Consider the following 114,257-nt stretch of genomic DNA (forward strand, 5'->3'; position numbering starts at 1 on the left):
CACGCCAGCTCCCTCGCGGTGGGGTTGTCACTTTCCAGCGCCGGCAGGTCTTGGGTGAGGCCTTGCGCCAGTTGCAGGAGCCAACCGACTGCCGCCAAAGGCCCGCGCACGGCCATCAACAATGTATTGAACCCCAGTTGCATACCTTCCAGGATCAGCGCCCAGCGGCTTTCGCGGTTGGACGTCGACTCGCGCTCGGCCTGGTCCAACAGCTGTCGGGTTTCACTGCCAAACAGGTACTCCATGAGGTTGCCGTGGTTGAGTGACTGAAGCAGTTCGCCACCGCTTTCGTCGCCGGCCCCCGCCAGTTCTGCGGGCGTGGGTACCCTGGGCAGGCTGTCGAACTCCGAACCCATGCCGACACGCACGATGTGGGGTTGCGTAAAACCGCCATGGCTGTAGATCGCCCTGGCAGCGTCCGGTAACCAGGCCAGGACGCTGTCCTGCAGGGGGCCGGGCTGCACGATGGCTGCGAGCAATTGCTCGCGGCGGGCGAATTCGCGCAGTGAGTCGGGATAGGCTGGACGATAAAGCACGTGCGGCCCCAACTGGGTGTCGAGAGGCTCGATGATGAACATGTTTTGCACGACATCCGCCGTCGCCCCCGGCTTGCGCAGAAACGCCAGCGGGCGAATGACGATGGCGTTGCCGTCGATGCGACGCGCCATGGGGTCGGGATCGAGCACCGCGTTCACATATTGGACGCCTCGGGACGTCAGGCCCGCTTCGCCTTTGATTTTGTGCTCCAGCGCCCGGATTTTCAGGTGGACGGGCCGTTGCTGCTGGAACAGCCGCTGGCGTTTTTGCGCCGCCTCGGTGTCGCTCATCAGCGCCTGGCGCAGGTAGTTGGGGTAATTCTTACCGATGTCGACACGCTGGATCAGTTGGAGGATGTAGTCGGCGGTCAGCCAGGCTTCCACTTCCCGGCCCCAGCGGTGGCTTAGGGTCATGCGCCCTTTGGGTCTTCCCGAGAGGTTCTTCAGGGCCAGGTCCACCAGGGTCATGGAGACCGGCTCGATGTAACCGCCCTCCAGGCTGCCCACCGGGACATGAAAGGTCAGCTCCACGTCATCGGCGGCGTACCCGGCAGACAATGTCTCCTGGCTGCAGGTACGCACGCCGCCCAGGGCCTCGGCGCGGTCCAGGCACAGTTGGTGGTTCAAGTGCTGGGTCGCGTAGCTGCGCAGTGTTTCCAGGCCGTCGAAGTCGGCGTCGCCCAAGGTCAGGCGCCGGATCCCGGCTTGTTCGATCAGGCATTGGCGATAGGCCAGGCGGTCGGCGGCGCTGGCGCGTTGCAGCCAGTCGGGCAGGGCGGTCTGGAGGGACGACAGGGTTGCCAGGGGCGTGGCGGCGGCGGTGAATAATCGGCCGGGGTTTACGGTGGTGGCGAACAACTGCTCGAGGGCGGTCACCGTCGACCTGGCGGGAAGTTCAATCGTGGCCAGGTCATCCAGTTGCTGGTTCAGTACCAGCGCGGCTTGTATCTCGAAGATATTGCCGTCGGGTTCATACTGCCGCCAGGTGATCTTGTCGGCCAGGAAACGTTGTTGCATGCGCTCGCCCCAGGCTTGGCCGAAGGCATCCAGGTCGGAGTATGAGTCGATCTTGCCGTCGAGGCTGCACAGCAACACCTGCGTTCGGCTGACGATCAGGATCTCGCTGGCTTGCAGCGTGAGTCGGGCGCCTGCCCGTTCCAACTCCGTCTCCAGGGTATAGGCGCGCACCGCGTTCTCGGGCCAGGGGCGTGCGGCGCGGGTGACTCTGTCGGGATAGCGGCTCAAGGTGCTGAGGATGTTCAGTGGTTGGGCTGCGTCACCGGCCTGGCGCGTGGCGGATTCGAGCAGCGAGCCTTGCAGCACATCGGCCAGCCATTTCCAGCGACTAACGCCGGCGTCACTGTCCTGGCTCCAATAGGTTGCCAATGCCTGTTGAAAATCGATGAACAGAAGCGTGGGCAGTTCGTTGATGACCCCTTCGATGACCTCCAGGTCATAGTCGCGACTGCGCCCATTGATGGGATAGGTCAGGCGGTTGCCGGTGACTCCGCTCAAGTAGCTGTCCAGGCCCAGGCGTGTCGATACATCGGGAAAGCTGCCATCAGCCAGGTAGCCCAGCGTGACCTCCAGCAAGGGGAGCAGGGTGCGACCGCCACCTTCACGGGGCACGGCTAATCGAAGGTCTGCGAGTGGGTAGGTCAGCGGCGGGTATTTTTCCTTGAGGTTGGTGGCGAGCAGTTGCGCGGTGACTGAGCGCAATGTCGGGCAGGTGCGGAACTGGGCTTCAACCGCTTGTCGGATCGGCTGTGCGGCAGGTGGGGTGTTTGGGGCAGGCATGGGAGTTCCTTTTCCGTTGAATGAAGACGCGCCCATGCACGTTAATGTGCCGTGTTCGGGGGAGGTGGTAGCCCGTTAGGGGGGAGGCGGCTTGCTAAGGGGGGCACGGTGGGGCGCGCATTCGGAGTGGCTGCGATGGCGAGGTGTTTTGGCGGGCAAGCCGTAATGCCTTTGTAGGAGCGAGCTTGCTCGCGAAAAACGTCAACGATAACGCGGGGACTGTCAGATATTTTGTGTGCGGGCCGGTAATGGCCTGCCGTCAGGCAGGCCATGCTTTACCAGGTTGGCCTGATAAATCGATCTCCGTACAGAATCGCAAATTGATTCATCGCACTTTTCCAGTCATGTGCCGCGGAGCCCCAGTTTGCGGTGATATTGCGCAGTCCAAGCCAGATCAGTTTTGTCGCCGCATCGTCGGTCGGGAAGTGACCTCGGGTCTTGATGATCTTGCGCAACTGAGCGTTGATGCTCTCAATGGCGTTGGTCGTGTAGATCACTTTTCGAATCGCCGGCGGGAACACGAAAAATGGGATCACACGATCCCAAGCGCGGCGCCAGGCAGCCACTACCGTCGGATACTGCTTGCCCCATGGCCCGCTTTCAAACGCATCCAGTGCCTGCTCGGCCGCTTCGGCGGTCACCGCCTGATAGATCGGTTTGAGCGCCTTGGCCAGTTCGCGACGCTTGTCCCAGGCCGCGTAATCAAGACTGTTGCGGATCAGATGAACAATGCATGTTTGCAGTGTCGTGTCTGGAAATACGGCGTTGAGAGCCTCTGGCATGCCTTTCAGTCCATCGGTCACAGCAATCAACACGTCTTCGACGCCGCGTGTCTTGAGGTCGTTGAAAACTTTCATCCAGAACTTGGCGCCCTCGGTATTTTCTATCCAGATGCCGAGAATATCGCGTGTTCCGTCAGGCAAAACGCCCAGGGCCAAGTAAATCGCCTTGTTGCGAACCAGCCCCTCTTCGCGAATTTTGACCCGTAGAGCATCGAAGAAAATAACCGGATACATCGGCTCCAAAGGCCGCTGTTGCCATGCACCGATCTCTGCCATGACCTCGTCGGTTACAGAGCTGATGAAGTCGGGAGAAACGTCAGTACCGTACTGCTCGGAAAGAAACGCTCGGATCTCTCTGACCGTCATTCCACGGGCATACATGGCGATGATCTTGTCGTCGAAACCGGTGTAGCGGCGTTCGTGCTTGGGGATCAAAATGGGCGAAAAACTGCCGTCCCGGTCGCGAGGAATATCCAGTCGGAGCGGGCCGTCGCCGGTTAGAACCGTCTTGCCGCTTTTGCCGTTGCGCTGATTGGTTTCATCCTCTGGGCGCTGCGCGCCCGGCGGATAGCCCAAGTGATGCCCGAGCTCAGCACTCAGGGCTCGCTCGATCAAAGCCTTCTTGAACGCCGCAGACGCGTCCTCGATGGCTTCAGCGGTCATCGGTCCATCGGTGAATTGCTCGAGCAGCTCTTTCGGGATTTTCGGCAGCTCTCGCAACGCAGGTTTCTTTTTGGTTGGCATACATGCACCTCTTACTCATGTTATGCCCGAACACAAAATTTCTGACACCCCCATAACGCGTGTTTCCTGAATCAACGCGGCGCCTGTGCGTTTTTCGCGAGCAAGAACTAGGCGTCCCCCTCGCTCCTACAGAAGGCGATGTTCGTTTAACTGACTGGCATCAGGGCAAACCGGCTCCTTGGGGCGGTTGGGTTAGAGCTTCAGGAACAGTTTTTCATCCAGTGGGGCTTTTATCTGGCTGCGCACGATGCTCTCGATGCGTTTGTTGTCCTGGCCGGCCTGGTTGATGAGGTCTTGTTGCGTCAGGAAGCGCTGTTCCGGGATCTTCAGGTGCGCCGCGCTGTGGTCGGCGCGTGGCGTGGTGGGGGTGGGGTAATGGAAGTGCGCATACCAGAGCACCTTGGGCCCATTTTTCTCGCGCACGGCATATTCGGTAAGGAAGTCACCGCCCTTGAGTTTTTTGCCACGGTTGACCAGGCCGATATCGACGCGTCCATGTGTCCACAGGTACTCGACGTTTTGTGCGCGGGGGGCCTGGCGCAGGTAGCCGTCACAGCGATGGGCAATGGCACGCCGGCGCATCTCCTTGGCTGCGTCCTGCCATTGCTGCACCCACGCCGCGGTTTCGCTGCGGGCGCCATGGCCGGCCTGGGCTTCCTGCGCAACTTGTTCCAGGCGTTGGGCCTGGGCTTCGAGCATGTCGCTCCAGTCGCTGGGGTTGACCGACTCTCGGCGCGTCGGGTCATCGAGTTTCTTTTTCTGGAACTGGATCGAGCGCTCGATGCCGGCCTGCTCGTCCATCAGCTTGCGAGCATTGCCGATCAAGGCGGATAACGGTTTAGGCGAGGGCACGGGCGCCGGTTTTATCGGTTCGGCCCGCACGATCTGCACCCACTCGCCCTCGGCCGGGTGCCAGCTGTAACTGGTCAACGCCTGACCGTTGCGGCTGTCGAGGACATCGATGATCGGAGTGTCCTGCCCGGCTTGCGCAGCCCTCAAGGTGCCGACCAGGGTCTGCTTGTCACGGGTCTTGAATACCCTTTTGTTGTTCGACTTGCGCGGCCGTTCCTGGCGCGCCACCGCCACGGGCGGCAGGTGTTGCTCTTCGCGGATCAGATCGGCCAACTCGGCTTGGGCCTGGTCGATCACCCCTTGCAGGTAGTCGACGAACAACTTGCCGTACACCGGCCGCACGCTGACGGGGTCGACGTCCTGGAGTGCCTGGGTGTTGCTCAATTCGGCCCGGTATTGATCGATCAGGTGGCTGAGGACCGCGATACGTTCATCAGTGGTATAGCCTTCGTGCTGTTGCAGTTCGATATGGGAGGTCGCCACGCTATTGAGGTCTGCCCGGTTGAAGCGCGCCAGGAAGAAGGCAACCTCGGGAGACTGTGTGTCGACGCTGCGGTCGATGCTCAATTCGCGCAACGCGCTGAGGCGTTCCAGGTTGGCGTTGAATGGCTGGCCGGCCGGTGGCTGGCGCGTAGCCTTGATAAAGGCTTCGGCCTGTTTCTTGCTCGCGGGCGAATCGTTTTTCCACTCATCGAGTGCCTGGTTATACGCCTCGTTGGCCTTGATCAACCGTGTCAGGCGCTCAACCCGGTGGGCCAGGCTGTCGATGAACTCCGCGTAGGCACCCGGTTCATTGTTGCGGGTGCGCTCGATCAGGCTGGTCAACGGTTCGCCGCTGATGGCGTGCGAGAGCTCATCGCCGACGTACAGGTAGTCGGTAGTATTGGCGCGCAGTGTTTCAGCGATCGCCTGGTATTCTTCGGCGCGCTTTTCCTTGAAGACGTTGAAGTCCTGGGCCGGGGTCTCGGCGGTGAGCACCTGAATCGCATGCTTGCGGTGGGCGATCAGGGTGTCGACGCTTTTTTGGTAGTCCTCCAGGCGAAGGCGTAACAAGGCGTCCAGGCCCTGGTTCTTCATGCGTTCCTGCTGGTAACGCGCGGTAAAGTCAGCTTTGCGCTCACCGTGGTTTGCCAGGCCCCATAGGGTCTTGAGGGTTTTGTCCGACGTTTGAAGGGCCTCTTGGGTTTCCTTGACACGCTTGCCTGCGGTTTCCATGGCACTCACCGCAGGCTTCATGCGGAACACTTCGTTCACGTACGTTGCGAGTTTCGCCTCGCTCAGTGCGTTGTTGCGCTCCAGCGTGGCTTTCATCCTCGCACTGGACTTGGGCATGCCGCCCTTGAGCTTGGGACGTATATCGAACTGCCATAGCCGCTGGGCATCGCGTGTCAGCGGCGGGCCGGTACGGGCCTTGTCCTGTTCATCGATCACGAAGACGCCGTCCAGGTCCCTCGCCACGCGGAACCAGCGGTTTTCAATACGTGCGTGCAATTTGTTGTCAATGAGGTACAGGCCCTCGGTCTCGCCACGGCTGATGGGGGGCACCGGCGTGGATGGGCCGGGCACGCTGAACGAATCGATCAATGCGCGTTGGGCGGGGCTCAGTTGACGCGGGCTGGAAAAAGCAAAGTCGAAGGGGTGGTGACTATCGGCAAGGCCATCGCCTGTCATTGTGGTGTCCTGCGTGACCACTGCCGGTGCCGACGAGGGTTCCCCGGCGGCACGGCGCAAGGCAATCGACACGTCCGGTCGCTGCGCAAATGGCAGGTGACCTACCGGCCGCTCCGGCGCCGGGTGTGTGTGGCTCAGTAAGGTGCTGACATTTACCAGCAGGTCGACCAGCGCTTGTGCCGGGTCGGGGTGACTGGGGTCGCTGGCTTGCTTGATATCGTTTTCAACGCTGGCCAGTTGTACCAACCAGCCCGCCATGGCGCCTGGGCCGCGTAGCACCGGGAGCAGTGTGTTGAACAACAACCAGCCCAGTTCTTTATGGGACGCCCAGCGGCTCTGGGCGTCGGAGACGGACTGGCCCTCGGCGAGCGTGACCAGGCTTCGCGCATTGGTACTGAACAGGTGTTGCATCAGCTGGCCGTCGAGCAACGCCTTGTCCAGTGCCTCGGCCGCGGCATAGCCGTCGACGGCCAACGCCGTCGGCGCGGGCGTGTCGGGTGCATCGAATTCGTTGAACAGGCTGTAGTGCGCAATGTGCGGGGTCTTGAAACCATCGTTGGCGTAGATCGCACGGGTGTTGTCGTCGGGCAGCCAGGCCAGGATGCTGTGTTGCAGCGGGCCAGGTGCCTGGACCGCAGCCAGCAGAGCGTCACGGCTGGCAAACTCCAGCAAGGGCGGTGCCAGCAGCGGGCGATACAGCAAGTGCGGGCCGCGTGCCGGGTCCTTGGGCTCGAGCAGGAACATATTGGCGACCACGTCCGGCGTCGCTCCGGGTTTGTGCAGGAAGGCCAGCGGCCGGACGGTGACGGGCTGCCCGTCGACTGTACGCGGGCCGCTGCCGGGCCGCGTCACCGCTTCGACCAGCCGGTAACCCCCGTCGGTTACACCGGCTTCGCCCTTGAGCTTGAGTTCCAGGGCCTGCAGGGCCAGTTGCACAGGCACCTGCTCGGTAAACAAGGCGCTACGCTGCCGCGCCTGCTCGGTATCACTGAGCAGTTGCTGATTGAGCAGGGTCGGATAGTGTTGGCCGATATCGACGCTGCTGATCAGGTCCTTGAGCCTCTGCGGCATCTGCACGTCGTTCACCCGTTGCCCGCGCAGGCGAATCTCCATGGCGCCCTTGGGCAGGCCGGCAAGATTTTCCAGGGCCATGTCCACCAGGTTCATCTTGATCGGTTCGATATAACCGCTGCCGAGGTCGCCGACCGGCACGTTGAACGTGATCTCCAAGTCTTTGGCGGTATAGCCCTTGGGCGCCAAATGTGCGTCGAGCTGTTGCTCGGCATAGGTGCGCAGGTCGGGGATGTCGGTGAGGAAGGTGCGCCCCTGGTGGCGCTGCACACTGCTGGCCAGCGCAAGGGTCTGGCGTTGGTAGGTGAAACTGTCGGCGTCGCTGGCCTGGGTCAGCCATGGCGGCATCTTGCGTTGCATCTGCTCAAGCCGCGCCGTCGACGCCGTGTCACTGAACCAGTGCGAGGTGTCGCTGGCCTGGGTAAAGACCTGCTCCAGGTTGGTCACACTGGTTTTGGCCGGCAGCTGTATCGCGTCCAGGTTCTGCAACTGTTGATCGAGCATGATGGCGGCCTGGGTATCGAACACGGTGCCATCCGACTCGGTGCGTTTCCAGGTCAGGTGATCGAACGTGAACGTTGCGCTGAGTTGACGCTCCCAGGCTGTGGCGAAGGCTTCCAGGGAGGTATAAGGCGTGACAACGCCCTGGGCCGTCGCGTGCAGCACCAGGGTGCGTTCGCCCACCTGGCGTGTGATCAAAAGGTCTGGGCTGCTCACCGTAGACGCAGTGCCTTGATGCGTCAGGGTCGCGTCCACCCTGAATACCTTGGCGGCGCCCGCACCGTACAGGGTGTTGCGTTCGCCAGCATCGGGGTAGCGGCTGATCTGGTCGAGGGTTTCGCGTTGCTGCGGGTCCAGGCCGGGTTGCTGGAGGCCGGCGATGCGCAGGGTGTTTTTCAATGTATCGCTGAGCCACAGCCAGTGGCTGGTGGCGCCAAAGGCCGGCTGGCCCCAGTACTGGCTCAACGCTTCGGCGTAGGCAGGCTTGAGGTTGGGGCGCAGGCTGCGGAGCGCCAGGTCGAGCGAATGGCTGTCCAGTGGGGCAGGGCTGCCGGTGTCGGACTTGACCCACTGGCGCGGGCCGGAAAAGTCCAGCTCGGCGCCGCTGGCCAGATGCTCAAGGGCAAGGTCCAGCAGGGGTGTCGGCCGGTCTGGCGAGGAACCGGCCAGAGCGGTGTTGGCGCTGTCGATTTTCAGCGCGTCGTCGAGCAGTTTGGCGACCACTGAGCGCACGGTCGGGCGCGTGGCGAACTGGTTGGCCACCACCTTGGCGGGCGTGTCGGGCGGTGTGGGGGCTGGATGAGCGGCTGCGAGCTTGCCTTGCAGGCTCAGGGGCACTTTGCCCCGCCCTGGGGAGAATAAGCGGGCGGTTCTTGTGGGTGTCGCGGGCTCGGGCGCCGGTGTAGCAGGTTGACGGCTGGCCGATGGCTCAGGTTCGATCGGCAACGAAAACGTGAACAGGCGGGGGGTGTTTCTGACCGATTGCATACAGGCACTTCCTTGGCTGGGGGAGACAAAAACAGGCTGGGAAAAATACCCGCCCGTTGCACGCCCAGCTTCGGCAATGCGTTATGAACTGTTTCCAGGTGCCCCGGGAACTCGGGCCCACGCCTTGAGCGGTGCGGGGCAGAGGCGTCTGTTTCGACGTATTTGTAACGCACCCGGTAGCGAAACCGGCACCGTCCTGGGGCCCCTGGGCTATCATTGGCGTTTTCCCGTAGATGATTGACCTGCCATGACTGCCGAAAAACTGCCCGACGTCCTAGCCACCAGCGACATGCTTGAAATCGACGGGCTGCACGCCTTCGACTTCACGCTCAATGATGAGACATTGCAGATCATCGCCATGGACGGGCGTGCGGAAAAACGCTGGAGCTTCAGCCGGCAACAGGTGGAGACCGCCACCTTCGATGAGACCTTGCAAAGCTGGACCCTGATCGGTGACTCCGGCGAGTACCGCCTGGTCTGCATGAGCGCGGTCACCGGCAACAATAACGATGAGGATGAAGCGGATGATGATGCGTAAATTCTGGCCCCTGCTGATGGCGGGCAGTGTCGGTGCGATGTCGGTGCAGGCCGCGCCCGCCGACACCTATGAACTGCTGGTGGGCAGCTACACGGCGGGCAGCAGCGAAGGGATCTACCGCCTGCAATTCGATACCCGTACTGGCCAGTTCAATGGCAAGCCGGTGCTGGCCGCGAAGGCCGCCAACCCGTCGTGGCTGACGCTCTCCAAAGACCAGAAGCACCTGTTTGTGGTCAACGAGAACGGTCCTGGCCAGAAAGACCCGGTTGGCCGCGTCAGCAGCTACAGCATCGACCCGCAGAGCCATCAACTGACCCTGATCAACCAGGTGCAGAGCCTGGGCAACGAACCAACGCATTCCAGCGTCGCCGTGGATGGCCGCTACCTGTTCGTCGCCAACTATTCGGTCCTCGAAGATCCGGGCGGCAGCCTGGCGATCCTGCCGGTCGACGCGGGCGGCAAGCTGTCGGCACCGGTGCAACTGAGCGGGCACCCGGCCAGCCGTGTGAACCCCGAGCGCCAGGCCTCCAACCATGTGCATTCGGTGGTGTCATCGCCGGATGGCAAATATGTGTTTGTCCAGGACCTGGGCGCCGACAAGGTGTTTGCCTACCACTATGACCCCAGGGCCAACCACGAACTGCCATTGACCCCGGCGACCCCTGCGTCGGTGCCACTGCCACCCGGCAGCGGCCCGCGACACTTGCTGTTCAGCGCGGACGGCAAGCACGCCTGGCTGACCACCGAGATGAGCGCCCAGGTCGCGGTATTCGATTACAACGACGGTAAGCTCACCCAGACCCAACTGGTGGATTTCGCCGCCGGGCAACCGGTGTCGGACAAAGCGGGTGCCGCGCTGCACGCGTCCAGCGACGGCAAGTTCCTGTACGTGAGCAACCGGGGGACGGCCAATCAGGTGCTGGTGTTCAGCATCGACCCGACCACCGCGCACCTCAAGGAATTGCAGCGCCGCTCCGTGGAAGGCGACCACCCGCGTGAGTTCAGCCTGGACCCGAGCGGCAGGTTCCTGCTGATCGCCAACCAGAAAAGCAATGAAATCGTGGTGGTTGAACGCGACCCCAAGACCGGCCTGCTGGGTAAAACCGTGCAGAAATTGCCGATCGATGCCCCCAGCGACCTCAAGTTCCTGGTGCGTCAATAAGCCACAGGCCCCGCACCGCGGGGCCTGACCCTTTGTATTAATTCGATTAATAGCGGCTACTGTTTCAAAGCATTTCTAAGGCTCAGCCCTCGGGCGTAAGTTTGGTTCCAAGGCCTTCCCCGGCCACTCAACCAAACGAACACAAGGGTTACCGACATGAACTTCAATCTCTTCTCGATCATCGCCGCTTCCGCCGTTTCCGCCACAGTGGCCCTGCCAGCGGCCGCCAGTGTGGAACTGACCGGCAAAAAATCCAGCACCAGCGCCTACACCCAGAAATACCTGCAACAAAGCGCCAACTTCTATGCCGCCCTGGATCACAAAACCCAGCAGTGAGCGCTGATTGACCCTGCACACAAGCAGACGCCAAACCACTGGAACGTAGCCACTTGCGTTCGAGTGGTTTGGCGTTTGTGCGTCGGGAGGAAAAAAATAGAGGTAATGGCACAATGACATGTGTTTAAATTTGACGCTGAAATATTGACTCCTTTCTTCCTGGAATCGACAGCATGGCACTCCGACTGGCAGCAGTAATCCTGTTCCTCTATTCCGCCCCGATCCTGTCCTCCGTGCAGCTGGTGGACAACGAGCCGGAGATCGCCCGTGAGCGATTATTGAACTTGGTGGAAGGCTAAGCCTTCGCCATCACCCCGATAAACAGCGGCGATTGCAGGAGCGTGTCCAACCAGCGCTGCAACCCGCTGTAGGGGGTGCCGGCAAACCATTCTCGATCGACATGCGCAAATTGCCGTACAAACGGCAGCAAGGCCATGTCCGCCAGGCTCGGATGGTCTGCGAGCAAATAGGCGCGATGCGCCAGCAACCCCTCCAGTTTCTGCAAGAACATTTCGCCCTCGGCCCGATGCGCTTCCATCGGTTGCTCCGGGTAGCGCTCGGCGTACTTGTATCGATTCAAGTGATGCTTGAATACCTGATCGTTCTCGGCAATCAGTGCCAGCACCGCAGGATCACCCTGCAGCAACCAGTCCTCCGGGTCGTGCTGCGCCAACGCCCATTGCATGATCGCCAGGCTTTCATCGATCACCTGAGCGTCCACACTCAACACTGGCACCGTGCCTTTTGGGGACAGTGCCAGCATTTCAGCGGGCTTGGCTTTCAGGCTGACTTCGATGATGCGTACGGGCACGCCGGAATAACCCAAGGCCAGGCGCGCGCGCATCGCATACGGGCAGCGCCGGAATGAATACAGCAGCGCTTCGCTCACTTGACCTCCAGGGTGCTCAGGCCGTTGCCCTGGCGCTTGACCTGGATCTGCACCGGGATGCGTTCGTGCATTTCCTGCACGTGGGAGATCACCGCCACCTTGCGGCCCTGGGCCTGCAAGCCGTCCAGGGCGTCCATCGCCAGTTGCAGCGACTCAGGGTCGAGGCTGCCGAAGCCTTCGTCGATAAACAGCGATTCGATCTTCAACGTACTCGACGCCATCGACGCCAGGCCCAATGCCAGTGCCAGCGACACCAGGAATGTCTCGCCGCCGGACAGCGAATGCACCGAGCGCAGTTCGTCGCCCATTTCGGTGTCCATCACCAGTAGCCCGAGCATGCTGCCACCGCGTTTGAGGCGGTAGCGGCGCACCAGCTGGCGCAATTGCACGTTGGCATGGTGCACGAGCAAGTCGAGGTTATAGGCCTGGGCGATCTTGCGGAACGTGTCACCGGTGGCCGAGCCGATCAGCGCATTCAGGCGCGCCCAGCGTTGCCACTCGTCATAGGCTCTGGCGATTTGCTCGGCCAGGGCGTGGTTGGCGTCCTGGCGACGTTGGTCGTCGGCTTGGCGCGCACGCAACTCGGCGCACTGTTTTTCGCCCTCGGCCAATTGCTGGTTGAGGGCGGCCAGGGCGCTGTCGAGCGCTTCGGCTTCCAGGTTGCCGTTGTGCAAGGCCAGGTGTTCGGCCAGGCGTTGCTCGCGCTCTTGCAGCAAAACCTTGGCTTGTTCGACGGCTTTTTCGCTGTGTTGCACCTGCTGGCGCAGCTCGCTGACCTGCTTGTCGTCGAACGCCAGCAGGCGGGCCAGGCCGTGGTCATCCAGTTCGGGGTGCAGGGCGCGCCATTCGTGGGTGCGGGCATCGAGGGTGTGCTGTTCGGCTTCGAAGGATTGCTGGCGCTCCTGCTGGGCCTTGAGGTCGGCGGCCAGTTGGATCAGTTGGTTGCGGATGTCCTGCAACTGCTGGTTGGCGTCGGCCTCGCTCTGGCGTGACTGCACCACCACCTGTTCCAGCTGCTGCTGCCAGTGTTCGGCGCTGGTGTGCTCGCCCAGCAGCGCGGTGAGCGTGGCCTGGGCGGCCAGCTGTTGCTCGCTCAACTCGGTGACCTGCTGATGCAAGACGTCGAGCTGCTGTTGGCGATGCTGCTGGTGCGTGTGTTCTTTCTCGATGGCCCGCTGGCGTTCCTGCTGCTCGGCCAGCTCGTCATGTTGATGACCAAGCTGCTCAAGGCGCTGGCTGACCTGCTGGTCCAATTGCATGAAGGTCGCGGCCGGGTCGCTGCGCAAGCCTTCCAGGGTGTCGGCGGGCAGCAGGCTGGCGAAGGCGTTGAGTTCTTCGTCGAGGCGCTCGCGGTCGTTGGACAGCTCGCGCTGCTGGTCGACCAGCAATTGGCGTGCCTGCTGGCTCGCGTCCTGGGCGGCTTGCAGTTGTTGCTGCAAGCGCCCGGCGTTTTGCTGCAGGTTGAGCAGGGCGCCCTGGCGTTGTTCGTCCTGGGTGATGCTTTGGGTCAGTTGGCTGAGTTGCTGGGCCAACCAATGGCTGCGTTTGGCTTCGTCCTGATTGAACAGCGAGGCCGCCAGTGGGTGCGCGTCCAGGCTGGGCTGGAGCGCGTGCTGTTGGGTTGCCAGGTGTTCCTGTTGTTGCAGGAATTCTTTTTGCTGGGCGATCAGGCCGCCCACTTCGCCACGTAGCTCGGTGAGTTTTTCCTTGAGGGTGTCGACGGCTTTCTGCGCCGTGGCCTCTTCGCTTTCATCATGGCGACCCAGGCTTTGCAGCAGGGCCTCGGGCTGGTGATACGGATGCTCATGGCTGCCGCACACCGGGCAGGGCTGGCCGTCCTGCAATTGCTCGCGCAATTCCTCGACGCTGGCACTGCGCGCCAGGCGCTGGCGTTCCAGCAGTTGCTTGGTCACCGTCAGGGTTTGTTCGGCGACGGCCAGTTCGGCCTTGGTTTGCAGGCCGGTCTGGTTCAGTTGTTCGCGCTGCTGCTGGGCGTCTGCGAGTTTTTGCGTCAGGGCTGCGGCTTGCTGGTCCAGCTGTTGTTGGCTGTCCCACAGGCGAGTCAGGTCTTCGAAGGCGCGTTGCTGCTTGCGATTGTCTTGCAGCAGGCTGGCCAGCAATTGGATCTGCTCGGCCACGGCGTGCGGCTCGGCACCGGCTTCTTGGTACAGCAGGTCGAGCGCGTCACGTTGTTGGGCGAACTTTTCCGCGGCGGTCGTGGCGCGCTGTTCCAGTTGCGGCAGTTCGGACTGGCCTTTCTTCAGGCGATTACCGATCAGCATCAGCTGTTGCAGGCGGTCGCGGTAGGCGCCCCAGGCCTCGCTGAGCGGGGCGAGGGCGCTGCTGCGTTCAAGTTCGGCGGCCAGGCGTTGCAAGCGCTCGGCAACGTGGGTGTGCTTGTCCTGCAAGCCCTTGAGCAGCGCCTGGCCTTCGGCGCAGGCGGTTTCGTGTTGCTGTTTGTCCTCGGTGCGCTTGGCCAGGTCTCTGGTCAAGTGGGCGAGGGTGCTTTGTGCTTCAAAGGCCTGGCGCAGCAACGGCACGGCGTCGCCCTGGGCCTTGAGGGCTTCGGCCAGTGCCGCCTGGGCCGATATCTGCTGTTGTTGGGCCTGGGCCTGGCGGGTATGCAACTCGGCCTGTTGCTCGATGTGCGCCTGAATCTGCGCGGCCAGCGGCGCCAGCAAGGTGAGGAGTTCTGCCCTGCGCGCAAACTGATGGCGTTGCGGTGCCAGTTGATCGAGGCGGCTCAGGTCCTGGCGCTGCGTGGCCTGGTTGTCCCACTCCGCTTGCGCACGCTGGAGCTGCTCGGTGGCACTGCTCTGGCGCTCCTGCCATTCGCGCAGTTCCTTGAGCCAGGTGTGCTGCAATTCCAGCTGTTTGAGCTGGTTTTGTTGGGTTTTGAGCTGTTGCTGCGCGTCGGCCAGTTGCTGGTCGAGTTCGGCGCGGGCTTCAGGCGCCAGGGGCACCACGCCAGTGGCCTGGTCTTGCAGCTGCTTGTGCGCGTCCTTGGCGTCCTTGGCCTTGTCGAAGGCCCGACGGCCCAACTGGGTGTAGAGCGCGGTGTCGGTGAGTTTTTCCAGCAGCTCGCTGCGCTCGTTGTCGTTGGCCTTGAGGAACGCACTGAACTCGCTTTGCGCCAGCAACACCGCGCGGGTGAATTGCTCGAAATTCAGGCCCAGGGCCAGTTCCAGCTGGGTCTTGTATTCGGTTTTCTGGCTGGCCAGCAGTTGGTCGCTGTCCAGGTCGATCAGGCTTTGCCGGCTGTTTTGCAGCTTGCCGCTGGCTTTGTCACGTGCGCGGTTGGCTTCCCAGCGCGCGCGGTAGCGACGGCCGTTGACGCCGACGAAGTCCACCTCGGCATAACCGCCGCCGGTGCCGCGACGGATCAGGGTACGCGGGTCACCGATGGAGATATCGGTATCAGCGTCGGGCATCTTGGCCTGGCCGGTATCGCCCAGGCGCGGCACCGCGCCGAACAGCGCCAGGCACAGGGCATCGAGCAGGGTACTTTTACCGGCGCCGGTTGGCCCGGTGATGGCGAACAGCCCGGCGCTGGCCAGGGGCTCGGCGGTAAAGTCGATCTCGAACGGGCCGGCCAGGGAGGCGAGGTTTTTCAGGCGGATGGCGAGGATCTTCATGGCTGTTCGCCCTCCTGTTGTACTTCCTGGAGCAGCACGGCGAAATCCTTCAAGGTCTGTTCATCCACTTCACTGCCGTAGCTGTCCTGCCAGGCGCGACTGAACAGCTCCTGGGGAGTGAGCTGGTCGAGTTCGATCAGGTGTTGATCGTCCGTGTCGTCGCTGCCGCGTTTGCCGGCGTATTCGGCAGCGATGCGCACCAGGCGCACGGCCTTGCCTTGCAGGGCGGTTTCGATTTGCTGGCGCAGGTCGGGTTGCGGCTCGTCCAGGCGTACCCGCACCTCCAGCCAGGGATGGCGCTGGGTTTCGGCCAACAGGTCGATGTCGGGCAGCTCGGCCAGTTGCTTGAGGATGTCGGCCAGGGGCGCCGCTTCCAGGCGTTGCAGGTTGACCGAACGCGGGATCAGGAGCGGCTCGACGCTGACCAGTCGTTCGCCCTGGAACGTCACGTCGAGAATCTGGTGCTTGTAGCCAATTTCGGAAAACGACAGTGGAATCGGCGAGCCGCTGTAGCGAATGCGCTCTTCGCCATTCACCTTTTGCGGCTTGTGCAAATGGCCGAGGGCGACATAGCCGACACTTTTATCGAACAGTTTGGCCGGCAGCGCCTCGGCATTGCCGATGATCAGGCTGCGCTCGGAGTCTTCCGACACCGAGCCGCCGGCCATGTGCGCATGGCTGATGGCAATCAGCGCCTGGCCTTTTTTGCGTTTGGCGTTGGCGGCGGCGATCAGCCATTCATGGACCTGGCCGATGCCGTGCAGGTAGTCGTCGCCCAGGTGCGCCCCGGTGACTTCCGCCGGGCGCAGGAACGGCAGCGCCAGGCACCACGCGGCAACCTTGCCCTTGGCATTCGGCAGGGGAATCAGCAGGCGTTCGGCGTCCAGTTGGCCGTCGTCCAGCCATAGCACGCGGCCCAGGGCATGGGTGTGCAAGCGCCGCATCAACGGGGCGGGCAGTTCGATCCGCGAGCCGGAGTCGTGGTTGCCGGCGATCATTACTATGGTGAGGTCGGGGTTTTGTTCGTGGGCGCTGATGATGAAGTCGTACAGACGCTCCTGGGCCTTGAGCGGCGGGTTGACCGTGTCGAAGATGTCGCCGGCGATCAACAGCACGTCAGGTTGGTGGGTATGGAGCTGGCGCAGCAGCCACTCAAGGAAACAGGCATGTTCGAAGTCGCGTTCCTGGCCGTGCAGGTTTTGCCCAAGGTGCCAGTCGGAGGTGTGGAACAGACGCAAGGCGAACTCCGCGGAGAAGATGAAAAGGAGGGGAGTTTACCTGTATTGCGAACACGCTGCTTCAGACGACGCATAACCCCCCTTTGGCAATCAGGCAGTTGTGACAAGCGGGCAGCCGTGGCGAGCAGGCTTGCCCTGCGTTGGGCCGCGAAGCGGCCCCTGACAAAGACACCTGCGCTGTGTCAGGCGCGCCTCAGTGGCTGGTTTTGGGGCCGCTTCGCAGCCCAACGCAGGGCAAGCCTGCTCGCCACAGCAGCCCTGTCTGCCGGGCGTTCAGCGTCGAGCCAACCCATCGCAATCAGGGGCAAGTCGAATCGTCGCACGGCCCCTCCCATATTTTGATTTGTGGAGTGTCAGGGATGCAGCGGGGCTTATTTGGGATATAGCGGCGGCAAGCTGGTGGTATCCGTCGCTGGGTCCTGCTCACGCTCGGCCATCGGGATGGCTTTCACCGCACGCCACAGGTCTTCGCCGACCCAATAGTGGCCGCTCTCGCTGTAGAGCGCGCCGTTCAACCCATCCAGCGCATCCGACAGCGGCACGAACCGCGCCGCCATGTCGGCCAGGGTTTCCGGCTGTTGCCGCGCCCACGCATCCAGCGCCTGGCGGGTGGCCTGGGGGTCGTTGGCCTGGGCGGCGCGCTTGAGGTCGTCGAGCAGGGTGCGCGGGCTCGGGCCGGTCTGGGCGGCGCGCAATACGGCCGGCTGCCAGCGTGCCCGCCACCACAGGCCGAAGCCGAGCAGGGTGGTGCAAGCCAGGATCAAGGTGCTCAGTTGCCACAGCCACAGGCGGCTATCGTCGGGGGCGGTGATGATGGTGGGGGTGGCGGGGGTGTCCACCACCAGGCTCGGGTTGTTCGCGACTTGCAGGGTGCGGGCCGGCAGGCTGGTGCGTTCCAGGTGATCTTCGTGGGTGTTCCACCACACCACTTCCACCGGTGGCAGCTCAAGGGCGCCGACGTGGGTGGGCACCAGCGCTTCGCGGTCTTCGCGGCTGCCGATCAGGCCGCGGTCGTTGTTCTGGTTGGCGAGCACCGGTTGGTCCGGGTAGCGGCGCAGGCCGTTGATGTCGGTGCTGGGCAGGGCCGGCAGCTGCGCGCTGGACAAGCCTTCGGCCTTGAGCGTGAGGCTGCGGGTCAGGGAGTCGCCGACCTGCACGTGGGTCGGCTCGGGGTTCCAGTTTTCGCTCAAGGTCAGGCTGCGTGCCGGTAACCAGGGGGCGTCGGCCGGGTAGAGTTCCGGCTTCGGCTTGACCGTCAGTTGCAGCGGCGCGGAGCTGACGTGAATCAGCTTGCCGGGCTTGGTGCCTTGCAAGCTGTTCTCTTGCTGCGGACGCGACTCCACCAACGTGGCGCTGAAGGTCTGCGTGGGTATCGCCAGGTTGCCGCTGTGCTGCGGGTAGATGGCATAGCGGGTTTCGATCACACCGTGGCGAATGCTGTTGATGACCTTTTCGTAGGTGCGTGACTCGCCCAGTTGCTCGATGCGCGCATCGGGGATCTGCAACGGCGTGAGGCTGCTGTCGTCGTACAGCGACACCGAGTGGTAGACGCGCAGTGTTAACAGGGCCTGGGCCTGGACGTACACGGTGGACTGGTCGAGGTTGGCTTCGACAAAGACCGGCGCGAGTTCGGCATTGGTGTCCTGGCTGCTGGTTTCCACGACTTGCAGGGTAATGGGCTGGGTCTTGTATTCACCCACTTGCAACGGTGGAATCACCACGTTGCCGTTTTCCTTGGGCAGCAGGGTAATGATCCAGCGCGTGGTGGCGTGATTGTCGCCACCCAAGGTGGTGAGCTGGTTGATCTGCCGGGTGCCGCTGACTTCGAACTGCGCATCCAGGGGCGACAGGTCCGGCTTGCCGAACTGGGTGACGTCGCTGGATTCCACCGTCAGTTCTACCGTTTCCCCGGAGTTGAGGCGGCTGCGGTCGACGCTGGCGACCAGGCTCGCCGCCTGGGCGTGGCCTGCCGATAACGCGAGCAGAAGCAGAAGGGTGGTGCGGCGGCTCATCGAGTCTTGTCCTGATGCTGTTGCTGTTCGTACCAGAATTTGCGCCGCAGCAGTTCGCCGGGGTTGTCCGGGATCTCCTGCAGCCATTGTTCCAGGGCCTGGCGGCGTTCACCGTCAAGGCTGGTGTCCGTGGGGCGCAAGGGCGGGGTGGTGGTCTGCTCATCCCCCAGCTCGCTGCCCGGCACGTCATTGCCACCGGCCTGCGGCGTGGCGCCGGCCTGGGTATCATGGGTGCCGGTTTCACCCTGGGCTGGGGATGACTCCTCGCCTCCTGTGGCACTTTGCCCAGTGGCGCCCGGTTGCGCAGTTTGGCCGGGTTGGGTGGTTTCGTCATCCTCGTTTTTTGCCGGCTGAGTCGGCTCGGGCTGGGCCTGTTGCTGGATCAGGCTCTCCACCAGGGCTTTGTTCTTCAGGGCCGGTTGCAGGTCGGGCTGGGCTTCCAGCGCCTGTTCATAGGCGTCGATAGCCGCTTCCAGTTCGCCGGACTTGGCCAGGGCATTGCCGCGATTGTAGTGGGAATAGGCGTCGCTGCCCTCGGCGAAACGCTTGATGGCCTCGGCGTAGTTACCGGCCTCGTATAGCGCCACGCCTTGCCATTGTGGGTCTTCGAAACGCTCGGCGGCTTCGGCGGGGTGCTTTTTCTTCAGCAGGTACTGGCCTTGCTGGTCAGGGCGCAGCCAGAGGTCCTGGAATTCGAACGCGTAGCTGGGCTGCGGCGCGCCCAACAGCAGCAACGGCAGGCAGAACAGCCAGCCCCGGCGCCCGGCGCAGGCGGCCAGCAGCAACAGCGGCAGGAGCAGCCAGTAGCCCTGGTCGGCCCAGGTGTCGAGGTGCAGCAGTTGGCCGTCGTTGCGCAGGGCTTGGGGCGTGTCGAGTACGCCAAGTTGGCGCAGGTCCTTGTCGTCCAGGCGAGCGGCGCGGTAACGGCCGCCCATCTCGCTGGCGAACGCCTTGAGCGTCGGGCTGTCGAGGCGCGGCACCAGGATCGCGCCCTGTTCGTCCTTGAGGAACTCGCCGCTTTCCTGGGTCACCGGCGTGCCTTCACGGCTGCCAACGCCGAGGATCGACAGGCTGGGCGCCTGGCTGCCTTGCAGCAGCAAGCGAATGCCCTGGCGTTCCTGTTTGGACAGCGAGGAGCCAATCAGCAACAGGCGCCCCTGGCCGAGACCGCCTTGCTTGAGCAGGCCCAGGGCTTTGTCCACGGCCAGGTCGGCGCGATGGCCGGGCTCGGGCATCAGCGAGGGGCGCAGGGCTTCGAGCAGGTTGCGGCTGGTGGCCAGGTCGTCCGACAGCGGCACCAGTATGTGCGCACTGCCGGCATACACGACGATGGCGGTTTGCGCGTCGCTGCGCGCCTGCAACAAGTCATACAGTTTGCGCCGAGCCTGTTCCAGGCGGCTGGGCGGGCTGTCGGTGGCGAGCATCTCCGGGGTCAGTTCCAGCAGCACCACCAGCGGGTCGGACGGTTTCTGGCTGGTTTGTTCCACCCGTTGCCAGCTCGGGCCGAGCAAGGCGAGAAGCGCGAGCAGCCAGGCGATGCCGAGGATCACCCAGGGCGATTTGCTTTCGCGCCCGTTGCCGCCGCTGAGCAGCACGGCGTGGAAGGCCGGTGGCAGGATCATCTGCCAGCGCCCGGCGCGTTTTTGCCGATGCCACAGTTGCCACAGCAACCAGCCGAGCAGCGGCAGCAGCAACAGCCACCAGGGACGGAACCAATGCGGCCACAGGTCGATCATCGACGCCTCCGCAAACGCAGGCGGTTCAGGCGCTGGCGCCATTCAGGGTGTTGTTGCAGGAAATGGCCCTTGGTGGAGAGTTTGTTGAACAGCCGTTGCAAGGCGTTGTTGGGCCAGCGCTCCTGGATCACCAGCAACAGGCTTAGGATCAACGCCAATGCCAGGGGGGCGCTGTAGAGCGCCTGGGCGGGGCGGGCCTGGGTGGGTTGTTGCTCGACCGGTTCGAGTTGATCAAGGGTGTCCTTGATCGCTTGCAGTTCCTCGCCGTCGCGCGCGCGGAAGTAGCGCCCGCCGGTGGCCTCGGCGATTGCCTTGAGCGCCGGTTCGTCGAGGTCCAGGCTCGGGTTGACGCCCAGGATCCCCAGGGAGCCGGTTTGTTCGGGGTCGGCACCGATGCCGATGGGGTAGATCTTCACGCCTTCCTCAGCCGCCAGGCGCGCGGCGGTCAGCGGGTCGATCTGCCCGGCATTGTTGGCGCCGTCGGTGACCAGGATCAGCACGCGGCTTTGCGCTGGACGCTGGCGCAGGCGTTTCAGGGCCAGGCCGATGGCGTCGCCGATGGCGGTGTTCTTGCCGGCGATGCCGATGCGCGCTTCATCCAGCCAGGTGCGTACAGTGCGGCGGTCGAAGGTCAGCGGCGCTTGCAGGTAGGCTTGGCTGCCGAACAGGATCAGGCCCACGCGGTCACCTTCGCGCGCTTCTAGGAAGTCGCCGAGCAGGTGCTGGACCAGGCTCAGGCGGCTGACGTCCTCGTCCTGCCAGTGCATGTCGGGAAAGTCCATGGAACCGGACACGTCCACCGCCACCAGTAGATCGCGGCCACTGGCGGCAATCGGCAGCGGTTCGCCGAGCCACTCGGGCCGGGCGGCGGCCGTCAGCAGCAGCAGCCACAGCAGCACGAACGGGGCCTGCTGGCGCCAGCCGGGCAGGTTGACCCGCGCGCGGCGGCGGGCGAGGCCTTCGAGGTCGCTGAGGTAGCTGACTTTCAACGCCGGCTCGCCGCTGTCGGCCGCCGGCAATATAAGCCGCATCACCCAGGGCAATGGCAACAGGGCGAAGATCCACGGCCAGGCGAACTCAAACATGTTTGCGAATCCAGGTGTCGACGGCTTGGGTCAGGCCCGCGATGGCTTTGTCATCGAGTTTGCATTCGGGTTTATAGGCGCCTTCCACCAGCACCATCCAGCGCGTGAGGCCGGCGGCGGGGCAGCGGTTATCGAGGAACGCCAGCCATTTGCGGCCGTTGAGGGTGTGGCTCTGGCTGTAGGGATAGTCGTTGCGGCACAAGCGCTTGAGCAGGCCATTGAGCTGCTGCAGCCAGGCGCCGGCGGGGGCGCCGTCATAGGGTTTGGGCATCAGGGCGAGTTCCGCCAGGGCCGCGATGCGCAGCGGGTCGAGCGGTTGTTCGGCGCGAGCCAAGGGGCGCCGCGCGGGCACAAAGCGGCGCAACGACCACAGGCCCCAGCCCAGCAGCGGGATGATCAGCAGCAACAGCCACCAGCCGGGCGCGGGTGGCCAGAAGCCAATGCTCGGCGGGGCGATCAAAGGTTGCAGTTGGTCGAGGCTGCTCATTGCTTTTTAACCGGGCGTTGCGGGTTGAGGTATTCGCGCAGTTGCTCGACCATTTCACTCTGGGTGCTCAACGGCATCAACAGTATTCGCAGTTTCTGCGCGAGCAATTCCCAGCGGGCGATGCGCGCTTCGGCCTGGGCCTTGTAGGCTTGGCGCAAGTCGAAATTCAATGTGTCCAGTTCCAACTGTGCGCCTCTTTGCGCGAAACGCAGCAGCCCGGCGGCGGGCAGGGCATGGTCCAGCGGGTCGGAGATCGGCATCAGCAGCAAGTCGCAATGGCGTGACAGCAGGCTCAGTTGTTGTTCTGCACCTTCGGTGAGGGCGCGTTCATCACAGATCACGATCACCAGGCTGCCCGGGCGCAGGACTTCACGCCCACGGCGCAGGGCCATGCCCAGGGCGTCGGCTTCGGGGCGGCTCTCGGTGTTGAGGCTCTGGTTGACCCGCACCAGGCGGTTGAGCAATTGCAGCAGGCTTTGCTTGCTGCGCCGGGGTTTGATTTCGTAGTGCTCGTTGTCACCGAACACCAGCCCGCCGACGCGGTCGTTATGCCCCAGGGCTGCCCAGCCGATCAGGCTGGCGGCCTGGGCCGCCAGCACCGACTTGAACATCTGCCCCGAACCGAAAAACAGCCGGCAACTTTGCTCCACCATGATAAAGATCGGGCGTTCGCGTTCTTCGTGGAACAGCTTGGTATGCGGTTCCTGGGTGCGCGCGGTCACACGCCAGTCGATGGTGCGCACGTCGTCCCCGGCCTGGTACACGCGCACCTGGTCGAAGTCGACGCCGCGCCCGCGCAGCTTGGAGTGGTGCAGGCCAATCAGCGGGCTGCGCTGGCTCGGCGTGGAAAACAGCTGCACTTCGCGCACGCGGTGGCGCATCTCAATCAATTCGCTGAGGGTGACGCGGATTCCATCGCTGGCGTTCATCGACTTCAAGCGACGGCAACGACGTCGAGAATGCGTTGTACTACGCGGTCCTGGTCGATCCCGGCGGCTTCGGCTTCGAAGGACAGGATGATGCGGTGGCGCAGCACGTCGAACAGCACCGCCTGGATATCCTCCGGGCTGACAAAGTCACGCCCGGCCAGCCAGGCATGGGCACGGGCGCAGCGGTCGAGGGCGATGGAGCCGCGCGGGCTGGCGCCGTAGGCGATCCATTCGGCCATCTCCGGGTCGAACTTGGCCGGGGTGCGCGTGGCCATGACCAACTGCACCAGGTATTCCTCCACCGCATCGGCCATGTACAGGCCGAGGATTTCCTTGCGCGCGGCAAAGATCGCCTGCTGGCTGACGCGGCGTTCAGGCTTGGTTTCGCCGTTGAGCGCTTCGCCCCGCGCCTGTTGCAGGATGCGCCGCTCCACGGCGGCGTCCGGGAAGCCGATCTTGACATGCATCAGGAAACGGTCGAGCTGGGCTTCGGGCAACGGGTAGGTGCCTTCCTGCTCGATGGGGTTCTGCGTGGCCATCACCAGAAACAGCGGCGACAACTCATAGGTGCTGCGCCCGACACTGACCTGGCGCTCGGCCATGGCCTCCAGCAAGGCGGATTGCACCTTGGCCGGGGCACGGTTGATTTCGTCGGCCAGCACCAGGTTGTGGAAGATCGGCCCTTGTTGGAACACGAAGCTGCCGGTTTCCGGGCGATAGATCTCGGTGCCGGTGATATCGGCCGGCAACAGGTCGGGAGTGAACTGGATGCGATGGAACTGCGCTTCGATGCCTTCGGCCAGCTCTTTGATCGCCTTGGTCTTGGCCAGGCCCGGCGCGCCTTCCACCAGCATGTGGCCGTCGGCGAGCAGGGCGATGAGCAGGCGATCGATGAGTTTTTCCTGGCCGAGAATCTGCGTAGAAAGAAAGGTTCGCAGCGCAAGCAGCGCTTCACGATGTTCCATCGATGACGGTTCCTGGAGAGATGAGCCTGGTGGTCGAGCGCGAGCGCCAGGCTTGGGAGGCTTACTTTAATGCATCGAAGGGGGTGGCGACTAACGGCGTCACGGGTATTTTCAGAAAAACTTGTAGGGTTTTTGTGTGGGAACACAGTCAATGTGGGAGGGAGCTACACCCCGATGGCGGCGCGTCAGTCACAGATTTATTGACTGACCCGATGCTATCGGGGGCAAGCCCCCTTCCACATTTGATCGATGGTGCAGCTTAAATCCGGATGAAAGTGCCGGTGCCTTTGAGGATGTTTTGCAGGGTTTGCTCGACTTCGGCCAAGTCCGAGGCGGCTGTGGCATGGGTGATTGCCAGGTGGTCCTTGCCGCCCAGGGCGTCGGCGTCGCCTGCGGCGAGTTCTACCTGCAGCGTGGTATCACTCAGGGTGACCTTGAGGCCGTCCAGGGTCGACGGCTCGTAATCCCAGGTCAGCTCGACTTCGTTTTCATCCGGATACCGGGTCAACATGAACATCTCGCCGTTTTTGCCGTGGCAGCAGAGCATGGCCATGTTGTCTTCTTCGTCGTCGCACGGGGTGGCCATCAATGCGTCGGTTTTCAGCTGCAGCATGGGGAATCCTGTGTGGGGGAGGGTGTTGCGTGGACAATTGTGCCATTGCGGCGAATTTTGTGCTGCATCCTGTGTCAGACCCAGTGCATGACCTGATGGGCAAGATCGGTCATTTCTGGTACTCGCTGCGGCGAAAACAGCCGGTTTTTCTGCGGGAAAATCCGGGTTGTCCAAGTCGCAACCGCAAGCTTGCTTACCGATGACCGAATATGTCGCAGCACCGCAAGCAGCGGTCTTCCTACACTCGTTAAGCTGCGCAACGGATGTGCCCTGTGCCGGGAGCCTGACCTGCCCGTCGTACCGTCGCCCGGCAAGGTGTACGTTCAATGGACGTTGTATGTGACCTGACTGTCTTGTCCAGCTTCACCCACCTGTCACCCTGATTCGTTTAAGGTGCTTAACTCGTTACCTGCGAACAGAGCTGACGGTCTCCCCGCAAGGGGATAACACGCGACGCTTCCATCAATAACAAGCCCAAGCGGAGTACCACAGATGGCGTTCTTCACCGCAGCCAGCAAGGCCGACTTCCAGCATCAACTGCAAGCGGCACTGGCGCAGCACATCAGTGAACAGGCACTGCCACAAGTGGCGCTGTTCGCTGAGCAATTCTTCGGCATTATTTCCCTGGACGAACTGACCCAGCGTCGCCTTTCCGACCTGGCCGGTTGCACCCTGTCTGCCTGGCGCCTGCTTGAGCGCTTTGATCACACTGAATCGCAAGTGCGGGTCTATAACCCCGATTATGAACGTCATGGCTGGCAGTCGACCCACACTGCGGTCGAAGTGCTGCACCATGACCTGCCATTTCTGGTGGACTCGGTACGCACCGAGCTGAACCGCCGTGGCTACAGTATTCACACCCTGCAAACCACCGTGCTCAGCGTACGCCGTGGCAGCAAGGGCGAATTGCTGGAAATCCTGCCTAAAGGCACCCAGGGCGAAGGCATCCAGCAAGAATCGCTGATGTACCTGGAAATCGACCGCTGCGCCAACGCCGCCGAACTCAACGTGCTGAGCAAAGAGCTGGAGCAGGTATTGGGCGAAGTGCGCGTGGCCGTGGCCGATTTCGAGCCGATGAAGGCCAAGGTCCAGCAGCTGCTGGAAAGCATCGACGCCAGCCCGTTCGGTATCGACGGCGAAGAAAAGGCCGAGATCAAGAACTTCCTGGAATGGCTGGTGGGCAACCACTTCACGTTCCTGGGCTATGAGGAATTCGTGGTACGTGACGAGGCGGATGGCGGTCATATCGAATATGACGCCAGCTCGTTCCTCGGCCTGACCAAGCTGCTGCGCGCCGGCCTGACCGCCGACGACCTGCGCATCGAAGACTACGCCGTGTCCTACCTGCGCGAGCCGACCGTGCTGTCGTTCGCCAAGGCCGCGCACCCGAGCCGCGTACACCGCCCGGCGTACCCGGACTACGTGTCGATCCGCCAGATCGATGCCGACGGCAAGGTCGTCAAGGAATGCCGCTTCATGGGCCTGTACACCTCGTCGGTGTATGGCGAAAGCGTGCGGGTGATCCCTTATATCCGTCGCAAGGTCGCGGAAATCGAACGCCGTTCGGGCTTCCAGGCCAAGGCGCACCTGGGCAAGGAGCTGGCCCAGGTCGTTGAAGTATTGCCCCGTGACGACCTGTTCCAGACCCCGGTCGACGAGCTGTTCAGCACCGTGATGTCGATCGTGCAGATCCAGGAGCGCAACAAGATCCGCGTGTTCCTGCGCAAAGACCCGTACGGTCGTTTCTGCTACTGCCTGGCCTATGTGCCACGCGACATCTATTCCACCGAAGTGCGCCAGAAGATCCAGCAAGTGCTGATGGATCGCCTGAAAGCCTCGGACTGCGAATTCTGGACCTTCTTCTCCGAATCCGTGTTGGCCCGTGTACAACTGATTCTGCGGGTCGACCCGAAGAACCGCCTGGACATCGACCCGCTGCAACTGGAAAAAGAAGTGGTGCAGGCCTGCCGCAGCTGGCAGGACGACTACTCCAGCCTGGTCGTGGAAAGCTTCGGCGAAGCCCACGGCACCAACGTGCTGGCCGACTTCCCGAAAGGCTTCCCGGCCGGTTACCGCGAGCGTTTCGCGGCGCATTCGGCCGTGGTCGACATGCAGCACCTGCTCAGCCTCACCGAAGCCAACCCGCTGGTGATGAGTTTCTACCAGCCGTTGGGCCAGGTGTCCGGCCAGCGCGAGCTGCATTGCAAGCTCTACCACGCGGATACCCCGCTGGCCCTGTCCGACGTCCTGCCGATCCTGGAAAACCTGGGCCTGCGCGTGCTGGGTGAATTCCCGTATCGCCTGCGCCATGCCAATGGCCGCGAGTTCTGGATCCACGATTTTGCGTTCATCGCCGCCGAAGGCGTGAACCTGGACATCCAGCAGCTCAACGACACCCTGCAGGACGCGTTCGTGCATATCGTGCATGGCGATGCCGAGAACGATGCGTTCAACCGCCTGGTGCTCACCGCTGGCCTGCCATGGCGTGACGTCGCGCTGCTGCGTGCCTATGCCCGTTACCTCAAGCAGATTCGCCTGGGCTTCGACCTGGGCTACATCGCCAGTACCCTGAACAACCACACCGACATCGCCCGCGAGTTGACCCGGTTGTTCAAGACCCGCTTCTACCTGGCGCGCAAGCTCAACGCCGACGACCTGGAAGACAAGCAGCAACGTCTGGAGCAAGCGATCCTCACGGCCCTGGACGACGTCCAGGTGCTCAACGAAGACCGCATCCTGCGTCGCTACCTGGACCTGATCAAGGCCACCCTGCGCACCAACTTCTACCAGACCGACGCCAACGGCCAGAACAAGTCGTACTTCAGCTTCAAGTTCGACCCGCGCGCGATTCCCGAGCTGCCCAAGCCGGTGCCGAAGTTTGAAATCTTCGTCTACTCGCCACGGGTCGAAGGCGTGCACCTGCGCTTTGGCAACGTTGCCCGTGGCGGCCTGCGCTGGTCCGATCGTGAAGAAGACTTCCGTACCGAAGTGCTCGGCCTGGTAAAAGCCCAGCAAGTGAAGAACTCGGTGATCGTGCCGGTGGGCGCCAAGGGCGGTTTCCTGCCGCGTCGTCTGCCATTGGGCGGTTCCCGTGACGAGATCGCGGCCGAAGGCATTGCCTGCTACCGCATCTTCATCTCCGGGCTGCTGGACATCACCGACAACCTGAAGGACGGCGCCCTGGTGCCGCCGGCCAACGTGGTGCGGCATGACGGCGATGACCCGTACCTGGTGGTCGCGGCGGACAAGGGCACTGCGACCTTCTCCGACATCGCCAACGGCATCGCTATCGACTACGGCTTCTGGCTGGGCGATGCGTTCGCCTCCGGTGGCTCGGCCGGTTACGACCACAAGAAAATGGGGATCACCGCCAAGGGCGCGTGGGTCGGCGTGCAGCGTCACTTCCGTGAGCGCGGCATCAACGTGCAGGAAGACAGCATCACCGTGGTGGGCATCGGCGACATGGCCGGTGACGTATTCGGTAACGGCCTGTTGATGTCCGACAAGCTGCAACTGGTCGCGGCCTTCAACCACCTGCATATCTTCATCGATCCAAACCCGAACCCGGCCACCAGCTTTGTCGAACGCCAGCGCATGTTCGAGCTGCCTCGTTCGGCGTGGAGCGACTACGACACCAGCATCATGTCCGAAGGCGGCGGTATCTTCTCGCGCAGCGCGAAGAGCATTGCCATCTCGCCCCAGATGAAAGAACGCTTCGACATCCAGGCCGACAAGCTGACCCCGACCGAACTGCTCAACGCCTTGCTCAAGGCGCCGGTGGACCTGTTGTGGAACGGTGGTATCGGCACTTACGTCAAGGCCAGCACCGAAAGCCATGCCGATGTGGGCGACAAGGCCAACGACGCGCTGCGCGTCAACGGCAACGAGCTGCGCTGCAAGGTGGTGGGCGAGGGCGGTAACCTCGGCATGACCCAGCTGGGTCGTGTGGAGTTCGGCCTCAATGGCGGCGGCTCCAACACCGACTTCATCGACAACGCCGGTGGTGTGGACTGCTCCGACCACGAAGTGAACATCAAGATCCTGCTCAACGAAGTGGTGCAGGCCGGCGACATGACCGACAAGCAACGCAACCAGTTGCTGGCGAGCATGACCGACGAAGTCGGCAGCCTGGTGTTGGGCAACAACTACAAGCAGACCCAGGCCCTGTCCCTGGCCGCGCGCCGTGCCTACGAGCGTGCCGCCGAGTACAAGCGCCTGATGAGCGACCTGGAAAGCCGTGGCAAGCTGGACCGCGCCATCGAGTACCTGCCGACCGAGGAACAGCTCACCGAGCGCGCTTCCGCCGGCAAGGGCCTGACCCGTCCGGAGCTGTCGGTGTTGATCTCGTACAGCAAGATCGACCTCAAGGAAGCACTGCTCAAGTCGCTGGTGCCGGATGACGAGTACCTGACCCGTGACATGGAGACCGCGTTCCCACCGAGCCTGGTCGCCAAGTTCGGTGAAGCGATGCGTCGCCACCGCCTCAAGCGTGAGATCGTCAGCACCCAGATCGCCAACGACCTGGTCAACCACATGGGCATCACCTTCGTTCAACGCCTCAAAGAGTCGACCGGCATGAGCCCGGCGAACGTGGCGGGCGCCTATGTGATCGTGCGGGACATCTTCCATCTCCCGCACTGGTTCCGCCAGATCGAAGCCCTGGACCACCAGGTCTCCGCCGACGTGCAACTGGAGCTGATGGACGAACTGATGCGCCTGGGCCGCCGCGCGACGCGCTGGTTCCTGCGCAGCCGTCGCAACGAACAGGATGCTGGCCGCGATACCGCACACTTCGGTCCGCACCTGGCCGCGCTGGGCCTCAAGCTCGACGAACTGCTGGAAGGCCCGACCCGTGAAGGTTGGCAGACCCGCTACCAGGCCTACACCGAAGCCGGCGTGCCGGAATTGTTGGCGCGCATGGTTGCAGGCACGACTCACCTGTACACCTTGCTGCCGATCATCGAAGCCGCCGACGTCACCGGGCATGACGCCGCCGAAGTGGCCAAGGCCTACTTCGCTGTCGGCAGCGCCTTGGACTTGCCGTGGTACCTGCAGCAGATCAGCGATCTGCCGGTGGCCAACAACTGGCAGGCCCAGGCTCGCGAAGCGTTCCGCGACGACGTGGACTGGCAGCAGCGGGCGATCACCATCTCGGTACTGCAAATGGCCGACGCGCCACAAGACATGGAAGCCCGCGTGGCCCTGTGGCTTGAGCAACACCAGGACATGGCTGATCGCTGGCGCGCCATGATGGTGGAAATCCGTGCTGCGGTCGGCACGGACTACGCCATGTATGCGGTGGCCAACCGTGAGTTGCTGGACCTGGCGTTGAGTGGTCAGTCGGTGCTGCAACCGGCTTGATTTAGCGCCTGAAACAAAAGCCCCTGCATTGTGAGATGCAGGGGCTTTTTGTTGGAATGCCCTTTATCAAACACCCCAAAAACTGTGGGAGGGGCTTGCCCCCGATAGCAGAGTGTCAGCCAGCCTCTTCATGACTGGCCCACCGCTATCGGGGGCAAGCCCCCTCCCACATTTTGATCTCGTTTTATCTGGAGATTAATGGTGTTTCAGCAACTTGGCTTCCAGGTGATCCAGGTGCTGGGTCATCAGGACCACTGCGGTGCTTGAGTCGCGTTGCTCCACCGCATCCACAATCGCCTCATGCTCCTGCCACGCGCAATACGTGCAGGCTTTCGTTTCGTACTGGGCAATGATCAGCGACGTCAACGGCACCAGGCTGTTGAGAAACTGCGCCAGTGGCCCATTCCCGGCAATGGCCGCCAAATTCAGATGAAACTCCCCCGACAAGCGAATCGCCGGCCCACGCAGGTCCCGTTCGATGCCGTCACGCTCGCGTGCGATCAATTCGCGCAACTGCCGGATTTGCATCGGCGTGGCTTGGGCGCAGGCCAGTTGCACCACGGTGATTTCGGTCAGTCGCCGCGCTTCCAGGATCTGCCGTGTTTGCTGCGCGTCCGGCGCCGCCACCTGGGCGCGTTGGTTGGGGCGCAGGATGATCACTTGTTGATGGGAAAGCTTGGCCAGCACGCGACGAATCACACTGCGGCTGACGCCAAAGGTTTCACCCAGGCCCTCTTCGGTAAAGCGGCTGGAGGGGGCGATGCGTTGTTCGAGGATGGCGTCGAACAGCCGTGGGTAGATGTCATCCACCGAGGTTTTTTTAGCGCCCACCAGGCGCATGCTGGGCAGGGCAGTGACAAGGGGGGCACGTTGCAAGGCGTGGGCGGTCATGGCCGGTCTCCAAAAAAATCAACTGCCCAGATGGTCGTCCGGGATGTTCAAGCGAATGCCCATGCGCAGGCCTTCCTGGAGGATGTGCCGGCGCATTTCGGCACTGGCCAGGGCGCTGTTTTTGTTGCGGATGGCGCGTACTACGGCTTCGTTTTCCTGAAGGCGTTCGGCCAGGTGCTCGGGGGAATTGCGCAGCACCTGGGCGCTTTGCTTGAGGGCGTTGCTGGTTTGTTGCACCACGTTCTGGAAGATCGGGTTGGAGGTGAGCGCAAACAGTTCTTCGTGAAAATCGAGGTAGGCGTTCATGCCGGCTTCGGCATCCCCGGCGTCGAGGGCTTCGCGCATGTCCATCAGGGTCAGGCGCAGTTGGCCGACTTCCTTGCTGCTGATGGACTGGGCCACCAGGCCGACGATGAAGGGTTCGAGGGTGTAGCGCAGTTGCAGGATGTCTTCGAGGCTGGCGTCGGCCACAGCGTCGCTCGATTGCGGTTCGCTGATGCTGGTTTCCAGCACGACCACACCTTTGCCGGGCATGGAACGCACCAGGCCGAGGGTTTCCAGCACAATCACGGCCTCGCGCAGGCTGGGGCGGCTGATGCCCATCTGTTCGGCCAGTTCACGCTGGCCGGGCAACATTTCGCCCCGGCGCCACTGACCCCGCGCCAAGGCGGCGCGGAGTTTTTCTACGACTGAATTGACGACGGTTGAGGTGCTGATCACGTCGTGCGCTCCTTAAAAATGAATAATCCCTGCACTGTAGGAGCGAGCTTGCTCGCGAAAAACTTCAAGTCACCGCGTGCATCCAGAATGCCCGCGTTATCGTTGACGATCTTCGCGAGCAAGCTCGCTCCTACAGTGGAAGGCGTTAGCGTTCTAGAATTCCTGATGCGCTGGCACTACCGGCTTTTTAGTCTGGAAGGCATAACCCTGCTGGCCGTCCAGCACTTTGTTGGCGCGCTGGATGTCGATGTCTTTTTCCCAGCGGGCGATGGCCACGGTGGCGACGCAGTTGCCGATCAGGTTGGTTAACGCACGGCCGATGCCCATGAACCAATCCACCGCCAATACCAGCACCAGGCCGACCACCGGAATCGCCGGGATGGCCGTAAGGGTGGCCGCCAGAATCACCAGCGCCGAGCCGGGAATCCCATGGGCGCCCTTGGAGGTGATCAGCGACACCAGCAAGATCGTCAGCAGGTCGGTCATCGACAGTGGCGTGCCGGTGGCGTTGGCGATAAACACGATGGCCAGGGTCAGGTAGATCGAGAAACCGTCGAGGTTGAACGAATACCCGGTCGGAATCACCAGGCCCACGGTGGAGCTGCCAATGCCCAGGTGTTCGAGTTTGCGCATGACCTGCGGCAGCACCGCATCGGAGGAGGCGGTGCCCATCACGATCAGCAGCTCTTCACGCAGGTACTTGAGCAACGGCAACATGCGCAGGCCCGACAGGCGCATCACCAGGCCGAGGATCAGCGCGACAAACGCAAAGCAGGTCAGGTAGAACAGGCCCACCAGGCTGCCCAGGTGTTGCAGGGAGTCCAGCCCGTAGGTGCTGGTGGTGAAGGCGATCGCGCCAAACACGCCGATCGGCGCCAGGCGCACGATCATGCCCATGATGCGGAAAATCACGTGGCTCAGTTCATTGATCAGCCGAGTGATACCGGAAGCCGCTTCGCCCACCAGGTTCAACGCGCTGCCGAACAACACCGAAAACAGCAGCACTTGCAGCACATTGTTATCGGCAAAGGCGCCGATCACCGAGTTGGGGATCAGGTCCATCAGGAACTGGCTGGTGCCCTTGATGTGCTGGCCCTTGTCGGCCAGTTCATGCAGGCCCGCGGAGGAGAGCTGTTCCAGGTGGATATTGGCTCCGGTGCCGATGCCGGTGCTGAAGGCCATGACCAGGCCGATCACCAGGGCAACCGTGGTCAGCACTTCAAAGTAGATCACCGACTTGAGGCCGATGCGCCCGACTTTCTTCAAGTCACCGGCGCCGGAGATACCGCTGACCACCACGCAGAACACGATCAGGCCGATCAGCATCTTGATCAGCTTGATAAAGCCGTCACCCAAGGGTTTGAGTTGCGAGGAGAATTCGGGAAGGGCAAGGCCGCAGGCGATGCCGAGCATCAGGCCAATCACGACTTGCAGGAAAATCGAACGCGAGCACCATCTGAGCATGGGAGTGATCTCTATTCGGTGCCCCGGTGGTTCCAGGGCTTAATTGTTGTGGTCATACCGGTAAGTCCAGTGCGTCGCCAGTCTAGGCCAGGTATTTTTGAAATAACAAGTCATTCTTCGTCGGTTGACAGGTCCCGGTCTGACCAGTTGGTCGTGGAGGGCGGCGCTTGAGCGGTTGGCCGCGTGGAAATTTTTTCGCTTATCATCCGCGACCTGGCATGTGAGGTGATGGATGGATACACCAGGACTGAGCACCGATGAGACCGGACAGGTCTACTGCACCTGGCGCACGGCGGCGCCGGAATACCCTCGATACCACGACCGCGAGTGGGGCGTGCCGGTGGCGGATGATGTTCATCTGTACGAGAAGATTTGCCTGGAAGGCTTTCAGGCGGGCATGGCGTGGATCACCATCCTGCGCAAGCGTGAGCAGTTTCGGGTGGCGTTCGAGGGCTTTGATTTTCGCCGGGTGGCGCAGTACGGCGCGGCGGATATCGAGCGCTTGATGCAAGATCCGGGCATCGTGCGTAATCGGGCGAAGATCGTTTCCACGATCAACAATGCACGCCGGGCGTGTGAGCTGGTGGACGAGACCGGCTCGCTGGCGCAGTGGTTGTGGGCGTTCGAACCCGGCCCTGAAGAGCGTCCGGCAGTGGTGGACCTGGCCTACTGGACCGGCAATCCGACTTCACCCGCCTCGGTGCGCTTATCCAAGGCCTTGAAGAAACGCGGCTGGACGTTCGTGGGGCCGACCACGATGTATGCGCTGATGCAGGCGATGGGGATGGTCAACGATCACCTTGATGGGTGTGCGTGCCGCCCAAAGATCGAAGAATTGCGCCGCCAGTTCAAACGCCCGTGAGCCACAGACAAACCGCAGTTAAAAAATGTGGAGGGGCGGTGCGACGATTCGGCTTGCCCCCGATGAGGGAGTGTCAGTCACTTATTTGTTAACTGACCCACCGCCATCGGGGGCAAGCCCCCTCCCACATTTAGCACCCCACCCAAACTTCTGATTGGGGGTGCGGCTGATTATTTTGGAAGAGGGGTCAGCACTTCGGCCTTGTCGTCCAGCACTATCACCACCAGCAACCTGGCCGGCTGGGTCTGGCTGGCATTGCTGGATTCAAAGTGTCGCGAGCCGGCCGGCTCGTAGAACGATTCGCCGACCTTGTAGGTTTTCGCTTTCTCATCATTGACCCGCGAAGTGATCGCGCCTTCGAGCACGTAGGCCACGGCCGTGCCCGTGTGGCTATGGGGCACGGTGGCTTGGCCGGGGGCGTAGTCCACGGTGAGCATGAGGGTTTTCTTGCCGGGCACATTGGTCAGCGCGTGTTCTTGCAGGACCTTGATCGATTCCTGGTTGTACACGGGCTCGTGGGCAAAGGCGCTGAGCGAGGCGAGCATCAGGGTGGTGGCGAGCAGGCGTTTCATGGCGACGTTTCCGAGAAGTTCGAGACCTGCCCACCGTACGCCGGGTTTTTCGCGCGACCAATGACCAATCCGGTGGAAAACCCCTTAGCCAATCTGCTGGAGAATATCGCGCACCTTGTCCAGCGCCGGGTCGATGTCGAGGGTCTCGATGGCCCCAAACCCGATGATCAGGCCCGGACGCACCGGCGTGTCGTGGAAGAACACGTCCAGCGGGTACAGGCCGACTTCCACCTGGCGTGCCAATTCCATCAGCAACGGGATATTCACCGGTACTTTGCACAACGCCGCCATATGGAACCCGGCCACGCTGGGCACCGCTTCGAACCACGGCGCAAGGTCGCCCGCCAGGCGTTGCAAAATGCGCTCGCGGCGCCCGGCGTACACGGTGTGGCAGCGGCGAATATGCTTGAGCAAATAGCCTTCGCTGATGAACTTGGCCAGCGCCCATTGCGGCAATGTGGAGCTGTGCTGGTCGGTCAATTGCTTGGCCTTGAGCACCGCACCGTAGATCGCCGGGGGCAGCACCGCATAACCCAGGCGCAGCTCGGGCAGCAGGGTTTTGGAGAAGGTGCCGACGTAGGTGACCACGCCACGGGTGTCCAGGCTTTGCAGGGAATCGGTGGGGCGGCCTTCGTAGCGGAACTCGCTGTCGTAGTCATCCTCGATAATGATCGCCCCCAGCTCGAATGCGCGGGCCAGCAAGGCTTCGCGACGTGCCAGGCTCATGGGCATGCCGAGTGGGAATTGGTGCGACGGCGTGACATAGATCAGTCGCGTGCCATCGGGGATCCGGTCGACCTGGATACCGTGTTCATCGACGGGAACGCCAATGACCAAGGCCCCCATCGCCATGAACAATTGACGCGCGGGGCTGTAGCCGGGGTCTTCCATGGCGACGATGCTGCCCGGTTCCAGCACCACACGGGCGATCAGGTCCAACGCCTGTTGCGCACCGTTGGTGACCACGATGTCGCTGTCGCGGCATTTGACCCCACGGGAAAACGCGATATGCCCGGCAATGGCGCTGCGCAGGGCCGGCAACCCTTCGGGCTGGCTGTAGAACCCGCTGTCCTGGGCGATGCGCCGCAACGCGTCCTGGGTGCAACGCCGCCATTCATCCTGGGGGAATTGGTTGCGGCTGGTGGCGCCGCCGATAAACTCACAGCGCAACGTGCTGTCGCGAGTGGGGTGGCGCATGGGCGAAGGCAGTGACTGCCACTTTTTCAGGTTGGCGGCGCAGGCCAGGTCGGTAGCGGTTTGCAGGCGCTCGGTCTGCGGCGTACGGGCGTTGACGAAGGTGCCGCGGCCAGTCTTGCCGACCAGCAGGCCTTCGTAGGTCAGGGTGGCGTAGGTGTCGGATACGGTCTTGCGTGATACCCCCAGTTGTTCGGCGAGCAAGCGGCTGGGCGGCAGTTGCGCGCCGGCGGCCAGGCGCCCGGAGACAATGGCTTCGTGCAACTGCTGGTACAGCTGTTCGGCCAGATCCTTGCGGCCATTGATGATGACGTGCAGTTCCATGTTTCATCCCAGGGTCTTCGTTCTGTGCCAAGGTTACTCGCTCGCGAGGCGCGCTCAAAATGGTCCCTGGGTAAACCGTCGAATTGGCTATAGGGCTTATACCGTGAGGGTTCTAGGCTGAGGTGTCATTGCCCGAGAACTGCCCCATGGAATCCCGTCTGGACTACTACACCGCGTCACCACAAGCGCTCAAGGGCATGTTGCTGCTGGAGGCGAACACCTTTGGCCTGTCCATCGAGCGGCCGCTGCTGGAGCTCATCAAGATCCGCGTTTCGCAGCTCAACCACTGCGGCTTTTGCACCGATATGCATTCGATGGCGGCGCGTCAGCGCGGCGAGACGGAGCGACGTTTGTTCGCGCTGTGCGTATGGCGTGACTCGCCGTTCTTTACGCCGCGGGAGAAGGCGGCATTGGCCTGGTGCGAATCGGTGGCGATGCTGCCGACTTCCAGTGTTTCAGACGAACTCTTCAGCGCCGTGCGCGTGGAGTTCAGCGAGCAGGAACTGGTGGACCTGACCATGGCGGTATCCAGCATCAGTGGCTGGAACCGCCTGGCGGTGAGTTTTCGCCAGCAACCGCCGAACGCTTGATCGGGATATTCACCAGCGCTCTACGTATACACCTCAGGTTCATGCCTCAACACTTCAGTATCGACGCAGTGCGCGCACAGGGTGTTCGCGTTGATAACGACGAAGCGTTCTTCGTCAGTGACTGGAGTACCGTAATGGAAGAATTGCAGGACGAAGGCGCGTCTGCCTTACAGCTGCGTCAAAAGACCTTGGTGGATCTGGATGCAGCATGGGGATCGATGCGTATCGGTGAGATCTCGGTTGGCCGTGTGGCCCTGGATAATATGGGCGCGCGCGTGGAGGGCGCGGACCTTGACGTGGCGCGGTATCGTATCAAGGAAGCTGATCAGGCATTGATCGATCAGATCACGTTTTCTGCTGTGCACCTTAAGGACTATCTGGCGTCCGCCAGCAGTGCAACCTGTGACCAGGCCACCGCCGCACTGTTTGAACTGGCGTCATTACGTTCGGATTGGGCGCCCGCTATGTTGAGCACGCCTGATGTTTCGGACGGGGCGATTGTCAAGCTCGATCGACTGCTGCGGCGGGTACAGGACGTCAACCTCAACGACGTGGGTGCCATGGAAAGCCTGCCCGGCTGGGCCGATAAGCTTAGAAGCGGGAGTGCCCAAACCTTGGGAGCCGGGCTGCAGCTCTACGGTTTTTACAGTGCCATTCGAGGAATAGGCGAAGCGCTCAGAACGGGGGATGCGGGCGAGCTGTTGTTCGAGGGCAGCGCCTTTTCCGCAGAAATGACGTCCCTCGGCGTGGAGTTGGCGCTGGAGCGTATCGGCCAGAAAATGATGAGCGCCGGCCATACGGTTTATCGCGGGTTCTGTGCATCACGCGCGGGATTGCTGTTACGCCGTGGTGCTGGATTGATCGCCTCGGTATTGACCGTGCCGTTTGACCTTGCCCAGGCGGGCATTGCGCTTTCAAACGCGCTGAAAGCAGAAGGCAAACAGGCGCAGGATCTCTACGTCGAGGCCGGTTTCAGTCTCGTCAGCGCAACCCTCAGTCTTGCACTGGGCGTCTCGGCGTTGGCCGGCTTCAGCGCGACCGGGCCCGTAGGCCTTATCGCCGCAGCGGTGCTGATTGTCGGTACCCGGATTTATGCCGCGTGCCGGGTGGTGGATGATATCGATGATTACATCGAGTTGAGCACCCATGAGCGCCTGCGCAGCGGCTGGTTCGCGTTTACCGGTATTGACTTGGATGAAGGCGTACTCGATCGCTACACGACCAGCCGCGCGCGCACTGTATACGCAGAAAGCCTCAAGGCCCAAGCCAGGGCATTGCTTGGCGGTGAGATGAAGAACAGTGTGCAGGCCATCGTCAATGGCACGTTCGAGGTCCACCTGCAGACGATACGGCACTGGAAACATCAATGGGATGAGCAGGCGGGTGAGGCCCCCCACACGTTGGTCCGTGAACCGGTCATCCACGAGGTGGATGACCACTTCGATGCGACCAAGGAAGGGGCCGTCGATTTATTGCCCGAGGCCACCTGGGGGACGAAGGGGCCCGAAAAAGGTGTGCTCTGGCTGCTGGGTGGCGGGGATGACACGGTGTTGGGGGTGCCCACCCGCCCGAACCACTTTCGCTACAGCGGTGGCCGCAAGTACCTGGTGGGCGGCAGCCAGGACGACGAATTCATGTTCGAGGTACCGCCGGATACTTTTTCTGGCGCAGAAGGGCGGGTGCCGATCTCGGTGTTGGTGGGCGGTACCGGGGCTGACACCCTGAGCTTTCTCGGCGAGTCGACATGGCCGCGTGCAGCAGGCTTCAACGTCAACCTGGGGGCGGGCAGCGTGACATTGATGACCGACAATGGCCGAGACGGTCTCAAGTGCATGGGGTTGTGGAGCATTGAGAATGTTGCGTCCCTTGCCGGCGCTTCCAGCGTGATTACCGGCAGTAACGAGGCCAACCGTATTGTCTTGAAGGGGGAGCACGACAAGGCCCACGCAATGGCCGGAGACGACCAGTTGTTGATACAGCGGGGCAGTGCCAGGGTGAATGGCGGTCCAGGCGCCGACTACTTCGAGATTCTTGAGAGCGCCAAGGATGTCGTCATCGAGGAGGACGGCCAGCAGCGGAGCCTCATCATGCTCAACTGGCCCTTCAGCCGGATTCAACGCTGGTGGATCTCGGGCAACGCTCTGAAGGTGGAGTCTACCCTGGGGCTGGACGGTGAACTGCCAGGCCCTTGTGTCGGAATCGAAAATGTCTACACGCTGCGTGAGGGTAAACGCCATCTGGTCAACGAACTTTTCAGCTTTCTCACGCAGGACGGCTATCGAATAACGCCCTTGTTGCCTGAAGCGTTGGAACCGACCGGGGAGCCGCAAGTGAGCATGGAAGTGCTGGCGCCTCCCGGACCCAGGATCTCCCCGATTATTCTGGGCCCCGGTCAGTCGGTTGCCTTGGCGGCAGGCACGTCCAGTTACTTTGTCAGTCGCGGCCACGGGATGACGGCCATTGATGCCCATGCAAGCCAGGAGCAGGACCGATGCTGTGTGTATGTGGACTATGACAACCAGGAATTGGCAGGGGTGTATACCACCTATCATGTGGCCACGCGACGCGTGAGCAACTTCGACTACCTGGATTACACGGGCGCGAAGATAAAGTTTGAGTGGGCTGATGGCCGCACGCTTTATCTGGACGAATACGCGGCGCAATCCTCAGCGACGTGGACGAGCGTGGGCGGTTCATTGCAAGCGTCAGCCTTGAAGTTGAAGGCTGAGTTCGTCGTGGTGATGCGTGATGGTGTTTCGTACCGGCTATTACCGCCGGTGCAGTCTTACGTCGGTGATTTCGCCACTCCAGGTTATAGAATCAAGGACGGAATGGCTTCGTTGAACCTGAGGCACGGGCATTACCCGTTCTTGAGGCCGCGCACGCCTAAAAGCATAAATCTGACCGCTCACTCACAACGGGTGCACCTGGGCGCGGCGCCTCAGCTGGCAACCTGTGTGCTATGCGGACGGGGCGGGGTATACGAAATCTATCTGACGTCCTGGGCGACCGTTGAACTATCGACACCGCAGGCGCTGAGTAAAGAGTCCGATGCATCGACCTGGGACTTCTTTTGTACAGCGCTGGCGGAAGATATTCAGCTCGACAGCATTGTTGTCAGCCCTGGCCACATCAAGGTGGGCAGCGTGTCGATTAGGGTCCCCAAGTATGACGACCCCGACGTTCCCTTGGAAAACATCCGGATTCATTCAAAGGACGGCGGACGTTTCGACGTCAGGCTGGACCTTGGCAAGGTGTATCTCGCCAGGGTCGCCGCTTCGGGCAATAGTTCGATTGCGCAACTGTTGAAGGCCTTGCGTCACTGCCGACAAAGAGCCGCAGTGTTTACGCCACGCGTTAACGTGACGGGCATCGGCATGGCCGATGGGACAACGGGCACTGTTTATTACGACGTCATGGCTGATTGCTGGAGATTGGACGCTGACAGGCATCGGCAGGTATCCAGTGATGAGCTGGCTGTTTCAACTTGAATCCATAAGCTGCCGAGGTGGTTCTTCCGGGCGGCTGAACAACATAGTCTAAGGACATTCTATGAAGCAATTTACTTCCCCTTCCGTGCAACCGGTAGCAGGGCGCCCGGTCGATCGACCCAGTGGCGCGGCACCCAGTGCGCGTACTGCGTTTCCTGTCGTTGACTTCGCTGGCGGGCCCCTGCCGCCTGAAGCGATACCCGTGCGCAACAGGCCAGCCGCAGCTGTTCCGAGCGCGACTTATCAGCGCATTACCGATCTGCCGACGACCCCCGCCGTAACCCGAGACGCTATTTTCGCCCCCGACGGTGACCCCATACCCGCACCTGATCCAGCGACTGGATTGCGTGAATATGAATCGCGCAGTTACCTGAACCTGGATGACGGGACGACCGTTGTGGCGGTGCTTGATCCGCAGACCGGGGAATGGCGTGAAAGAGCGCCGGATTCACGCTTGCCACGAGGTCCTGCACTTCACCGGGTGCCGCAGACGAACACCTGGCGCAGTCATTCTGCGGCCAGTTCGTCTTCTTCTTCCCCGAGCCTCAGTCATAGCTCATCGGCATCGTCATTGAGCCACAGTGCTTCGTCTTCCTCGCTTACCGCCACACCGAGCCCTGTGAGCTTGTCGGCGACCCAGCGTATTGATCCGGTATGGAATCTGGGGCTCTACACGTTGCCGGTGAGTCCGGCCCCCGCCGACACCCTGACGTTCCCCGGCAAGAGAGCCTTCATGATCGGGGCTGAGCAATATTTTATGGATGCCAATTTTGGCAACCCATCAGGTGCTGTGCCGAATGCGCGACCCCATCTGTTTTCTGTGGGGGCGGGAGGCAATCTGGTAAGCGCCGGGCGTATCGAACGGGATGGCTTGTTCAGGTTAAACGACAACCGACATTATTTGCCGGTGGGCACAGGCTTTTGCACAGTGAACTTCGATAGCGCATGGCTGCGTTGGAAGGTGGTAGATGCAGGCGGTCATGGCAGGGCAGAGATTTTAATTGAAATGGGTGGCGCGCCCGATAGCTGGGTGCCGATGCTGGCTGTTGATCAACTCTCGGATCTTTTTCAATCGGTCCGGAATATCAAAGGTTATGCCGGGCATGTGGGGGCGGTCGATCTGAGTAATAGCAGTATCGACCAGTGGGTTTATCGCTATATGCAGGGCTACTTGCGTCAAATAGTCGGGTTTTGCGAGCCGGCTATCCGCAGTGCGCCAACGGCGCAAAAAGGGGCGCTGATCGATGCCTATATCTGGCGCAATGGTTACCCGTATGACTGTCTGGCTTCCATCTGCAGCGCCTTGGAAAACCGCCGCCCATTGCCTCCGGGGATGCCGATATTCGATGCGTTTCAAGGTTTGGGCACGGTCACGTGCTCAAAAGACGGTAACTTCAATGTGGCGCGTATCAGCCGAACGATGCAACTGCACTATCCCGATAGAAGGCGCTCGTTGGCCGAAGAGGCGTTACTTGAGACGTGGCGGGAAAAAGACGCTGCCCGGGACAACAAGCGCAAGGGCGAAGTGAACGAAGCCATGTATGAGGCCCGGTTGACGGAAGATGGCTATACGGTACTTCCCGGCGGAACCTACGGAGGTGGGCAGAATGGCTTTGATCGGGTGTTTGAAGGCCCGGCAGGCGATATCTACATTCTGGAAGCCAAGCATGTCAGTTATACCTCCGCCGGCGAGCTTGCCAACGTCAGCCTGGGAGGGACGACGAGCTCACGTCAAATGACCGACAGTTGGGTGCGGCAAGTGCTGGCGTTATCCCAGCCCGATACGCTGGCGGCCAGGCGCGTTTCCGACGCGTTGCGGCGTGGCCAGTTATTCAAGTTATTAGGCGCGACGTCCAAGGACGGCAAACTTGTCATGTTCAAGATTGACATGAGCCCCGTGGACTTCTAGCCGTGCCGGTATGCCTGGGAGCAAGCGCCCTTGTTCCCAGGCATGTGTTCAGGACAGGAAGCCGCCATCCACATTCAGCGACACACCGGTGGTGTAGCTCGACGCATCGCTGGCCAGGTACAGCACGGCGCCGGCCATCTCGCTTGGGTCGGCCACGCGCTTGAGCGGGATCTGCGCCAGGGCCATTTTCAGGATGGCGTCGTTCTTCACCAGCGCCGAGGCGAACTTGGTATCGGTCAGGCCCGGTAGCAGGGCGTTGCAGCGAATGCCGAATTCGGCGCATTCCTTGGCGAACACCTTGGTCATGTTGATCACGGCGGCCTTGGTTACCGAGTAGATGCCCTGGAACACGCCCGGCGAAATGCCGTTGATCGAGGCCACGTTGATGATGCTGCCGCCGCCGTTCTCGCGCATCAGCTTGCCGGCTTCCACCGACATGAAGAAGTAGCCGCGAATGTTCACGTCAACGGTCTTCTGGAAGGCCCCGAGGTCGGTGTCCAGTACGTTGCAGAACTGCGGGTTGGTCGCGGCGTTGTTGACCAGGATGTCCAGGCGCCCGAACTGCTCGCGGATGCCGGCGAACACCTGGGTGATCTGCTCCATTTCGCCAATGTGGCAGGCGACTGCGGTGGCCTTGCCGCCGTCGGCGATGATCGCGTCCGCCACGTGCTGGCAGCCTTCGAGCTTGCGGCTGGACACAATCACATGGGCGCCTTGCTGGGCCAACAACTTGGCGATGGCTTCACCGATGCCACGGCTGGCGCCGGACACAAAAGCAATCTTGCCATCGAGGTCGAACAGGTGGGTCTTGGACATGGGGACTCCTTGTTATAGGCGATCAGAGCGCGGATTTGCCGATGACATTCAGGCTCATCTGCTCCAGCAGCGTGTTCATTTGGATGAATTGCGCAAAGCGTTTGTCCTGGGTCTGGCCGTGGAAAAAACGGTAGTAGATCTGCTGCACGATGCCGGCGAGGCGGAACAGGCCGTAGGTGTAGTAGAAGTCGAAGTTGTCGATCTCAAGGCCCGAGCGCTCGGCGTAGTAGTCGACAAACTGGCGACGGGTGAGCATGCCGGGGGCGTTACTCGGCTGGCGGCGCATCCGTTGCACGGGCGCCGGGTCGGCGGCTTCGATCCAGTAGGCGAGGGTGTTGCCCAGGTCCATCAACGGGTCGCCCAGGGTGGTCAGTTCCCAATCCAGCACGCCGATGATCTGCATCGGGTTGTGCGGGTCGAGGATCACGTTATCGAAGCGGTAGTCGTTGTGCACGATGCTGGAGGTCGGGTGGTCGGCCGGCATCTTGTCGTTAAGCCAGGCGCGCACGGCCTCCCAGCGCGGAGCGTCGGGGGTCAGGGCTTTTTCATAGCGGTCGCTCCAGCCACGAATCTGCCGCGCCACATAGCCTTCGGGCTTGCCCAGGTCGGCCAGGCCACAGGCGGCGTAGTCCACCTGGTGCAGCTCGACGAACTTGTCGATAAAGCTTTTGCACAAGGCTTCGGTCTTGGTCGCGTCCAGGCCCAGCTCGGCCGGCAGCTCAGAGCGCAGGATGATGCCGTTGACACGCTCCATCACGTAGAACTCGGCGCCGATCACCGACTCGTCGGTGCAATGCACGTAGGCCTTGGGGCAATACGGGAAGCCATCCTTGAGCTGGTTGAGAATGCGGTATTCACGGCCCATGTCGTGGGCGGACTTGGCCTTGTGGCCGAAGGGCGGGCGACGCAGGACGAATTCCTGGCCAGGGTATTCCAGCAGATAGGTCAGGTTGGACGCACCGCCGGGGAACTGACTGATGGTGGGCGTGCCGCTCAGGCCAGGGATGTGGGCCTTGAGGTAGGGATCGATCAGGCTGGCATCAAGTTCTTCGCCTGGGCGAATCTGGGTCGATTGGTCGTTCAGCGCCATGCTTATCCCTTCTGCTTATTCTAAAGGCCTTGGACTATTTCCTAATCTAATGCGCACAGCCGCCCAACGACAAGGTCGGGGCGGCTTAATAGGTTAGCGTGTTGGATGATGATCAGCGTGCCTGATCGGTCATTTATTGGGCGGCGGCAAGGTCACTGGCGTCAGTACCGGTCGGCCGGCGAAGAATTCCACCAGGTTGTCAGCCACCCGCTGCACGGTGTCGTGGGCCGCTTCCGGCGACAGGCCGGCCACGTGGGAGGTCAGCACGGTATTGCCGAGGCGCTTGAGGGCATCCGGGACCTTGGGTTCATCGTCGAAGACGTCCAGTGCCGCGCCGCCGATACGGCGCTGTTCAAGGGCGGCAATCAGATCGGCGGTCACCACCACACTGCCACGCCCGACATTGACCAGGTAGCCGTTGGGGCCCAGCGCATCCAGGGCGATGCGATCGATCAGATGGCGAGTTCCGGTGCCACCGGGTGTGGCCAGGATCAGGAAGTCCGAGGTGCGCGCCAGTTCCACCGCGCTGGCGCAGTAGGTGTAGTCCACGTCATCGCGCGGCTGGCGATTGTGGTAACTCACCTGCATGTCGAACCCCAGGGCGGCACGCTTGGCGATCTCCAGGCCCACGGCGCCGAGCCCGAGAATGCCCAGTTGCTTGCCGCCCAGGGAAGGGCGCATCACCTTGGGCCATTCACTGCGCCGCACCGCCGCGTCCGTCTGCGGAATGCCGCGCACCAGCGACAGCAGCAAGGCCATGGCGTGGTCGGCCACCGACGGTGCGTTCACCCCGGCACCGTTGGTGACCACAATCCCGCGGTTGCTCGCCGCCTGCAGGTCCACGTGTTCGTAGCCGGCGCCGATCACGCAAATGATCTCCAGCAACGGCAGCGCGGCGATTTCCTCGGCATACAGCCCCAGCGGGCCACGGGTCAGCACGGCCTTGATCTGCCCGCCGTGGGTCTTGATGGCCTGGGCGCGTTCGGCGGGCGTCGGTGCCAGGATCACATGAAAGTCGTTGCTCTCGATGATTTGCAGGTATTCGTTGATGGTTTCAACCAGAACCAGAACAGTGGTGGTCATCGGAAGGCTCTTCCTGAAGGGTTTGAGGGCATGAGTATGCGGGATTTGCAGGACGGCGCGTTTTGTCTGGATGGAAAAATTACTGTAGGCGCGAGCTTGTTCGCGAAAAACCTGGTGGGAGGGGCCGTCAGGTTTCGCGTGATAGCGTTTACGATTGTCGCAAGCAAGCTCGCTCCTATAGGGTTTGTATTGTCAGAACGCTATCTCGGTCGCTCTCACCCGTTTTACAAATGCCCCCGCCAACGTTGCATTGTGATGCTCGATGATTTCCTGGGCCGACAGTGTCGGGGTGTCCATGCAGGTATGTCCGTCTTCGGGCAGTAGCACCGAGAACCCCAGTTCTGCCGCCACCCGGCAGGTGGTGTCGATACAGAACTGGGTTTTCATCCCCACGATCACCAGTTGATTGACCTGTGCAGCGTGCAGTTGCTGCGCCAGGTCCGTGCCCAGGAAGCAACTGGGGCGGGTTTTATTGAACAGGTGGTCGCGCGCTTCATCGACATCCAGCGCGGGCCATACCTGCCAAGGCGGGCTGCCCGCTTCGATGGGGGAACCCGCAGGGCCGGTGTGGCGGGCCACGAAGATCGGAGCGCCGGCATTGCGGGCGGCTTGGATCAGGTGGTTGATGGTGCCCAGTACGCGTTCGCGCTCGAAGGGTTTGTCCGGGCCATCGTACAAGCCGGTTTGCATATCGATGATCAGTAGGGCGTCAGTCATTGTAGTGCTCCTGGTGGTGGCCGGAGGACGGAGCAATAAAAAGGCCCCGTCCATTGCTGGCGGGGCCTTGGGTTGATTCTGTGTGTGGCTAGTTCAAGCACCCACGGCAACCGCACGACCCGCCTTGAGCGGTCGTGGTGGTGGTACGGGTGAGGCATTGCTGAGTCAGGCTCATGCCCCGATCATGCTGGGATGGACGTGGGGCTGTCAACGGGCAGTCATTGCGTGCGCCAGGCTGCTGCCGTGCGACGCTCATTCACAAGACAGGTATGTGGCCCCAATAGAATTGTGCACGGCCGGATTATCCTGCGTCACGCCAGAGCCCTTTAAAACCGCCGCCTGTAGCCGCCCCTGCGCGTCTGCGTCGCATAACCGTTCCTCAGCTAAGTCTTTGCTTCTTCAGGAGAATCCCGGACAATCGCGCCCCTGTTATGGCTGGGGCGCTGCCTGTCAGGTTTTTCTGACTCGTCCCGGCTGTGGAAATGCGGAGATCCGACCGGATGAATGATCAGGCCAATAGCGTCGACGAACGCTATGCAACGACACCTGCAACCCTCACAAACTGGAGCCACCAGGACACCACTTGGATGCTCGGTCTGTTCGGCACCGCCATTGGCGCCGGCACCTTGTTCTTGCCGATCAACGCGGGCCTGGGGGGCTTCTGGCCGCTGGTGATCCTGGCGCTGCTGGCCTTCCCGATGACGTTCTTTGCCCACCGTGGCCTGACCCGTTTCGTCTTGTCCGGCCGCGAAGGCTCCGACATTACCGATGTGGTCGAAGAGCACTTCGGCGTCAAGGCCGGTGCCCTGATCACCTTGCTGTACTTCTTCGCAATTTTCCCGATCCTGCTGATCTACAGCGTGGCGTTGACCAACACCGTCAGCAGTTTCATGGAGCACCAGTTGCATATCATGCCGCCGCCCCGGGCGATCCTGGCATTCGTGCTGATCCTCGGCCTGCTGGCAGTGGTTCGCTGCGGTGAGCAGGTGATCGTCAAGGCCATGAGCCTGATGGTGTATCCGTTTATCGTCGCCTTGCTGTTCCTGGCGGTGTACCTGATCCCCCATTGGACCGGCGGCATTCTCAGCACGGCAAGCGTGGTCCCGGCACCGTCGGCTTTGCTCAATACCCTGTGGCTGGCGATTCCGGTGATGGTGTTCTCGTTCAACCACTCGCCGATCATCTCGGCCTTTGCGGTGGACCAGAAGCGCCAGTACGGCGCCCATGCCGATGAGCGCAGCTCGCAGATCCTGTCCCGTGCGCACCTGTTGATGGTGGTGATGGTGCTGTTTTTCGTGTTCAGCTGCGTGCTGACCCTGTCGCCGGCACAGCTGGCTGAAGCGAAGGCGCAAAACCTGTCGATCCTGTCGTACCTGGCCAACCACTTCGACAACCCGACCATCGCCTTCGCGGCGCCGTTGATTGCGTTCGTGGCGATTGCCAAGTCGTTCCTGGGCCACTACATCGGTGCCAGCGAAGGCTTGAAAGGCCTGGTGGTCAAGAGCGGCCGCCGCCCTGCAGCCAAGACCCTGGACCGCATGACCGCCGCCTTCATGCTGGTGGTGTGCTGGATGGTGGCCACGCTCAACCCCAGCATCCTCGGCATGATCGAGACCCTGGGGGGGCCGATCATTGCGTCGATCCTGTTCCTGATGCCGATGTATGCGATCCGCAAGGTGCCGGCCATGGCCAAGTACCGTGGGCAGGCGTCCAACGTATTCGTCACGGCCGTCGGCCTGGTGGCGATTACCGCGCTGATTTACTCGCTGATGTCCTGACACCCGGCTGTACCCCACAAGGCCGATTCGCGCACACCGCGAATCGGCTTTTTTTTGCGCGTGCAAAACCTGACGGGGCTCAACCACGACACGCCAATGAGCGCTAAGCTGGAGCACGTTTTTGCCAGGAGGAGTGGGGCCGCTTGAAAACTGCAACCGAGACGCCCGTTGTCATACCGCCGAATCGCACCCAGGACATTCTCGCCGGCTTATCCATTGCCGGTTTGCTGCTGCCGGAAGCGGTGGCCTATTCCAGCATTGCCGCACTGCCACCCCAGGCCGGGGTGATTGCCTTGTTTGCCGGGCTGGTGTGCTACGGCCTGTTTGGCAGCAGCCGCTTTGCGATTGTCTCGGCCACCTCATCGTCGGCGGCGGTGCTGGCGGCGGCCACGGCCAGCCTGGCCGGTGACGACCCGGCGCTGAGGCTTTCCCTGGCCTTTGGGCTGGTGCTGATCATTGGGGTATTTTTTCTCCTGGCCGGGCTGTTCAAGCTCGGCGGCGTCACCTCGTTCATCGCCAAGCCGGTGTTGCGCGGCTTTGCCTTCGGCCTGGCGTTGACCATCATCCTCAAGCAAGTGGCCAATGTGGTGGGCGTCCATCTCACCGATAACAACCTGATCCGCTTCCTGCCGCAACTGCTCGAACAGTTGCCACGCTGGAACTGGCCCGCCGCGCTGGTGGCGGCGGCGGCGTTGCTGGTGTTGCGGCTGTGCGCACGCTTGCCACGGGTGCCCGGTGGCCTGGTGGTCGTGGTGCTGGGCATCGTGGCCGGGCAGTTACTGGGCCTGCAGGCCCAGGGCGTGGCGCTGATCGGCATGATCGACCTGCGCCTGGAACTCGGGCATTTGCCGGTACTGCCGTTTGCCGACTGGTTGCGCCTGGGCGAACTGGCATTCGCCTTGGTGATGATTTTGTACGCGGAGTCCTACGGCTCCATCAGCTCATTCGCCCTCAAGCATGGCGACCGAGTGTCATCCAACCGTGATTTGCTGGCGCTGGGGGCGGCCAACCTGGTGTCGGGGTTGTTCCACGGCATGCCGGCGGGGGCCGGGTATTCGGCGACATCGGCCAATGAGGCGGCCGGCGCCTATTCACGGTTCGCGGGGATCGTTGCGGCGCTGGTGATATTGGTGATCGTGCTGACGGTGCTGCCGTATGTGGCGCTGACGCCGGAGCCGGTGCTCGCGGCGGTAGTCATCTATGCCTTGGGGCGTGGTTTGAGCCTGCAGCCCCTGGGGCGCTATTTCCTGTGGCGACGCGATCGCTTGCTGGTGGTCTGCGCGGTGGCGGCAGTGCTGGTGCTGGGTGTGCTGGATGGCTTGTTGCTCGCCGTGGCGATCAGCGTGATGTTGATGTTGCGCCAGATGTCCTCAGCGGACATCCAGGTGCTCGGGCGCCTGGGTGACAGTCATGATTTTGTCGATCGCCAGCACCATGCCGATGCTGTTGAAGTGCCAGGCGTGCTGATCGTGCGGCCCAGTGAAGCGCTGTTTTTCGCGAACGCCGAGCGCATCCTGGGGGCGGCCTTGCGCCTGATGCGCCAGGCACCCGTTCAGGCGGTGGTACTGAGCCTGGAAGAGTCGCCCGACCTCGATGGCACCAGTATCGAAGCGCTGGCGGTGTTTTTTGCCCAGGTGCGGGGGGAGGGCAAGCGCCTGGTGCTGGCCCGTGTGCGGCATGATGCCCGCGAGGTGTTGCAGGTACTGCCTGAAGCGTTGGCGCCGCATGTACTGCTCAGCGGCTTGAGTGTCGACGACGCGGTGCAGTTGGCGCGTGAGGCGAGCAACGCGTGACGCAGGCATGGTGTGGGAGGGCTTGCGCGTAGTGTGGGAGGGGGCTTGCTCCCGATAGCGGTGAATCAGTCACTGGAGCTATTGACTGAACTACCGCTATCGGGGCAAGCCCCCTCCCACAGTATTCCAGGCACAAAAAAACGCCGCGTACCTTGCGATACGCGGCGTCCTTTACATCAACACACCTTAGGCTTGAATCACCGGGATGTTGGCGCTTGCTGCGATTTTGCGGAACTCGGCGATCTGGTCGAAGTTCAGGTAGCGGTAGACGTCACTGGCCATGGTGTCCAGTTTCGCTGCGTAGCCCATGTACTCTTCGACGGTCGGCAGGCGACCGAGGGTGGAGGCCACTGCCGCCAGCTCAGCCGACGCCAGGTAGACGTTCGCGCCATCACCCAGACGGTTCGGGAAGTTGCGGGTGGAGGTCGATACGACGGTCGAGTTCGGCTCTACACGTGCCTGGTTACCCATGCACAGCGAGCAGCCCGGCATTTCCATGCGCGCGCCAGCCTTGCCGTAGATGCCGTAGTAGCCTTCTTCGGTCAGCTGGTGAGCGTCCATCTTGGTCGGCGGCGACAGCCACAGACGAGTTGGCAGCTGACCCTTGACCTGTTCCAGCAGCTTACCGGCAGCACGGAAGTGACCGATGTTGGTCATGCACGAACCGATGAACACTTCGTCGATCTTCTCGCCGGCAACGCTGGACAATAGACGGGCGTCGTCCGGGTCGTTCGGTGCGCAGAGGATCGGCTCGTTGATTTCGGCCAGGTCGATCTCGATGACTTCGGCGTATTCCGCGTCGGCATCGGCTTCCATCAGTTCCGGGTTGGCAACCCAGGCTTCCATCGCTTGGGCGCGGCGTTCCAGGGTGCGTGCGTCGCCGTAGCCTTCACCGATCATCCAGCGCAGCAGGGTGATGTTGGAGTTCAGGTATTCGGTGACGGATTCTTTCGACAGCTTGATGGTGCAACCGGCAGCCGAACGTTCGGCCGAGGCGTCGGACAGCTCGAAAGCCTGCTCCAGCGTCAGGTCGTTCAGGCCTTCGATTTCCAGGATGCGGCCGGAGAAGGCGTTTTTCTTGCCTTTCTTCTCTACGGTCAGCAGGCCAGCCTGGATCGCGTAGTAAGGAATGGCATGAACCAGGTCACGCAGGGTGATGCCAGGTTTCATTTTGCCTTTGAAGCGCACCAGGATCGATTCCGGCATGTCTAGTGGCATAACGCCAGTGGCTGCGGCGAACGCGACCAGACCGGAACCGGCCGGGAACGAGATGCCCATCGGGAAACGGGTGTGGGAGTCACCACCGGTGCCGACGGTATCCGGCAGCAGCATGCGGTTCAGCCAGCTGTGGATGATGCCGTCGCCTGGACGCAGCGATACACCGCCACGGGTCATGATGAAGTCAGGCAGGGTGTGGTGGGTGGTCACGTCGATCGGCTTTGGATAAGCCGCGGTGTGGCAGAAGGACTGCATCACCAGGTCGGTCGAGAAGCCCAGGCACGCCAGGTCTTTCAGTTCGTCACGGGTCATCGGACCGGTGGTGTCCTGGGAACCCACGGTGGTCATCTTCGGTTCGCAGTAAGTCCCTGGGCGAACGCCTTTGCCTTCCGGCAGGCCGCACGCCTTGCCGACCATTTTCTGGGCCAGGGTGAAACCCTTGCCAGTGTCGACCGGTGCTTCAGGCAGCTTGAACAGGTCGGTAGGGCCCAGACCCAGCTCGGCGCGAGCCTTGTCGGTCAGGCCACGGCCGATGATCAGCGGGATACGGCCGCCGGCGCGAACTTCGTCCAACAGGACCGGGGTCTTCATTTCGAAGGTGGTCAGGACTTCGTCGGTGCCGTGTTTGCAGACTTTGCCAGCATGCGGGTACAGGTCGATCACGTCGCCCATGTTCATGTTGGTGACGTCGAATTCGATCGGCAGTGCGCCGGCATCTTCCATGGTGTTGTAGAAGATTGGAGCGATCTTGCTGCCGAAGCAGAAGCCGCCGGCGCGCTTGTTCGGCACGTAAGGAACGTCGTCGCCGAAGAACCACAGTACCGAGTTGGTCGCGGATTTACGCGAAGAACCGGTACCGACCACGTCACCGACGTAGGCGATCGGGAAGCCTTGGCCGCGCATTTCTTCGATCTGCTTCATCGGGCCGGTCTTGCCTTGTTCGTCCGGCACAATGCCTTCGCGCGCCATTTTCAGCATGGCCAGGGCGTGCAGCGGGATATCAGGGCGGGACCAGGCGTCCGGGGCAGGGGACAGGTCGTCGGTGTTGGTTTCGCCGGTGACCTTGAATACGCGCAGGCTGATCTTGTCGGCCAGGGTCGGGCGGTTCTTGAACCACTCGCCGTCGGCCCAGGACTGGATCACGGCTTTGGCGTGTTCGTTGCCGTTGCGGGCTTTCTCGGCCACGTCGTGGAACGCATCGAACATCAGCAGGGTGTGCTTGAGTTGGGCGGCGGCGACAGGTGCCAGCTCGGCGTCGTCCAGCAGCTCGACCAACGTCACGATGTTGTAGCCGCCTTGCATGGTGCCGAGCAGTTCAACAGCGCGTTTCTTGTCGATCAGGGGAGAAGTGGCTTCGCCCTTGGCCAGGGCAGACAGGAAACCGGCCTTGACGTAGGCAGCTTCGTCAACGCCTGGTGGAATGCGGTTGGTGATCAGGTCAACGAGGAGTTCTTCTTCGCCAGCCGGAGGATTCTTCAGCAGCTCGACCAGGCCTGCGGTTTGTTCGGCGTTAAGCGGCTGGGGAACGATACCCAGTGCTGCACGCTCTTCGATATGTTTGCGGTAGGCTTCAAGCACAGTTATTACCCTCATCAGTGGTCCCACGGGACGCTCATCCAGAAATGAACGGCACGCATGCGCTCGGGGGCTTTTTGGGCCGCAAAGCCAGCGCTGCCGGCATTCCTCACAGAAGCTGCTTTCAAAGTTTTACGCCTGCAGAACGGAGCTGATGAGGGTTGGCGCTGGGACTACCTACCGGGTAATCACCATCGCCAACACCGTTCTGAAGGAACGACTGTGCTCGTGACGCTTTGAAAACAGCTTCCAGCGGATTGTTTGGCGCCTTACAAGGCCGGATGATTCTACGGCAAAAAATTTCTAAAGGTAAGTTGCCTGACTAAGTTTGCTGGGTGATCAACCTTAGACAAAGGGCTAACATGGCGCACTGTTTCGCTGATTTGTGTGTTGCCACCCATGTCCAATCAAACCATCAAGACCCCCTGCGTAGGCCTGTGCTCAACGGTTTACGGCGATCTCGTGTGCCGCGGCTGCAAGCGCTTCCACCACGAAGTGATCCAATGGAATGGGTATAACGAAGAGCAAAAACGCGCGGTATGGCTAAGGCTTGAGCAGCTGCTGGTACAGGTGATGGCCGGCAAGCTGGAGGTTTTCGACCCCAAGACCCTGCGTGGGCAACTGGAGCAACGCAAGATTCGCTTTGTGCCGCACCAGTCCGAGTACTGCTGGGCGTACCAGTTGATTGCCCGTGGGGCGCGGGTGATCAATAACCTGGAGGCTTATGGCATGGTGCTGCTGCCGGAGTTTCGCGACTGGGCGCTCCCAGAGCTGCGCGATGCCATCGACCGTGAGTTCTTCATCCTGTCCGAGGCGCACTACCAGCGCTATATCGCGCCGGCGTTCCTGAGGGATGCGTTCGCCGACTGACAACACAAATCCAATGTGGGAGGGGGCTTGCCCCCGATGAGGGAGTGTCAGCTCAAACAGCTGTGACTGACACACCGCCATCGGGGGCAAGCCCCCTCCCACAGGGGACCGCGTTGCATCAAAGGGGTAGAAGAACCCCAGCGGATTGATGTCGTAGCTCACCAGCAGGCTCTTGGGATGGGGGTGCGAATGCTACTTTCGAACGAGTGCGGGCACTGCATTAATCGCGAACATACGGGGAGCAACATGTGGGAGGGGGCTTGCCCTAATGCCATTCAGTTAAGCGTACATCGCCTTCTGTAGGAGCGAGGGGGACGCCTAGTTCTTGCTCGCGAAAAACGTCAACGATAACGCGTGTTTCCTGAATGAACGCGGCGCCTGTAAGTTCTTCGCGAGCAAGCTCGCTCCTACAAAAAAGCCTTAACTGAACGGCATTAGGGCTTGCCCCCTCCCACATTGGATCTCGGTTGCCTTCTAGGATCAGCGTCAGGCCGTGGTTGCGAGTTCTTCCAGCTGATCCATCAACGCCTGCGGCTTGAGTACCAGCACGTCACTCTCCAGCGCATCCAGCACCACTTCGGCGGTGTTGCCGATCAGCGCTCCGGAAATCCCGGTGCGTGCGACAGTGCCGATGATCGTCACCGCGGCCTGGAGCGCGTGCGCCGTATGCGGGATCAGCACATCTGCCGGGCCTTCCTTGATATGAAGGTGCGCGTCATCCACGTCGAATTCGGCCTGGAACGCCTGGCATTGCTCGCGATAGCGCGCCTCGATGGTTTCCTTGAGCTGGAAGGTCGGATCCGCCGCCGACAGCATGGGCGACGGATGGGCGCTGATCACATGCAGTTGGGCCTTGGCCAGGCTGGCGATATCAAAACCGTGGTCAATGATCGAGTGGTGCAGTGCGCGGTGTTCGACATCGCTGTTGCCCACGTCGATGGCCGCGAGGATTACGCCGTCGGCCCACGGCGTCGAGGTCTTGACCAGCAGGACCGGCGTCGGGCAATAGCGCAGCAGCTTCCAGTCCGCGGGCGTCAGCAGGGCCTTTTTCAACGGGCTGTCGGGATAGTGCTGCTTGATCACCAGCCCACAGCCTTCGGCCTGCTGCACGTCGATGATGGTTTTGTGCAGGCTGTCATTCCAGGCTTGCTCGGTGGTGACGCTATAGCCGTCACCCTGCAAACCGGTCTTGAGCAGGCTCAAGAGCGCCGAATGCTCGTGTTTCCTGTCGCAGACCAGCAAGTGCAGGTGCGCGTCGGTGACCCCGGCGATCAGCTTGGCGCGCTTGAGGGCCAGGCTTTCCGAATGCTCGGGCTCGATGACCACCAGGATGCTGCGGATAGCTTGCATGGTCGGGATCTCCAGAAAAGGGGCGTTAGACAACTATAGTTGCTGCTCGCCAGCCGTCATGTTGATGCACATCAAGGCCAGTGTCTGGTGGTCTGCGGCGTGGTCGGTATAATCGGCGCCCTTTTGTGACCCTTTGCCCGTGAGCCCGATGAACCTGCCCGAAATCCACGAATTCCTCGGTTGCCCCACCCCCGACGCCTGGGTGCAGGCCGCGCTGGCCGATCAGGACACCCTGCTGATCGACCACAAGAACTGCGAATTCAAGGCCGCCAGCACTGCCCTGAGCCTGATCGCCAAGTACCACGGCCACGTGGACCTGATCAACATGATGTCGCGCCTGGCCCGGGAAGAGCTGGTGCACCACGAGCAAGTGATGCGCCTGATGAAGAAGCGCAAGGTCGAGTTGCGCCAGTTGCATGCCGGGCGTTACGCCTCCGGGTTGCGCAAGGTTGTGCGTAGCCATGAACCGGTCAAGCTGGTGGATACCCTGGTGGTCGGCGCGTTTATCGAGGCGCGCAGTTGCGAGCGTTTCGAAGCCCTGGTACCGCATCTGGACGAGGAACTCGGCAAGTTTTACTTCGGCTTGCTCAAGAGCGAAGCGCGGCACTACCAGGGTTACCTGAAGCTGGCCTACCAGTATGGCGACGCCAAGGACATCGCCCAGGTGATCGAGCGGGTGCGGGCGGCCGAGCAGGCACTGATCGAGTCACCCGACGTCGAGTTCCGGTTTCACAGTGGCGTGCCAGCCTGAGGCCACGGCGACGCCGATCAGCGCGGTGATCCCGGTCAACAGCAGGATCACCGTTTGCGTGCCCCAGGGCGCCGCCAGCAACGCGATCAGCAAGCCCGCCAGCGGTTGGGCCAGGTTGTTGAGCAGGGTGAGCACGCCCACCGTCTTGCCAAAGTCCTGCACCGGTATCACGCGCTGGCGGGTGCTGCGCAGGTACACGTTGAACATTTTGTCGAAACCGGTGATCAGCAAGAAGCCAACGGCGTAGGTCATGAGCCCGGGGCTGAGCGCGGTGATCAGCGCCCCGAGTGCAATCATCGAATACGACAACCCGCCCAGTACCTTTAACGGCAGGCTGCAGCGCGCCAGGTAAAACAGAATCGCGATGGTCACCACGGCCCCCGCGGCTTGCAGCAACGCATAGGCGTCCTTGTCGGCGGCAAAGTGCCCCGTGACCATTGCCGCCGAAGTCGCCAGCGTCACACCGATGATCAGGTTGACGCCGACCGCCAGGGTGATGATCCGCTTCAATTGCGTCAGGTTGCGGATATGCCGGAAGGCAATGCGCAGCGGTTGCAGCCAGATATCCTGGTGTTGCTCGAAGGTTTCCAGGTGCACCCGGCTATGGCGTTGCCAGATCAGCATCGCCAGGTCTGCCAGGACAAACAGCCCGGCAACCCCCAGTACCACCCAATGCCAGGCCCACACTTGCAGCATCAGCGCCGCGACCAAGGGGCCCAGCACCAGGCCGCTCTGGTCGGCAATCTGCGAATAGGACAACGTCTTGGTATAGCTGTACTGCCTGAAGATGTGCGGCATCAGCACTTCCCGCGCCATGATGCCCTGGGTGGTCAACACTCCACACAGCGCCGACAGCAGCACAATCCAGTAAATGCCGTCGAACACCCCGTACAGCGCCACCGCGACCACGCAGGCCAGTGCTCGGTAGACCTGGCTGATATGCAGGATGCGGACTGGCGAGAACTTGTCGCACAATGCCCCGCACACCGGGAACGCCAGGTAGCGCGGTAGCGACTCGAGAAAAAATGCCAGGCCCGCCCAGCTCACGCTGTTGGTGGTCTGGAACACGATGAGCGGCACGATAAACAGCAGAATCTGGTCCGCCAGCCGTGACAGGAACAGCGAAACGAAGAACGCCAGGTAATCCTTGCGCATACAACTCCCTGTGAATGGCGTTAAAGATTGCAGGCTATTTGTTAAAAACTCTTAAAAGCATGAAGCTTGGTCACCCGCTACGGGCCAAGCGCTGCTGTCGGGCAGCTTGCCACCTATAATGCCCGCACTTCAATCGGCGTCGCATATTGAGAACGTATGGAAAACCTGGGTCTGGGCAAGGTCCTGCTCGTTGAGGACGATGAGAAGCTGGCAGGGCTGATCGCGCATTTTCTGGCGCAGCATGGCTTTGAGGTGCGGGTGGTGCACCGGGGCGATTTGGCCTTGGCGGTGTTTCTCGACTTCAAGCCCAAGATTGTCGTACTCGACCTGATGCTGCCCGGCCAGAGCGGCCTGCATGTGTGTCGCGAGATTCGCACGGTGTCCGACACGCCCATCGTGATCCTCACCGCCAAGGAAGATGACCTGGACCATATCCTGGGCCTGGAATCCGGCGCCGACGATTACGTGATCAAGCCGATCAAGCCGCCGGTGCTGCTCGCACGCCTGCGCGCCCTGCAACGTCGCCAGTCACCGGAGCCAACGGTGCGCGGCGCCGTGGAGTTCGGCCGACTGTCGATTGACCGCAGTTGCCGGGTAGTCAGCCTGGGGGAGGAGCAGATCGACCTCACCACCATGGAATTCGAATTGCTGTGGTTGCTGGCCAGCAACGCCGGCAAGATCCTGTCCCGCGATGACATCCTCAACCGCATGCGCGGCATCGCCTTCGATGGCCTGAACCGCAGCGTCGACGTGTACATCAGCAAACTGCGCGGCAAACTCAATGACAACCCGCGTGAGCCGGTGTGCATCAAGACCATCTGGGGCAAGGGTTATCTGTTCAATCCATTTGCGTGGGAGGTCTAGATGCTGCGCCTGTTTCTGCGCCTGTATGTGATTCTGGCCCTGGGCCTGGCGGGGGCTATCTGGCTGGTCAACTACACCTTCGATGAGCTGATGCCCGAAGCCAACGAAACCTATAACCGCGAAGCCGTGCGGGGTCCGGCGTATGGACTGGTAGAGCAATTGCGTCCTCTGCAAGGGGACGCGCGCCAGGCCCGGCTGGCCGAGTTGCAGCCCCATTACGGGCTGCGCCTGAAGCTGGTGCAGAAGGATACCCAGGCCCTGACCGAGCGTGAACAGGCGCTTTTGGACAAGGGGCAGCTGGTGGTGCGCGGCGACTTCATGGAGTTTCTCGCGACCATCGACGGTAGCTCGCAACTGCTGGAAATCAAGTTGCCGGAAGAGCCCAAGTGGCTGTACCTGTGGGCCTATGGTTTCCTCGGGGTGTGCCTGGCCATCGTGCTGTACTTCTGGGTTCGACCCCATTGGCGCGACCTGGAACATATCCGCCTGGCCGCGCAGCGCTTCGGTGACAACGACCTCGGTTCGCGCATCCTGCTGCCGCGCCGCTCCACCGTGCGCGAGCTGGCCGGGCACTTCAACCAGATGGCCGAACGCATCGAAAGCCTGATCGCCAACCAGCGCGAACTGACCAACGCAGTCTCCCATGAGTTGCGCACGCCGATTGCGCGCCTGTCGTTCGAGCTCGACCAACTCCGGCAACAGGCCGACCCGCGCCAGAGCCGCGCGCTGATCACGGACATGTACGCCGACTTGGGCGAACTGGAAGAAATGGTCTCCGAGCTGCTGACCTACGCCAGCCTCGAGCGCGGCGCCACCCAGGTCACCCGGGAAAACATCGAAGCCCACAGCTGGCTCGACAGCGTGATTGGCAGCGTCGCCCTGGAGGCCGAGGCGGAAGGTGTGCACCTGTCACTGCGCACCTGTGAAGTCGACATTATCCAGATCGAGCCACGTTTTATGGCGCGCGCGGTGATCAACCTGCTGCGCAACGCCATCCGTTACGCCGACCGCCGCGTGGAAGTGTCACTGGTCAAGTTCGGCAGCGGCTACGAAGTGCGGGTCTGCGACGACGGCCCTGGCGTGCCCGAGGAGGGCCGGGCAAAAATCTTCCAGCCGTTCATGCGCCTCGACGCCAGCCGTGACCGCCGCACCGGCGGCTTCGGCCTGGGCCTGGCGCTTGTGCAGCGGGTATCGCAGTGGCACGGCGGCCAGGTGCAAGTGCTGGATTCGGAGTGGGGCGGGGCGTCGTTTCGGATGACGTGGGCGTACGCCGAATAAGCCTCCTGCGGGTCATCCTGTGGCGAGCGGGCTTGTTGTGGCGAACGGGCTTGTTGTGGCGAGCGGGCTTGCCCCGCGTTGGGCTGCGAAGCAGCCCCAAAACCAGGCACCGCGGTGTGTCAGTTAAAAACACATCGCTTGTAATGGGGCCGCTTCGCGCCCCAACGCGGGGCAAGCCCGCTCGCCACAGTACAGTGTTCCTCCAGGGTTAAAAAATCAGCGGTTTGTGCGGCGATTGTGTGCGTTTGAAGGCGTAGCCCGAAGCGCTGAGGCCGTTGACCTGGCGGCTGACGGTGTCGCCCAGGCCATAGCCGTTGCCGGCCAATACGGCATGGGCGTTGTCCACGGGCAGCAGGATGTAATCGGTCAGCGGCTCGTCGTGCAGTTGCCCGCGGATTACCAGGAAGCCGTCCTCCAGGCGCACGCTGACGCCGCTCAGCGGCGCGTCAGGCTCATGGGTGTTGAGTACCTGGTAGGTGCCGATGGTGTCGGCCCAGGCCAGGGGCAGGGTTGGCGGGTCGATGCGCTCACCCAGGGCAATGCGCTGGCCGTGGCTGCGCGCAGTCAGCATTTGCCGGCCCTGTACGGTGACGACGTCGAGTTGCACGCGGCCCAGTTCGCCGAGATCCTCGAGCCAGAAGCCGAGGAACTTTTTCTGCGCGCGCAGCCAGCCGTCCTCATCGCGCAGCAAGTCAAAGGTATACCCCGACAGCTCACCGGACAGGCGCGAGTGCTCGTCCCGGATGCGGAACACGCCCCAGGCCGTGGCGTAAAACCCAGCCAGGCGCTTGCGGTCGACGGCTGCCGGCACCTGGCGCAACTTGAGCCCATGGGTGGGGGCCGCGCAGTTATCGGCGCACACAGGGCGGCCTGTCTGCGCCTGGAGCATCAGGCGCAGGGCGTCGTTGGACAGCGCGACCACCATGTCTTCGGCGTTGCTGTCGTTGGCCATGATGATGACCGCCAGTTGCGGGTCCGGCAGCAGGGTCAATTGCGCGGCAAAATCGTCGCCACCGCCACTGTGCTGGTAGGTGCGTACACCGGGGGCGACCGGCTCGTCGCCACAGGGGGCGAGAAACCACCCGAGGCCGATCTGGCAGTCGAAGTCCAGGGCGTTCCCGGTGTTTTGCTGGGTGAACATCTGTTCGATGGAGGCGCTGCCCACTACGCGATGGTCCCGGTAGATACCCTGGGCAAACAGCATCTGCACGTAGTGGCTCAGGTCCTTGGGGCTGGTCCATAAACCGGCGGCGGCGAGGTCACGCACCTGGGCGTCAGTGCTGGCGCTGCCGTCCTGATAACCCAGGGCGCGGTAGCCCAGTTGGGTGCCGGTGCCGACAAAACTCGACTGGCTCATTCGCAACGGCTTGAGCAGGCTGGTTTGCAGTTGGGTTTCGAAGTCCTTGCCGGTGCTGCGCTCAATCGCAGCGCCGACCAGCGCATAACCGAGATTGGAATAGGCCACCTGGGATCCTGGCGGGCTGCTCAGCCACACCCCCGAGACACGCATTGGCATCTGGCTCATGGCGAAGGAACTGCGCAGGTCTCGCAGGTGCTCGCTGGGTAAGCCCGATTGATGACTGAGCAGGCGGCGCAGGGTGATATCGCGGTCGGCGGCGGCCTGGTCGCTATGAAAGCGCGAGCGCACATAGAACTCGCGCAGGGTGTGCTGGATCGGTGCATCAAGCTCCAGCCGTTGCTGTTCTACCAATTGCAGGGCCGCGGTGGCGGTGAGCAATTTGGAAATGGCCCCTGCGCGAAATGCCGTGTTGGGGGTTACCGGCACGCCACGGGCTTTGTCCGCCAGGCCGAAGCCATGGGCCCAGATCAGTTCCTGGCCATTGACCAGCGCGATGGACAGCCCCGGCACATTTTCCCGGGCCATTTCCCGTGGAATGCGCGCTTGCAGATAACGGATGATCGCACTGTAGTCACCCTTGGCAATCGGCGGCGGGGCAGAGGGTTGGCCATGGCAACCGATACTGCCCAACAGGCAACCCAGCAACGGAATACCGCGCAATGTGCGAAACATGAAGAGCACCCGGATGGTTGTTTGGATGCTCGAATGCTAGGGGAGGGCCGTCCAACAATCTTTGCAAGCTTTGTCGGGAAACTGTCAAAGATTGTTAACGAGCCAACCCCAGTCGCTCATGCCACTGTGCAATCGATTCCTCGGGGTATTCATCAAATTGCAGGTCGCCCTTGCGCACGTTGACTTCAACCCACGGCGCCTTCGAGCCCAGCATCAGGTGCGTATGCTCCGGCGGCACCGGCAACGGCGTGTCGATGGCCGAGGCAAACGGGTGGATCAGCTCCGGCCACTCCGGGCTGAACAGCCATAGCGCACTGCCGCACTGCGAGCAGAAATGCCGTTCGGCGGTGCTGGCATGGGCCCGGCTGGCACCTTCTGGCTTGAGCCGGGCATGGTAGATCGAGATCAGTTTGCGCCCGCGCACTTTCAGGCTGCTGGCATCGCCCGCGAGGTTGATGGCGTAGCCACCACCCCCTTGGGTCTTGCGGCAGATCGAGCAGTAGCAACGCTGGTACGGGTAAGGGTGGGCACTGCTCAGGCTGAACGTGACGGCGCCGCAGTGGCAGGATCCTTCAAGTTGCATAAGGTGTCTCCTCTGGCTGGGTGACTGTTCAGCTTAGGCGCTCTTCGGCATCAGGGTTGCGATCAGGGCGCGGATCGTGCCGGGCAGCGCCTCCAGCTCCCGCACCAGAATGCTGCGCTCACGAATCGCCCAGGGTTCATCCAGCTTCACCGCCACCAGTTGCATGGTACGGCTGTGCCGGACGGCGGCGGACTCCGGGATGATGCCAATGCCCACGCCAGCCTCGACCATCCGGCAGATCGCCTCGAAGCTCGAGACCTGGATGCGCAGCGACAAGTGCTTGCCGATCCGCTCCACGTGCTCGCGCAGGAAGCTGAGCAAGGTGCTGCCTTCGTGCAGGCCGATATGCTGGTAGGCCAGGGTCTGTTCCAGGGTGACCGAGGGTTGCCCGGCCAAGGGGTGGCCCACCGGCACCATCAAGACCAGCTCATCGGTGCTGAAATGCAGCACCTGCAAGCCTGCCGCTTCTACCGGGCCGGCGATGATTCCCATGTCACTGGTGCCATCGAGCACGCCACGCACGATATCCCGCGACAAGCGTTCCTGTAGATCGACGGTGACGCCGGGGCGCTGTGACAGGAAACCGGCCAGCACCTCGGGCAGGAATTCGGTCACCGCCGTGGTGTTGGCAAAGATGCGGATATGCCCGGCGGAATCCACGCCATATTGGGTGAACTCACTTTTCAGGTAGTCCACCTGGCGCATGATCAGCCGGGCGTGGTGCAACAGGCGTTCGCCCGCCGGGGTGATTTCCACGCCACGGCTGTCACGGTACAGCAGGCGGGTATCGAGTTGGCCTTCCAGGGCCTTGATCCGCGCACTCGCGGCGGCAGGCGAGAGGAATGCGCGCTTGGCGCCCTGGGTCAGGCTGGGGGATTCGGCGATATGGATGAACAGGCGCAGGTCGGCGAGATCGAAGTGCATGCAAAACTCCAGGTGTACGACCACCTGTGGCGGGGGCTTGCTGCCTCGCCACAAGAGGGGACAGATCGGACGATTGGCGTTCAGCATAGCCGAACGCTGGCTTATTGAAATGCAAATTCTCAGAACGGCCAGGCGCTTGCATGATCCGGGGCAGACACTCACTGCCCGAGGACCTGTACCTGATGAGCGCCACTGATTGGATCGGCCGAAGCGAAACCGCCCACGACCACCTGAGCTATAACCTGCTCAAACGCATTGCCGCCACCCTTGGCCAAGCCGTCCCCGAGCAGGGCCAGGATCTGCCGCCGCTGTGGCAGTGGTGTTTCTTCCAGGACCCGCTGCCCGAGTCAGCCCTGGGCACCGACGGCCACCCGGCCCGTGGCGGCTTCCTGCCGCCGGCGGATAAGCGCAATCGCATGTGGGCCGGTGGGCGGATCGAATTCCTGCACCCACTGCGTGCCGGCGAGGCGGCCACCCGGGTGTCAACCATCACCCAGGTCGAGGAAAAAACCGGCCGCAGCGGTTCACTGTTGTTTGTCACGGTGCGTCACGACTATTCCCAGGACGGCCGCCTGGCGATCCGCGAAGAACAGGACATCGTCTACCGCGAGCCCACGCCACCCAAGCAGGGCAGCGGCGAGGCCCTGGCCCAAGGCGAATGGCACGAAACGATCGCCCCCACGCCGACCCTGCTGTTTCGCTACAGCGCCGTGACCTTCAACGGCCACCGCATCCACTACGACTACCCCTATGTCACCGGCACCGAAGGCTACGCCGGGCTGGTGGTACATGGCCCGCTGATCGCGACCTTGAGCCTGCGCGCGTTTTGCCGCGCCCACCCTGAAGCCACCTTGCGTCGTTTCAGCTATCGCGGGGTGCGCCCACTGATCGCGCCTCAGCCGTTCGAGGTGGGCGGGCACGTCACGCAGCCAGGCGTTGCCGCGCTGTGGGCCGGTAACGCGGACGGCCTGGCCCAGCAGGCCGAAGTGCATTTCGAATAATCCAAGAACAACAGGCGGAGAGCCGTTAGATGAACCCGAATGACAACGAAGCACTCAATGCCATCCGCGAAGGGGTGCGTGCCTTGTGCGCCGAATTCGATGCCGCTTATTGGCGCCGGATCGACGAGGAAAAAGGCTTCCCCGAAGCCTTCGTCAAGGCCCTGACCGATGCCGGCTGGCTGTCGGCGATGATCCCGGAAGAGTATGGCGGCTCGGGCCTGGGCCTGGCCGAGGCCTCGGTGATCCTTGAAGAGGTCAACCGCTGTGGCGGCAACTCCGGCACCGTGCATGGCCAGATGTACAACATGTTCACCCTGTTGCGTCACGGCAGCGCGGCGCAGAAAAGCTTCTACCTGCCCAAGCTGGCCAGCGGCGAATTACGCCTGCAATCGATGGGCGTCACCGAGCCCACCACCGGTACCGATACCACCAAGATCAAGACCACTGCGATCAAGCGCGGCGACAAGTATGTGATCAACGGCCAGAAGGTGTGGATCTCACGGGTGCAGCATTCCGACTTGATGATCCTGCTGGCGCGCACCTTGCCGTTGGCCGAGGTGAAGAAAAAGTCCGAGGGCATGTCGATCTTCCTGGTCGACCTGCGCGAAGCCATCGGCAACGGCCTGACCGTGCAGCCCATCGCCAACATGGTCAACCACGAAACCAACGAGCTGTTCTTCGACAACCTGGAACTGCCCCTGGACAGCCTGATTGGCGAGGAAGGCAAGGGTTTCAAATACATCCTCGATGGCCTGAATGCCGAACGCACGCTGATCGCCGCCGAGTGCATCGGTGACGGCCGCTGGTTCATCGAAAAAGCCAGTGCCTACGCTCGCGACCGCGTGGTGTTTGGCCGGCCCATCGGGCAAAACCAGGGCGTGCAGTTCCCGATTGCCGAAGCGCACATTGAAATCGAAGCGGCGGACCTGATGCGCTGGCGTGCCTGCGACGAATACGACCGCGGCGCCAATGCCGGGGCCAGCGCGAACATGGCCAAGTACCTGGCGGCCAAGGCGTCCTGGGAAGCGGCCAATGCCTGCCTGCAAACCCACGGTGGCTTCGGCTTTGCCTGCGAATACGACGTGGAGCGCAAATTCCGCGAGACCCGCCTGTACCAGGTGGCACCGATCTCCACCAACCTGATCCTGTCCTACGTGGCCGAGCATTTGCTCGAACTGCCACGCAGCTTCTGAGGGCCTGAGCATGAGCCATACCCAAGCCCTGTGTCGGTTCCTGGCCGACCTGGCCTACGCGCAATTGCCCGAGCCCGTGCTGGCGCGCACCGAAGACCTGTACCTGGATTGGCTGGCCTCCGCGTTGGCCAGCCAGGGCGCGCACCCGATCCCGTTGTTTGAACGCTATGCGCAGAAGATGGGGCCGAGCAGCGGCCCGGCGCAGGTGATCGTCACTGGCGGCAGCAGCAGCGCGTATTTCGCCGCGCTGGTCAACGGCGCCTCGTCCCATTTGGTGGAGCAGGATGACCTGCACAACAGCTCGGTGCTGCACCCGGCCACCGTGGTGTTTCCGGCGGCCTTGGCGGCCGCGCAAGACCTGGGCAAATCCGGCCGCGACCTGCTGCTGGCCTCGGTGGCGGGTTATGAAGCCGGGATCCGCATCGGCGAATTCATGGGCCGCTCCCACTACCGCATCTTCCACACCACGGCCACGGTGGGCACCCTGGCGGCGGCGGTGGCGGTAGGCAAGTTGCTGGATTTCAATGAGGAACAGTTCATCAACCTGCTCGGCAGCGCCGGCACCCAGGCCGCCGGGCTGTGGGAGTTCCTGCGCGATGCCGCCGACTCCAAGCAACTGCACACGGCCAAGGCGGCCGCCGACGGTTTGCTCGCCGCATACCTGACGGCCGATGGCCTGACCGGTGCGCGCAATATCCTCGAAGGCGACCAGGGCTTGGCGGCGGGCATGTCCACGGATGCCGAGCCGAGCAAGTTGTCCGCCGACCTTGGCCGTCGCTGGGCGCTGCTGGAAACCTCGTTCAAGTTTCACGCCTCGTGCCGCCATACCCATCCTGCCGCCGATGCGCTGTTGGAGGTGATGCAGCGTGAAGGCCTGGGCGCCGCCGATATCGCGCATGTGGAAACCCGTGTGCACCAAGGCGCCATCGATGTGCTCGGGCGCGTGACGGTGCCCACCAGCGTGCATCAGGCCAAGTTCTCCATGGGCACCGTGCTCGGCCTGATCGCTGTGCATGGCAAGGCCGGCTTGACCGAGTTCCACCAGTGGGCACTGAGCGATCCTGCTGTTTCGGCCTTTCGCGACAACGTCAGCATGGCTCTCGACGCCGAAGTCGACGGCGCCTACCCGCAGCGCTGGCTGGGCCGGGTCATCGTCAGCACCGTTGATGGCCGCTCGCTGCACGGCGCCATCGACGAGCCCAAGGGCGACCCCGGCAACACCCTGAGCCGTGCGGAGCTGGCGGATAAATTCCAGCGCCTGACCCAGTTCAGCGGCGCGCGCTCACCGGCCCAGGCCCACGCATTGATCGACAAGGTCTGGAACCTGCGCAACGCCGCATCCATGGCCCATTGGCTTTAAGGAACCGTCATGACTGCTAATCAACGACCGCTGGACGGCATTACCGTTGTCAGCCTGGAACACGCGATTGCCGCGCCATTCTGCACCCGTCAACTGGCTGACCTCGGCGCCCGCGTGATCAAGGTCGAACGCCCCGGTGCCGGTGATTTCGCCCGTGGCTACGACGAGCGTGTGCGTGGCCTGGCCTCGCATTTCGTGTGGACCAACCGCTCCAAGGAAAGCCTGACTCTGGACCTCAAGCACGACGAGGCGGGCGACATTCTGCAAAGCCTGCTGGCTGACGCCGATGTGCTGGTGCAGAACCTCGCACCCGGCGCGGCGGCGCGCATGGGGTTGTCGTTCGAGGCGCTGCATGCGCGTTTCCCGCGCCTGATCGTCTGCGATATTTCCGGCTATGGCGAAGGCGGGCCCTACGAGAAAAAGAAAGCCTACGACCTGCTGATCCAGAGCGAGGGCGGCTTCCTGTCGGTGACCGGCGGCCCGGGTGACGACCAGATGGCCAAGGCCGGTTGCTCCATTGCCGACATCGCCGCCGGCATGTACGCCTACAGCGGCATCCTTTCGGCGTTGCTATTGCGTGGCAAGACCGGGCAGGGCAGCCGCATCGACGTGAGCATGCTTGAAAGCCTGGTGGAGTGGATGGGCTACCCGATGTACTACGCCTTTGACGGTGCGCCGCCGCCGCCGCGTGCCGGTGCGGCGCATTCGACGATCTACCCGTATGGGCCGTTCCCCACCGGCGACGGTGGCACGGTGATGCTCGGCTTGCAAAACGAGCGCGAATGGGCGGCGTTCTGCGACAAGGTTTTGCTTACCCCGGAACTGGCGACGGATGAGCGCTTCAGCGCCAACTTCAAGCGCTCGGCCAACCGTGAGGTGTTGCGTCAGATCATCGTCGACCGTTTTGCGCAATTGGACGCCGAAGCGCTGATCCAGCGCCTGGAGGCCGCGCAGATCGCCAGCGCCCGCGTCAACGATATGCAGGGCGTGTGGGACCACCCGCAGCTCAAGGCGCGTGACCGCTGGCGTGAAGTCGACAGCCCGGCGGGGCCTTTGCCCTCGCTGCTGCCACCGGCACGCAATGCCGCCTTTACCCCACGAATGGACGCCGTACCCGCACTGGGGCAGCACAGCCAGGGCATTCTCGACCAGCTCGGGTATTCGGGCGATGCCATCGACAGCCTGCGCGCGCGCGGTGTTATCTAACAAGGAAGCCATGATGCCCAAGTCTTTAGCTCGTTCGGCCCTGTTTGTGCCCGGCAGCCGCCCGGAGCGGTTTTCCAAAGCGTTGGCCAGTGGTGCCGACGCGGTGATTGTAGATTTTGAAGACGCGGTGGAAGAACCGCTCAAGCGTCAGGCGCGGGATAACCTTGGGGTGTTTTTGCAGGCACATCCAGAGGCCCAGGTGTGGGTACGTATCAACGCGCCCGAGCACGCCGAGCACGTTGCCGATGTGGCGTTTTGCAAGGCCCATGCAAACGTTGCCGGCGTGCTGCTGCCGAAGGTGGAAAGCGCGGCCCAGGTAGCGGTGGTAGCCGCTACGGGCAAAGGGATCTGGCCGATTATCGAAAGTGCCAAGGGCCTGCTGGCCGTGGCCGAGATCGCCCATGCGCCGCAGGTGCAGCGCTTGTCATTCGGTGGCCTGGACCTGGCGCTGGACCTCAACCTGAGCAGCCATACCCCGGCCGCGCAGTTCGCCCTCGACCAGGCCCGCCTGGCGCTGATCGTGCACTCCCGCGCCGCGGGCCTGGTCGCGCCGCTGGACGGTGTCCACCCGGCCATCGACGACCCCGAGGGCCTGCGCCGCTCGATCCGGCATGCCTATGAAATGGGCTTTGCCGGGGCCTTGTGTATCCACCCCAGGCAGGTGGCGGTGATCCATGCCGCCATGGCGCCGAGCGCCGAAGACCTGGCCTGGGCGCAACGGGTGGTGGATGCCGGGGCCCATGGGGCAGGGGCTTACCAGATTGATGGGCAGATGGTGGATGCGCCGGTGCTGTTGCGTGCGCAACGGTTGCTTGCTGCCCAGATCTAACTGTGGAAGCTCAATCAAATGTGGGAGGGGGCAAGCCCCCTCCCACAGGGGTTCTCCATTTTTTCTTGGGATTGGTGTTCGGCCTGGCCGAACGCAGGTATCAAAAATTCGAAATTCACTACACGCGTCATATCAGGCACCTTGCCCTACAACACAACAATAAGAAGGTGATTTTCCATGCTCAAGCTTTCTCGGGCGCTGTTCTGCGCCGCCACCTTGTTTGCCGCGGGCCTGGCCCAGGCGGCCGACCCGATCGTGATCAAGTTCGCCCACGTGGTCGCTGAAAACACCCCCAAGGGCCAGGGCGCTTTGCTGTTCAAGAAGCTCGCCGAAGAGCGCTTGCCGGGCAAGGTCAAGGTCGAGGTGTACCCCAACTCGTCGCTGTTCGGTGACGGCAAGGAAATGGAAGCGCTGCTGCTGGGCGACGTGCAGATGCTGGCGCCGTCCCTGGCCAAGTTCGAGCAATACACCAAGCAAGTGCAGATCTATGACCTGCCGTTCCTGTTCAACGACCTGGCCGCCGTCGACCGCTTCCAGGCCGCCCAGGGCAAGCAACTGCTGACTTCGATGCAGGACAAGAACATCCTCGGCCTGGCCTATTGGCACAACGGCCTCAAGCAGCTTTCGGCCAACAAGGCCCTGCATGAACCCAAGGATGCCCGTGGCCTGAAGTTCCGCGTGCAGGCTTCCAGCGTGCTGGAAGAGCAGTTCAAGGCGATCCGCGCCAACCCGCGCAAGATGAGCTTTGCCGAGGTGTACCAGGGCTTGCAGACCGGCACCGTCAACGGTACCGAGAACACCTGGTCCAACTATGAAAGCCAGAAGGTCAACGAAGTGCAGAAGTACTTCACCGAGTCCAACCATGGCTTGATCGACTACATGGTCATCACCAACGCCAAGTTCTGGAACGGCCTGCCACCGGATATTCGCAGCACCCTGGAGCAGATCATGGTCGAGGTCACCGTCGAGGTGAACAAACAGGCCGAAGCGCTGAACCAGTCGGCCAAGCAGAAGATCATCGACGCCAAGACCAGCGAAATCATCGAGCTGACCCCCGCGCAACGCCAGCTGTGGCGCGAAGCCATGCGCCCGGTGTGGCAGAAGTTCGAAGGAGAGATCGGGGCTGATCTGATCAAGGCGGCGGATGCCTCCAACCAGTAATGCCAAGGCGTACCGAGATCCCCTGTGGGAGGGGGCTTGCCCCCGATAGCGGTGTGACGGTTACCTTATCTATATCTGACCCACCGCCATCGGGGACAAGTCGAATCCTCGCACCGCCCCTCCCACATTTCGATCCGGTTTCCACCCTGACATCTCATTTGTTTTCGCGAGGTTTTGCCATGCAAACGCTAAGGCGCGTCTGGGAGCACCTGGAGGAAGGCGTTATTGCCTTCCTGTTGGCCGCCATGACCCTGGTGACATTCGTCTACGTCATGCTCAACAACATCTACACGCTGTTCTTTGCCCTGGCCGACAAGTGGGCCTTCAGCAGCGACTTCTTCGGTGCCCTGGGCGACGCCACCATGACCTGGGCCCAGGACATGACCTGGAGCGTGGCGCTGACCAAGGCCATGTTCGGCTGGCTGATCTTTTTCGGTATTTCCTACGGCGTGCGCACCGCTGGCCATCTCGGCGTGGATGCGCTGGTCAAGCTGACCCCGCGCCCGGTGCAGCGCGTGCTCGGCATGCTCGCGTGCCTCTGCTGCCTGGCCTACGCCGGGCTGTTCATGGTCGCCAGCTACAAGTGGGTCAGCGCGGTAATGACGGCGCATATCGGCGCCGAAGACCTCGACCAGTTCGGCATCGACGTGGGTGACATCGTGGTCATCGTGCCCATCGGTTTTGCCCTGGTGTTTATCCGCTACCTGGAAATTTTCTACCGCATCTTTACCCGCCGTCAGGTGGGGTTGGGGTTGGCCGATGAGGCCGGTGAGGCCAGTAAGTTGGCCGGCAGCCATGAGGAGCGTCACTGATGGCCGTGCTCTGTCTGTTCCTGCTGCTGTTCGTGTTCATGTTCCTGGGCGTGCCGATTGCCATTGCGCTGGGTTTGTCGGGGGCGGTATCGATCCTGATGTTCAGCCCGGACTCGGTCAGCTCCCTGGCGATCAAGCTGTTCGAGACCTCCGACGCCTACACCTTCCTGGCGATTCCATTCTTCCTGTTGTCCGGTGCATTCATGACCACCGGCGGCGTGGCACAGCGGCTGATCGATTTTGCCAACGCCTGTGTCGGGCATATCCGTGGCGGCCTGGCGATTGCGGCGGTACTGGCGTGCATGCTGTTTGCGGCGCTGTCCGGCTCATCCCCGGCGACGGTGGCGGCAGTGGGTTCGATTGCCGTGGCAGGCATGGTGCGTTCGGGTTACCCGAAGGAATTCGGCGCCGGGATCATCTGCAACGCCGGCACCCTGGGCATCCTGATACCTCCGTCGATCGTGATGGTGGTGTACTCGGCGGCCACGGAAACCTCAGTGGGCAAGCTGTTCATGGCCGGGGTGATCCCCGGGCTGCTGCTGGGCCTGATGCTGATGGTCGCGATCTACATCGTCGCGCGCATCAAGAAGCTGCCGGCCCAGCCACGTGCGACCTTGCGCGAATGGCTGAGCTGCGCGCGCCGGGCGTTCTGGGGCCTGCTGTTGCTGGTGATCATCCTCGGTGGCATCTACAGCGGCATGTTCACGCCCACCGAAGCGGCGGCGGTAGCTGCGGTGTATTCGGCGTTCGTGGCGTTGTTCGTCTACAAGGACATGAAGCTGCGCGACTGCCCCAAGGTGCTGCTGGAGTCCGGGCGCCTGGCGATCATGCTGATGTTTATCATCGCCAACGCCATGCTCTTTGCCCACGTACTGACCACCGAGCAGATCCCCCAGGAAATCACGGCGTGGGTGCTGTCCGAGGGCCTTACGCCGATTGGCTTTTTGATCATGGTCAATGTGGTGCTGCTGATCGCCGGCAGCTTCATGGAGCCTTCGGCCATCGTACTGATCCTGGCGCCGATCTTCTTCCCGATCGCCATGAAGCTGGGCATCGACCCGATTCACCTGGGCATCGTGATGGTGGTCAACATGGAAATCGGCCTGGTGCACCCACCCGTTGGGCTGAACCTGTTCGTGACCTCGGCGGTGACCGGCTTGACGCTGGGGCAGACCATCCGCGCGGCGTTACCGTGGCTGATGATCCTGCTGGTGTTCCTGATCATGGTCACGTACTTGCCGTTCATCTCGCTGGCCTTGCCGCACTGGCTGGGGATGTAACGCGATTCCACAGGTGATTCACTGTAGGAGCGAGGGGGACGCCTAGTTCTTGCTCGCGAAGAACTCAGGGCCACCACGTTTATCGAGAATGAACGCGTTGACTGGGCGTTTTTCGCGAGCAAGCTCGCTCCTACAAAGTGCCTTAACTGACTGGCATTGGGGCTTGCCCCTCCCACATTGGTTTGGCGTCCGGCTCTATTGGTCCATCGCACTCAAAATTGCATGGGCAACTTTTACCCGTTCGGCGTTCGGGTAGTTCTTGTTCGCCAATATCACCACGCCCACGCCCTTGCTCGGCACATACGCCACATAGGCGCCAAACCCATTGGTGGAGCCGGTCTTGTTCACCAGGGTGTCGGCGCGGGGCGCTTGTGGTGGGGTCAGCCAGTTGACCTTGTGCGGCTCCATTGCCATGGGGGTGGAGTTGCCGGCAATCAACGCATCGAGCTGGATCGGGTAGGGGTACATTTCCCAGCCGAGGCCCTGGGTCATGCCGTCAACGCTGTAGTAACCCGTGTGAGTGACGGTAATCGCCTGCTGCAGGGTTTTATCCAGATTCGCCGGGTGCATGTTCACGTCAACGTACTTCAGCAGGTCCGCAGCGCTGGTCTTGATGCCGTAGGCTTCGCTGTCCATGGCGCCGGGGCCGACGCGCACGGGTTTGCCGTCTTTGCCATAGCCTTGGGCGTATAGGCTCATCTGGCTCTGGGGCACCTTGACGAAGGTGTGCTTGAGCCCGAGTGCGGGCAACAGGGTTTTCTCCATCGCCTGATCGAACGGCTGCTTCAGGCTCTGCGCCGCGAGGTAGCCGAACAGCCCCAGGCTTGGGTTGGAATACAGGCGCTGGGTGCCGGGGGCGAAGTCGGGTTTCCAGTGCTGGAAGTAGCTGATCATGCCCTGGCTGTTATCCGCCTTGGCGGGGAATTGCAGGGGCAAGCCGCCAGCAGTGTAGGTGCCGAGGTTGAGCACGCTGATGTGCTCGAACGGGCCGCCGCCCAGTGCCGGTAGGTAGTGGCTGGCCGGGTCTGAAAGCGTGAGTGCGCCCGTGGCGACGGCGTAACCGGCCAGGGTGGCGGTGAAGGTTTTGCTCACCGAGCCGACTTCGAACAAGGTATTTTCGCTGACCGGCTGGCGGGTGTCGGTGGCTGCGACGCCGTAGTTAAAGTATTGCGCCTTGCCGTCCTGCACCACACCCACCACCAGGCCCGGAATCGCCTGCTGCTGCATCAGCGGTTTGACGTTGGCATCCACCACCGCCTGCAGGTCGGTGGCGGCCAGGCAGTTGCCGGCGGCGATAAAGACCGCGAGGGCCGTGAAATTACGCACGCCAGACAATAAATGTTGGGGCATGATAAGGCTTCCATGAGAATGATCGATTGAATGAAGAGCCTGCGCGGGCGCGGCCAATGTAGGCAGTTCGCCGGTCACGAGCAAACGATGATATCTCGCACCAGCCATTAGAAAATCTGGGGTCAACATGCTCCGTTCCCATTTGCCCCTCAATGCCTTGCGGGCCTTCGAGGCCTCTGCCCGGCATTTGAGCTTTACCCGCGCGGCCATCGAGTTGTGCGTGACCCAGGCGGCGGTCAGCCATCAGGTGAAAAGCCTGGAGGCGCAGCTCAATGTCGCCCTGTTCAAGCGCCTGCCGCGCGGCCTGATGCTGACCCGCGAAGGCGAAACCCTGCTGCCGGTGGTACGCGAGTCGTTCGACCGCATTGCCCATACCTTGGGCCAGTTCGAAGGCGGGCATTACCGTGAGGTGCTCACGGTCGGAGCGGTCGGCACCTTTGCCGTGGGCTGGCTGTTGCCACGCCTGCCGGACTTCCAGAGCCGCTACCCGTTCATCGACCTGCGCCTGTCCACCCACAATAACCGTGTCGACGTGGCCGCCGAAGGTCTCGATTACGCGATCCGCTTCGGCGCCGGGGCCTGGCACGGCACCGACGCTTGCCAGTTGCTCGAAGCACCGCTGAGCGTACTGTGTGTGCCCACGCTTGCCGAGCAATTGCACGCGCCAGCCGACCTGCTGAAGCACACGTTGCTGCGCTCCTACCGCGCCGATGAGTGGAACCTGTGGTTCCAGGCTGCCGGGTTGCCCGCCGATACGCTGGTGCCGCGCAGTATTGTGTTCGACTCGTCGCTGGCCATGATGGAAGCGGCGCTGCAAGGCATCGGCGTGGCGCTGGCACCGGCGCTGATGTTCTCGCGGCAACTGGAGAGTGATGTGATTCGCCAGCCGTTCGACGTCGGCATCAGCACCGGCAGCTATTGGTTGACGCGCTTGCAGTCACGGGCCGAGACCTCGGCGATGCTGGCGTTCAAGGCGTGGTTGCTGGAGGAGGGTGGGCGTGTCTGAGTTTATTTTTGAAACATAATGAAACATTTGCTCGGGGCCGGCGTTCTACCGCTACACCTGCACTGAGTTAATCAATGAAAATCCCGCGTCCCTCCGCCCGTATGCCCCACCTGATCCAACTGCGAAACCTGAAGATGGCACGCTCGGCCCACGCGTATGTGCGCGGCAGTACCGTGCAATTCTACGAATGGCTGCACAGCCAGATGGGCAGGCGCCTGCCTCAAGGCCCGGCGATCTGGATCTGTGGCGACTGCCACGCCGGCAACCTGGGGCCTACCGGTGACAACAAAGGGCGCATCGATATGCATATCCGCGACCTTGACCAGGCCGTGATCGGCAACCCGGCCCACGACCTGGTGCGCCTGGCGCTGTCCCTGGCCACCGCCGCGCGCGGCTCGGACCTGCCGGGGGGGACCACCGCGCGTATGCTCGAAGAAATGATGGTGGGCTACGAACAGGCGTTCAAGGACAAGCCCGATGAGGCACCGCCGCGTCCGTCCCAGGTCAAGGCGGGAATGCGCAGCGCTGTGGAGCGCACCTGGAAAAGCCTGGCCCGCGAGCGTATCGACAACGTGCGACCGACCATCCCGTTGGGCAAGCATTTCTGGTCGCTGTCGCGGACGGAAAAAAATGCGCTGGAAAGTGTCTGCGCGTCGGATGAAATCCATCAGTTGGTCACTTCCCTCAAGGGCCGCCCCAAGGACGCCAAGGTCGAACTGCTGGATTCGGCGTATTGGGTCAAGGGCTGCAGTTCCCTGGGCCTGTTGCGCTATGCGGTATTGCTGGGGGTGGGCGACAAGGACGATGAGGAATACTGTCTGATCGACATCAAGGAAGCCGTCGGCGCCGCTGCACCGCGCGCGGCACGGGCGAAGATGCCCAGGGATAACGGCCGCCGGGTGGTGGAGGGCGCACGCCAACTGTCGCCGGGCTTGGGTGAACGCATGGTGGCGACACGGTTTCTGGATCATGGCTTCTTCATCCGCGAACTGCTGCCCCAGGACATGAAGCTGGAACTGGATGAACTGAGTGAACTCGATGCCATGCACGCCGCCGGCTACCTGGCACGCGTGGTCGGTATCGCCCATGCCCGGCAGATGGACCGGGCGACGCGCAAGGACTGGATGGGGGTGTTGCAGCAAAACCGCTCCAGGCAGCTGGATGCGCCGTCCTGGTTATGGACCAGTGTGGTGCAGTTGGTGGGCAGTCATGAGCAGGGCTATCTCAACCATTGCCGCCGGTATGCCTTGGAACACTGATCTGGAATGTGAAGTTGTCCCATGTGGGAGGGGGCTTGCCCTAATGCCGTTCAGTTAAGGCTTTTTTGTAGGAGCGAGCTTGCTCGCGAAGAACTCACAGGCGCCGCGTTCACTCAGGAAACACGCGTTATCGTTGACGTTTTTCGCGAGCAAGCTCGCTCCTACAGAAGGCGATGTACGCTTAACTGAACGGCATTAGGGCTTGCCCCCGATTTCGGTGTGTCAGTCAACTTATCTATAACTGAACCACCGCCATCGGGGGCAAGCCCCCTCCCACATTTGGATTGCGATCAGGCCAGGTATTTACGGAACCAGCCCAGCGTCCTTTCCCACGCCAGATTCGCCGCTGCCTCGTCATAACGCGGTGTCGAATCGTTATGGAAACCATGGTTGGCGCCCTTGTAGATATACGCTTCATAGGTGGTGCCGGCGGCCTTCAGGGCCTTTTCATACGCCGGCCAACCCTCGTTGATCCGCGTATCCAGCTCGCCGTAATGCAGCATGATCGGCGCCTTGATGCGCGGCACATCCTTGGCTTCCGGTTGGCGGCCGTAGAACGACACCGCCGCGCCCAGCTCCGGGTAGGCCACCGCTGCGGCATTGGCCACGCCGCCGCCATAGCAGAAGCCGGTGATGCCGACCTTGCCGGTGCTGCTGTCGTGGTGCATCAGCCATTCGATGGCGGCGAAGAAGTCGTTCATCAGCTTGGTCGGGTCAACTTTCTGTTGCAGTTCCACGCCTTTTTCATCGTTGCCGGGATAGCCGCCCACCGAGGTCAGGCCGTCTGGCGCGAGGGCGATAAACCCGGCTTTGGCCAGGCGTCGGGCGACGTCTTCGATGTAGGGATTGAGGCCACGGTTTTCGTGGACCACCACCACCGCTGGCAGCTTGCCGGCGGCCTTGGCCGGGCGCACCAGGTAGCCACGCACCGTGCCGTTGCCCTTGGGCGAGGGGTAAGTGATGTAGTCGGCGACGATGTCCGGGTCGGTGAATTTCACCTGTTCGGCCAGGGCATAGTTGGGGCTCAGGGCGGCCAGCAGGGCCGAGGCGGTGAGGCCGCCCAAGGTGAACAGCGCGGCGCGGTCGAGAAATTCGCGGCGGTTGATCTTGCCGTGCGCATAGCCGTCGTAGAGTTCCAGCAATTCGGGGGCAAAGTCTTTCGCGGTGAGACGAGTCATCGGTTCGGTCCTCGATTAGCGGTGCCAGTCAATGTAGACCAGGATCAGCTGTCACGGCCATGGGCGGCGGCGGCCAGTTGGCGTGTATCGACGCGCACGAACAGCGAATCACCGATGGCCGTGAGCACCTCGCCGGCGTACACCTCGCAGACCACGCGGCTTTTGCGCCCCACCTCACCCTCGACCCGAGCGCGCAGGATAAGGGGCACGCCCATCGGCGTGGGCTTGATAAATTTGATGCCCAGGTTGCCGGTGACGCAGTCGATGCGCGGCAGGCTGCCGGGTTCGCGCTGTTCGGCACGGTAGTGGTAAGCCATGGCGGTCCAGTTGGAATGGCAGTCCACCAACATGGCGATCAAGCCGCCGTAGACCAGGTCGGGCCAGCCGCTGTATTTTGCCTCGGGGTGATGTTCGGCGACGACATGGACACCATCGGCATCCCAGCGGCTCTTGATGTGCAAGCCATGGGGGTTACTGCCGCCGCAGCCGTAGCAGATGCCTTCCGGCGCGGTGGTGTCCTGTAGCGAAGGGGCGTGCATGCGGCGTCCTTATTGTTGTGGGTGACTATTCTGTTTAGCAGGACATGCACCTGATGGGAATACATCCATTTTTTTTGCGGAGCGTGGCATGAAGCGTCGAATGCTGTCGTTGGCCGTTGTCCTTGGATTTATCGGCTGTGTCCAGGCGGCGGAGTACACGGACGTCAACCGCACCGCCAGCCAGATCAGTTTTACCTATACGCAGTTGGGGCAGCGGGTGTATGGCACCTTCGGCGACTTTGAAGGCACGCTGAGCTTTGACACGCAAAAGCCCGAGACCGGACATGCCTTGCTCAAGATCCAACTGGCGAGTATCGATGCCGGCAGCGCCGATGCGAACAACGAGCTGCAACGGGTCTCGTGGTTCGATACCGCGGCCTATCCGGTGGGCGTGTATGAGTCCACCGGTATCACGGCCCTGGGCGATAACCGCTTCAAAATCAGTGGCAACCTGACGATCAAGGGCACTACGCGTCCGGTGCTGCTCAGCGTGGTGCTCAAGGAGCTGGATGGCATCGGCGTGTTCGACGGGGAGTTCATTCTCAAGCGCGGCGACTTCAAGATCGGCGAAGGTGAGTGGGCCGGGAACAGCGTGGTGTCCGACGATATCAACATCAAGTTCAAGATGGTCGCGCCGCAGCGTTAGCGCGCGAACCGCTTGGCCCCGGCTACGCAGCCGATCACCGCGACCGTCACCAGCAGCATGCCCAGGCTGACCTGTTCATGCAGCACGCCCGCGGCCAGCGCCAGGCCGAAGAACGGTTGCAACAGCTGCAACTGGCCGACCGGGGCAATGCCGCCCTGGGCCAAGCCGCGATACCAGAATACGAAGCCGATCAACATGCTGAACAGCGACACATAGCCCAGGCTCAACCAGGCCGGCAGGCTGATGCCGCTGAAGCCAGGCGGCGCCATGACCAGGCTCAACGGCACCACCACCGGCAACGACACCACCAGCGCCCAGCAGATCACCTGCCAGCCGCCCAGGCTGCGCGACAATGTGGCGCCTTCGGCATACCCCAGGCCGCACACCAGCACCGCCAACAGCATCAGCACATCACCCGCAGGTGCGGCGCTCAAGCCTTGGGCAAAGGCGTAACCCATCACCAGCACACTGCCGAGGATCGAAAACAGCCAGAACACCGGGCGCGGGCGCTCGCCGCCGCGCAGTACGCCAAACACCGCGGTCGCCAGCGGCAGCAGGCCGATGAAGACGATGGAGTGCGCGGAGGTGACGTATTGCAGCGCCAGCGCAGTGAGCAGGGGAAAGCCGATGACCACGCCGAGGGCGACGATGACCAGGGGCCTCCATTGATGGCGCGCGGGGCGTTTCTCCTTGAACAGCCACAGCAAGGCCAGCCCCAATAGAGCGGCGATGGCGGCGCGGATCATGGTGAGGAACACCGGGTCGAATTCCATCACCGCCAGGCGCGTGGCCGGCAACGAGCCGCTGAAGATCACCACGCCGATAAAGCCGTTGATCCAGCCTTGGGTGCTGGTATCCAGGGTGCGCAGGGGGGATGTACGTTCCATGAGAGGCGTCCGGAAAGGATGAGTTGCGTGGAAGGCATCCTAGGGTCGAAGATAAAGACAATCAAAAAATTGTCATGGATACATCGCTTATGCCGCGCGCGCGTTACAAGTCGTTGGTCGATCGCTTCGCCGAGGCCATTCGCTCGGGCAGCATGCCACCCGGCACGCGGCTGCCGACCCACCGCCAACTGGCCGCCGAGCATGGCCTGGCGCTGGTCACCGCCAGCCGGGTATATGCCGAGCTGGAGGCCATGGGCCTGGTCAGTGGCGAGACCGGCCGGGGCACCTTTGTGCGCGAAATCGCGCTGCCGCCGGGGCAGGGCAGCGGGCAGATGAACGTAGCGGCGGGCATGCTCGATCTGAATTTCAACTACCCGTCCTTGCCGGGCCAGGCCGACTTGCTGCGCACCGCATTGCGCCAGTTGGCGCTGTCCGGCGACCTCGAAGCGCTGCTGCGTTACCAGCCCCACGCCGGTCGCCTGCATGAGCGCGCCGCCGTCGCGCGGCATCTGTTGAACCGAGGGCTGACGGTCGAGGCCGAACAGGTGTTGGTGGTCAGCGGTGCCCAGCACGGGTTGGCCGTGACGATGATGGCCTTGCTCAAGCCCGGTGATGTGATCGCTGTCGACGCCTTGACGTATTCGGGGTTCAAAGTACTGGCCGAGACCCTGCACCTGGAGATCGTCGCCATCCCGGTCACGGCCCACGGCCCGGACCTGGACCATCTGCAAGGTTTGTGTCGCAAACGCCCGGTGCGCGCGGTTTACAGCATGCCGACCCTGCATAACCCGTTGGGCTGGGTGATGAGCCTGGCGCAGCGCGAGCAGTTGGTGGCGATTGCCCGTCAGTACAACCTGATGATCATCGAGGACGCGGCCTACGCGTTCCTCGCCGAGGACGTGCCGCTGCCCTTGGCGAGGTTGGCGCCGGAGCGCACGGTCTACGTGGGCGGGTTGTCGAAAAGTGTCGCGACCGGTCTGCGCGTGGGGTTTATCGCCGCCCCTCTGGATTGGGTGAAGGCACTGGAGCGCACCATCATGGCCACCACTTGGAACGTGCCGGGGGTGATGAGTGCGATTGCGGTTGCCTGGCTCGAGGATGGCACGGTGGCGCAACTTGAAGCACAAAAGCGCGAGGATGCGCGGGCGCGGCAAGCCTTGGCGGCGCAGGTACTGAAGGGGGTGGTCTACACCAGCCACCCGTCATCGTATTTCCTGTGGTTGCCCCTGGCGGAAGAGGCCCGCGCCGATCAAGTGGCCATGACCTTGCAGCGCGACGGCATTTCCGTCTCCACCGCCGAGCCCTTCGCCGTTTCGGTCCACGTGCCCCATGCATTGCGCCTGGCCTTGGGTTCGGTGGACATGCCGGCGCTGCGCGAGGCGTTGGTGAAGGTGCGCAAGGTGGTGCAGTGGTGAGCCCGATGGCTCACCGCTAGCCATCAGAATTTAAACGCCTGGCGACCGATCAGCAGCCAGTGGCCTTTTTGCTTCTGCCAGATCTGGAAGTTCTCGATTTCGGTCGGCACTTCCTTACCGCTGTTCACCGCCAGGGCCGAGAAGTGGTTGCGCACCAGGGCGGTATCGCCGCTCAAGGTGATGGTCTGCTTCTGCATTTCCAGGGTCTTGAAGCCACTGCGACCGGTCTCGATATCGGCGATGAATTCCTGCTTGTTCTGGATCTTGCCGCTGGAGTGGCCGTAGGTGAGGTTCTCGGCGGTCAGGCTCTGGAGCTGCTTGAGGTCTTTATGCAGCATGGCCTGGGTCAGGTGGTCGACCGCTTGGGCGACGTCTTTGTCGGCGGCAGGGGCAGCGGCCACGTACCCGCTGAACAGGCAGAGAAAACCGATCAGCACTTTGACGTTTTGCATGGGTGTTTCCTTATTGTTGTGGGGAGGTGTACGGGCAACATGTCGCAAGGCATGTTGTCGTACAACATTGCAATAGTCGCAGGGCTTTTGGAAAGTGAAATTTAGACAATTTGCGCATTGTCTTGGGTTGTGGAGGGTTTGCGAGGTTTTCTATCTTGTACGATGTCTCATCACGGGTTAAAACTAGTGTCCCGTCTAACAATAAAATAACGGAGATACCCATGGATTTTCCCCCTTTGCCTGCCCGCACCGACCACAGCCGCCGCGTATTTCTCAAGCGCTCCCTGGCGGTTTCGGCGTCGGTGGCGGTGCTGGGCAATCTGCCCGAGTTGGCGCAAGCGGCGGAGCCGTTGAGCCAGCGTTACCCCGACCCACTGATCAAGGTGCTCGACGATAGCTTCCTCGAGTTGCGCCTGTTCAATGCCAGCGTCGAACGGCTTGCCAGCGGTTTGCGCTGGGCCGAGGGGCCTGTTTGGATCGGCGATGGCCGCTACCTGCTGCTCAGCGATATTCCCAACAACCGCATCGTGCGCTGGGACGAAGTGACCGATAGCCTGTCGGTGTACCGCGACAATGCCAACTTCTCCAACGGCATGTGCCGGGATCGCCAGGGCCGGCTGCTGGTGTGCGAAGGCTCGACCACCTCCCGCGAGGGGCGGCGTATCACCCGCACCGAGCACAACGGCAGCATTACCGTGCTGGCGGACAGTTATGACGGCAAACCTTTCAACTCACCCAACGATATCGTGTGCAAGCGCGATGGCTCGGTGTGGTTCAGCGACCCGCCATTCCAGACCGGCAACAACTACGAAGGGCACAAGATCACGCCCACCCAGCCCCATGGGGTCTATCGTATCGACGGCGAAAGCGGCATGGTCACGCGGGTGATCGAGGACCTCAATGGGCCGAACGGACTGTGCTTTTCGCCGGATGAAAAGACCCTGTACGTGGTGGAGGGGCGGGCCAAGCCCAACCGGCTGATCTGGGCGATCGACGTCAACGCCGACGGCACCCTCGGCGCACGCCGCAAACACATCGAGGGCCTGGATTACGCCGCGCTGGACGGCATCAAGTGCGACGAGAGCGGCAACCTCTGGTGTGGCTGGGGTGGGAATGGCGACCCCAAGGCTGACCTGGAAAAGCTCGATGGCGTGCGCGTATTCAACCCGCAGGGCAAGGCGATCGGGCACATCTCGTTGCCGGAGCGTTGCCCCAACCTGTGCTTTGGCGGCCGCGAAGGCAACCGCCTGTTCATGGCCGGCAGCCATTCGATCTATGCGCTATTCGTCAACACGCGAGACGCCAGTTTCGCCTGACCGGGCGCTGAAAAAACCACTGTGGGCGTCGGTTGAGCGGCGCCCGCAGTGGCATTTTGGCGCTATGCTGCGTGCTCCCGAGGGATCAGAGGCACAGGCAAATGGATTTCAATTGGCACAGCGACCCCATCACCCGTAGCACCCCCGTCACCCCACGCTATAAAAACACTCAGAACGTGCGCCGTTTCATGCTCGAACACTGCGGCCCTGGGTTCAGGTTCGATCGGCCGTTCATGGCCTGGATCCGCAACGAGCAGCCTAAGACCCTGGGCGACGTCGTGGATGAATGGCAGCGTCGCCACAAGGGGGCATGACCATGGATCGAACTGACGGCCGTCACCCACGATTGAACCGCCGATGATCGCCCAAGGCATGGCGGTATTGCTCCACTACACCACTTACGTGGCGCCGGGCGTGCTGCTGCTCGGCCTGTGGTTCGTGCTGACGCCCAGGTCATTGCCGGCGATGCGTATCCTGATTCTGCTGGTGGCCTTTGTGCTGATGCGCGATGTCATGACGCCGCTGGGGCTGTGGGCGCTCAGTGACGCCGTGCAGATTGCGTTCACGGCCAATACGTTTGTGCTGGCGGCGCTGGGTGGTCTGTCGCTGCTGCTGATTGCGCTGCTTGCCCAAATGGCGCCGGAATGGTCGCGGTGGGTTGTCTGGTCCAGGGGGCATCGGGCGCTGGGCCTTGCGGTGGGGCTTGTCGTGGGCTGCCTGATCGGAGTGCCGTTGCGGCTGTATCAGGGCATCGAGGCGCATGGGATCCCTGGCTACTGGGTATGGCTGCCGGGCATGGTGGTGTTGGCTTATGGCGCCAACGCCTTGGAAGAAGTGCTGTTTCGCGGTTATTTGCAGGGGTATCTCGAGCAGCAACTGACGCCATTACGGGCGGCCTTGATCAGTGGCGTGGCCTTTGCGGCCTGCCATGCATTCCTGGCCCTGAGCGTCACTCAGTTGGGCTGGCCGGTGTTGCTGTTTACTCTGATCGAAGGGCTGGCCTGTGCGCTGGTGCGCATGCGTTACGGCGTGTTGGCGGCAATATTGACCCATGGCACGGCGATCCTGTTGATTGCAGTGCCGCTCACGGTGTGATGTGAGCGGTGATCAAGCTTGTGTGGGGCGCTAAATCTGTGATTTAGCGTGCAAAGCGAGTGGACTTTTGTGGCGAGCGGTCTTGCTCTAATGACATTCAGTTAAGCGTACATTGCCTTCTGTAGGAGCGAGCTTGCTCGCGAAAAACGTCAACGATAACGCGTGTTTCCTGAATGAACGCGGCGCCTGTGAGTTCTTCGCGAGCAAGCTCGCTCCTACAAAAAAGCCTTAACTGAACGGCATTAGGGCAAGCCCGGTCGTTTGAGAAGTGATGTTAATCCTTGATGATCAATGGGTTGAGTGCACTGTCTGCGTCAGTTCGTTGCCAGCGCCGGGGTGCGCGGGGGGATCAGGCGTTTGCTGCCGGTCGCTTCATACGCCGAAGCGAACCGCAGCAGCGCCGAGTCATCGTAGGCGCGGCCAGCAAACGTCAGCCCGACCGGCATGCCGATATCGGCCATCACCCCCATTGGCACCGTCACCGTGGGCACGCCCAGGTGGCGAATGGCGAGGTTGCCGTTGGCCACCCACACGCCGTTGCTCCAGGCAATATCCGCCGACACCTCGTTCACATCGGCATCCGCCGGTCCCACGTCGGCCACGGTCGGAAAGATCACCGCGTCGAGCCCGAGCGTTTCCATCCACTCTTCCAGGTCGATCCGGCGTGTCTGTTCAAGGCCGCGCAGGCCATCGGGCAGGCTGCTGATCTGGTCCCAGGGCGTGATGCCGCGCTGGGCCATGTGCACATACTCGTCCATGCCGGCGGCCAGGTCGTCTTCGCGGTTGGGCAAGGTGCCGGGGTCGTGGGGGAAAATCTTTGGCCCATCGACGTCCGCCAGGCGGTTCAGGTGCGGGTCATTGTTGGCGCGCAGAAAGTCATCGAAAGCCCATGCAGAAAGCTCCCACAACTCATCGTGCAGGAACTCCTTGGACACCAGGCCGCGGGTAAACACCGTCGGCGCGCCGGGGCGATCGCCTTCACAGTTGGACACCAGCGGGAAATCCACTTCGAGCACTTCGGCACCGGCGGCTTCGAGGGCCTGGCGGGCGGCTTGCCACAACGCGATGACGCTGGCACGGGTGTGGATCTTTTGCCCGGTCGGGCCACCGATTCCGGGCTTTTCGCTGGTGCCGGCGTCAGGGTCGGCGTTGATGTACATGCGGGGTACGCCGAAACGTTTGCCGGCGAGGGTGGCGGGCGACGCGGCCAGTTCCACGTAGGACGCCGGGCGCACCGAGGCGACGCTGGGGATCGGCACCCAGGGTTGCAGGCGCCATAAGTCGCCACGGGTGTCGGGGTCTTCGGCGACCACCACGTCGAGCACTTCCAGCAGGTCGGCCATGGTGCGTGCGTAGGGCACCACCACATCCATGGTCGGGGTCAGCGGCCAGTTGCCGCGCACCGAAATCACGCCACGGGAGGGTGTGTAGGCACATAAGCCATTGTTGGATGCCGGTCCGCGTCCGCTTGACCAGGTTTCTTCGGCCATACCGAAAGCCGCGAAGCTGGCGGCGGTTGCAGTGCCGGCGCCGTTGGAGGAGCCGGAGGCGAATGGTGCGGTGAGGTAGGCGGCGTTATACGGGCTTTCCGCGCGGCCATACACGCCGCGTTGCATGCCGCCATTGGCCATCGGCGGCATGTTGGTCTTGCCCAGGCAGATGGCGCCACTGGCCCGCAGGCGCTCGATGGTGAAGGCGTCGCGGTGGGCGACCAGTTGGGCGAACGCCGGGCTGCCGGACGCGGCCGTCAGGCCCTTGACCAGGTAGCTGTCCTTGGCGGTGTAGGGGATGCCATCCAGTGGCCCCAACGTTTCGCCCCGTGCCCGGCGCGCATCGGACGCGGCGGCTTCCTGCAGGGCTTCGGGGTTGCGCACCACCACGGCGTTCAGCGCGGTCGGCGTCTGCGGGCCGTCATAGGCATCGATCCGTGCCAGGTAAGCCTGGACCAGTTCAACGGCCGTGGTCTGGCCGGTTTCAAGCGCCGCGCGCAATTGGGCAATGGAGACTTCGGTAACTTGCATGAGTTTTTTTCGCCGCCTTCAGGTGGGGGTATGGCGGCAGTCTACGTACAGATATTTCACAAAACCAGCGCCGAATACGCTTCATAGGCGGCACGCATGACCTGCCAGGTGGCGGCGTCTGCAGGAATCAGATGTTCGATACGCAGCGAGGCCAGGGTGATGTCCTGGGGCATGCCAAAGGTGGTGAAGATCGACAGGAAATTCAGCTCGCCCTGGGGTGAGCGGATGCGGGTCAGCACCAGGGGTGGCAGTGCCTTGGGCAGATCGGCGTTGCCTGGTTTCGGCAGGTTCGCCAGCAACGCCGCCAACGTGGGATCGCCCAGCGCTTCACGGGTTGCCCGCTGCCAGGCGAGGCTGCGGATTTCTTCGGCGTTGACCAGGTGATCGCCGAGGCCGCCGGGTTGCAGCAGGGTGGTCAGCAGGTTCAAGCCGTCTGCGCGTGGCTCGATCCCCAGCAGTTCAAACAGCACGCCGGTACTGGCATTGGCCGCCAACACGTCCCAGTGGCTGCCCAGCAGGATTGCGGGGGCCGGATTGTTGGCGTGCAGTACATGCTCGACCGCTTCACGAATCGCCGCCATGGCCGGCGAGGTGAGCGGGGTGGCGGTGTAGCGGGGCGCGAAACCAGCGGCGAGGAACACGCGGTTGCACTGCTCCAGCGGCGTCTCCAGGGCACTCAGCAAGGTGTGCAGGGTGGCCGGGCTTGGCTTGGCGCGGCCGGTTTCGAGACAGCTGAGGTGGCGCTGGGAAATGCCGGTGATCAGGGCCAGATCGAGCTGGCTCAAGCGTGCCTGTCGGCGTAGCTGGCGCAGGTGCTCGCCGGCGGTAGCGGGAGTATCCATGGCGGGTTCATGACCTCCGAGGTCATTGCGAGGGGGCCAACCCTATCACTAACCTGGGCCTCGATCACACCAAGGACGCGACCATGCATAGACCTTATATTGCCCTGGCGGGTTTGCTGGGTTTTTCGCTGTATACCCTGGCCACGATGCTGACCGCCGAACAGTCGTTGATCGCGTTCGGACGCGAATTGCTGTCACGACCGGACACGGCGCAAGTGGTGATCGACCTGTACCTGATGGCGCTGCTGGCCTGTGTGTGGATGTATAAGGATGGGCGGAGGCGAGGGCGCTCGACAGCGTCGCTGTTGCCGTATTTTTTGCTGACGGCGGTGTTCGTTTCGCTTGGGCCGTTGCTTTATCTCGTGGTGAAGGGGTTTAAGGATGAATGATCTGCTCCACCTCTAGCGGTAGGCGCCGACGCCCGTACGATCCACCAGCCGGATGCTGTCACGCCCACCCCGCTTGGATTCATACAGCGTGGTGTCGCCTTGTTCGATCAAGGCGGCCAGGCTCGGGGGCGGTTGGTCGAACAGGTTGGCGCCGATGCTCAAGGTGACGCGTTCGGGGGTGGCAAAGGTTTGTGCGGCAAGTTGTTGAAACTGCTCGCGCAGGTCGCTGCCCAGTTCGATCACCTGCTCCTTGGAGACCGGGTTCAGCAGGATGACGAATTCGTCCCCGCCCAGTCGCGCCGCCAGTGCGCCCTGGGGCACCAGGCTGCGGATCATTTCACTCAAGGCGATCAGCAAGCGGTCGCCGGAAGTATGGCCGTGGTGGTCGTTGACCCCTTTGAAGTTGTCGATATCGATCAGCAGCAACGCCCCCGGCTGCGACGGTGACACCTGGGCCAGCAGCCGTGGTGCGCGCAGGTCGAGGGCGCGGCGGTTGTAGAGGGCGGTGAGTGGGTCGCGGGCGGCCAGGCGGGCGATCTGCTGTTCGCGGCGATAGCGTTCGGAGCCGGTCATGGACAGGGCGATCAGCATGATCGCCATGGCGCCTTCCACCAGGGAGATCTGGATGATCTCGCCCTTGAACGCCGCCAGGTCGATCAACGTGCCGGGGATCAGCACAGACAGCGCCTTGGCCACGTAGAACACGCCGTGGGCCAGCAGCACATAACGCAGTTGCACCGCGCCGATGCTTAACGATTTGCCATGGGGCCGCAGCAGGAAACTGGCGCGCAAGGTCGGCAGTGCCACCAGTAGCGACTGCACCCCCAGCATGGCTTTGGACCAGGGCAGTTCGGCCGGCAACATCAGCATGCCGAACCAGGCGAACAGCATCAGCAGCCATAACCGCGACAGCCGCACGTGGGTGAACCGCGCCACACCGAGCAAAAACAGAAAGTGTGCGCTCACCAGCAAGCCGTTGGCGAACCAGATACCGATCATCAGAAAGCCGCTGCTGCGCAGCAGCGCCAGGGTGGAGCCGATCGTGATGATGGCGAAACCGGCGCTCCAGTACAGCAGCGACGGTTCGCGTACGCTGCGCCATTCAATGGCCAGGTACAAGGCGGCAGCGGCTGCCAGGGCAACGGTGAGTGCCAAAATCGTGGGAGGGTCGAGCGTCATTTCGTGCCGGGTCTGCCTGGGTGTGCGTTTGAACCGGGATTGTAAGCGCACACGCAGGTTTTTTCAGAGCCCTCATCGCATGGCATACAGCCATCTGATGATCGGCCAGTCAGACGCCTTTGGTCGAGGGCAGCAGTATCGTGAGGATGCCCACCAGCGGCAGGAACGAGCACAGTGTGTAGACGTACTCGATGCCATGGCTATCGGCGAGCAGGCCCAGGAGCGCCGCGCCAATCCCGCTGAAGCCGAACATCAGGCCGAAGAATATCCCGGCGATCATGCCGACATTGCCTGGTACCAGTTCCTGGGCAAACACCACGATGGCCGAGAATGCCGAGGCGAGGACAAAGCCGATGATCACGCTGAGGACAGCGGTCCAGAACAGGTCGACGTAAGGCAGGGCCAGGGTGAACGGCGCAGCGCCGAGAATCGAGAACCAGATGACTTTCTTGCGGCCGATCCTGTCGCCGATCGGGCCACCGGCGAAGGTGCCGACGGCAACCGCGCCGAGGAACAGGAACAGGTACATCTGGGAGCTGGAGACCGACAGCTGGAATTTTTCAATCAAGTAGAACGTGAAGTAGCTGGTCAGGCTGGTCATGTAGAAGTATTTGGAGAAGACCAGGACGGCCAGCACCACCAGGGCAAAGGCCACGCGGCCTTTCGACAGGCCATGGCTGGCCTGGCCACCTTGTTTGAGCTTGAACAGGTTGAGGTGGTTGCGGTACCAGCGGCTCAGGCCGTAGAGCACCAGGATGGCGAAGACCGCGAACAGCCCGAACCAGGCGATATGACCCTGGCCGTAGGGAATGATGATCGCCGCCGCCAGCAAGGGCCCCAGGGCACTGCCTGTATTGCCGCCTACCTGGAAGGTCGATTGCGCCAGGCCGTAGCGTCCGCCGGAGGCCAGGCGGGCGACGCGCGAGGTTTCCGGGTGGAAGGTCGACGAGCCCACGCCCACCAGGCCCGCTGCCAGCAGGATCGCCGGGAAACTGCCGACAAATGCCAGCATCAGGATGCCGATCAAGGTGCACACCATGCCCGCCGGCAGTAGCCAGGGCTTGGGGTGACGGTCGGTGTGGTAGCCGATCCACGGTTGTAGCAGCGACGCGGTCAGTTGGAAGGTCAAGGTGATCAGGCCGACCTGGGTGAAGGTCAGGCCGTAGTTGGCCTTGAGCATCGGGTATATCGACGGCAGCACGGCCTGGATCAGGTCATTGATCAGGTGGGCCAGGGCGCAGGCGCCGAGGATACGCATGACCAAGGGGCTTGTTTGCGCAGCACTGGCTTGAGGAGTGCTCGCCGTGGCGGCGGGTGACGCGGTCAGGGTGGACATACAGGTATTCCATGCAAGGCAGCGAACGGTGTGGAGCGGGCAGCGATGATGTGAAGCGCTGCTCCATTTATAGGTACGGCGTTTATGCTAGATTTGCCGAAAATGCCTGTCTCGCGAAATTCGGGCAGTAACCATTGCAAAAAGGGCGAAATCATCAAATCACTGGATCTATTTCTGCAAGAAATCGATGAGGGCGCCTGGACCGTCATCAGTTCGGCCACTGACTATCCCGAGAACTGGGTGATCCCCGAGCACAGCCATGAGAAGCATCAACTGCTCTACGCCATCGAGGGCGTGATGGTGGTGCATTCGGCGCACAACCAGTGGACGGTGCCGCCCAATCGCGGTTTCTGGATGCCCTGCGGCCATCGGCATTCCCTGCGGTGTGTGGGGCCGCTGAAGATGCGCAGTGTGTTTGTACGCCCCGACAGTTTCCCGAACCTGCCCACCGAGACCAAGGCGGTGAGCGTTTCGCCGCTGCTCAGCGAATTGATCAAGGCGTCGGTGAGCCTGAAGCCGCCGTATGCCGAAGACTCGCGCGATGCGCGGATCATGCACCTGATACTCGACGAGCTCGCGCTGTTGCCGGCCTTGCCGTTGTCGCTGCCGCAGCCCGCCGACCCGCGAATCAACCAGATCTGCGTGGCGTGGCAGGATGACCCCGGCGATGCCTCCACTGTCGCCGATTGGAGCGAGCGCCTGGACCTGGACCAGAAAACCATCCAGCGCCTGTTTCGCAAGGAAACCGGCATGACCTTTGGCCAGTGGCGCCAGCAAGCGCGGTTGCTGCTGGCACTGGAACGCCTTGCCGTGGGGCAGAAGATTATCGACGTCGCCCTCGGGCTGGGCTACGAAAGCCCGAGTGCCTTTACCAGCATGTTCAAGAAACAGTTTGGCAAGACGCCGAGTCATTTTTTCCGATAACGCGGTCCACGCCCAGCAGGCCGTTGAATGTATCGAGGTCCAGCGGCCGGCTGAGGAAGTAGCCTTGCCCCTCGTCACAGTCCACGGCCTTGAGCATGGCCAGGTGTTCGGCGGTTTCAATGCCCTCCGCGGTGACCGTCAACGCCAGGGCACGGCCCAACCCCACGATGGCTTGGATGATTGCCTTGTCGTCGGCGCTTTCTGCCAGCCGGGTCAAGAAACTGCGGTCTATTTTCAAGCCGTCGAACGGGAAGGCGCGCAAGTAGCTCAGGGACGAATAGCCAGTACCGAAGTCATCCATGGCGATGCGGATGCCCAATTGCTTGAGCGTGTGCATCACCTCCAGCGCGCCGACGGCATCCTCGAGCATGACGCTTTCGGTCACTTCCAATTCCAGGCGTGAAGGGTCGATGCCTGAGCTGTCCAGGGCGTGTCGTACGCGCTCCACCAGGTTGCCGCGCTTGAATTCGGTGGGCGACAGGTTGACCGAGACAAACAGCGTGTCCGGCCACTGGGCCGCGCAGGTGCAGGCGTTTTCAAGCACCCAGTCGCTCAGCGACAGGATCAGCCCGGACTCTTCGGCAATCGGAATGAAGGTGTCCGGCGCGATCAAGCCGCGCTGCGGATGCTGCCAGCGAACCAGCGCTTCGGCTCCCACCATCAGCCCATCGGCAATGCGATAGCGCGGTTGGAAGTGCAGGCGTAATTCTGCGTGCTTGATCGCATAGCGCAGGTCGCTTTCCAGGCGCCGACGTTCGATGATCCGCGTGTTCATTTCGCCGGAGTAAAACCGCCAGGTGTTGCGGCCGGCCGCTTTCGCTTCGTATAACGCAATGTCGGCGTAGCGCAGCAGTTCGCTGGCTTCGTGGGCGTCGTCGGGGGCGATGGCAATGCCGATACTGGCGCTGATGAAGACCTCCTGTTCGTCGATTCGGATGGCGTGCTCGATAGACTCGATCAAGCGCTTGCAGAGGCTTTCGACTTCGTCTTGAGTGCCTGCTTCGCTCAGGATCAGCACAAATTCATCGCCGCCGACGCGGGAAACCAGGTCGCCATGGCGCACACAGTTGGTCAGGCGGCTCGACACTTCATTGAGCACCCGATCACCGGCGGCGTGCCCCAGCAGATCATTGACCGGCTTGAACCGATCCAGGTCCAGGCTGAGCATTACCAAGGGGTGTCCGGCGTGGGGCAGGGCCTTGAGTTTGCCATCCAGGAACGCTTGCAGGCGCGTGCGATTAGGCAGCCCGGTCAAGGCATCATGCTGGGACAAAAACTCGATGCGCCGACGTGATTCGACCTCTTCAGTCACGTCGGTGGCCGTACCGCGAAAACCGCCGCAGGGCATTTCCCGTGCCGATAGCCGCGTGGTGCGTTCCTGCCCCTGAGCATCGAAGTAGCGGCACTGCACGCTGATATCCACGCATCGGCCCGGGGTGTTCAGCCATTGCGAAAGCAGGCCGGCTTCGGTGTCCAGCAAGTCGCTCATCGCGGCGCCGATCCAGGCTTGCCGCGCCAGGCCGGTGACACTTTCGAAACGCTCCGACAAGTAGGTGAAGCGCCATTGGGCGTCGATTTCCCAGACCCAGTCAGAACTGGCCTCCACCACATCGCGAAAGCGTGCTTCGCTGGTGGCCAAGGCATTCTGGCTGTCTTGCAGCGAAGCGTGGCTGGCATCCAGGGCGAGGGCCGCAGCAGTGGCTCGGCGCAAAATCACCCACGTCATCAGGCACACCAGCAACGCGGCCAGCCCCAACAGTGGCAAGCCTACGCCCATCAGCCGCAGGCCGGGACGGGCAGGCTCCCAGTGCAGGCTGCCGGCGGCGCCGTTATCGCCGAGGGGGAAAACCAGGGTCTGGCCGATGTCATCGGCAGTGGCGACGTGCAGTTTGCTGACGCCAAAGTCATCGCCGATCGTGGTCAGTTTGGCGTTATCGAAGATGTCGACGAATATCAGCACTGACGCTGGCCGGTCGTCCGGTATGACCGTGGGGTCGGTGCCCGGGGTGATCGCCGCAGCGGCCACGAGCGCGGGGCTGCCACGCACGTTGATAAAGGCCGTGACCGGCGTTTCATTTTCAGCGCCTGCACGCGCCTGTTCGATAATCTCGGTCAGGGGTTGGTCGAGCCATTGGCTGAGTTCAATGCTGCGCAGCTTGCCCCCAATCACGGCGTAAACGGTGTGATTGACGTCGTTGACCACAAACAGGCCCTGGAAGCCGAAGTCCTGGTACAGCGTTGCCCCGACGTTGCCGCGACTATAGGCCCAGTCGCTGTCCACCGTCATATGAAGGTGCTTATAGGCATCGCTCCAGAACGCGTAGTCCTTGACGGTGACCCGCAGCGATTTCTCCAGGGATTGCACCGCTTTGCGGGTATAGAACGCGCTCTCTTGCTGCTCGGAATGGTCCAGGTCATGGGCGAGGTAAACCAACGAATAGGCAGCGGCTGCAAATACCAACGTCAGCAAGGCGATGAAATTGAACAGCGAGGTACGCGTCAGCGACAGGCTGGTACGGTTGGAAAGCTTGCGCACCATCGGGGTAAGAGAGTTCGGCATTGTTTCCCGCAGCGTATTGCTGCAAGTCAGGGGGGATGCCTGGTTATCGGCGGCGCGGGCAAAACAATTAGGGTTTCAGCGGTTGTCGTTCGCGCTGGAGCGCCGTGCGCCCGCGCGGGTTGGGCTTCACTGGAACACTGTCGCCGTATTCGCTCCACCACTGCATCAATGCCTGCATCGTCGGCCCCAGTGCGCGGGCTTTTTCGGTCATTTCATATTCGACCCGGGGTGGCACTTCGGCGAACACCGTGCGGGTGATCAAGCCGTCGTTTTCCAGTTCCCGCAGTTGCGCCGTGAGCATGTGCTGGGTAATGCCACTGATCGCCTTGCGCAGCTCACCAAACCGATAAACACGCTGGTTCAACAGCCACATGATTTCCAGCTTCCACTTGCCTGAAAGCAGTGAGAATGCGCGTCGCATTTCTTCGTGCATATTCGGCTTTTCAGCGCTTTTAGTCTGGTTTTCCATACTGACTGCCACTTTTTCATCCTACTTGTGTCGATTCATGTTGCCAGGGATCTTAGCGCAAACCCGCTGCAATAAACCCTGTATCCCATGGAGAAAACACATGTCCCGACTCAACGGAAAAGTAGCCATCGTGACCGGCGCCGGACGCGGTATCGGCCGTGCCACGGCGCAGTTATTTGCGGCGCAGGGCGCCAAGGTCGCGGTGGTCTCGCGTACGGCGGCAAACGTCGAGCGCGTGGTGGCCGATATCCAGGCCGCTGGCGGCACAGCGCTGGGCGTCGTGTGCGATCTGTCCGACGCCGCGCAGGTCAGCGCAGCAGTGCAGGACGTTGTGGCCACCTACGGCGGCATCGATATCCTGGTGAACAACGCATTCGACCCCAGTGTGGTGTTTTCATCGGTCCTCGACCTGCCCGTGGAGCAACTGCAACGCAATTTCGACATGGGGCCCATTGCCTACCTGCGGACCATGCAGGCGTGTTACCCGTATCTGAAGGCCAGCGGCGCGGGGCGGGTGATCAACTTCGGGTCGTTGGCGGGCATTATCGGCCTGCAAGGCTACGCGCCCTACAACATCGCCAAGGAAGCGGTGCGCGCCTTGACGCGTTCGGCGGCGCGGGAATGGGGCGTGGACAACATCACGGTGAATAACCTGTTACCGGTGGCCGACACCTGGGGCGACGCTTACGACGCGCCCGCGCCGACCAATGTACTGGGGCGCTATGGCTCGCCGGAGGAGGACATCGCGCCAGTCGCGCTTTTCCTGGCCAGCCAGGACGCGCAGTTCATTACCGGCTACAGCCTGACCCCCGATGGCGGGCAAATCATCGACAGCGCGCGATAGTGGCTGGCGCGCCCAGCCAGCCAGGCCAGCAACGCCGCGGCGCTCAGTACCGCGGCACTTGACTCGAACGTGGCCCGGTAGCCGCTGAGGTCGAATACCCAACCGCCGATGATGGCGCCCAGGGCGATCGCCAATTGGATGATCGCCACCATCAAGCCGCCGCCGGCTTCCGCATCATCCGGCAGGACCTTGGCCAGCCAGGTCCACCAGCCAACCGGTGCGGCGGTGGCCACCAGGCCCCAAACGCCCAGCAGCATTGCGGTGATGAGCGATGAACCGCCAAAGGCGACCAAGGCCACGGCGGTCAGCGCCATCAATACAGGAATGACGGTCAACGTGGCGTACAGGTGGTTTTTCAGGAAACGCTCGATCAGGAACGTGCCCGCCAGGCCGGCCAGGCCAAGCACCAGCAACATCAGCGAGAGCGTAGAAACGCTGGCCCGGGTCACGCCTTCCAGGAACGGCCGCAGGTAGGTGAACAGCATGAACTGGCCCATGAAAAACACACTGACGGCGAGCATGCCCAAGACCACCGGCCGATGGTTCATCAGGCGCAGGCCATTGGCGGACGCCCCTTCAGCACGCGGCTTGATTGACGGCAGGCTTATCAGCAGCCATGCCACGGCGACGATGGCGACCGGCACCACGCAGAAAAATGCGCCTCGCCAACCGATCAGTCCGCCGACAAAGCTGCCCAGCGGTGCGGCGATCACCGTTGCGAGGGCGTTGCCGCCGTTGACGATGGCCAAGGCACGCGGTACTTGGGGTGTCGGTACCAAACGCATGGCGGTGGCGGCCGACAGCGACCAGAAGCCGCCGATGGCGACGCCGATCAACGCGCGGCCCAGCATGAACACCCCGTAATTCGGGGCCAACGCCACCACCGTGCCGGACAGGATCATCAGCAGGGTCAGGGCGATCAGCAGGCGCTTGCGATCGACCCGGGCAGCGACGTTGGCGATAACCAGGCTGGTCAACAAGGCAAACAACCCGGAGACGGAAATACCTTGGCCGGCCTGGCCTTCGCTGATGTTCAGGTCGGCGGCCAAGGGGCTGAGCAGGCTTACGGGCATGAACTCGGAGGCCACCAAGGCAAAGGCGGCCAGGGACAAGGCGAGCACGGCGCCCCAGCGTGGGCGAGAGGAGGAATGGTCCATGGGGGAGTCCTTCGGTGTGAGCGGCGGCCTCGACAGTGAGGCCGCGCATCGAGGCGGTTATTTCAAGTACGTGCGGAAGAAGGTGGTGAGCTGGGCAAAGGGGATCAGGTCGACTCGGTCATAGAGATCCACGTGCCCGGCGTTGGGCACGATCAGCAGCGTCTTGGGTTGCGCGGCACGGGCGTAGGCGTCCTCGCTGAATTCACGGGAGTGGGCATTGGCGCCGGCAATCAGCAACAGCGGGCGTGGGGAGATCGTCTCGATGTCGTTGAACGGGTAGAAGTTCATGAACTTCACGTTGCTGGTCAGCGTTGGCCGGGTGGTGGTCCGTGCCGAGGCTCCGGACGGGGTGAACTCCCCACGTGGTGTGCGGTAGAAATCGTAGAACTCATCCCCCACGGCATCGCCGGTCAGCACATGCGGCGTACCACCGGTGTAGAGGGTTTCGCCACCTTGGAACTCAACATAGCGCTGGTTGGCGGCCTGGAGCAGCACCTGCCGGCGTTGTTCCAGGGTCACGCCGTGCTTGAGCCCGTTACGGTTGGCGGCGCCCATGTCGTACATGCTGACCGTGGCGATGGCCTTGAGGCGTGGGTCGATTTTCGCCGCGCTGATGGCGAAGCTGCCACTGCCACACACGCCGATGACGCCAATGCGTTCACGGTCGACCATCGGGCGGCTGCCGAGGAAATCCACGGCGGCACTGAAATCTTCGCTATAGAGGTCGGGCAGCACCGCATTGCGCGGCGTGCCTGCGCTTTCACCCCAGAACGACAGGTCCAGGGACAGGGCGACAAAGCCCTGTTCGGCCATCTTGGTGGCGTACAGGTTGGCGCTTTGTTCTTTGACGGCTCCCATCGGGTGGCCCACGATGATTGCGGCATTCTTTGTGGTGGGTGCGAGGTGTTTGGGCACGAACAGATTGCCCGCCACCCGCATGCCGTATTGGTTGTTGAAGGTGACCTTTTCCACGCTCACCTTGTCGCTGGTGTAGAAGTTACTTGCACCGTTGGACATGTCGGCTCCCAGTGAGGAAAAAGAGGTCACCAACAAACCCAGGGCGAACAAGAGGCTTTTCATTGGCGGTTCCCTTGGCGAAGTTGGTGTGCCCATTTTCCCGATGCAGCCCGTGGTCCTGTAGTGCGTTCCACTGGATTACTTGCCTGATCCTCTGAGTTTTGAGGTTTGTCGGGGACGCCCAACAGCTGGCGCGCTACAGTTCCGAGACGAAAGCAAAGAGCCTGTCATGACGATCAATCATTCCCTCCTGGCGACGCTGGTGCAGTCCATCGGCTCGCGTATCTCGACACCCGGCGACTACGCCATGCCGATCCCGGGCCTGGGGTTTTATCGACGTGAGCATCCTTCGGCGCCAGTGGTGTGCATGGTCGAGCCCAGCGTCATCCTCGTGGCCCAGGGCGAGAAACAGCTGTGGGTCGGCGGCGAGGGGTACCCGTATGACACGTCCCGTTTCCTGCTCACTTCCCTGGACATCCCGGCCAATTCGCAAGTGCGGGTCGCCAGTCCCGCTAACCCTTGCCTGGGGCTGACGTTCCAGTTGGACCTGCGCGTATTGACCGAACTGATCGCCCAGAGTGAGCTGCCGCCGCTGCGTGAACCCGCGGTGATGAAGGGGGTTGGGATTGGCGCGATCACCGACGGGATGCTTGCATCCTTTGCGCGCCTGGTGGCGCTGCTCGATGAGCCGGAAGCGATACCGGTTCTGGCCCCGCTGATCAGCCGTGAAATTCATTACCGGCTGCTCAAGAGCGACCAGGCGGTTCGGCTGCGCCAGATCTGTGCGGTTGACGGGCAGGGCTATCGAATCGCCAAGGCCGTCGACTGGCTGAAGCTCAACTACGACGCGACGCTGCGTATAGAGGAACTGGCGGCGCGCGTGCAGATGAGCGCCGCCACCTTTCACCATCACTTCCGCCAACTGACGGCGATGAGCCCGTTGCAGTACCAGAAGTGGTTGCGCTTGAACGAGGCGCGACGATTGATGTTGAACGAGCACCAGGATGTCTCCCGTGCAGCGTTCAAGGTGGGTTATGAAAGCCCGTCCCAGTTCAGCCGCGAATACAGCCGCCTGTTTGGCGCGCCACCCAAGCGAGACATTGCCGCGTTGCGCGGCAAGTCAGAGATCAATGCTCAGTCGTCGTCAAGTTAGCGTAGAAGATGCAGCCGATCAGGCGGGCGAACAGGCTGAGGGTTTCCGGCAGGTTGGGGTCATCGAACAGCATTGCCCTCGAATCCAGTGCGCACAGCGCGCCGAACAGGCGGCCGTCGGGGAGGAAAATCGGTGCGCCAGCGTAGCTCTCGATGGCGTATTGCTTGACCACCGGGCGTGCGGCAAAGCGGCCGTTCTGGCTGACTTGCGGGATGAACAAGGTATGGGGGTTGATACAGAACTCACTGCACAGGGTGGTTTCCAGGTCGAGCACGTCATCGACATGGATGCCCATGTCGAGGGGGTCGTGCACGGAGCAGACGATCCATTCCAGGTCGGTGAATTTGGCGATGCCGGCGAAGCGCATGCCCGTCAGGCGGGTAACCAGTTGCAGGATGCTGGTGGTGGCTTCTATTTCGGCGATGGCAGCGCGTTCATCGGCGCTGAGTAACGCGTGTGTAGCAGTGACGCTTGGAACCATGCTCAACACTCCAATCCAATGGCGTGGCGACCCCGGTCGCCACGCGCGATAAGGTCTTAATTAATGCGCGGATGCTGCTGCACGAGGTTCTGGCGCTTGGCTTCCAGCTCGGCGATCTCGGCGTCGATGTCTTCGATTTTCTGCTCGATATTGTCGTGGTGCTCTTGCAGCAGCTCCTTGGCTTCTGCCATGTCGGAAGCCGCTGGTGCCGCGCCGCGCAGGGGTTTGTTGGCGGTTTCCTTCATGGTCAGGCCGGTGACCAGGCCCACCACGGCAAATACCATCAGGTAATAGGCGGGCATGTACAGGTCGTTGGTGCTTTCCACCAGCCAGGCCACGGCGGTCGGCGTTACGCCGGCGATCAATACCGAGACGTTGAACGCGCTGGCCAGGGCGCTGTAGCGCAGGTGGGTGGGGAACATCGCAGGCAGGGTCGAGGCCATCACGCCGATGAAGAAGTTAAGCACGATGGCCAGGATCAGCAAGCCGCTGAAGATCAGGCCGATCTTGCCGCTGGTGATCAGCATGAACGCCGGGATCGAGAGAAACAGCAGGCCGATGCTGCCCGCGATGATGAACGGCTTGCGCCCGACCTTGTCGCTGATAAAGCCAATGAACGGCTGCACGAACAGCATGCCGACCATGATCGCGATGATGATCAGCACGCCGCTGTTTTCTTTGTAATGCAGGTTATGGGACAGGTAGCTGGGCATGTAGGTGAGCAGCATGTAGTACGTCACGTTGGTCGCCGCGACGATCCCGATGCAGGTCAGCAGGCTGCGCCAATGCTGGGTGGCGATTTCCTTGAAGGACACCTTGGGGCCATGGGTCAGGCCTTCGCGGTCGCCCTGTTCGAGCTTATCGACATGTTGTTGGAAGGCAGGGGTTTCTTCCAGTGCATGGCGCAGGTACAGGCCGATGAGGCCCAGGGGCAGGGCGAGAAAGAACGGCAAGCGCCAGCCCCAGGACTCGAAGTCGGCTTCGCCGAGGACGCTGGAGATCAGTACAACCACACCTGCGCCGAGGACAAAACCGGCGATGGAACCAAAGTCCAGCCAGCTGCCGAGGAAGCCGCGCTTGCGGTCGGGCGCGTATTCGGCAACGAAAATCGATGCGCCGGTGTATTCACCGCCTACCGAGAACCCTTGGGCCATCTTGCACAACAGCAGCAGGATCGGTGCCCAGATGCCAATCGAGGCATAACCGGGAATCAAGCCGATGGCGAAGGTGCTCAACGACATGATCACGATGGTGGCGGCGAGGACTTTTTGTCGCCCGTATTTGTCCCCCAGCGCGCCGAAGAACAGGCCACCGAGGGGGCGAATCAGGAAGGGCACGGAGAAGGTGGCCAGGGCAGCGATCATTTGGACGCTGGGGGAGGCGTCGGGGAAGAACACCTTGCCGAGCACATAGGCAACAAACCCATAGACACCAAAGTCGAACCATTCCATGGCGTTACCCAATGCCGCGGCGGTGATCGCCTTGCGCATCTTGGCGTCGTCGACGATGGTGATGTCTTTCAAACCGATGGGTTTGACGCTTTTCTTACGTAATTTCATGCGGGCCACTCTAAAACAGAACAGGGGAGGTGCCATCGTTGCGATGGCACCGCTCTGTCAGTTCAGATATAAGCGGACACGAAATAATTCACCGTTATTTACGTTTTTTTGCCTGGGGCGCAATTTGCCTGCAATCGCCAGGATTTTCGGGGGAGGCGCTTCCCCAGTGCCGAGCGGACCAGTTGTGGTGAGCGCGCCTGTTGTGGCGAGCGGGCTTGCCCTAATGCCGTTCAGTTAAGGCTTTTTTGTAGGAGCGAGCTTGCTCGCGAAAAACTCACAGGCGCCGCGTTCACTCAGGAAACACGCGTTATCGTTGACGTTTTTCGCGAGCAAGCTCGCTCCTACAGAAGGCGATGTACTCTTAACTGAACGGCATTAGGGCTTGCCCCGCGTTGGGCTGCGCAGCAGCCCCCATCAGCACAACGGTTAAACATCAGGTACGCCGAGGCGCCTGGTTTTGGGGCTGCTTCACAGCCCAACGCGGGGCAAGCCCGCTCGCCACAGTTTTGAAGAGGACTGATCCCGATGCCCGCCACCACTTCCCGTCTTGTCTACCGTCAGCCACTGCCTGGGGACGTGCAGCGATTGTTTGCGATCTTCGGCGATTCCCAAACCAACCTCTTCAATCCCGCCGGGCCCATGCCCAGCCTGTCCGCTGCCCAACACCTGCTCGACCACTGGATCGCACAGTGGGCCACCCACGGCTATGGCTGGTGGGCGATTGCCCATCGGCAAGCCCCGGAGCACATCATCGGCTTCGGCGGTATTGCGCCGTTCAACTACCTCACGCAACCGCGCATCAACCTGGGCTATCGCTTCGCCGTGGAAGCCTGGGGGCAGGGCTATGCCACAGAGTTGGCACGCGATGCCCTGGCGCTGGCGTTTGACACCCTCGGTTTACCGGAGGTGTTCGGCCTGGTGCGGCCCGACCACGCGGCGTCGATCCGTGTGCTGGAGAAGGTCGGCATGCAGCCATTCGGTGTGCTCGATGATGTGCCCGGCAAAGCGCCGAGCCGGGTGATGCGCGTTTGTTGTCCTACAACATAGCTGCGTTGACGTTTTTCACCCCCGCGCGATAGCCCACCAAAGCCTCAATATTTCACATTGACAGCGGAAAGGCAGCCCGATATAAAAGCCACAGTTGTACGACGACATATGACGTTACATGTGTCCTACCTAACAAAAATAAAAAGTGATGCCATGAACTTGATCGAGCCCATCAACGCCCAGCGCGTTGGCCAAGCTGTAGGCAACTATCGCTGGACCATCTGCGCGATGCTGTTCTTCGCCACCACCGTCAATTACCTCGACCGCCAGGTGCTCAGCCTGTTGGCGCCGCAGTTGTCCACGCAATTCGGCTGGAGCAACACCGACTACGCCAACATTGCGGCGGTGTTTCAGTTTGTCTATGCGATTTCCATGCTGTTTGCCGGGCGGTTCGTCGACAAGATCGGCACCAAGGCGGCGTACGTGATCGCGATTGCGATCTGGTCCACCGGCGCCATCATGCATGCGTTCTCGGTACCGATGGGTGAGGGGATTGCTGCCGTGAGCGGGGCGATCGGCCTGGCGGTGATCCCGGTCTCCATCGCTGGCTTCATGCTGTCGCGCGCGGTATTGGCGATTGGCGAAGCGGGTAACTTTCCGATTGCGATCAAGGCCACTGCCGAGTATTTCCCAAAGAAAGAGCGCTCCCTGGCCACCGGCATTTTCAACTCGGGCGCCAACGTCGGCGCGATCCTGGCACCGATTTGCGTGCCGCTGATCGCCGGGATGTGGGGGTGGGAAGCGGCCTTTATGGTCATCGGCATGCTCGGCTTCGTCTGGGTCGCGGTGTGGGCAGCGGTCTACGAAAAGCCGGAGCAGCAAAAACGCCTGTCTGCCGAGGAGCTGGCGTACATTCGCAGCGACCAGACGGTGCAGCCATTCCCCCCGGCAATGGCGGGCGCGGTCGAGAAGAAAGTCTCATGGTTCAAGTTGCTCACCTACCGCCAGACCTGGGCGTTTGCCTTTGGCAAGTTCATGACCGACGGCGTGTGGTGGTTCTTCCTGTTCTGGTTGCCCACCTACCTGTCGGCGCAATACGGCATGAAAGGCGCCGATATCGTCATGCCGCTGGCAGTGCTGTACAGCATGACCATGGTCGGCAGCATCGGCGGCGGCTGGTTCCCCAGCTACTTCATGGCCCGTGGCGACGCGCCCTATGACGGGCGGATGAAAGCCATGCTGGTGATCGCGTTGTTCCCGCTGGTGGTATTGCTGGCACAGCCCCTGGGCTATATCAGCTTCTGGGTGCCGGTGTTGTTGATTGGTGTGGGCGCCTCGGCGCACCAGGCGTGGTCGTGCAATATCTTCACCACCGTGTCCGACATGTTCCCGCAGAAAACCGTGGCGTCGGTGGTCGGCATTGGCGGCATGGCCGGTGGCCTGGGCGGGGTGGTGATGACCAAGATCGGGGGCTGGGTGTTCGATTACTACAAGTCCATCGGCGATATCCACACCGGCTACATGATCATGTTCGCGATCTGCGCGCTGGCTTACCTGGTGGCCTGGAGCGTGATGAAGACGCTGGTGCCGCGCCACAAGGAAATCACCGACCTGTAAAAGGGCCAGGGCCTGGGTTCTCCAGGCCCTTTTTTTACAGTGCGCGGGCCCAGGTCTGGCTGACCAGGGCCTTGCCAAAACTGAGGGTAGGTTCCTCTTCCTCCAGCTCGAAACCGGCTTTCTGGTAGAGCCTGCGCGCATCGGTCAGCGCGCTCATGGTCCACAACATCATGCGCGTGTAGCCGGCATCGCGGGCAAAGCGCAGGCATTCATCGACCAGGCGCTGGCCGATACCCAGGCCCCTGGCGCTGGCGTCGACGTAGAGCATGCGCAGTTGGGCGGTGCTGTCGTCATGACGCACCACGAATACCGAACCCACCACCGCGCCATCCTTTTCGGCGATCCAGCAGCGCTCACGCGTTGGGTCGAACTCGCGCAGGTACTTGGCGACGATCTCCGCCACCAGTGCTTCGAACTCCCAGTTCCATTGGTATTCCCGCGCATACAAGGCCGATTGCTGCTGCACCACCAAGCCCATGTCGCCTGGCTGCGGGTCACGCAGCAGGTAGCTCGGCGGGGTGCCTTGCAACAAGGATTGAATGCGCTGCATGGCGGCGGTCAGTTGCTGTTGTTGTGGCTCAGGCAGGGCTTGCAGCAGGGCAATGACTTCGTCCTGGGTCTGTTGCTCCAGGGGCGCCAGCACGGAGCGGCCTTGTTCGGTGAGGTGCAATTGCACGGCGCGCGCGTCGGTGGGTGAGCGGAGCTTTTGGATCAAGCCTTGCTTTTCGAAACCGCTGGTCAACCGGCTCAGGTAGCCCGCATCCAGGCTGAGCATCTGGCACAGGTCGGCGCTGGTCAGGTCGCCGCGCGACGACAGCTCATACAGCACCCGGATCTCGGTGAGGGAATAGTCGCTTTGCAGCAGGTGCTCCTGCAGTACGCCGATCTGATGGGTATAGAAACGATTGAAGCCGCGCACGATGCCGGCGCGTTCGACAAGCAAGGATGTGGACATGGCGCATGCTCTTATGGTTGCCTGAGTCAATAATATTGTTGCTTCAGGCAACCATGTCAAACACTTTAAAGAACGAAGCTCATCAGGGCGGTCACACCGGCTTCTCACGTGGGCCCGTGGTGTGATGAGGCGCTTTTTACTCCTGACATTTTCTGGCAGGGCGCTCTGCTAAGCTGCTGCACATTTTTCCTTTTGCCGGCGGGATCAACGTGTCGCGTACCACTCGTCTACTGTCTTTGCTCCAGGCCCTGCGAGGCAAGAAACGCCCGGTGACCGCGGCTGTGCTCGCCGCACAGTTGGAGGTGTCCGAGCGCACCTTGTATCGCGATATCGCCGCTTTGACTGCCTTGGGCGCGCCGATCTTCGGGGAGGCGGGCGTCGGGTATGTGTTGCGCAGTGGCTTGTTTCTACCGCCCTTGATGCTGAACGCCGAGGAAACCGAAGCCATCGTGCTCGGCCTGCGTTATGTGGATCAGCGTGGCGATGATGTGCTCAGCCGCGCCGCGGCCAACGCCCTGGCAAAAATTGCCGATGTGCTGGACCCCGCCGCCCAGGAGGCGTTGCGCAACCCGACGCTGCTGCCGGGGCCGCCAGGGTTTGGTTATCCGGAAAACCGCGTACCGTTGAATGTGTTTCGCGAGGCCATTCGCAACCAGGCCAAGCTGCATATCGATTACGCGGATGCCAGCCAGACCCAGAGTCAACGCCTGATCTGGCCTTTAGCCCTGGGTTTTCTCAATGAGGTGCGGGTGATCGTGGCCTGGTGCGAACTGCGGGGCGCGTATCGCACCTTTCGGACCGACCGTGTCGCCACCGCGCAAGCCCGTGGCGAGCGCTACCCGGGGCGACGCAGTGACTGGCTGCGCGCCTGGCGTAAATTGCTGGAACAGAATGACACCGGGCCATTCACTCCTGACAAAAACTGACACGACCCTGGCTTAGCATGGCCCCACAACCACTCAGAAGGAGCTGTGCCATGTCCGGTCACCATTCACTGCTGGCCCCGGCCATCGTTGCCTATCTCGCCGCGACCAACAGCGGTGACACCTCGACCGTCGCCGATTGTTTTGCCGACGATGCCCACGTGTTCGATGAGGGCGAGCATCAGGTCGGTCCTGCTGCCATCGCCCGCTGGATGGAAGACACCGGGCGGCGCTACGAGCCGCGGGTCGAGGTGCTCAACGTACAGCACCGCACCGGCAAGGTGCTGGTCAGCAACAGTGTCTCGGGCAATTTCCCTGGCAGCCCGCTGGCGTTGCGCTACACCTTTCGCCTGAACGAGCAGGGCAAGATTTCACGGCTGGATATCTCTGTGTAAGTCATACTGGCGCGCATGACTTTCGACTCGCCTCTCGCCGCTTATCAACATGCCATCGCCCAGCAGGGCTTCGTTGCCGATGACGCCCAGCGCCAGGCAGTGGATGCCCTGCAAGCCTGTCACGAAGCCCTGCACCGGGGCCACCCACCGATCACCGGGGTGTATCTATGGGGGCCGGTGGGCCGGGGCAAAACCTGGTTGATGGACCAGTTCTACCACAGCCTGCGTGTACCCGCGCGGCGCCAGCATTTCCATCACTTCATGGGCTGGGTGCATCAGCGCTTGTTCCAGCTCTCCGGCATTCCCGACCCGTTGCAGGCCCTGGCCCGTGAACTGGGCCGGGAGGTGCGGGTGCTGTGCTTCGACGAGTTATTCGTCAGCGACATTGGTGATGCGATCATCCTTGGCCGCCTGTTCCAGGTCATGTTCGAGGAGGGGGTGGTCATGGTCTGCACCTCAAACCAGCCGCCCGACCAACTGTATGCAGACGGTTTCAATCGTGAGCGTTTCCTGCCAGGTATCGAGGCCATCAAGCAGCATATGCGCGTGGTGGCGGTGGACGGTGGCGAGGATCATCGACTGCATCCGGGTGTGGGTGTGCAGCGTTATTGGGTCAACCAACCGGAGGCGTTGGCCACGCTGTTCAAACAACTGAGCCAGGGGCAACGGGTGAGCAGTGGGGCGGTCAGCGTTGGGCACCGCTCGATTGTGGCTGTGCAGGCCAGTGACACCGTGCTGTGGTGCCGCTATGCCGACCTGTGCGAACAACCCCTGGCCGCCATGGACTTCATGCTGCTGTGCGACCGTTTCAAAGCGATTTTGCTGGGGGAGGTGCCCAACCTCAGTGCGCAAAGGCGCCCTGGCCGGATTGCCCGTGGCACCGAGGACGCTGCCCAGCGCGTGGTGGCCGGGGATCGCGAATTGCCTGAGCTCTCGGTACACGATGACAGCGTGCGCAGATTTATCGCGCTGGTGGATGAATGCTACGACCGCAAGGTGCCGTTATTCATCGAAGCCAAGGTCCCGTTGGCAAGCCTCTACACCGAAGGCTACCTGGAGTTTCCGTTCCGTCGCACCCTGAGCCGATTGGAGGAAATGCAATTACAGCGTTTTGGCGTATGAGCGTACGAAAAAGGCCCTGGAATGACCTGGCAACCTATTTTGATCGGTATAACCTTCGCGTTTTCAGGCAGGTATTTGTAGTTAATCTCCTTCATCTATTACCGGCGCCATGCTTACAATCGTGCCCTTCGGAGGGAGCTGAATTCCCTTTTTGTTTTTGATTGAGGAAGGAAATGGACACCCCTGACATTCTGGTGCTGCAAGCCAGCTACACCAATCCCGTGCATGCCGATGCCATTGGTCGTGTGCTCAACCACTATGCAGAAGACCCTATGGGGGGCGGGCACAGCCTGCCGTCGGACTTGCTGCGCCAACTCCCGGCGGAACTGGCGAAACGCCCCCATGCTTTTAGCGTGTTGGCGTTTGTCGGTGGCGAACCGGCCGGGTTGGTGAACTGTTTTGAAGGGTTTTCCACGTTCGCCTGCCGTCCATTGGTCAATGTTCACGACGTGGTGGTGATGAATCCATTTCGTGGCCTGGGGCTGAGCCAGAAGATGCTGCACAAGGTCGAGGAAATCGCTCGCCAGCGCGGCTGCTGCAAGATCACCCTGGAAGTGCTGGAGGGCAATGCCGTGGCCCAGTCGGCCTACCGCAAGTTCGGTTTTGACGACTCGGTGTTCGATCCGGCCCATGGGCGCATGTTGTTCTGGAACAAGCCGCTGTAATAAATAACCGTCGAAAAAAAAGGCGCCATCAAATGGCGCCTATTAAACCTTTGCCAACGGAGCGGAATGGCACAGGGTGTTGCGGATAAGTCAGCGTTAATTAACTCTTTGATTGTGGCTCGGCCGTTTTTTGTTCGGCAGAGTCGATTTTTAATGTCTTGCCGTCGGCGACTTCCGTTTGTTCGGCGGTGCCGTGGAGTTTTTGCTGGACGAAACTGAAGTCGTTGTAAAACGCCTTCGAACGCTCTGAGCCGCCTTCTGCGAATGCGGCGGCGGAGGTCAGGGTCATCAGGCTGGCAAGCATCAGGGTGGAGAGTTTCATGGCAGTGTTCCCGTTAAGAGTGATCGGTATCCGCTCTGTCCTTGATCAGATTCATGGGGCGAGTGTGGAGTGATCTTATTAAGTGGGAATTAACGCGGAACTGCCCCCGAAGTTAACATTTTCGTTAACTTCGGGTTAAAAAGTCTTACAGTCTCCAGTCCAATGCCAAGGTGATCGAGCGGGGTTCGCCCCAATACACGCCATTATAAAAGCCGACGCGCTCGTAATATCTTTCATCAAATAAATTGTTGACGTTAACTGACGCCGAAACATGTTCGTCGAATTGATAACGAGACATCAGATTGACCACGGTATAAGCCTGCTGTGTGATCTTCGTTGATTCGGTGATCAGGTAGCCGTCCGCGTCGCGACCGCCGATCGGACGGTCGGCAAATGCGTAGAAGTCGCTTTGCCAGTTCACCGCACCGCCCACCGTCAATCCGCGCCATTCGCCCGGCAGGCGATAGGTGCTGGACAGCTTCAACAGGTTCATCGGCTGGTCAGTATTGCTGCGCTGTTTGTCGCCGTTGAGCGAATGGGTGTAGGTGTAGCCCGCCGTGAGGTTCCAGTCCGGCATGACCTCGCCCGACACTTCAACTTCAAAGCCTTGCACCTGGTTGCCCTTGCCGCCGGATGTGTAGAACTGCTCGCCCGTTTCCCGGTCGGGCTCGGCGCTGTTGTCCAACTCGGCCACGTTGTCCTGGGTACTCCAGAAGTAGGCGGCGGCCAGGTTCAAGCGCTCGTCCAGCAGGCTGCCCTTGAGTCCCACCTCGTAATTGCTGCCCACCACCGGCTCCAGGTACTTGCGGCTGGCGTCGCGCTCATCCTGTGGGTTGAAGATATCGGTGTAGCTGGCGTAAAGCGTGTACTGCGAGGTGATGTCGTAGAGCAGCCCCGCATACGGGGTCAACATGTCGTTGTGAGTCTGGCGGGTCTTGGGGGCTCGGGTCAGTTGGTTGTTGGCATCGTATTCTGGCGCGACGCTTTCGATTTCCCAACTGCCATAGCGGCTGCCCAGCACGGCGTGCAACTTGTCGGTCAGGCTCAGGCGAGTGGCCAGGTAGCCGGCTTTCTGCTGTTTGCTGGAGTGGGAGCCTTTGAGCCCGGTGGTGCGGTCGGGAAATTTGGCGATACCGCCCATGTGTTGCCAATCAGGGATGGTGACGTAATCGGCGGGAGAGCGATTGCGTTGGAAGGGCGAAGTGTCGCGCTGCTGCGACTCGCCATATCCCACCATCAATTCATGCTCGCGGCCCAGCAGCGAATAGGCGCCGGCCAGGTTGAAATCCACCACGTCCATTTTCGAGGTGCCGACCATCTGGTTGGTCCAGGCGGTCATGCCGCTGCCATCGGCATTAGGGAATCCCGCGCCACCGTAATACACCTTGCCATCGGTGTCGCTCTGGCGGTGGGTGTAGGCGGCCTTGAGGCGCCAGTCGGCGGACAGCTTGTGATCGATGGATGCGAAGGTGGTCTGGTCCTTCAGTGGCCAGGAACTCCAATCGGCGGCCATATTGGCCGAGCGTGGCAGCCGAGCTTTACCACCGTCACTGTTCCAGTAAGGCAGGGTGCCCCAGGAGGTACCTTGCACATGCTTGTTCTGATAATCGAACCCGACCGCCACCACGGTATCGTCCGTCAAATCGGCCTCGAGGATCCCGTAGCCCACTTCCCGTTGCAGCGCGTAATTGTCGCGAAAGGATTGGCTGTCGCGGTAGGCCATGACGCTACGCCCGCGCAGGCGCCCATCAAAGCCCAGCGGACCGCCGACGTCCAGATAGCTGTAGTAATTGTCATGGCTGGCGCCGCTGACACCGGCCCTGGCCTGCCATTGCGCGGTCGGGCGCTTACGGATCATGTTCACGGTGGCTGAGGGATCGCCCGCGCCGGTGGTCAAGCCGGTGGCGCCGCGTACCACTTCGATACGGTCGTAAATGATGGTGTCGGCGTCGGACTTCATGCGCCCGAACGTGTTGAGCATGCCATCCACCTGGAAATTATTGATGGAATAGCCCCGGGAGGAATAACCGGCACGGTCGGAATCCAGGTGCTGCACCGTGACCCCGGTGGTCTGGCGCAGGGCGTCGGTCAGGGTATTGAGATTGAAGTCATCCATTTGCTGGCGGGTGATCACCGAAATGGATTGAGGGGTTTCCTTGATCGATAGGTTCAGCCGCGTGGCGGTGCTCATCGAACCGGTGGTGTAGGCCCCGGTGTGCTCGGTAGTGGCCCCCAGGCCTTCGGCGGTGACGCGGGTGCTGCCCAGCTCCAACGCGGTGGCGGGCGTTTGCTCGGGGTCGTTTTCAGCCAGCAGGTCGGGGCTCAGTCCGATACTGAACAGGCCGAGGGTGAAGGTCATGGAACGGGTGAGAGGCGCGAACATCGCGGAAGACTCCTTGTCGTCTTTGAAGCCTTCCCAGTAAGAAAAGGCCTTGGCTCAAAGACGAAAGGAGGCGTGAAACTTTAGGCTTAAACGAGAATGATTGTTATCGTCGCTGGGGCGACGCTGGTGGTCACTTCGCTACGACTTCTGCCCCGTCAGCTTTCTTTGGCTTGATCAGGCTGAAGTCGATCAAGGCTTTCTGCTGGCGCTCGTAAGGGTTGCCGATCAGCAGCGGGCGCGGCTTGAAACTGTCGCTGACCAGGCTTTTGCTGCGGTCCAGCTCGTCGAAACTCAGCCCGGCCAGGTCTGCCCAGGTATGAATCAACTGCGAGCTGCTATAGGGGCGCTGCAGGTCGCCGGCAAAACTCCAGTCGTGGGTTTCGCGCCACTTGGGAGAGGCGTAGGCCATGAACGGGATGGTGTACATCGGTGCGGTGGGTTTGCCTTCGTTGCGCCCCAGGGTGCTGTGGCCGGCGGAGTCGAAGACGTCTTCACCGTGGTCGGACAGGTACAGCAAGAAGCCGTTGGGGTCGGTCTTGGCGTAGCTCTTGATCAGGCTGGAGACCACGAAGTCGTTGTACAGCACGGCGTTGTCATAGCTGTTGTAGGTGGGCAGCTGGGCGTCGCTGATGCCTGCCGGAACCCCCTGGCGATCGGTGAATTTGTCGAAGGTCGGCGGATAACGGTACTGATAGCTCATGTGCGTGCCCAGCAGGTGCACCACGATGAACTTGCGCTCGGCCGGGTCGGCCATGGCCTTGGCGAATGGCTCCAGTACGTCGCCGTCATACTGGCGGGCGTTCTGGTTGCGGTTGTTGTTGAGGTACACCTGCTCGTCGGCCTGTTCGGAAAAGGTCGTGAGCATGGTGTTGCGCTTGGTCATGGTCTGCTGGTTGGTGATCCAGTAGGTCTTGTAGCCCGCCTGTTTCATCATGCTGACGATCGACGGCGTCTTGAGGTACAGGTCCGGGTTTTCTTCGTCGGCGAAGGTCAGCACCTGTTGCAGCGCTTCGATGGTGTAGGGGCGCGGGGTGATGACGTTGTCGAATACCGCCAGTTGGTCGCGCAGCTTGTCCAGCTCGGGCGTGGTGTTGCGCGGGTAGCCATAGAGGCTCATGCGCTGGCGGTTGGTGGACTCGCCGATCACCAATACCAGGGTCGAGGGTTGGTTGGCCATGCTGTCCTTGAGGTTCTTCAAGGGCGGAATCTGGCTGGCGCTGGTGAGCATGCCCTGCATGTTGTCGAGCTGCTCGGTGTAGCGACGATAGGCCACGATCATCTGCCACGGCACGGCCGGTTCGACGCGGGTTTCAAAGCGGTCGATGGCCTGTTCCATGTTGTCGCTCGTGGCGATCTGCTTGACCAGCGGGTAGCCCACGACGGCCAGCACAATTGCCGTCGCCGCCAGTATCGATTGACCACGGGGCAGGTACACCGGGCGCAGGCGCGTCCACAGGAACACGGCCAGGGCGGTATGGGCGATGAACGCCAGCACGATCCACCAGGCAAAATATTGGGTCGCGTATTCACCGGCTTCAGAGATGTTCGACTCGAACATGATGAAGATGACGCTTTGGGAGAATTCCTGCTGGTAGATGAAGAAATAACCCAGGCTGGCCATGGAGCAGGCCCACAGCACCACACCGATCAACGCGGCGAGCAGGCGGGTGCGGCGCGGGAATAACAACATCGGCGCGAGCCACAGTGCGCTCATGAAGAAGGCTTGGCGAAAGCCGCTGAAACCGGAGGTGCCGGTCAGTTGTATGAGGAGTTGGGTAATACCCGAGAAGTACCAGAAAAACAGAAACAACCAGCCAAGGCCGGCCCAATCAAAGCCTTTCGCAGACTTGGTGCTGCGTTTGAACATCGCCATCCAGCGCTCCAGCAAACTTAAATTCAATCATCGGTTAGCAGTACCCGCACGGGTTTTCATCCGCAGACCGGACATTCATCGGGCGCAGTATCGACAGTCGTGTGTGAAAAGTTTGTGAGTTTAAGACGCGGTGTTTGCCCCTCTCGAGCCCGGTACTGATCCAGGCGCCGCTGGCTGATCTGCCGCGTTTCGCGGTGAGGCTCGACATTTGGGCGTGGACGGATAAGACCGCCCGCTGCAAAGGGCCGGAATTGATCGAGGGATTCGAACGGCGGGTGGAGAAGCGCTTCCACTCAGGACGCCGGGGTGTGAGGACCTTGGGCAAAGGGCATTTGAAGTTGGCGGGCCTCAGGTACGAGACCGGTTGTGACGACCAACTTCGCGAAGCGCAGAGCCGATGGCGGTTATCGCCAGCAGTGGTATCCGGGAGCGAGAGGCACAGCGGTTTTTACCCCTGTATGCCCGCTGGGCTCAGCCGTGGGCGGGGGCTGCCAGTGCGACGGCGCTGGGGCCTTGCAATTGCATCTGCAACTGCGCGACTTGCATCAGCAGTTGATCGCGTTCGTCCTTCAGTTGGCGCAACTCATCGCGGCGGATGGTGACGTAGAGGGTCTGTGCCGGGCGGTTCATCTGTGCTGTGCTCATTGCTTACCTCGCAAATAGCCGGTAGATCGCGACGCCAGAACGCTTGATTCGAGGTTCTCGGCATCAGTCGGAAGCAATTCTGAATTCTTTTTCGTATCAAGGGAACTTTTTTATTTTTGATGGTCGTGTGACTTTTGTCGGCGTGATGGTGAAACGATGGCTACTTTTTTGTCATGAAACTACCGCCATCCGCGCTGGACTAACCCTCAATAGCTTCATTGCGCTATAAACTAGGCACACATTTTTTGAGTAGTTAGGAGCATCAGCACATGCAACTGGGGATTATCGGACTAGGCCGCATGGGCGGGAATATTGCACGGCGCCTGATGCTCAATGGGCATACCACCGTTGTTTACGACCGTAACGAAGCATTTGTCAAAGGCTTGAGCGAGGAGGGCGCCACCGGCGTCGCCGACTTGAAAGCCCTGGTTGCCGGGCTGCAAAAGCCTCGCGCCGTTTGGGTCATGTTGCCGGCAGGCGACCCCACTGAAAACACCATCAATGAGTTGAGCGAACTGCTGGAAGACGGTGATGTGATCATCGACGGCGGCAACACCAACTATAAGGACGATGTTCGTCGCGCCAAGACGTTGTCGGAAAAAGGCCTGCACTATGTCGACGTCGGCACGTCCGGCGGCGTCTGGGGGCTGGAGCGCGGTTACTGCATGATGATCGGTGGCGACACCGAGACCGTGCAGCGACTCGACCCGATCTTCGCCAGCCTGGCGCCGGGCCTGGGCAATATCCCGCGCACCAAGGACCGCTCCGCTGCCGCTGACCCCCGCGCCGAGCATGGCTATATCCATGCGGGCCCTGCGGGTTCCGGGCACTTCGTCAAGATGATCCACAACGGCATCGAGTACGGGATGATGCAGGCGTTTGCCGAAGGGTTTGACATTCTCAAGACCAAGAACTCGGAAAACCTGCCGCAAGACCAGCGCTTTGACCTGAACGTTGCCGATATCGCCGAAGTCTGGCGCCGTGGCAGCGTGGTGTCGTCCTGGTTGCTGGACCTGACCGCCGATGCCCTGGCCACCGACCCGAAACTCGACGGCTACTCCGGCTCCGTTGCCGACAGTGGCGAAGGCCGCTGGACCATCGAGGCCGCCATGGAGCAAGCCGTGCCGGTGCCGGTGCTGTCCACGTCGCTGTTCGCGCGTTTCCGTTCCCGCCAGCAGAGCACCTACGGTGACAAGATGCTGTCTGCCATGCGCTTCGGCTTTGGTGGTCATGTGGAGACTTCCAAAAAATGACCGCCAACGGCAAAAAAACCAAGGCCGAACCCGCTCCTCCCACCACCCTGTTTCTGTTTGGCGCCCACGGCGACCTGGTCAAGCGCCTGCTCATGCCGGCGCTGTACAACCTCAGCCGTGACGGCCTGCTGGGCGATGGCCTGCGCATTGTCGGCGTTGATCACAACGCCATCAGCGATGCCGACTTCGCCAAGAAACTCGAGGACTTCATTCGCACCGAAGCTGCCGGGAAGGTCAGGGGTAGCGCCGACAATGCCCTGGACCCAAAACTGTGGGCGCAGCTGGCCAAGGGCATCAGCTACGTCGAGGGCGACTTCCTCGACGACAGCACCTACGCCGACATCGGCAAGAAGATCGCCGACAGTGGCACCGGCAACGCGGTGTTCTACCTGGCCACCGCGCCGCGCTTCTTCAGTGAAGTGGTGCAGCGCCTGGGCAGTGCCGGCTTGTTGACGGAAACCGATGACAGCTTCCGCCGCGTGGTGATCGAAAAGCCCTTTGGCTCCGACCTGGCCACTGCCGAAGCGCTGAATGCCAGCCTGCTCAAAGTGATGAGCGAGAAGCAGATCTATCGCATCGACCATTACCTGGGCAAGGAGACGGTGCAGAACATCTTGATCAGTCGTTTCTCCAACGTGCTGTTCGAAGCGTTCTGGAACAACCATTACATCGACCACGTGCAGATCACCGCGGCGGAAACGGTGGGCGTGGAAACCCGGGGTAATTTCTTCGAAAAAACCGGCACCTTGCGCGATATGGTGCCCAACCATCTGTTCCAGTTGCTGGCGATGGTGGCCATGGAGCCACCTGCGGCGTTTGGCGCCGATGCAGTACGGGGCGAGAAGGCCAAGGTGATCGGGGCTGTACGCCCCTGGTCCCTGGAAGATGCGCGGGCCAATTCGGTGCGCGGGCAATACACCGCCGGTGAGATCGGTGGCAAGGCGCTGCCCGGCTACCGCGAGGAAGCCAACGTGGCGCCCGACAGCAGCACCGAGACGTTTGTCGCCCTCAAGGTGATGATCGACAACTGGCGTTGGGTCGGCGTGCCGTTCTACCTGCGTACCGGCAAGCGCATGAGCATTCGCGACACCGAGATCGTGATCTGCTTCAAGCCGGCGCCGTATGCACAGTTTCGCGATACCGAGGTCGATGAGCTCAAGCCCACCTACCTGAAGATCCAGATCCAGCCCAATGAAGGCATGTGGTTCGACCTGCTGGCTAAAAGGCCCGGGCCGACATTGGACATGGCCAATATCGAGTTGGGTTTTGCCTACGAGGACTTCTTCGAGATGCAACCGTCGACCGGTTACGAAACCTTGATCTACGACTGCATGACCGGAGACCAGACCTTGTTCCAGCGCGCCGACAACATCGAAAACGGCTGGCGTGCGGTGCAGCCGTTTCTCGATGCGTGGAAAGAGGACGACGGGATCCAGGCCTACAAGGCCGGTGAAGATGGTCCGGCGGCGGCCGATGCGTTGCTGGCCCGCGATGGCCGTGCCTGGCATTCGCTCGGATGAGTGACGCAGCGATCCATCCCGTCCGGTTTGTATTGAGTGATATGGACGGCACCTTGCTGCGTCCTGATCACACCCCGACCCAGCGCACCCTCGACACGGTGCGTGCCTTGCGCGCTGCCGGGGTACTGTTCAGCCTGGCCAGCGGACGCCCGCCCAAGGCGATGTTGCAGATGATCGAAGCGTTCGGCATCGACGTGCCCGTGGCCGGCTTCAATGGCGGCACGTTGGTCAACCCTGATGGCACTGTGCTGGTGGCGCATTATTTACCCGCGGAGGCGGCGCTGGTGACGTTGGCGCTGTTTTCCGGGGTGCCGGACGTGGAAGTCTGGGTGTTTGCCGACAGTGAATGGCTGCGGCGCGATCCGTCCGGCCCCATGGTAGCGGTGGAAGCTGCTGGTTTGGGGTATGGGCCGCGAGTGGTCGAGAGTTTTGAGCCGTACCTGGATCGGGTCGACAAGATCGTCGCCGCCAGCCGCAACGCGCCATTGCTGGTGGAACTTGAAGCGCAATTGCAGCCCAAGGTGCAGGGGCTGGCCCAGGTATCGCGTTCGCAACCGATCTACCTGGATGTGACGGCGATGAAGGCCAACAAGGGTGAAGCCTTGAAGACCCTGGCGGCGCACCTCGGGGTGCCGCTGGAGCAGACGGCGGTCATCGGCGACGGCGGCAACGACCCGGCGATGTTTCAGGTGGCGGGGTTGTCGATTGCCATGGGGCAGGCTGAAGAAAGCGTCAAGCGCCAGGCCAATGTTGTCACCGGCAGTAATCTCGAAGACGGTGCAGCCGAAGCGATCGAACGGTTTATTCTTGCGGCGCAGTCAGGGCGAAAAGTTAAACCGCCTGTACTCTAACAGCGAACTTCCGATCATTGTTTTGCAATGGGGCAATGATCGGAAGTTGCCGCGCCGATTTACTTGGGCATTGCCCAGGACTGTAACTGGTAGCCATCTTTGTCGAGTTCGGCGCGGGCTTGCAACAACAAGTCTTCCAGTTGTGCCGGGTCGGTGTAGGCACTCGACGACAGCTGTTTGCGGCCGATACGTTTGTTGGTGCGGTCGACGACGCTCAGGCTGAGGGCGCCATTGCCATCGTGCCAGGCCACACACTGAAAGGGCTGGAAAGCACGGTCTGCGATCAAAAGAGCTTCGTTGATGCGGAGCGGGGCGTTCATGTGGGTCTTCTCTCTCATTGCCCATTCAATTAAGTGCCGGCGGTTGGGCAGTCCGTGCGGCGGTTACTTGTACTGATGCACGATGATGGGGTACGGGTCACATGTTAGAGCAACAATTTTCAACTTTCCCTGATTGAAGTCATGTAAGCGGCTGTTTTGAAAGCGCAATGTAAGTCTCCAGGCGAAGCAACTTTTTACCCGGAATCGCAGGCAGATGGCTTTTTGCCCGCACTTATAGCGAAATGGTACAAGCGCCGCGTCAATACCTTGCTAGTGTTACCGCCAGGCGTCACAAACTGTTGTTTCTAAATAACTTTACTATTTTTGGCGCCAAGGAATAGTCATGGTTGTTACACCTGTCCAGCGCCGTTTGCTTGTGGTCGATCCCTGCGATGACTGCCATGCGCTATTGCCTGGCCTGCGCACTGCCGGGTGGGAGGTGGACAGCTGTACCCTGGAAGCGGTGGGAGACCGGTCCTGCGATGTGGGCTTGCTGCGTTTGCAGCCTTATCACCTGGAGCGTCCCGAGGCCGTCAAGGAGCTGATCAGCCGCAGTGGCACCGAGTGGATCGCCGTGCTCAACCAGGAAGTGTTGCGCCTGCAGAACGTCGGTGATTTTGTCTGCGAGTGGTTCTTCGACTTCCACACCCTGCCATTCGATGTCTCCCGGGTGCAGGTCACCCTGGGCC

Annotated in this window: 93 protein-coding genes and 1 pseudogene (2 of these 94 running past the window's edge); 44 read left to right on the forward strand and 50 right to left on the reverse strand. The window is 61.9% G+C overall.

Annotation, left to right across the window (positions count from 1 at the left end; translation table 11 throughout):
- From P2T68_RS15755 to P2T68_RS15765, 3 genes are all read right to left on the reverse strand, one after another.
- Positions 1-2,333, reverse strand: the 5' end (the start) of a protein-coding gene (locus P2T68_RS15755) for a DUF6543 domain-containing protein (RefSeq protein ID WP_277379564.1). The gene continues 2,569 nt to the left of window position 1, outside the view; 2,333 of the gene's 4,902 nt are visible here — the first part of the coding sequence; it begins with the start codon at positions 2,331-2,333; its stop codon lies beyond the left edge, outside the window.
- Positions 2,334-2,608: 275 nt separating this feature from the next.
- The gene (locus tag P2T68_RS15760; protein ID WP_102625793.1) at positions 2,609-3,859 is read right to left on the reverse strand and encodes an IS256 family transposase; all 1,251 of its coding nucleotides are present in this window, start codon (positions 3,857-3,859) and stop codon (positions 2,609-2,611) included.
- A 192-nt stretch (positions 3,860-4,051) separates the two neighbouring features.
- A complete protein-coding gene (locus tag P2T68_RS15765) occupies positions 4,052-8,941 on the reverse strand; it encodes a hypothetical protein (protein ID WP_277379565.1) in 4,890 nt (1,629 codons plus the stop codon).
- 247 nt (positions 8,942-9,188) lie between these two features.
- On the opposite strand from P2T68_RS15765, the gene P2T68_RS15770 reads away from it, so the two are divergent.
- The 4 genes from P2T68_RS15770 to P2T68_RS15785 all read left to right on the forward strand — a co-directional run bounded on the left by P2T68_RS15770 (position 9,189) and on the right by P2T68_RS15785 (position 11,276).
- Positions 9,189-9,479: a DUF5629 family protein gene (locus tag P2T68_RS15770; RefSeq protein WP_168233609.1), complete on the forward strand. Its 291-nt coding sequence runs from the start codon at positions 9,189-9,191 to the stop codon at positions 9,477-9,479.
- On the forward strand, positions 9,466-10,641 hold the full coding sequence (locus P2T68_RS15775; protein WP_277379566.1) for a lactonase family protein: 1,176 nt from the start codon (positions 9,466-9,468) through the stop codon (positions 10,639-10,641). The genes P2T68_RS15770 and P2T68_RS15775 overlap by 14 nt, the downstream gene beginning before the upstream one ends.
- A gap of 156 nt (positions 10,642-10,797) precedes the next feature.
- Positions 10,798-10,977 carry a hypothetical protein gene (locus tag P2T68_RS15780; protein WP_024075918.1) on the forward strand — a complete coding sequence of 60 codons (180 nt, stop codon included), beginning with the start codon at positions 10,798-10,800 and terminating at the stop codon, positions 10,975-10,977.
- Positions 10,978-11,150: 173 nt separating this feature from the next.
- Positions 11,151-11,276 (forward strand): hypothetical protein, encoded by a 126-nt coding sequence (locus P2T68_RS15785; RefSeq protein ID WP_024075917.1) that lies wholly within the window; start codon positions 11,151-11,153, stop codon positions 11,274-11,276.
- Here the strand turns inward: P2T68_RS15785 and P2T68_RS15790 are convergent.
- The 10 genes from P2T68_RS15790 to P2T68_RS15835 form a co-directional block, all read right to left on the reverse strand.
- Positions 11,273-11,866, reverse strand: coding sequence for a glutathione S-transferase (locus P2T68_RS15790; RefSeq protein ID WP_069076317.1), 594 nt, complete (start codon positions 11,864-11,866; stop codon positions 11,273-11,275). The genes P2T68_RS15785 and P2T68_RS15790 overlap by 4 nt on opposite strands.
- Positions 11,863-15,501: an AAA family ATPase gene (locus P2T68_RS15795; RefSeq protein WP_069076316.1), complete on the reverse strand. Its 3,639-nt coding sequence runs from the start codon at positions 15,499-15,501 to the stop codon at positions 11,863-11,865. The genes P2T68_RS15790 and P2T68_RS15795 overlap by 4 nt, the downstream gene beginning before the upstream one ends.
- Positions 15,498-16,739: an exonuclease SbcCD subunit D C-terminal domain-containing protein gene (locus tag P2T68_RS15800; protein WP_069076315.1), complete on the reverse strand. Its 1,242-nt coding sequence runs from the start codon at positions 16,737-16,739 to the stop codon at positions 15,498-15,500. Before P2T68_RS15800 ends, P2T68_RS15795 begins: the two co-directional genes overlap by 4 nt.
- A gap of 371 nt (positions 16,740-17,110) precedes the next feature.
- On the reverse strand, positions 17,111-18,751 hold the full coding sequence (locus P2T68_RS15805; protein WP_024075913.1) for a BatD family protein: 1,641 nt from the start codon (positions 18,749-18,751) through the stop codon (positions 17,111-17,113).
- Complete coding sequence (locus P2T68_RS15810) at positions 18,748-20,487, reverse strand: tetratricopeptide repeat protein (RefSeq protein ID WP_024075912.1); 1,740 nt, start codon at positions 20,485-20,487, stop codon at positions 18,748-18,750. Before P2T68_RS15810 ends, P2T68_RS15805 begins: the two co-directional genes overlap by 4 nt.
- Positions 20,484-21,572, reverse strand: coding sequence for a VWA domain-containing protein (locus P2T68_RS15815; protein WP_069076314.1), 1,089 nt, complete (start codon positions 21,570-21,572; stop codon positions 20,484-20,486). The genes P2T68_RS15810 and P2T68_RS15815 overlap by 4 nt, the downstream gene beginning before the upstream one ends.
- The gene (locus P2T68_RS15820) at positions 21,565-22,059 is read right to left on the reverse strand and encodes a DUF4381 domain-containing protein (RefSeq protein WP_024075910.1); all 495 of its coding nucleotides are present in this window, start codon (positions 22,057-22,059) and stop codon (positions 21,565-21,567) included. Before P2T68_RS15820 ends, P2T68_RS15815 begins: the two co-directional genes overlap by 8 nt.
- Positions 22,056-22,988 carry a DUF58 domain-containing protein gene (locus P2T68_RS15825; protein ID WP_024075909.1) on the reverse strand — a complete coding sequence of 311 codons (933 nt, stop codon included), beginning with the start codon at positions 22,986-22,988 and terminating at the stop codon, positions 22,056-22,058. The genes P2T68_RS15820 and P2T68_RS15825 overlap by 4 nt, the downstream gene beginning before the upstream one ends.
- Before the next feature lie 5 nt (positions 22,989-22,993).
- The gene (locus tag P2T68_RS15830; RefSeq protein ID WP_017739127.1) at positions 22,994-23,953 is read right to left on the reverse strand and encodes a MoxR family ATPase; all 960 of its coding nucleotides are present in this window, start codon (positions 23,951-23,953) and stop codon (positions 22,994-22,996) included.
- Positions 23,954-24,212: 259 nt separating this feature from the next.
- Positions 24,213-24,566, reverse strand: a complete 354-nt coding sequence (locus P2T68_RS15835; RefSeq protein ID WP_024075908.1) for a hypothetical protein — start codon at positions 24,564-24,566, stop codon at positions 24,213-24,215.
- Between the two features lie 492 nt (positions 24,567-25,058).
- Between P2T68_RS15835 and P2T68_RS15840 the strand changes: the two genes are divergently transcribed.
- A complete protein-coding gene (locus tag P2T68_RS15840; RefSeq protein ID WP_069076313.1) occupies positions 25,059-29,927 on the forward strand; it encodes an NAD-glutamate dehydrogenase in 4,869 nt (1,622 codons plus the stop codon).
- A 195-nt stretch (positions 29,928-30,122) separates the two neighbouring features.
- Here P2T68_RS15840 and P2T68_RS15845 read toward each other — a convergent pair whose 3' ends face one another.
- The 4 genes and pseudogenes from P2T68_RS15845 to P2T68_RS15860 form a co-directional block, all read right to left on the reverse strand.
- Positions 30,123-30,818, reverse strand: coding sequence for a GntR family transcriptional regulator (locus P2T68_RS15845; RefSeq protein ID WP_024075906.1), 696 nt, complete (start codon positions 30,816-30,818; stop codon positions 30,123-30,125).
- Positions 30,819-30,836: 18 nt separating this feature from the next.
- Positions 30,837-31,538 carry a FadR/GntR family transcriptional regulator gene (locus P2T68_RS15850; RefSeq protein ID WP_024075905.1) on the reverse strand — a complete coding sequence of 234 codons (702 nt, stop codon included), beginning with the start codon at positions 31,536-31,538 and terminating at the stop codon, positions 30,837-30,839.
- 32 nt (positions 31,539-31,570) lie between these two features.
- Positions 31,571-31,660, reverse strand: a pseudogene (locus P2T68_RS15855) (outer membrane lipoprotein carrier protein LolA); the annotation flags it as partial.
- 31 nt (positions 31,661-31,691) lie between these two features.
- Complete coding sequence (locus tag P2T68_RS15860) at positions 31,692-33,017, reverse strand: C4-dicarboxylate transporter DctA (protein ID WP_173903832.1); 1,326 nt, start codon at positions 33,015-33,017, stop codon at positions 31,692-31,694.
- A gap of 217 nt (positions 33,018-33,234) precedes the next feature.
- On the opposite strand from P2T68_RS15860, the gene P2T68_RS15865 reads away from it, so the two are divergent.
- On the forward strand, positions 33,235-33,864 hold the full coding sequence (locus P2T68_RS15865; RefSeq protein WP_277379567.1) for a DNA-3-methyladenine glycosylase I: 630 nt from the start codon (positions 33,235-33,237) through the stop codon (positions 33,862-33,864).
- Between the two features lie 170 nt (positions 33,865-34,034).
- On the opposite strand, the gene P2T68_RS15870 is transcribed toward P2T68_RS15865, so the two are convergent.
- Together P2T68_RS15870 and P2T68_RS15875 are read right to left on the reverse strand one after the other, a co-directional pair.
- A complete protein-coding gene (locus P2T68_RS15870) occupies positions 34,035-34,436 on the reverse strand; it encodes a cupin domain-containing protein (RefSeq protein WP_069076310.1) in 402 nt (133 codons plus the stop codon).
- 84 nt (positions 34,437-34,520) lie between these two features.
- On the reverse strand, positions 34,521-35,954 hold the full coding sequence (locus P2T68_RS15875; RefSeq protein ID WP_168232887.1) for a PLP-dependent aminotransferase family protein: 1,434 nt from the start codon (positions 35,952-35,954) through the stop codon (positions 34,521-34,523).
- 146 nt (positions 35,955-36,100) lie between these two features.
- Here P2T68_RS15875 and P2T68_RS15880 point away from each other — a divergent pair, with 146 nt between their 5' ends.
- The 3 genes from P2T68_RS15880 (at position 36,101) to P2T68_RS15890 (ending at position 41,944) form a co-directional block, all read left to right on the forward strand.
- Complete coding sequence (locus tag P2T68_RS15880) at positions 36,101-36,544, forward strand: carboxymuconolactone decarboxylase family protein (RefSeq protein ID WP_024075899.1); 444 nt, start codon at positions 36,101-36,103, stop codon at positions 36,542-36,544.
- A 134-nt stretch (positions 36,545-36,678) separates the two neighbouring features.
- On the forward strand, positions 36,679-40,035 hold the full coding sequence (locus tag P2T68_RS15885; RefSeq protein ID WP_277379568.1) for a hypothetical protein: 3,357 nt from the start codon (positions 36,679-36,681) through the stop codon (positions 40,033-40,035).
- Between the two features lie 61 nt (positions 40,036-40,096).
- Positions 40,097-41,944 (forward strand): hypothetical protein, encoded by a 1,848-nt coding sequence (locus P2T68_RS15890; protein ID WP_277379569.1) that lies wholly within the window; start codon positions 40,097-40,099, stop codon positions 41,942-41,944.
- Between the two features lie 48 nt (positions 41,945-41,992).
- Here P2T68_RS15890 and P2T68_RS15895 read toward each other — a convergent pair whose 3' ends face one another.
- The 4 genes from P2T68_RS15895 to P2T68_RS15910 all read right to left on the reverse strand — a co-directional run bounded on the left by P2T68_RS15895 (position 41,993) and on the right by P2T68_RS15910 (position 45,650).
- The gene (locus P2T68_RS15895) at positions 41,993-42,760 is read right to left on the reverse strand and encodes an SDR family oxidoreductase (protein ID WP_024075896.1); all 768 of its coding nucleotides are present in this window, start codon (positions 42,758-42,760) and stop codon (positions 41,993-41,995) included.
- 22 nt (positions 42,761-42,782) lie between these two features.
- Positions 42,783-43,850, reverse strand: a complete 1,068-nt coding sequence (locus P2T68_RS15900; RefSeq protein WP_102624346.1) for a phosphotransferase family protein — start codon at positions 43,848-43,850, stop codon at positions 42,783-42,785.
- A 129-nt stretch (positions 43,851-43,979) separates the two neighbouring features.
- On the reverse strand, positions 43,980-44,933 hold the full coding sequence (locus tag P2T68_RS15905) for a 2-hydroxyacid dehydrogenase (protein WP_277379570.1): 954 nt from the start codon (positions 44,931-44,933) through the stop codon (positions 43,980-43,982).
- Positions 44,934-45,125: 192 nt separating this feature from the next.
- Entirely contained in the window at positions 45,126-45,650 is a 525-nt protein-coding gene (locus tag P2T68_RS15910) for a cysteine hydrolase family protein (protein WP_069076305.1), read from the reverse strand.
- 500 nt (positions 45,651-46,150) lie between these two features.
- On the opposite strand from P2T68_RS15910, the gene P2T68_RS15915 reads away from it, so the two are divergent.
- Together P2T68_RS15915 and P2T68_RS15920 are read left to right on the forward strand one after the other, a co-directional pair.
- Positions 46,151-47,428, forward strand: a complete 1,278-nt coding sequence (locus tag P2T68_RS15915) for a serine/threonine transporter (protein WP_277379571.1) — start codon at positions 46,151-46,153, stop codon at positions 47,426-47,428.
- A 143-nt stretch (positions 47,429-47,571) separates the two neighbouring features.
- A complete protein-coding gene (locus P2T68_RS15920) occupies positions 47,572-49,221 on the forward strand; it encodes a SulP family inorganic anion transporter (protein WP_150295051.1) in 1,650 nt (549 codons plus the stop codon).
- Between the two features lie 186 nt (positions 49,222-49,407).
- On the opposite strand, the gene acnB is transcribed toward P2T68_RS15920, so the two are convergent.
- Complete coding sequence (acnB, locus tag P2T68_RS15925) at positions 49,408-52,017, reverse strand: bifunctional aconitate hydratase 2/2-methylisocitrate dehydratase (protein ID WP_069076303.1); 2,610 nt, start codon at positions 52,015-52,017, stop codon at positions 49,408-49,410.
- 396 nt (positions 52,018-52,413) lie between these two features.
- On the opposite strand from acnB, the gene P2T68_RS15930 reads away from it, so the two are divergent.
- Positions 52,414-52,884: a DUF1289 domain-containing protein gene (locus tag P2T68_RS15930; protein ID WP_024075890.1), complete on the forward strand. Its 471-nt coding sequence runs from the start codon at positions 52,414-52,416 to the stop codon at positions 52,882-52,884.
- A gap of 486 nt (positions 52,885-53,370) precedes the next feature.
- Here P2T68_RS15930 and P2T68_RS15935 read toward each other — a convergent pair whose 3' ends face one another.
- The gene (locus tag P2T68_RS15935) at positions 53,371-54,234 is read right to left on the reverse strand and encodes a universal stress protein (RefSeq protein WP_024075889.1); all 864 of its coding nucleotides are present in this window, start codon (positions 54,232-54,234) and stop codon (positions 53,371-53,373) included.
- A gap of 148 nt (positions 54,235-54,382) precedes the next feature.
- Between P2T68_RS15935 and miaE the strand changes: the two genes are divergently transcribed.
- The gene (miaE, locus tag P2T68_RS15940) at positions 54,383-54,985 is read left to right on the forward strand and encodes a tRNA isopentenyl-2-thiomethyl-A-37 hydroxylase MiaE (RefSeq protein ID WP_024075888.1); all 603 of its coding nucleotides are present in this window, start codon (positions 54,383-54,385) and stop codon (positions 54,983-54,985) included.
- On the opposite strand, the gene P2T68_RS15945 is transcribed toward miaE, so the two are convergent.
- The gene (locus tag P2T68_RS15945) at positions 54,941-56,140 is read right to left on the reverse strand and encodes an MFS transporter (RefSeq protein WP_277379574.1); all 1,200 of its coding nucleotides are present in this window, start codon (positions 56,138-56,140) and stop codon (positions 54,941-54,943) included. The two genes, miaE and P2T68_RS15945, sit on opposite strands and share 45 nt — an antisense overlap.
- Positions 56,141-56,296: 156 nt before the next feature.
- Here P2T68_RS15945 and P2T68_RS15950 point away from each other — a divergent pair, with 156 nt between their 5' ends.
- Together P2T68_RS15950 and P2T68_RS15955 are read left to right on the forward strand one after the other, a co-directional pair.
- A complete protein-coding gene (locus tag P2T68_RS15950) occupies positions 56,297-57,004 on the forward strand; it encodes a winged helix-turn-helix domain-containing protein (RefSeq protein ID WP_069076301.1) in 708 nt (235 codons plus the stop codon).
- Positions 57,005-58,282, forward strand: coding sequence for an ATP-binding protein (locus P2T68_RS15955; RefSeq protein WP_024075885.1), 1,278 nt, complete (start codon positions 57,005-57,007; stop codon positions 58,280-58,282).
- Between the two features lie 208 nt (positions 58,283-58,490).
- Here P2T68_RS15955 and P2T68_RS15960 read toward each other — a convergent pair whose 3' ends face one another.
- From P2T68_RS15960 to P2T68_RS15970, 3 genes are all read right to left on the reverse strand, one after another.
- Positions 58,491-60,314, reverse strand: a complete 1,824-nt coding sequence (locus P2T68_RS15960) for a serine hydrolase domain-containing protein (RefSeq protein ID WP_024075884.1) — start codon at positions 60,312-60,314, stop codon at positions 58,491-58,493.
- A gap of 94 nt (positions 60,315-60,408) precedes the next feature.
- Entirely contained in the window at positions 60,409-60,897 is a 489-nt protein-coding gene (locus P2T68_RS15965; RefSeq protein WP_277379575.1) for a GFA family protein, read from the reverse strand.
- A gap of 33 nt (positions 60,898-60,930) precedes the next feature.
- Entirely contained in the window at positions 60,931-61,821 is an 891-nt protein-coding gene (locus tag P2T68_RS15970) for a LysR family transcriptional regulator (protein ID WP_024075882.1), read from the reverse strand.
- Positions 61,822-62,003: 182 nt separating this feature from the next.
- Between P2T68_RS15970 and P2T68_RS15975 the strand changes: the two genes are divergently transcribed.
- The 8 genes from P2T68_RS15975 (at position 62,004) to dctM (ending at position 70,663) form a co-directional block, all read left to right on the forward strand.
- Positions 62,004-62,822, forward strand: coding sequence for a MaoC family dehydratase N-terminal domain-containing protein (locus P2T68_RS15975; RefSeq protein ID WP_277379576.1), 819 nt, complete (start codon positions 62,004-62,006; stop codon positions 62,820-62,822).
- Between the two features lie 29 nt (positions 62,823-62,851).
- Complete coding sequence (locus P2T68_RS15980; protein ID WP_193689438.1) at positions 62,852-64,015, forward strand: acyl-CoA dehydrogenase family protein; 1,164 nt, start codon at positions 62,852-62,854, stop codon at positions 64,013-64,015.
- Positions 64,016-64,025: 10 nt separating this feature from the next.
- Positions 64,026-65,375: an MmgE/PrpD family protein gene (locus tag P2T68_RS15985; protein ID WP_102624340.1), complete on the forward strand. Its 1,350-nt coding sequence runs from the start codon at positions 64,026-64,028 to the stop codon at positions 65,373-65,375.
- Positions 65,376-65,384: 9 nt separating this feature from the next.
- A complete protein-coding gene (locus P2T68_RS15990; RefSeq protein ID WP_024075878.1) occupies positions 65,385-66,581 on the forward strand; it encodes a CaiB/BaiF CoA-transferase family protein in 1,197 nt (398 codons plus the stop codon).
- 13 nt (positions 66,582-66,594) lie between these two features.
- Positions 66,595-67,410 carry a CoA ester lyase gene (locus P2T68_RS15995; protein WP_193689435.1) on the forward strand — a complete coding sequence of 272 codons (816 nt, stop codon included), beginning with the start codon at positions 66,595-66,597 and terminating at the stop codon, positions 67,408-67,410.
- Positions 67,411-67,587: 177 nt separating this feature from the next.
- Entirely contained in the window at positions 67,588-68,571 is a 984-nt protein-coding gene (locus P2T68_RS16000; RefSeq protein WP_069076295.1) for a TRAP transporter substrate-binding protein, read from the forward strand.
- 179 nt (positions 68,572-68,750) lie between these two features.
- The gene (locus P2T68_RS16005; RefSeq protein WP_024075875.1) at positions 68,751-69,383 is read left to right on the forward strand and encodes a TRAP transporter small permease; all 633 of its coding nucleotides are present in this window, start codon (positions 68,751-68,753) and stop codon (positions 69,381-69,383) included.
- Positions 69,383-70,663, forward strand: coding sequence for a C4-dicarboxylate TRAP transporter large permease protein DctM (gene dctM, locus P2T68_RS16010; RefSeq protein WP_024075874.1), 1,281 nt, complete (start codon positions 69,383-69,385; stop codon positions 70,661-70,663). The genes P2T68_RS16005 and dctM overlap by 1 nt, the downstream gene beginning before the upstream one ends.
- A 195-nt stretch (positions 70,664-70,858) precedes the next feature.
- On the opposite strand, the gene ampC is transcribed toward dctM, so the two are convergent.
- Positions 70,859-72,013 carry a class C beta-lactamase gene (gene ampC / locus P2T68_RS16015; RefSeq protein WP_277379578.1) on the reverse strand — a complete coding sequence of 385 codons (1,155 nt, stop codon included), beginning with the start codon at positions 72,011-72,013 and terminating at the stop codon, positions 70,859-70,861.
- A 127-nt stretch (positions 72,014-72,140) separates the two neighbouring features.
- Between ampC and P2T68_RS16020 the strand changes: the two genes are divergently transcribed.
- Entirely contained in the window at positions 72,141-73,019 is an 879-nt protein-coding gene (locus P2T68_RS16020; protein WP_024075872.1) for a LysR family transcriptional regulator, read from the forward strand.
- A 74-nt stretch (positions 73,020-73,093) separates the two neighbouring features.
- Complete coding sequence (locus P2T68_RS16025) at positions 73,094-74,278, forward strand: DUF2252 family protein (protein WP_277379579.1); 1,185 nt, start codon at positions 73,094-73,096, stop codon at positions 74,276-74,278.
- A gap of 290 nt (positions 74,279-74,568) precedes the next feature.
- Here the strand turns inward: P2T68_RS16025 and yghX are convergent, their stop codons facing one another.
- The gene (yghX, locus tag P2T68_RS16030; RefSeq protein WP_024075870.1) at positions 74,569-75,456 is read right to left on the reverse strand and encodes a YghX family hydrolase; all 888 of its coding nucleotides are present in this window, start codon (positions 75,454-75,456) and stop codon (positions 74,569-74,571) included.
- 44 nt (positions 75,457-75,500) lie between these two features.
- Positions 75,501-75,995 carry a thioesterase gene (locus P2T68_RS16035; RefSeq protein WP_024075869.1) on the reverse strand — a complete coding sequence of 165 codons (495 nt, stop codon included), beginning with the start codon at positions 75,993-75,995 and terminating at the stop codon, positions 75,501-75,503.
- 88 nt (positions 75,996-76,083) lie between these two features.
- Between P2T68_RS16035 and P2T68_RS16040 the strand changes: the two genes are divergently transcribed.
- On the forward strand, positions 76,084-76,641 hold the full coding sequence (locus P2T68_RS16040; RefSeq protein WP_041160956.1) for a YceI family protein: 558 nt from the start codon (positions 76,084-76,086) through the stop codon (positions 76,639-76,641).
- On the opposite strand, the gene P2T68_RS16045 is transcribed toward P2T68_RS16040, so the two are convergent.
- On the reverse strand, positions 76,638-77,528 hold the full coding sequence (locus P2T68_RS16045; RefSeq protein WP_277379581.1) for a DMT family transporter: 891 nt from the start codon (positions 77,526-77,528) through the stop codon (positions 76,638-76,640). The two genes, P2T68_RS16040 and P2T68_RS16045, sit on opposite strands and share 4 nt — an antisense overlap.
- Before the next feature lie 89 nt (positions 77,529-77,617).
- Between P2T68_RS16045 and P2T68_RS16050 the strand changes: the two genes are divergently transcribed.
- Complete coding sequence (locus P2T68_RS16050; protein ID WP_277379582.1) at positions 77,618-78,943, forward strand: PLP-dependent aminotransferase family protein; 1,326 nt, start codon at positions 77,618-77,620, stop codon at positions 78,941-78,943.
- Positions 78,944-78,966: 23 nt separating this feature from the next.
- Here P2T68_RS16050 and P2T68_RS16055 read toward each other — a convergent pair whose 3' ends face one another.
- Positions 78,967-79,395, reverse strand: coding sequence for a nuclear transport factor 2 family protein (locus P2T68_RS16055; protein WP_024075865.1), 429 nt, complete (start codon positions 79,393-79,395; stop codon positions 78,967-78,969).
- A 221-nt stretch (positions 79,396-79,616) separates the two neighbouring features.
- On the opposite strand from P2T68_RS16055, the gene P2T68_RS16060 reads away from it, so the two are divergent.
- The 3 genes from P2T68_RS16060 (at position 79,617) to P2T68_RS16070 (ending at position 81,806) form a co-directional block, all read left to right on the forward strand.
- Positions 79,617-80,711 (forward strand): SMP-30/gluconolactonase/LRE family protein, encoded by a 1,095-nt coding sequence (locus P2T68_RS16060; RefSeq protein ID WP_024075864.1) that lies wholly within the window; start codon positions 79,617-79,619, stop codon positions 80,709-80,711.
- Positions 80,712-80,812: 101 nt separating this feature from the next.
- Positions 80,813-81,025 carry a DUF6434 domain-containing protein gene (locus tag P2T68_RS16065; protein ID WP_024075863.1) on the forward strand — a complete coding sequence of 71 codons (213 nt, stop codon included), beginning with the start codon at positions 80,813-80,815 and terminating at the stop codon, positions 81,023-81,025.
- 43 nt (positions 81,026-81,068) lie between these two features.
- Positions 81,069-81,806 carry a CPBP family intramembrane glutamic endopeptidase gene (locus tag P2T68_RS16070; RefSeq protein WP_102625349.1) on the forward strand — a complete coding sequence of 246 codons (738 nt, stop codon included), beginning with the start codon at positions 81,069-81,071 and terminating at the stop codon, positions 81,804-81,806.
- A 314-nt stretch (positions 81,807-82,120) separates the two neighbouring features.
- Here P2T68_RS16070 and P2T68_RS16075 read toward each other — a convergent pair whose 3' ends face one another.
- A complete protein-coding gene (locus tag P2T68_RS16075) occupies positions 82,121-83,827 on the reverse strand; it encodes an amidase (protein WP_277379583.1) in 1,707 nt (568 codons plus the stop codon).
- 56 nt (positions 83,828-83,883) lie between these two features.
- Positions 83,884-84,669 (reverse strand): helix-turn-helix transcriptional regulator, encoded by a 786-nt coding sequence (locus tag P2T68_RS16080; protein WP_024075860.1) that lies wholly within the window; start codon positions 84,667-84,669, stop codon positions 83,884-83,886.
- 83 nt (positions 84,670-84,752) lie between these two features.
- Between P2T68_RS16080 and P2T68_RS16085 the strand changes: the two genes are divergently transcribed.
- The gene (locus P2T68_RS16085) at positions 84,753-85,058 is read left to right on the forward strand and encodes a DUF2834 domain-containing protein (RefSeq protein WP_024075859.1); all 306 of its coding nucleotides are present in this window, start codon (positions 84,753-84,755) and stop codon (positions 85,056-85,058) included.
- Between the two features lie 12 nt (positions 85,059-85,070).
- Here P2T68_RS16085 and P2T68_RS16090 read toward each other — a convergent pair whose 3' ends face one another.
- Both P2T68_RS16090 and P2T68_RS16095 read right to left on the reverse strand, forming a co-directional pair.
- Positions 85,071-86,237, reverse strand: a complete 1,167-nt coding sequence (locus P2T68_RS16090) for a GGDEF domain-containing protein (RefSeq protein WP_277379584.1) — start codon at positions 86,235-86,237, stop codon at positions 85,071-85,073.
- Between the two features lie 109 nt (positions 86,238-86,346).
- Positions 86,347-87,573 carry an MFS transporter gene (locus P2T68_RS16095; protein WP_024075857.1) on the reverse strand — a complete coding sequence of 409 codons (1,227 nt, stop codon included), beginning with the start codon at positions 87,571-87,573 and terminating at the stop codon, positions 86,347-86,349.
- Positions 87,574-87,675: 102 nt separating this feature from the next.
- Between P2T68_RS16095 and P2T68_RS16100 the strand changes: the two genes are divergently transcribed.
- On the forward strand, positions 87,676-88,497 hold the full coding sequence (locus P2T68_RS16100; protein ID WP_024075856.1) for a helix-turn-helix transcriptional regulator: 822 nt from the start codon (positions 87,676-87,678) through the stop codon (positions 88,495-88,497).
- Here P2T68_RS16100 and P2T68_RS16105 read toward each other — a convergent pair.
- Together P2T68_RS16105 and P2T68_RS16110 are read right to left on the reverse strand one after the other, a co-directional pair.
- Positions 88,454-91,057, reverse strand: a complete 2,604-nt coding sequence (locus P2T68_RS16105; RefSeq protein ID WP_277379585.1) for an EAL domain-containing protein — start codon at positions 91,055-91,057, stop codon at positions 88,454-88,456. The two genes, P2T68_RS16100 and P2T68_RS16105, sit on opposite strands and share 44 nt — an antisense overlap.
- A 67-nt stretch (positions 91,058-91,124) precedes the next feature.
- Positions 91,125-91,478: a helix-turn-helix domain-containing protein gene (locus P2T68_RS16110; RefSeq protein ID WP_277379754.1), complete on the reverse strand. Its 354-nt coding sequence runs from the start codon at positions 91,476-91,478 to the stop codon at positions 91,125-91,127.
- Between the two features lie 148 nt (positions 91,479-91,626).
- Here P2T68_RS16110 and P2T68_RS16115 point away from each other — a divergent pair, with 148 nt between their 5' ends.
- Complete coding sequence (locus P2T68_RS16115) at positions 91,627-92,370, forward strand: SDR family oxidoreductase (protein WP_069081332.1); 744 nt, start codon at positions 91,627-91,629, stop codon at positions 92,368-92,370.
- On the opposite strand, the gene P2T68_RS16120 is transcribed toward P2T68_RS16115, so the two are convergent.
- Complete coding sequence (locus P2T68_RS16120) at positions 92,322-93,527, reverse strand: MFS transporter (protein ID WP_277379586.1); 1,206 nt, start codon at positions 93,525-93,527, stop codon at positions 92,322-92,324. The genes P2T68_RS16115 and P2T68_RS16120 overlap by 49 nt on opposite strands.
- Positions 93,528-93,584: 57 nt before the next feature.
- Positions 93,585-94,607 carry an alpha/beta hydrolase gene (locus P2T68_RS16125; RefSeq protein WP_168232903.1) on the reverse strand — a complete coding sequence of 341 codons (1,023 nt, stop codon included), beginning with the start codon at positions 94,605-94,607 and terminating at the stop codon, positions 93,585-93,587.
- Positions 94,608-94,773: 166 nt separating this feature from the next.
- Here P2T68_RS16125 and P2T68_RS16130 point away from each other — a divergent pair, with 166 nt between their 5' ends.
- Positions 94,774-95,697: an AraC family transcriptional regulator gene (locus P2T68_RS16130; protein WP_024075850.1), complete on the forward strand. Its 924-nt coding sequence runs from the start codon at positions 94,774-94,776 to the stop codon at positions 95,695-95,697.
- Here P2T68_RS16130 and P2T68_RS16135 read toward each other — a convergent pair.
- Both P2T68_RS16135 and proP read right to left on the reverse strand, forming a co-directional pair.
- Positions 95,672-96,178 carry a GAF domain-containing protein gene (locus tag P2T68_RS16135; RefSeq protein ID WP_024075849.1) on the reverse strand — a complete coding sequence of 169 codons (507 nt, stop codon included), beginning with the start codon at positions 96,176-96,178 and terminating at the stop codon, positions 95,672-95,674. The two genes, P2T68_RS16130 and P2T68_RS16135, sit on opposite strands and share 26 nt — an antisense overlap.
- A gap of 56 nt (positions 96,179-96,234) precedes the next feature.
- Positions 96,235-97,737 (reverse strand): glycine betaine/L-proline transporter ProP, encoded by a 1,503-nt coding sequence (proP, locus tag P2T68_RS16140; RefSeq protein WP_024075848.1) that lies wholly within the window; start codon positions 97,735-97,737, stop codon positions 96,235-96,237.
- A 525-nt stretch (positions 97,738-98,262) separates the two neighbouring features.
- On the opposite strand from proP, the gene P2T68_RS16145 reads away from it, so the two are divergent.
- Entirely contained in the window at positions 98,263-98,784 is a 522-nt protein-coding gene (locus tag P2T68_RS16145) for a GNAT family N-acetyltransferase (protein ID WP_069075822.1), read from the forward strand.
- A gap of 153 nt (positions 98,785-98,937) precedes the next feature.
- Positions 98,938-100,341 carry an MFS transporter gene (locus tag P2T68_RS16150; RefSeq protein ID WP_024075846.1) on the forward strand — a complete coding sequence of 468 codons (1,404 nt, stop codon included), beginning with the start codon at positions 98,938-98,940 and terminating at the stop codon, positions 100,339-100,341.
- A 34-nt stretch (positions 100,342-100,375) separates the two neighbouring features.
- Here the strand turns inward: P2T68_RS16150 and P2T68_RS16155 are convergent, their stop codons facing one another.
- Positions 100,376-101,296 (reverse strand): helix-turn-helix domain-containing GNAT family N-acetyltransferase, encoded by a 921-nt coding sequence (locus P2T68_RS16155; RefSeq protein WP_277379587.1) that lies wholly within the window; start codon positions 101,294-101,296, stop codon positions 100,376-100,378.
- 209 nt (positions 101,297-101,505) lie between these two features.
- Here P2T68_RS16155 and P2T68_RS16160 point away from each other — a divergent pair, with 209 nt between their 5' ends.
- The 4 genes from P2T68_RS16160 (at position 101,506) to P2T68_RS16175 (ending at position 104,401) form a co-directional block, all read left to right on the forward strand.
- On the forward strand, positions 101,506-102,222 hold the full coding sequence (locus P2T68_RS16160) for a YafY family protein (RefSeq protein WP_150295009.1): 717 nt from the start codon (positions 101,506-101,508) through the stop codon (positions 102,220-102,222).
- Between the two features lie 50 nt (positions 102,223-102,272).
- The gene (locus tag P2T68_RS16165; RefSeq protein WP_024075843.1) at positions 102,273-102,614 is read left to right on the forward strand and encodes a nuclear transport factor 2 family protein; all 342 of its coding nucleotides are present in this window, start codon (positions 102,273-102,275) and stop codon (positions 102,612-102,614) included.
- A gap of 15 nt (positions 102,615-102,629) precedes the next feature.
- Positions 102,630-103,736 carry a cell division protein ZapE gene (gene zapE / locus P2T68_RS16170; RefSeq protein ID WP_277379588.1) on the forward strand — a complete coding sequence of 369 codons (1,107 nt, stop codon included), beginning with the start codon at positions 102,630-102,632 and terminating at the stop codon, positions 103,734-103,736.
- Positions 103,737-103,909: 173 nt separating this feature from the next.
- Positions 103,910-104,401 carry a GNAT family N-acetyltransferase gene (locus P2T68_RS16175; RefSeq protein WP_024075841.1) on the forward strand — a complete coding sequence of 164 codons (492 nt, stop codon included), beginning with the start codon at positions 103,910-103,912 and terminating at the stop codon, positions 104,399-104,401.
- A 100-nt stretch (positions 104,402-104,501) separates the two neighbouring features.
- On the opposite strand, the gene P2T68_RS16180 is transcribed toward P2T68_RS16175, so the two are convergent.
- The 4 genes from P2T68_RS16180 to P2T68_RS16195 form a co-directional block, all read right to left on the reverse strand.
- Positions 104,502-104,723, reverse strand: coding sequence for a hypothetical protein (locus P2T68_RS16180; protein ID WP_024075840.1), 222 nt, complete (start codon positions 104,721-104,723; stop codon positions 104,502-104,504).
- A 145-nt stretch (positions 104,724-104,868) separates the two neighbouring features.
- The gene (locus P2T68_RS16185) at positions 104,869-107,106 is read right to left on the reverse strand and encodes a TonB-dependent siderophore receptor (RefSeq protein WP_277379589.1); all 2,238 of its coding nucleotides are present in this window, start codon (positions 107,104-107,106) and stop codon (positions 104,869-104,871) included.
- Between the two features lie 130 nt (positions 107,107-107,236).
- Positions 107,237-108,979 (reverse strand): phosphoethanolamine transferase CptA, encoded by a 1,743-nt coding sequence (locus P2T68_RS16190; RefSeq protein ID WP_024075838.1) that lies wholly within the window; start codon positions 108,977-108,979, stop codon positions 107,237-107,239.
- 471 nt (positions 108,980-109,450) lie between these two features.
- Positions 109,451-109,624 carry a DUF6026 family protein gene (locus P2T68_RS16195; RefSeq protein ID WP_024075837.1) on the reverse strand — a complete coding sequence of 58 codons (174 nt, stop codon included), beginning with the start codon at positions 109,622-109,624 and terminating at the stop codon, positions 109,451-109,453.
- A gap of 269 nt (positions 109,625-109,893) precedes the next feature.
- Between P2T68_RS16195 and gnd the strand changes: the two genes are divergently transcribed.
- Genes gnd through P2T68_RS16210 form a run of 3 tightly spaced genes read left to right on the forward strand, consistent with a single transcriptional unit; the run spans position 109,894 to position 113,248 of the window.
- Positions 109,894-110,877 carry a phosphogluconate dehydrogenase (NAD(+)-dependent, decarboxylating) gene (gene gnd / locus P2T68_RS16200; RefSeq protein WP_024075836.1) on the forward strand — a complete coding sequence of 328 codons (984 nt, stop codon included), beginning with the start codon at positions 109,894-109,896 and terminating at the stop codon, positions 110,875-110,877.
- Positions 110,874-112,397: a glucose-6-phosphate dehydrogenase gene (gene zwf / locus P2T68_RS16205; RefSeq protein WP_150295002.1), complete on the forward strand. Its 1,524-nt coding sequence runs from the start codon at positions 110,874-110,876 to the stop codon at positions 112,395-112,397. Before gnd ends, zwf begins: the two co-directional genes overlap by 4 nt.
- Positions 112,394-113,248, forward strand: a complete 855-nt coding sequence (locus P2T68_RS16210; protein ID WP_277379590.1) for an HAD family hydrolase — start codon at positions 112,394-112,396, stop codon at positions 113,246-113,248. The genes zwf and P2T68_RS16210 overlap by 4 nt, the downstream gene beginning before the upstream one ends.
- 59 nt (positions 113,249-113,307) lie before the next feature.
- Here P2T68_RS16210 and P2T68_RS16215 read toward each other — a convergent pair whose 3' ends face one another.
- Positions 113,308-113,568: a hypothetical protein gene (locus tag P2T68_RS16215; protein ID WP_024075833.1), complete on the reverse strand. Its 261-nt coding sequence runs from the start codon at positions 113,566-113,568 to the stop codon at positions 113,308-113,310.
- 343 nt (positions 113,569-113,911) lie between these two features.
- Here P2T68_RS16215 and P2T68_RS16220 point away from each other — a divergent pair, with 343 nt between their 5' ends.
- Positions 113,912-114,257: the start of a sigma-54 dependent transcriptional regulator gene (locus P2T68_RS16220; protein ID WP_024075832.1), read on the forward strand. Its footprint extends 980 nt past the window's final position; only the first 346 of its 1,326 coding nucleotides appear in the window; its start codon is at positions 113,912-113,914; its stop codon lies beyond the right edge, outside the window.

This window comes from Pseudomonas sp. G11, from assembly GCF_029457515.1.
Lineage (GTDB): Bacteria > Pseudomonadota > Gammaproteobacteria > Pseudomonadales > Pseudomonadaceae > Aquipseudomonas > Aquipseudomonas gorinensis.

What these genes read in the sequence shown, in the direction of transcription:
- P2T68_RS16065 (WP_024075863.1), top strand. Translation starts at nt 80,813, where the DNA reads ATGGATTTCAATTGGCACAGCGACCCCATCACCCGTAGCACCCCCGTC.
- P2T68_RS15765 (WP_277379565.1), bottom strand. Translation starts at nt 8,941, where the DNA reads ATGCAATCGGTCAGAAACACCCCCCGCCTGTTCACGTTTTCGTTGCCG.
- P2T68_RS15815 (WP_069076314.1), bottom strand. Translation starts at nt 21,572, where the DNA reads ATGTTTGAGTTCGCCTGGCCGTGGATCTTCGCCCTGTTGCCATTGCCC.
- gnd (WP_024075836.1), top strand. Translation starts at nt 109,894, where the DNA reads ATGCAACTGGGGATTATCGGACTAGGCCGCATGGGCGGGAATATTGCA.
- P2T68_RS16060 (WP_024075864.1), top strand. Translation starts at nt 79,617, where the DNA reads ATGGATTTTCCCCCTTTGCCTGCCCGCACCGACCACAGCCGCCGCGTA.
- P2T68_RS15820 (WP_024075910.1), bottom strand. Translation starts at nt 22,059, where the DNA reads ATGAGCAGCCTCGACCAACTGCAACCTTTGATCGCCCCGCCGAGCATT.
- P2T68_RS15830 (WP_017739127.1), bottom strand. Translation starts at nt 23,953, where the DNA reads ATGGAACATCGTGAAGCGCTGCTTGCGCTGCGAACCTTTCTTTCTACG.
- P2T68_RS16020 (WP_024075872.1), top strand. Translation starts at nt 72,141, where the DNA reads ATGCTCCGTTCCCATTTGCCCCTCAATGCCTTGCGGGCCTTCGAGGCC.
- P2T68_RS16000 (WP_069076295.1), top strand. Translation starts at nt 67,588, where the DNA reads ATGCTCAAGCTTTCTCGGGCGCTGTTCTGCGCCGCCACCTTGTTTGCC.
- P2T68_RS15960 (WP_024075884.1), bottom strand. Translation starts at nt 60,314, where the DNA reads ATGTTTCGCACATTGCGCGGTATTCCGTTGCTGGGTTGCCTGTTGGGC.
- P2T68_RS15770 (WP_168233609.1), top strand. Translation starts at nt 9,189, where the DNA reads ATGACTGCCGAAAAACTGCCCGACGTCCTAGCCACCAGCGACATGCTT.
- P2T68_RS15870 (WP_069076310.1), bottom strand. Translation starts at nt 34,436, where the DNA reads ATGAAACGCCTGCTCGCCACCACCCTGATGCTCGCCTCGCTCAGCGCC.
- P2T68_RS16095 (WP_024075857.1), bottom strand. Translation starts at nt 87,573, where the DNA reads ATGTCCACCCTGACCGCGTCACCCGCCGCCACGGCGAGCACTCCTCAA.
- P2T68_RS15980 (WP_193689438.1), top strand. Translation starts at nt 62,852, where the DNA reads ATGAACCCGAATGACAACGAAGCACTCAATGCCATCCGCGAAGGGGTG.
- P2T68_RS15835 (WP_024075908.1), bottom strand. Translation starts at nt 24,566, where the DNA reads ATGCTGCAGCTGAAAACCGACGCATTGATGGCCACCCCGTGCGACGAC.
- P2T68_RS16070 (WP_102625349.1), top strand. Translation starts at nt 81,069, where the DNA reads ATGATCGCCCAAGGCATGGCGGTATTGCTCCACTACACCACTTACGTG.
- P2T68_RS15945 (WP_277379574.1), bottom strand. Translation starts at nt 56,140, where the DNA reads ATGCGCAAGGATTACCTGGCGTTCTTCGTTTCGCTGTTCCTGTCACGG.
- P2T68_RS16050 (WP_277379582.1), top strand. Translation starts at nt 77,618, where the DNA reads ATGCCGCGCGCGCGTTACAAGTCGTTGGTCGATCGCTTCGCCGAGGCC.
- P2T68_RS16130 (WP_024075850.1), top strand. Translation starts at nt 94,774, where the DNA reads ATGACGATCAATCATTCCCTCCTGGCGACGCTGGTGCAGTCCATCGGC.
- P2T68_RS16085 (WP_024075859.1), top strand. Translation starts at nt 84,753, where the DNA reads ATGCATAGACCTTATATTGCCCTGGCGGGTTTGCTGGGTTTTTCGCTG.
- P2T68_RS15895 (WP_024075896.1), bottom strand. Translation starts at nt 42,760, where the DNA reads ATGTCCAAGACCCACCTGTTCGACCTCGATGGCAAGATTGCTTTTGTG.
- P2T68_RS15915 (WP_277379571.1), top strand. Translation starts at nt 46,151, where the DNA reads ATGAATGATCAGGCCAATAGCGTCGACGAACGCTATGCAACGACACCT.
- P2T68_RS16005 (WP_024075875.1), top strand. Translation starts at nt 68,751, where the DNA reads ATGCAAACGCTAAGGCGCGTCTGGGAGCACCTGGAGGAAGGCGTTATT.
- P2T68_RS15865 (WP_277379567.1), top strand. Translation starts at nt 33,235, where the DNA reads ATGGATACACCAGGACTGAGCACCGATGAGACCGGACAGGTCTACTGC.
- P2T68_RS15890 (WP_277379569.1), top strand. Translation starts at nt 40,097, where the DNA reads ATGAAGCAATTTACTTCCCCTTCCGTGCAACCGGTAGCAGGGCGCCCG.
- P2T68_RS16155 (WP_277379587.1), bottom strand. Translation starts at nt 101,296, where the DNA reads ATGTCCACATCCTTGCTTGTCGAACGCGCCGGCATCGTGCGCGGCTTC.
- P2T68_RS15965 (WP_277379575.1), bottom strand. Translation starts at nt 60,897, where the DNA reads ATGCAACTTGAAGGATCCTGCCACTGCGGCGCCGTCACGTTCAGCCTG.
- yghX (WP_024075870.1), bottom strand. Translation starts at nt 75,456, where the DNA reads ATGACTCGTCTCACCGCGAAAGACTTTGCCCCCGAATTGCTGGAACTC.
- P2T68_RS15900 (WP_102624346.1), bottom strand. Translation starts at nt 43,850, where the DNA reads ATGGCGCTGAACGACCAATCGACCCAGATTCGCCCAGGCGAAGAACTT.
- proP (WP_024075848.1), bottom strand. Translation starts at nt 97,737, where the DNA reads ATGAAATTACGTAAGAAAAGCGTCAAACCCATCGGTTTGAAAGACATC.
- P2T68_RS15795 (WP_069076316.1), bottom strand. Translation starts at nt 15,501, where the DNA reads ATGAAGATCCTCGCCATCCGCCTGAAAAACCTCGCCTCCCTGGCCGGC.
- P2T68_RS16105 (WP_277379585.1), bottom strand. Translation starts at nt 91,057, where the DNA reads ATGCCGAACTCTCTTACCCCGATGGTGCGCAAGCTTTCCAACCGTACC.
- P2T68_RS15880 (WP_024075899.1), top strand. Translation starts at nt 36,101, where the DNA reads ATGGAATCCCGTCTGGACTACTACACCGCGTCACCACAAGCGCTCAAG.
- P2T68_RS15760 (WP_102625793.1), bottom strand. Translation starts at nt 3,859, where the DNA reads ATGCCAACCAAAAAGAAACCTGCGTTGCGAGAGCTGCCGAAAATCCCG.
- P2T68_RS16075 (WP_277379583.1), bottom strand. Translation starts at nt 83,827, where the DNA reads ATGCAAGTTACCGAAGTCTCCATTGCCCAATTGCGCGCGGCGCTTGAA.
- P2T68_RS15935 (WP_024075889.1), bottom strand. Translation starts at nt 54,234, where the DNA reads ATGCAAGCTATCCGCAGCATCCTGGTGGTCATCGAGCCCGAGCATTCG.
- P2T68_RS15985 (WP_102624340.1), top strand. Translation starts at nt 64,026, where the DNA reads ATGAGCCATACCCAAGCCCTGTGTCGGTTCCTGGCCGACCTGGCCTAC.
- P2T68_RS16120 (WP_277379586.1), bottom strand. Translation starts at nt 93,527, where the DNA reads ATGGACCATTCCTCCTCTCGCCCACGCTGGGGCGCCGTGCTCGCCTTG.
- P2T68_RS15995 (WP_193689435.1), top strand. Translation starts at nt 66,595, where the DNA reads ATGCCCAAGTCTTTAGCTCGTTCGGCCCTGTTTGTGCCCGGCAGCCGC.
- P2T68_RS16165 (WP_024075843.1), top strand. Translation starts at nt 102,273, where the DNA reads ATGTCCGGTCACCATTCACTGCTGGCCCCGGCCATCGTTGCCTATCTC.
- P2T68_RS15975 (WP_277379576.1), top strand. Translation starts at nt 62,004, where the DNA reads ATGAGCGCCACTGATTGGATCGGCCGAAGCGAAACCGCCCACGACCAC.
- P2T68_RS15885 (WP_277379568.1), top strand. Translation starts at nt 36,679, where the DNA reads ATGGAAGAATTGCAGGACGAAGGCGCGTCTGCCTTACAGCTGCGTCAA.
- zapE (WP_277379588.1), top strand. Translation starts at nt 102,630, where the DNA reads ATGACTTTCGACTCGCCTCTCGCCGCTTATCAACATGCCATCGCCCAG.
- P2T68_RS15910 (WP_069076305.1), bottom strand. Translation starts at nt 45,650, where the DNA reads ATGACTGACGCCCTACTGATCATCGATATGCAAACCGGCTTGTACGAT.
- miaE (WP_024075888.1), top strand. Translation starts at nt 54,383, where the DNA reads ATGAACCTGCCCGAAATCCACGAATTCCTCGGTTGCCCCACCCCCGAC.
- P2T68_RS16035 (WP_024075869.1), bottom strand. Translation starts at nt 75,995, where the DNA reads ATGCACGCCCCTTCGCTACAGGACACCACCGCGCCGGAAGGCATCTGC.
- dctM (WP_024075874.1), top strand. Translation starts at nt 69,383, where the DNA reads ATGGCCGTGCTCTGTCTGTTCCTGCTGCTGTTCGTGTTCATGTTCCTG.
- P2T68_RS15780 (WP_024075918.1), top strand. Translation starts at nt 10,798, where the DNA reads ATGAACTTCAATCTCTTCTCGATCATCGCCGCTTCCGCCGTTTCCGCC.
- P2T68_RS16145 (WP_069075822.1), top strand. Translation starts at nt 98,263, where the DNA reads ATGCCCGCCACCACTTCCCGTCTTGTCTACCGTCAGCCACTGCCTGGG.
- P2T68_RS15775 (WP_277379566.1), top strand. Translation starts at nt 9,466, where the DNA reads ATGATGATGCGTAAATTCTGGCCCCTGCTGATGGCGGGCAGTGTCGGT.
- P2T68_RS16210 (WP_277379590.1), top strand. Translation starts at nt 112,394, where the DNA reads ATGAGTGACGCAGCGATCCATCCCGTCCGGTTTGTATTGAGTGATATG.
- P2T68_RS16215 (WP_024075833.1), bottom strand. Translation starts at nt 113,568, where the DNA reads ATGAACGCCCCGCTCCGCATCAACGAAGCTCTTTTGATCGCAGACCGT.
- P2T68_RS16055 (WP_024075865.1), bottom strand. Translation starts at nt 79,395, where the DNA reads ATGCAAAACGTCAAAGTGCTGATCGGTTTTCTCTGCCTGTTCAGCGGG.
- P2T68_RS16190 (WP_024075838.1), bottom strand. Translation starts at nt 108,979, where the DNA reads ATGGCGATGTTCAAACGCAGCACCAAGTCTGCGAAAGGCTTTGATTGG.
- P2T68_RS16100 (WP_024075856.1), top strand. Translation starts at nt 87,676, where the DNA reads ATGCCTGTCTCGCGAAATTCGGGCAGTAACCATTGCAAAAAGGGCGAA.
- zwf (WP_150295002.1), top strand. Translation starts at nt 110,874, where the DNA reads ATGACCGCCAACGGCAAAAAAACCAAGGCCGAACCCGCTCCTCCCACC.
- P2T68_RS16150 (WP_024075846.1), top strand. Translation starts at nt 98,938, where the DNA reads ATGAACTTGATCGAGCCCATCAACGCCCAGCGCGTTGGCCAAGCTGTA.
- P2T68_RS16125 (WP_168232903.1), bottom strand. Translation starts at nt 94,607, where the DNA reads ATGAAAAGCCTCTTGTTCGCCCTGGGTTTGTTGGTGACCTCTTTTTCC.
- P2T68_RS15785 (WP_024075917.1), top strand. Translation starts at nt 11,151, where the DNA reads ATGGCACTCCGACTGGCAGCAGTAATCCTGTTCCTCTATTCCGCCCCG.
- P2T68_RS16185 (WP_277379589.1), bottom strand. Translation starts at nt 107,106, where the DNA reads ATGTTCGCGCCTCTCACCCGTTCCATGACCTTCACCCTCGGCCTGTTC.
- P2T68_RS15825 (WP_024075909.1), bottom strand. Translation starts at nt 22,988, where the DNA reads ATGAACGCCAGCGATGGAATCCGCGTCACCCTCAGCGAATTGATTGAG.
- P2T68_RS16080 (WP_024075860.1), bottom strand. Translation starts at nt 84,669, where the DNA reads ATGGATACTCCCGCTACCGCCGGCGAGCACCTGCGCCAGCTACGCCGA.
- P2T68_RS15990 (WP_024075878.1), top strand. Translation starts at nt 65,385, where the DNA reads ATGACTGCTAATCAACGACCGCTGGACGGCATTACCGTTGTCAGCCTG.
- P2T68_RS15970 (WP_024075882.1), bottom strand. Translation starts at nt 61,821, where the DNA reads ATGCACTTCGATCTCGCCGACCTGCGCCTGTTCATCCATATCGCCGAA.
- P2T68_RS15845 (WP_024075906.1), bottom strand. Translation starts at nt 30,818, where the DNA reads ATGACCGCCCACGCCTTGCAACGTGCCCCCCTTGTCACTGCCCTGCCC.
- P2T68_RS16045 (WP_277379581.1), bottom strand. Translation starts at nt 77,528, where the DNA reads ATGGAACGTACATCCCCCCTGCGCACCCTGGATACCAGCACCCAAGGC.
- P2T68_RS16040 (WP_041160956.1), top strand. Translation starts at nt 76,084, where the DNA reads ATGAAGCGTCGAATGCTGTCGTTGGCCGTTGTCCTTGGATTTATCGGC.
- P2T68_RS15840 (WP_069076313.1), top strand. Translation starts at nt 25,059, where the DNA reads ATGGCGTTCTTCACCGCAGCCAGCAAGGCCGACTTCCAGCATCAACTG.
- P2T68_RS16090 (WP_277379584.1), bottom strand. Translation starts at nt 86,237, where the DNA reads ATGACGCTCGACCCTCCCACGATTTTGGCACTCACCGTTGCCCTGGCA.
- P2T68_RS16115 (WP_069081332.1), top strand. Translation starts at nt 91,627, where the DNA reads ATGTCCCGACTCAACGGAAAAGTAGCCATCGTGACCGGCGCCGGACGC.
- P2T68_RS15810 (WP_024075912.1), bottom strand. Translation starts at nt 20,487, where the DNA reads ATGATCGACCTGTGGCCGCATTGGTTCCGTCCCTGGTGGCTGTTGCTG.
- P2T68_RS15805 (WP_024075913.1), bottom strand. Translation starts at nt 18,751, where the DNA reads ATGAGCCGCCGCACCACCCTTCTGCTTCTGCTCGCGTTATCGGCAGGC.
- P2T68_RS16025 (WP_277379579.1), top strand. Translation starts at nt 73,094, where the DNA reads ATGAAAATCCCGCGTCCCTCCGCCCGTATGCCCCACCTGATCCAACTG.
- P2T68_RS15950 (WP_069076301.1), top strand. Translation starts at nt 56,297, where the DNA reads ATGGAAAACCTGGGTCTGGGCAAGGTCCTGCTCGTTGAGGACGATGAG.
- P2T68_RS16135 (WP_024075849.1), bottom strand. Translation starts at nt 96,178, where the DNA reads ATGGTTCCAAGCGTCACTGCTACACACGCGTTACTCAGCGCCGATGAA.
- P2T68_RS15875 (WP_168232887.1), bottom strand. Translation starts at nt 35,954, where the DNA reads ATGGAACTGCACGTCATCATCAATGGCCGCAAGGATCTGGCCGAACAG.
- P2T68_RS15905 (WP_277379570.1), bottom strand. Translation starts at nt 44,933, where the DNA reads ATGACCACCACTGTTCTGGTTCTGGTTGAAACCATCAACGAATACCTG.
- ampC (WP_277379578.1), bottom strand. Translation starts at nt 72,013, where the DNA reads ATGCCCCAACATTTATTGTCTGGCGTGCGTAATTTCACGGCCCTCGCG.
- P2T68_RS16195 (WP_024075837.1), bottom strand. Translation starts at nt 109,624, where the DNA reads ATGAGCACAGCACAGATGAACCGCCCGGCACAGACCCTCTACGTCACC.
- P2T68_RS16110 (WP_277379754.1), bottom strand. Translation starts at nt 91,478, where the DNA reads ATGCGACGCGCATTCTCACTGCTTTCAGGCAAGTGGAAGCTGGAAATC.
- P2T68_RS16180 (WP_024075840.1), bottom strand. Translation starts at nt 104,723, where the DNA reads ATGAAACTCTCCACCCTGATGCTTGCCAGCCTGATGACCCTGACCTCC.
- P2T68_RS16175 (WP_024075841.1), top strand. Translation starts at nt 103,910, where the DNA reads ATGGACACCCCTGACATTCTGGTGCTGCAAGCCAGCTACACCAATCCC.
- P2T68_RS15955 (WP_024075885.1), top strand. Translation starts at nt 57,005, where the DNA reads ATGCTGCGCCTGTTTCTGCGCCTGTATGTGATTCTGGCCCTGGGCCTG.
- P2T68_RS15930 (WP_024075890.1), top strand. Translation starts at nt 52,414, where the DNA reads ATGTCCAATCAAACCATCAAGACCCCCTGCGTAGGCCTGTGCTCAACG.